This is a genomic window from Candidatus Blochmannia sp. SNP, from assembly GCF_036549215.1.
GTDB lineage: Bacteria > Pseudomonadota > Gammaproteobacteria > Enterobacterales > Enterobacteriaceae > Blochmanniella.
Genome location: NZ_CP144371.1, coordinates 115,344 through 230,686, shown reverse-complemented (window position 1 = coordinate 230,686; position 115,343 = coordinate 115,344). Strand labels below are relative to the sequence as shown.

The 115,343-nt window shown below is 28.1% G+C and carries 90 protein-coding genes, 8 tRNA genes and 1 pseudogene (2 of these 99 cut by a window edge); 35 read left to right on the top strand and 64 right to left on the bottom strand.

The genetic code is table 11. From position 1 onward, the window contains the following. The 12 genes from rplK to aroK form a co-directional block, all read right to left on the bottom strand. Window positions 1-414: the 5' portion of a 50S ribosomal protein L11 gene (gene rplK, locus VOI34_RS00980; RefSeq protein WP_331828596.1), read on the bottom strand. The gene continues 15 nt to the left of window position 1, outside the view; 414 of the gene's 429 nt are visible here — the first part of the coding sequence; it begins with the start codon at window positions 412-414; its stop codon lies off the left edge, out of view. A gap of 141 nt (window positions 415-555) precedes the next feature. Next, window positions 556-1,101: a transcription termination/antitermination protein NusG gene (gene nusG, locus VOI34_RS00975; RefSeq protein ID WP_331828595.1), complete on the bottom strand. Its 546-nt coding sequence runs from the start codon at window positions 1,099-1,101 to the stop codon at window positions 556-558. 1 nt (window position 1,102) lies between these two features. Then, window positions 1,103-1,480 carry a preprotein translocase subunit SecE gene (secE, locus tag VOI34_RS00970; protein WP_331828594.1) on the bottom strand — a complete coding sequence of 126 codons (378 nt, stop codon included), beginning with the start codon at window positions 1,478-1,480 and terminating at the stop codon, window positions 1,103-1,105. Window positions 1,481-1,546: 66 nt separating this feature from the next. Then, window positions 1,547-2,731 carry an elongation factor Tu gene (gene tuf / locus VOI34_RS00965; protein ID WP_331828593.1) on the bottom strand — a complete coding sequence of 395 codons (1,185 nt, stop codon included), beginning with the start codon at window positions 2,729-2,731 and terminating at the stop codon, window positions 1,547-1,549. Window positions 2,732-2,793: 62 nt separating this feature from the next. After that, complete coding sequence (fusA, locus tag VOI34_RS00960) at window positions 2,794-4,908, bottom strand: elongation factor G (protein WP_331828592.1); 2,115 nt, start codon at window positions 4,906-4,908, stop codon at window positions 2,794-2,796. A 188-nt stretch (window positions 4,909-5,096) separates the two neighbouring features. After that, window positions 5,097-5,567: a 30S ribosomal protein S7 gene (gene rpsG, locus VOI34_RS00955; RefSeq protein ID WP_331828591.1), complete on the bottom strand. Its 471-nt coding sequence runs from the start codon at window positions 5,565-5,567 to the stop codon at window positions 5,097-5,099. Between the two features lie 153 nt (window positions 5,568-5,720). Beyond that, window positions 5,721-6,092: a 30S ribosomal protein S12 gene (rpsL, locus tag VOI34_RS00950; protein ID WP_331828590.1), complete on the bottom strand. Its 372-nt coding sequence runs from the start codon at window positions 6,090-6,092 to the stop codon at window positions 5,721-5,723. Between the two features lie 2,023 nt (window positions 6,093-8,115). Further along, on the bottom strand, window positions 8,116-8,712 hold the full coding sequence (locus tag VOI34_RS00945; RefSeq protein ID WP_331828589.1) for an anthranilate synthase component II: 597 nt from the start codon (window positions 8,710-8,712) through the stop codon (window positions 8,116-8,118). Window positions 8,713-8,903: 191 nt separating this feature from the next. Continuing rightward, window positions 8,904-9,905 (bottom strand): tryptophan--tRNA ligase, encoded by a 1,002-nt coding sequence (gene trpS, locus VOI34_RS00940; protein WP_331828710.1) that lies wholly within the window; start codon window positions 9,903-9,905, stop codon window positions 8,904-8,906. Window positions 9,906-10,150: 245 nt separating this feature from the next. Then, window positions 10,151-10,816 (bottom strand): ribulose-phosphate 3-epimerase, encoded by a 666-nt coding sequence (gene rpe / locus VOI34_RS00935; protein WP_331828588.1) that lies wholly within the window; start codon window positions 10,814-10,816, stop codon window positions 10,151-10,153. Between the two features lie 372 nt (window positions 10,817-11,188). After that, window positions 11,189-12,274 (bottom strand): 3-dehydroquinate synthase, encoded by a 1,086-nt coding sequence (gene aroB, locus VOI34_RS00930; protein WP_331828587.1) that lies wholly within the window; start codon window positions 12,272-12,274, stop codon window positions 11,189-11,191. Between the two features lie 54 nt (window positions 12,275-12,328). Then, window positions 12,329-12,895 (bottom strand): shikimate kinase AroK, encoded by a 567-nt coding sequence (gene aroK, locus VOI34_RS00925; RefSeq protein WP_331828586.1) that lies wholly within the window; start codon window positions 12,893-12,895, stop codon window positions 12,329-12,331. Between the two features lie 1,215 nt (window positions 12,896-14,110). Between aroK and VOI34_RS00920 the strand changes: the two genes are divergently transcribed. Further along, complete coding sequence (locus VOI34_RS00920; RefSeq protein ID WP_331828585.1) at window positions 14,111-14,704, top strand: NfuA family Fe-S biogenesis protein; 594 nt, start codon at window positions 14,111-14,113, stop codon at window positions 14,702-14,704. Between the two features lie 186 nt (window positions 14,705-14,890). On the opposite strand, the gene asd is transcribed toward VOI34_RS00920, so the two are convergent. Continuing rightward, window positions 14,891-15,997: an aspartate-semialdehyde dehydrogenase gene (gene asd / locus VOI34_RS00915; protein WP_331828584.1), complete on the bottom strand. Its 1,107-nt coding sequence runs from the start codon at window positions 15,995-15,997 to the stop codon at window positions 14,891-14,893. A gap of 213 nt (window positions 15,998-16,210) precedes the next feature. Between asd and VOI34_RS00910 the strand changes: the two genes are divergently transcribed. After that, complete coding sequence (locus VOI34_RS00910) at window positions 16,211-16,804, top strand: YhgN family NAAT transporter (RefSeq protein WP_331828583.1); 594 nt, start codon at window positions 16,211-16,213, stop codon at window positions 16,802-16,804. 474 nt (window positions 16,805-17,278) lie between these two features. On the opposite strand, the gene yigL is transcribed toward VOI34_RS00910, so the two are convergent. The 5 genes from yigL to dapF all read right to left on the bottom strand — a co-directional run bounded on the left by yigL (window position 17,279) and on the right by dapF (window position 23,551). After that, complete coding sequence (gene yigL / locus VOI34_RS00905; RefSeq protein WP_331828582.1) at window positions 17,279-18,106, bottom strand: sugar/pyridoxal phosphate phosphatase YigL; 828 nt, start codon at window positions 18,104-18,106, stop codon at window positions 17,279-17,281. Between the two features lie 259 nt (window positions 18,107-18,365). Then, the gene (corA, locus tag VOI34_RS00900; RefSeq protein ID WP_331828581.1) at window positions 18,366-19,310 is read right to left on the bottom strand and encodes a magnesium/cobalt transporter CorA; all 945 of its coding nucleotides are present in this window, start codon (window positions 19,308-19,310) and stop codon (window positions 18,366-18,368) included. A gap of 486 nt (window positions 19,311-19,796) precedes the next feature. Continuing rightward, the gene (locus VOI34_RS00895; RefSeq protein ID WP_331828580.1) at window positions 19,797-21,746 is read right to left on the bottom strand and encodes a UvrD-helicase domain-containing protein; all 1,950 of its coding nucleotides are present in this window, start codon (window positions 21,744-21,746) and stop codon (window positions 19,797-19,799) included. 64 nt (window positions 21,747-21,810) lie between these two features. Then, window positions 21,811-22,536 carry a 5-amino-6-(5-phospho-D-ribitylamino)uracil phosphatase YigB gene (gene yigB / locus VOI34_RS00890; RefSeq protein WP_331828579.1) on the bottom strand — a complete coding sequence of 242 codons (726 nt, stop codon included), beginning with the start codon at window positions 22,534-22,536 and terminating at the stop codon, window positions 21,811-21,813. 190 nt (window positions 22,537-22,726) lie between these two features. Beyond that, complete coding sequence (gene dapF, locus VOI34_RS00885; RefSeq protein WP_331828578.1) at window positions 22,727-23,551, bottom strand: diaminopimelate epimerase; 825 nt, start codon at window positions 23,549-23,551, stop codon at window positions 22,727-22,729. A gap of 730 nt (window positions 23,552-24,281) precedes the next feature. Between dapF and hemC the strand changes: the two genes are divergently transcribed. After that, on the top strand, window positions 24,282-25,184 hold the full coding sequence (gene hemC / locus VOI34_RS00880; RefSeq protein ID WP_331828709.1) for a hydroxymethylbilane synthase: 903 nt from the start codon (window positions 24,282-24,284) through the stop codon (window positions 25,182-25,184). Window positions 25,185-25,231: 47 nt separating this feature from the next. Then, on the top strand, window positions 25,232-25,981 hold the full coding sequence (hemD, locus tag VOI34_RS00875; RefSeq protein ID WP_331828577.1) for a uroporphyrinogen-III synthase: 750 nt from the start codon (window positions 25,232-25,234) through the stop codon (window positions 25,979-25,981). A gap of 124 nt (window positions 25,982-26,105) precedes the next feature. Here hemD and VOI34_RS00870 read toward each other — a convergent pair. From VOI34_RS00870 to rpmE, 19 genes are all read right to left on the bottom strand, one after another. Then, window positions 26,106-26,179: transfer RNA gene (locus tag VOI34_RS00870), tRNA-Pro, on the bottom strand. 131 nt (window positions 26,180-26,310) lie between these two features. Next, window positions 26,311-26,396 (bottom strand) — tRNA-Leu (locus VOI34_RS00865). A gap of 33 nt (window positions 26,397-26,429) precedes the next feature. Continuing rightward, window positions 26,430-26,502: transfer RNA gene (locus tag VOI34_RS00860), tRNA-His, on the bottom strand. Window positions 26,503-26,546: 44 nt separating this feature from the next. After that, a tRNA-Arg gene (locus tag VOI34_RS00855) sits at window positions 26,547-26,620 on the bottom strand. Between the two features lie 505 nt (window positions 26,621-27,125). Beyond that, window positions 27,126-28,385: a transcription termination factor Rho gene (rho, locus tag VOI34_RS00850; RefSeq protein ID WP_331828576.1), complete on the bottom strand. Its 1,260-nt coding sequence runs from the start codon at window positions 28,383-28,385 to the stop codon at window positions 27,126-27,128. A 462-nt stretch (window positions 28,386-28,847) separates the two neighbouring features. Then, the gene (gene trxA, locus VOI34_RS00845) at window positions 28,848-29,183 is read right to left on the bottom strand and encodes a thioredoxin (protein ID WP_331828575.1); all 336 of its coding nucleotides are present in this window, start codon (window positions 29,181-29,183) and stop codon (window positions 28,848-28,850) included. Window positions 29,184-29,422: 239 nt separating this feature from the next. Further along, window positions 29,423-30,904 carry a ketol-acid reductoisomerase gene (gene ilvC / locus VOI34_RS00840; RefSeq protein ID WP_331828574.1) on the bottom strand — a complete coding sequence of 494 codons (1,482 nt, stop codon included), beginning with the start codon at window positions 30,902-30,904 and terminating at the stop codon, window positions 29,423-29,425. A 58-nt stretch (window positions 30,905-30,962) separates the two neighbouring features. After that, window positions 30,963-32,513, bottom strand: a complete 1,551-nt coding sequence (gene ilvA, locus VOI34_RS00835; RefSeq protein ID WP_331828573.1) for a threonine ammonia-lyase, biosynthetic — start codon at window positions 32,511-32,513, stop codon at window positions 30,963-30,965. An 8-nt stretch (window positions 32,514-32,521) separates the two neighbouring features. Then, window positions 32,522-34,372: a dihydroxy-acid dehydratase gene (ilvD, locus tag VOI34_RS00830; protein ID WP_331828572.1), complete on the bottom strand. Its 1,851-nt coding sequence runs from the start codon at window positions 34,370-34,372 to the stop codon at window positions 32,522-32,524. Window positions 34,373-34,417: 45 nt separating this feature from the next. Then, complete coding sequence (locus VOI34_RS00825) at window positions 34,418-35,338, bottom strand: branched-chain amino acid transaminase (RefSeq protein ID WP_331828571.1); 921 nt, start codon at window positions 35,336-35,338, stop codon at window positions 34,418-34,420. 48 nt (window positions 35,339-35,386) lie between these two features. Continuing rightward, window positions 35,387-35,623: an acetolactate synthase 2 small subunit gene (ilvM, locus tag VOI34_RS00820; RefSeq protein ID WP_331828708.1), complete on the bottom strand. Its 237-nt coding sequence runs from the start codon at window positions 35,621-35,623 to the stop codon at window positions 35,387-35,389. 1 nt (window position 35,624) lies between these two features. Continuing rightward, window positions 35,625-37,268 carry an acetolactate synthase 2 catalytic subunit gene (gene ilvG / locus VOI34_RS00815; protein ID WP_331828570.1) on the bottom strand — a complete coding sequence of 548 codons (1,644 nt, stop codon included), beginning with the start codon at window positions 37,266-37,268 and terminating at the stop codon, window positions 35,625-35,627. Between the two features lie 1,107 nt (window positions 37,269-38,375). Next, window positions 38,376-38,449: transfer RNA gene (locus VOI34_RS00810), tRNA-Trp, on the bottom strand. A 27-nt stretch (window positions 38,450-38,476) separates the two neighbouring features. Further along, window positions 38,477-38,550 (bottom strand) — tRNA-Asp (locus tag VOI34_RS00805). A gap of 170 nt (window positions 38,551-38,720) precedes the next feature. Continuing rightward, a tRNA-Ala gene (locus VOI34_RS00800) sits at window positions 38,721-38,793 on the bottom strand. 472 nt (window positions 38,794-39,265) lie between these two features. Next, window positions 39,266-40,123 (bottom strand): glutamate racemase, encoded by an 858-nt coding sequence (murI, locus tag VOI34_RS00795; protein WP_443092750.1) that lies wholly within the window; start codon window positions 40,121-40,123, stop codon window positions 39,266-39,268. A 427-nt stretch (window positions 40,124-40,550) separates the two neighbouring features. Further along, window positions 40,551-41,441: a methylenetetrahydrofolate reductase gene (metF, locus tag VOI34_RS00790; protein ID WP_331828568.1), complete on the bottom strand. Its 891-nt coding sequence runs from the start codon at window positions 41,439-41,441 to the stop codon at window positions 40,551-40,553. A gap of 430 nt (window positions 41,442-41,871) precedes the next feature. After that, on the bottom strand, window positions 41,872-43,020 hold the full coding sequence (gene metB / locus VOI34_RS00785; protein ID WP_331828566.1) for a cystathionine gamma-synthase: 1,149 nt from the start codon (window positions 43,018-43,020) through the stop codon (window positions 41,872-41,874). Window positions 43,021-43,282: 262 nt separating this feature from the next. After that, window positions 43,283-43,531, bottom strand: a complete 249-nt coding sequence (gene rpmE / locus VOI34_RS00780; RefSeq protein ID WP_331828564.1) for a 50S ribosomal protein L31 — start codon at window positions 43,529-43,531, stop codon at window positions 43,283-43,285. A gap of 1,479 nt (window positions 43,532-45,010) precedes the next feature. Here rpmE and VOI34_RS00775 point away from each other — a divergent pair. Then, window positions 45,011-45,760 (top strand): ferredoxin--NADP(+) reductase, encoded by a 750-nt coding sequence (locus VOI34_RS00775; protein WP_331828563.1) that lies wholly within the window; start codon window positions 45,011-45,013, stop codon window positions 45,758-45,760. Between the two features lie 246 nt (window positions 45,761-46,006). After that, entirely contained in the window at window positions 46,007-46,783 is a 777-nt protein-coding gene (gene tpiA / locus VOI34_RS00770; RefSeq protein WP_331828562.1) for a triose-phosphate isomerase, read from the top strand. Between the two features lie 194 nt (window positions 46,784-46,977). On the opposite strand, the gene pfkA is transcribed toward tpiA, so the two are convergent. From pfkA to VOI34_RS00740, 6 genes are all read right to left on the bottom strand, one after another. Next, window positions 46,978-47,940 (bottom strand): 6-phosphofructokinase, encoded by a 963-nt coding sequence (pfkA, locus tag VOI34_RS00765; protein WP_331828707.1) that lies wholly within the window; start codon window positions 47,938-47,940, stop codon window positions 46,978-46,980. A gap of 687 nt (window positions 47,941-48,627) precedes the next feature. Further along, a complete protein-coding gene (cysE, locus tag VOI34_RS00760) occupies window positions 48,628-49,380 on the bottom strand; it encodes a serine O-acetyltransferase (protein ID WP_331828561.1) in 753 nt (250 codons plus the stop codon). 64 nt (window positions 49,381-49,444) lie between these two features. Then, complete coding sequence (gene gpsA / locus VOI34_RS00755; protein WP_331828560.1) at window positions 49,445-50,458, bottom strand: NAD(P)H-dependent glycerol-3-phosphate dehydrogenase; 1,014 nt, start codon at window positions 50,456-50,458, stop codon at window positions 49,445-49,447. 48 nt (window positions 50,459-50,506) lie between these two features. After that, on the bottom strand, window positions 50,507-50,938 hold the full coding sequence (secB, locus tag VOI34_RS00750) for a protein-export chaperone SecB (RefSeq protein ID WP_331828559.1): 432 nt from the start codon (window positions 50,936-50,938) through the stop codon (window positions 50,507-50,509). A 51-nt stretch (window positions 50,939-50,989) separates the two neighbouring features. Next, window positions 50,990-51,259, bottom strand: a complete 270-nt coding sequence (gene grxC / locus VOI34_RS00745; RefSeq protein ID WP_331828558.1) for a glutaredoxin 3 — start codon at window positions 51,257-51,259, stop codon at window positions 50,990-50,992. An 11-nt stretch (window positions 51,260-51,270) separates the two neighbouring features. Next, the gene (locus VOI34_RS00740; RefSeq protein ID WP_331828557.1) at window positions 51,271-51,720 is read right to left on the bottom strand and encodes a rhodanese-like domain-containing protein; all 450 of its coding nucleotides are present in this window, start codon (window positions 51,718-51,720) and stop codon (window positions 51,271-51,273) included. A 514-nt stretch (window positions 51,721-52,234) separates the two neighbouring features. Between VOI34_RS00740 and rfaD the strand changes: the two genes are divergently transcribed. From rfaD to coaD, 5 genes are all read left to right on the top strand, one after another. Further along, on the top strand, window positions 52,235-53,203 hold the full coding sequence (rfaD, locus tag VOI34_RS00735; RefSeq protein WP_331828556.1) for an ADP-glyceromanno-heptose 6-epimerase: 969 nt from the start codon (window positions 52,235-52,237) through the stop codon (window positions 53,201-53,203). A gap of 23 nt (window positions 53,204-53,226) precedes the next feature. Continuing rightward, window positions 53,227-54,270 (top strand): lipopolysaccharide heptosyltransferase II, encoded by a 1,044-nt coding sequence (gene waaF / locus VOI34_RS00730; RefSeq protein WP_331828555.1) that lies wholly within the window; start codon window positions 53,227-53,229, stop codon window positions 54,268-54,270. A gap of 17 nt (window positions 54,271-54,287) precedes the next feature. Beyond that, entirely contained in the window at window positions 54,288-55,262 is a 975-nt protein-coding gene (gene waaC / locus VOI34_RS00725; RefSeq protein ID WP_331828554.1) for a lipopolysaccharide heptosyltransferase I, read from the top strand. Window positions 55,263-56,044: 782 nt separating this feature from the next. Then, window positions 56,045-57,328 (top strand): lipid IV(A) 3-deoxy-D-manno-octulosonic acid transferase, encoded by a 1,284-nt coding sequence (gene waaA, locus VOI34_RS00720; protein WP_331828553.1) that lies wholly within the window; start codon window positions 56,045-56,047, stop codon window positions 57,326-57,328. 738 nt (window positions 57,329-58,066) lie between these two features. Beyond that, entirely contained in the window at window positions 58,067-58,573 is a 507-nt protein-coding gene (coaD, locus tag VOI34_RS00715) for a pantetheine-phosphate adenylyltransferase (protein ID WP_331828706.1), read from the top strand. A 279-nt stretch (window positions 58,574-58,852) separates the two neighbouring features. On the opposite strand, the gene rpmG is transcribed toward coaD, so the two are convergent. Further along, entirely contained in the window at window positions 58,853-59,023 is a 171-nt protein-coding gene (gene rpmG / locus VOI34_RS00710; RefSeq protein ID WP_331828552.1) for a 50S ribosomal protein L33, read from the bottom strand. A gap of 21 nt (window positions 59,024-59,044) precedes the next feature. After that, window positions 59,045-59,275 (bottom strand): 50S ribosomal protein L28, encoded by a 231-nt coding sequence (gene rpmB, locus VOI34_RS00705; protein WP_331828551.1) that lies wholly within the window; start codon window positions 59,273-59,275, stop codon window positions 59,045-59,047. A gap of 485 nt (window positions 59,276-59,760) precedes the next feature. Here rpmB and coaBC point away from each other — a divergent pair, with 485 nt between their 5' ends. The 8 genes and pseudogenes from coaBC (at window position 59,761) to yihA (ending at window position 68,588) form a co-directional block, all read left to right on the top strand. Then, window positions 59,761-60,972, top strand: coding sequence for a bifunctional phosphopantothenoylcysteine decarboxylase/phosphopantothenate--cysteine ligase CoaBC (coaBC, locus tag VOI34_RS00700; RefSeq protein ID WP_331828550.1), 1,212 nt, complete (start codon window positions 59,761-59,763; stop codon window positions 60,970-60,972). Further along, on the top strand, window positions 60,956-61,408 hold the full coding sequence (gene dut / locus VOI34_RS00695) for a dUTP diphosphatase (RefSeq protein ID WP_331828705.1): 453 nt from the start codon (window positions 60,956-60,958) through the stop codon (window positions 61,406-61,408). Before coaBC ends, dut begins: the two co-directional genes overlap by 17 nt. A 696-nt stretch (window positions 61,409-62,104) precedes the next feature. Further along, complete coding sequence (locus tag VOI34_RS00690) at window positions 62,105-62,980, top strand: YicC/YloC family endoribonuclease (protein ID WP_331828549.1); 876 nt, start codon at window positions 62,105-62,107, stop codon at window positions 62,978-62,980. 1,022 nt (window positions 62,981-64,002) lie between these two features. After that, window positions 64,003-64,443, top strand: a complete 441-nt coding sequence (locus tag VOI34_RS00685; protein ID WP_331828548.1) for a MarR family winged helix-turn-helix transcriptional regulator — start codon at window positions 64,003-64,005, stop codon at window positions 64,441-64,443. A 315-nt stretch (window positions 64,444-64,758) separates the two neighbouring features. Continuing rightward, on the top strand, window positions 64,759-65,400 hold the full coding sequence (gmk, locus tag VOI34_RS00680; protein WP_331828547.1) for a guanylate kinase: 642 nt from the start codon (window positions 64,759-64,761) through the stop codon (window positions 65,398-65,400). A gap of 99 nt (window positions 65,401-65,499) precedes the next feature. After that, window positions 65,500-65,679: pseudogene (gene rpoZ / locus VOI34_RS00675) on the top strand (DNA-directed RNA polymerase subunit omega); the annotation flags it as partial. Window positions 65,680-66,375: 696 nt separating this feature from the next. Next, window positions 66,376-67,806, top strand: a complete 1,431-nt coding sequence (glnA, locus tag VOI34_RS00670) for a type I glutamate--ammonia ligase (RefSeq protein WP_331828546.1) — start codon at window positions 66,376-66,378, stop codon at window positions 67,804-67,806. A 179-nt stretch (window positions 67,807-67,985) separates the two neighbouring features. Next, the gene (yihA, locus tag VOI34_RS00665) at window positions 67,986-68,588 is read left to right on the top strand and encodes a ribosome biogenesis GTP-binding protein YihA/YsxC (RefSeq protein WP_331828545.1); all 603 of its coding nucleotides are present in this window, start codon (window positions 67,986-67,988) and stop codon (window positions 68,586-68,588) included. Between the two features lie 162 nt (window positions 68,589-68,750). Here the strand turns inward: yihA and polA are convergent, their stop codons facing one another. From polA to ftsY, 10 genes are all read right to left on the bottom strand, one after another. Then, window positions 68,751-71,546 (bottom strand): DNA polymerase I, encoded by a 2,796-nt coding sequence (gene polA, locus VOI34_RS00660; RefSeq protein ID WP_331828544.1) that lies wholly within the window; start codon window positions 71,544-71,546, stop codon window positions 68,751-68,753. Window positions 71,547-71,721: 175 nt separating this feature from the next. Then, window positions 71,722-72,351, bottom strand: a complete 630-nt coding sequence (gene dsbA / locus VOI34_RS00655; RefSeq protein ID WP_331828543.1) for a thiol:disulfide interchange protein DsbA — start codon at window positions 72,349-72,351, stop codon at window positions 71,722-71,724. A 565-nt stretch (window positions 72,352-72,916) separates the two neighbouring features. Continuing rightward, complete coding sequence (ubiD, locus tag VOI34_RS00650) at window positions 72,917-74,404, bottom strand: 4-hydroxy-3-polyprenylbenzoate decarboxylase (protein ID WP_331828542.1); 1,488 nt, start codon at window positions 74,402-74,404, stop codon at window positions 72,917-72,919. 321 nt (window positions 74,405-74,725) lie between these two features. Beyond that, complete coding sequence (gene ubiB, locus VOI34_RS00645; RefSeq protein ID WP_331828541.1) at window positions 74,726-76,366, bottom strand: ubiquinone biosynthesis regulatory protein kinase UbiB; 1,641 nt, start codon at window positions 76,364-76,366, stop codon at window positions 74,726-74,728. Window positions 76,367-76,895: 529 nt separating this feature from the next. Further along, on the bottom strand, window positions 76,896-77,654 hold the full coding sequence (gene ubiE / locus VOI34_RS00640) for a bifunctional demethylmenaquinone methyltransferase/2-methoxy-6-polyprenyl-1,4-benzoquinol methylase UbiE (protein ID WP_331828540.1): 759 nt from the start codon (window positions 77,652-77,654) through the stop codon (window positions 76,896-76,898). Window positions 77,655-77,754: 100 nt separating this feature from the next. Beyond that, window positions 77,755-79,296, bottom strand: coding sequence for a DNA recombination protein RmuC (gene rmuC, locus VOI34_RS00635; protein WP_331828539.1), 1,542 nt, complete (start codon window positions 79,294-79,296; stop codon window positions 77,755-77,757). A 293-nt stretch (window positions 79,297-79,589) separates the two neighbouring features. Next, window positions 79,590-80,372: a uridine phosphorylase gene (gene udp, locus VOI34_RS00630; protein ID WP_331828538.1), complete on the bottom strand. Its 783-nt coding sequence runs from the start codon at window positions 80,370-80,372 to the stop codon at window positions 79,590-79,592. A gap of 240 nt (window positions 80,373-80,612) precedes the next feature. Next, the gene (gene metE / locus VOI34_RS00625) at window positions 80,613-82,901 is read right to left on the bottom strand and encodes a 5-methyltetrahydropteroyltriglutamate--homocysteine S-methyltransferase (protein ID WP_331828537.1); all 2,289 of its coding nucleotides are present in this window, start codon (window positions 82,899-82,901) and stop codon (window positions 80,613-80,615) included. A gap of 313 nt (window positions 82,902-83,214) precedes the next feature. Further along, window positions 83,215-84,063 (bottom strand): RNA polymerase sigma factor RpoH, encoded by an 849-nt coding sequence (gene rpoH / locus VOI34_RS00620; RefSeq protein WP_331828536.1) that lies wholly within the window; start codon window positions 84,061-84,063, stop codon window positions 83,215-83,217. A 623-nt stretch (window positions 84,064-84,686) separates the two neighbouring features. Next, window positions 84,687-85,619 (bottom strand): signal recognition particle-docking protein FtsY, encoded by a 933-nt coding sequence (gene ftsY, locus VOI34_RS00615; protein WP_331828535.1) that lies wholly within the window; start codon window positions 85,617-85,619, stop codon window positions 84,687-84,689. 482 nt (window positions 85,620-86,101) lie between these two features. On the opposite strand from ftsY, the gene rsmD reads away from it, so the two are divergent. After that, the gene (rsmD, locus tag VOI34_RS00610) at window positions 86,102-86,692 is read left to right on the top strand and encodes a 16S rRNA (guanine(966)-N(2))-methyltransferase RsmD (protein ID WP_331828534.1); all 591 of its coding nucleotides are present in this window, start codon (window positions 86,102-86,104) and stop codon (window positions 86,690-86,692) included. Between the two features lie 164 nt (window positions 86,693-86,856). Here the strand turns inward: rsmD and pgi are convergent, their stop codons facing one another. The 3 genes from pgi to VOI34_RS00595 form a co-directional block, all read right to left on the bottom strand. Continuing rightward, window positions 86,857-88,512: a glucose-6-phosphate isomerase gene (gene pgi, locus VOI34_RS00605; RefSeq protein WP_331828533.1), complete on the bottom strand. Its 1,656-nt coding sequence runs from the start codon at window positions 88,510-88,512 to the stop codon at window positions 86,857-86,859. A 394-nt stretch (window positions 88,513-88,906) separates the two neighbouring features. Beyond that, window positions 88,907-89,809, bottom strand: a complete 903-nt coding sequence (locus tag VOI34_RS00600; RefSeq protein WP_331828532.1) for a homoserine O-succinyltransferase — start codon at window positions 89,807-89,809, stop codon at window positions 88,907-88,909. Between the two features lie 385 nt (window positions 89,810-90,194). Beyond that, window positions 90,195-90,268 (bottom strand) — tRNA-Ile (locus tag VOI34_RS00595). 678 nt (window positions 90,269-90,946) lie between these two features. Between VOI34_RS00595 and mnmG the strand changes: the two genes are divergently transcribed. The 10 genes from mnmG (at window position 90,947) to glmU (ending at window position 101,554) form a co-directional block, all read left to right on the top strand. Then, entirely contained in the window at window positions 90,947-92,845 is a 1,899-nt protein-coding gene (mnmG, locus tag VOI34_RS00590; protein ID WP_331828531.1) for a tRNA uridine-5-carboxymethylaminomethyl(34) synthesis enzyme MnmG, read from the top strand. 634 nt (window positions 92,846-93,479) lie between these two features. Next, window positions 93,480-94,292 carry a F0F1 ATP synthase subunit A gene (gene atpB, locus VOI34_RS00585; protein ID WP_331828530.1) on the top strand — a complete coding sequence of 271 codons (813 nt, stop codon included), beginning with the start codon at window positions 93,480-93,482 and terminating at the stop codon, window positions 94,290-94,292. A gap of 53 nt (window positions 94,293-94,345) precedes the next feature. Then, window positions 94,346-94,585 (top strand): F0F1 ATP synthase subunit C, encoded by a 240-nt coding sequence (gene atpE / locus VOI34_RS00580; protein WP_331828529.1) that lies wholly within the window; start codon window positions 94,346-94,348, stop codon window positions 94,583-94,585. A 59-nt stretch (window positions 94,586-94,644) separates the two neighbouring features. Next, a complete protein-coding gene (gene atpF, locus VOI34_RS00575) occupies window positions 94,645-95,127 on the top strand; it encodes a F0F1 ATP synthase subunit B (protein ID WP_331828528.1) in 483 nt (160 codons plus the stop codon). Further along, window positions 95,128-95,673 (top strand): F0F1 ATP synthase subunit delta, encoded by a 546-nt coding sequence (locus tag VOI34_RS00570; protein WP_331828527.1) that lies wholly within the window; start codon window positions 95,128-95,130, stop codon window positions 95,671-95,673. A 41-nt stretch (window positions 95,674-95,714) separates the two neighbouring features. Beyond that, window positions 95,715-97,256, top strand: coding sequence for a F0F1 ATP synthase subunit alpha (atpA, locus tag VOI34_RS00565; protein WP_331828526.1), 1,542 nt, complete (start codon window positions 95,715-95,717; stop codon window positions 97,254-97,256). 39 nt (window positions 97,257-97,295) lie between these two features. Continuing rightward, window positions 97,296-98,162: a F0F1 ATP synthase subunit gamma gene (gene atpG, locus VOI34_RS00560; protein ID WP_331828525.1), complete on the top strand. Its 867-nt coding sequence runs from the start codon at window positions 97,296-97,298 to the stop codon at window positions 98,160-98,162. Between the two features lie 29 nt (window positions 98,163-98,191). After that, the gene (gene atpD / locus VOI34_RS00555) at window positions 98,192-99,583 is read left to right on the top strand and encodes a F0F1 ATP synthase subunit beta (protein ID WP_331828524.1); all 1,392 of its coding nucleotides are present in this window, start codon (window positions 98,192-98,194) and stop codon (window positions 99,581-99,583) included. A gap of 29 nt (window positions 99,584-99,612) precedes the next feature. Beyond that, a complete protein-coding gene (locus tag VOI34_RS00550; protein WP_331828523.1) occupies window positions 99,613-100,047 on the top strand; it encodes a F0F1 ATP synthase subunit epsilon in 435 nt (144 codons plus the stop codon). Window positions 100,048-100,162: 115 nt separating this feature from the next. Next, window positions 100,163-101,554: a bifunctional UDP-N-acetylglucosamine diphosphorylase/glucosamine-1-phosphate N-acetyltransferase GlmU gene (gene glmU, locus VOI34_RS00545; protein ID WP_331828522.1), complete on the top strand. Its 1,392-nt coding sequence runs from the start codon at window positions 100,163-100,165 to the stop codon at window positions 101,552-101,554. 229 nt (window positions 101,555-101,783) lie between these two features. Here glmU and mnmE read toward each other — a convergent pair whose 3' ends face one another. Genes mnmE through rpmH form a run of 4 tightly spaced genes read right to left on the bottom strand, consistent with a single transcriptional unit; the run spans window position 101,784 to window position 105,694 of the window. Then, window positions 101,784-103,223, bottom strand: a complete 1,440-nt coding sequence (gene mnmE, locus VOI34_RS00540; RefSeq protein WP_331828521.1) for a tRNA uridine-5-carboxymethylaminomethyl(34) synthesis GTPase MnmE — start codon at window positions 103,221-103,223, stop codon at window positions 101,784-101,786. 49 nt (window positions 103,224-103,272) lie between these two features. Next, window positions 103,273-105,198, bottom strand: a complete 1,926-nt coding sequence (yidC, locus tag VOI34_RS00535) for a membrane protein insertase YidC (protein WP_331828520.1) — start codon at window positions 105,196-105,198, stop codon at window positions 103,273-103,275. Continuing rightward, window positions 105,177-105,524 carry a ribonuclease P protein component gene (gene rnpA / locus VOI34_RS00530; protein WP_331828519.1) on the bottom strand — a complete coding sequence of 116 codons (348 nt, stop codon included), beginning with the start codon at window positions 105,522-105,524 and terminating at the stop codon, window positions 105,177-105,179. The genes yidC and rnpA overlap by 22 nt, the downstream gene beginning before the upstream one ends. Window positions 105,525-105,553: 29 nt before the next feature. Beyond that, on the bottom strand, window positions 105,554-105,694 hold the full coding sequence (rpmH, locus tag VOI34_RS00525) for a 50S ribosomal protein L34 (RefSeq protein ID WP_250232548.1): 141 nt from the start codon (window positions 105,692-105,694) through the stop codon (window positions 105,554-105,556). A gap of 320 nt (window positions 105,695-106,014) precedes the next feature. On the opposite strand from rpmH, the gene dnaN reads away from it, so the two are divergent. From dnaN to VOI34_RS00510, 3 genes are all read left to right on the top strand, one after another. After that, window positions 106,015-107,142 (top strand): DNA polymerase III subunit beta, encoded by a 1,128-nt coding sequence (dnaN, locus tag VOI34_RS00520; RefSeq protein ID WP_331828518.1) that lies wholly within the window; start codon window positions 106,015-106,017, stop codon window positions 107,140-107,142. A gap of 314 nt (window positions 107,143-107,456) precedes the next feature. Next, a complete protein-coding gene (gene gyrB, locus VOI34_RS00515; protein WP_331828517.1) occupies window positions 107,457-109,874 on the top strand; it encodes a DNA topoisomerase (ATP-hydrolyzing) subunit B in 2,418 nt (805 codons plus the stop codon). Window positions 109,875-110,099: 225 nt separating this feature from the next. Next, window positions 110,100-110,510, top strand: coding sequence for an Hsp20 family protein (locus VOI34_RS00510; RefSeq protein ID WP_331828516.1), 411 nt, complete (start codon window positions 110,100-110,102; stop codon window positions 110,508-110,510). A 149-nt stretch (window positions 110,511-110,659) separates the two neighbouring features. Here the strand turns inward: VOI34_RS00510 and VOI34_RS00505 are convergent, their stop codons facing one another. Continuing rightward, a complete protein-coding gene (locus VOI34_RS00505; protein ID WP_331828515.1) occupies window positions 110,660-111,667 on the bottom strand; it encodes an AI-2E family transporter in 1,008 nt (335 codons plus the stop codon). A gap of 440 nt (window positions 111,668-112,107) precedes the next feature. On the opposite strand from VOI34_RS00505, the gene glyQ reads away from it, so the two are divergent. Continuing rightward, entirely contained in the window at window positions 112,108-113,022 is a 915-nt protein-coding gene (glyQ, locus tag VOI34_RS00500) for a glycine--tRNA ligase subunit alpha (protein ID WP_331828514.1), read from the top strand. Window positions 113,023-113,046: 24 nt separating this feature from the next. Continuing rightward, window positions 113,047-115,131 (top strand): glycine--tRNA ligase subunit beta, encoded by a 2,085-nt coding sequence (glyS, locus tag VOI34_RS00495; protein ID WP_331828513.1) that lies wholly within the window; start codon window positions 113,047-113,049, stop codon window positions 115,129-115,131. Window positions 115,132-115,292: 161 nt separating this feature from the next. On the opposite strand, the gene VOI34_RS00490 is transcribed toward glyS, so the two are convergent. Further along, a protein-coding gene (locus VOI34_RS00490) for a Fe-Mn family superoxide dismutase (RefSeq protein ID WP_331828512.1) crosses the window boundary here: on the bottom strand, window positions 115,293-115,343 show its end. Its footprint extends 567 nt past the window's final position; only the last 51 of its 618 coding nucleotides appear in the window; its start codon lies off the right edge, out of view; the stop codon is at window positions 115,293-115,295.

The following is a 115,343-nucleotide window of genomic DNA, read 5'->3' as shown; positions in this document are numbered from 1 at the left end:
TAGCCCCATAGAATGAGCTGTGCCTATAATAGAACGTGCGATTGATTCTATATCAGAACCTGTCATATCAACAGCTTTAATTTTTGCAATTTCATAAATTTGAGTATATGACACTTTACCAACGTTTATTATATTTGGTTTTTCAGATCCAGATTGAATGTTTGCAGCTTTTTTTAATAATATTGAAGCGGGAGGAGATTTAGTAATAAATGAAAAAGATCGATCAGTATAAACAGTAATGATAACTGGGATCGGTAGTCCTGTTTCAAGTTTTTCTGTTTTTGCATTAAATGCTTTACAAAATTCCATAATATTAACGCCTTGTTGGCCTAAAGCAGGCCCAACAGGAGGGCTAGGATTAGCAGCTCCAGCAGAAATTTGTAGCCTAATATAGGCTTGTACTTTTTTAACCATATTAATTGTCCTAGTAATAAAATTAACAACATTTTCTTTTTTATTTATATTCGTTTATTATTTAAATATAAATACAAAGGAACAACTATTTTTATTATATATACTGAAATATATAAGTTTTTAATATATGATTTTATGCAATCAAGATTTTTCAACTTGAGAAAAATCCAATTCTACCGGAGTGGCTCGTCCAAAGATAGAAACTGATACTTTTAAACGATTTTTTTCATAATCTACTTCTTCTACTACAGCATTAAAATCAGAAAAAGGGCCATTGCTGACTCGGATAAGTTCTCCAGGTTCAAACAATGTTTTAGGACGAGGCTTATCTCCTATTTGCTGCAGTCGATGAATAATATCATTAACTTCTTTATCCCCAATGGGAGCAGGTTTATCGCATGTTCCTCCAACGAAGCCCATAACACGCGGAACACTTTTTACTAAATGCCAACTAGAATCATTCATTATCATTTGTACTAATACATAACCGGGAAAAAATTTACGTTCACTTTTTCTACGTTGTCCAGCTCGCATTTCTACTACTTCTTCTGTTGGAATCATGATTTCACCAAACATTGAATCCATATTGTGTAGTTTAATATACTCACGTAAAGAATGAGCTACACGATTTTCAAAACCAGAAAATGCTTGAATAACATACCAATGTTTTTTTAAAGTATCAGTCATATTATAACCTTAGACTAAATGATATCAGATAAACTAAAATAGTATCTAGCCCCCATAATAATAATGAAATCACTATAGTTACTCCTATTACAATTAAAGTAGTATTGAACCCGTCTCGGTAAGTAGGCCATACTACTTTTCGTAATTCAGTGCGTGAATCATTCCCAAATATAACTATTAGTTTGCCTATTTTAGTTGTTGAGGCAATGTATGTAACAGCGGTAATGATAACAAAAATTACTAAACCTCTTGTGAAGGCATTATAATCACGGTATAAGTAGTTCCCAATGATAGACGTTAATACTAATCCTATGATGCTAATCCATTTGGTCAGTTCTAATATATATATATTTTTTTTATTTTTATTTTCTATATGCATACCAGTACGTTACTATATTTTTTATTAATATAACCATATAACAATTGTATTTATCAAATTTCTCAATTAAGATATAATTTTAGACACAATGCCAGCTCCTATAGTACGGCCGCCTTCTCTAATAGCAAATCGAAGGCCGTCATTCATAGCTATTGGAGAAATTAAATTAACAATCATTTTGATGTTATCACCAGGCATTACCATATCTACTCCTTCTGGTAATTCAATGGTACCAGTAACATCTGTAGTACGAAAATAAAATTGAGGACGATAACCTTTAAAAAATGGCGTATGTCTTCCTCCTTCATCTTTATTAAGAATATATACTTCTGATTCAAAATGAGAATGAGGCTTGATATATCCAGGTTTAGATAATACCTGGCCACGTTCTACTTCATCTCGTTTAGTGCCACGTAACAAAATACCAACATTTTCTCCAGCACGTCCTTCGTCTAATAACTTTCTAAACATTTCTACTCCAGTACATGTAGTTTTTATTGTATTTTTTATACCGACAATCTCCATTTCTTCACCTACTTTTATAATGCCACGTTCAATACGACCTGTTACTACTGTGCCTCGGCCAGAAATAGAAAATACATCTTCAATAGGTAACAAGAATGGTTGGTCTACAGACCGTTTGGGCTCTGGAATATAATTGTCTAATACATCTGATAATTCTAAAATTTTATTAGCCCATATTTCTTCACCCTCTAATGCTTTTAAAGCAGATCCGCGAATAATTGGTGTATTATCTCCTGGGAAATCATATTGGGATAGTAACTCTCTCATTTCCATTTCGACTAATTCCAATAATTCTTCATCATTAACCATATCACATTTATTCATAAATACAATTATATGAGGAACCCCTACTTGCCTGGCTAATAAAATGTGCTCGCGGGTTTGTGGCATGGGCCCATCAGTGGCAGCTACTACTAATATTGCTCCGTCCATTTGTGCAGCTCCGGTAATCATATTTTTTACGTAATCAGCATGCCCGGGGCAGTCAACATGTGCGTAATGTCGATGTGCAGTATCATATTCAACATGAGAAGTATTTATAGTAATTCCTCGTGCTTTTTCTTCCGGAGCATTGTCAATTTGATCGAAAGCACGTGCACAGCCGCCATAATGTTTAGATAAAATAGTAGTTATAGCGGCAGTTAGAGTAGTTTTTCCGTGGTCTACATGACCAATGGTTCCTACATTAATATGTGGTTTTACGCGTTTAAATTTTTCTTTGGACACCTCAAACTCCTTAGATCTTTTATAGTTTTTCAAAGACGATTGAATCTAAATATTATTTATTATCACTTAGTTTGACGAGAATTTATAATAATTTGAGCTATATTGTTGGGTACTTCATTATATTTTAAAAATTCCATAGAATAACAAGCGCGTCCTTGAGTTTGTGAGCGTAAACTAGTAGCATAACCAAACATGTCTGACAAAGGAACTTGGGCGCAAATTATCTTCCCGCCAATTGTAGAGTTCTCTAAACCACTAATTATACCTCGGCGACGATTTAAATCTGCAATAACATCTCCCATATAATCTTCAGGTGTTTCAATTTCTACATGCATAATAGGTTCTAATAATACGGGATTGGCTTTCATAAATCCTTCTTTAAATGCTATAGATCCTGCTATTTTAAATGCTATTTCTGAAGAATCAACTTCGTGATAAGAACCATCAAAGATAGTTACACAAATATCTACAATTGGATATCCTGCAAGAATTCCATTGCTTATTTGTTCTTGTACACCTTTATCTACAGCAGGTATATATTCCTTAGGGATAGCACCTCCTACAATTTTGTTTAAAAATTTATAATTTTCTTCTTCTTTTGGATGAATAGGTTCGATACGTAACCAAACATGACCGAATTGACCTCTACCTCCTGATTGACGAATAAATTTACCTTCTTGTGTTACACTAGTACGAATGGTTTCTCGGTATGCAACTTGAGGTTTTCCTACGTTAGCTTCAACATTAAATTCTCTTTTCATACGTTCTACGAGAATTTCTAAATGCAATTCACCCATTCCGGCAATAATAGTTTGACCAGAGTCTTGATCGATCCATACACGAAACGATGGATCTTCTTGAGCTAGACGATTTAAAGCTAAACTCATTTTATCTTGATCTGCTTTAGTTTTAGCTTCGACCATTACAGAAATAACTGGCTCTGGAAATTCCATACGTTCAAGGATAATTGGTGAAGATGGGTCACATAAGGTATCTCCAGTATCAACATCTTTTAGACCAATAGCCGCAGCAATATCTCCTGCATGAACGGCCTTAATTTCTTCTCTTTTATTTGCATGCATTTGTACAATTCGGCCGAATCGTTCACGTTTTTCTTTTATAGGGTTTAAAATATTATCTCCGGAACGGACGATGCCTGAATATACTCTAAAAAAAGTTAAGTTTCCTACAAATGGATCAGTAGCTATTTTAAATGCTAAAGCTGAAAATGGTTCGTTATCATTAGCATGGCGTTTAATTTGAGTAGATCCGTCTTGTAATACACCTGTAATAGATGTTACATCACTTGGAGATGGTAAATATTCTACAACAGCATCTAACATTGCTTGAACTCCTTTATTTTTAAAAGCAGATCCACATGTTACTAGTATAATTTCATTGTTTAATACTCTTCGACGTAATGCTTGTTTAATTTCTTGTTCTGTTAATTGATGTTTGTTAGATAAATATTTATCCATTAACTCTTCAGATTCTTCAACAGCAGATTCTATTAAATGCTTATGCCATATATCTGATAGTTCTATTAAATTTTCAGGTATTTTGCTATACACAAAAGTTACGCCTTGATCAGCTTCATTCCAATGAATTGCTTTCATTTTAATTAAATCAATAACTCCAGTAAATTTATCTTCTGAACCTACAGCTAATTGAATAGGTACAGGATTTGCAAACAATCTAGTTTTTAATTGTTCTACAACTCGTAGATAATCTGCTCCTACTCGATCCATTTTATTTATAAATGCAATACGTGGCACTTTATATTTATTTGCTTGACGCCATACAGTTTCAGATTGAGGTTGCACTCCGCCCACGGCACAATAAATCATTACTGCGCCGTCAAGTATACGCATAGAGCGTTCTACTTCGATGGTAAAATCAACATGTCCTGGAGTATCTATTATATTAATACGGTGTGAGTCGAATTGATTGGCCATACCTGACCAAAAACATGTAGTAGCCGCAGAAGTAATTGTTATTCCTCGTTCTTGTTCTTGTTCCATCCAGTCCATAGTTGCAGAACCAGTATGTACTTCTCCAATTTTATGATTTACACCTGTATAAAACAAAATGCGTTCAGTTGTAGTAGTTTTTCCAGCATCAATATGCGCGCTTATTCCAATATTGCGATACCGTACAATCGGTGTTACACGAGTCATTAATATCCTCAATAATATATTTGTTATTATTTCAACAATAATGTCTATTATATGTTTGAAAAATACTGTTTCTAAGTGATCTTAAGTATATTTAAGATAAATAAGACTTAATAGTTGAATAATTGTTAAGAGTTTTTAAAAACTAAATGATATCATATTTTATGTATGTTGGTATGATTGAGATATAATTACCAACGATAATGAGCGAAAGCCTTATTAGATTCTGCGATACGATGTATTTCTTCACGTTTTTTAACAGCATGCCCTTTGCCCTCTATGGCATCTAAAAGTTCATTTGCTAAACGTAACTCCATAGATTGATCATTTCTTTTACGAGCAGCTTCAATAATCCATCGCATTGCTAGAGTATTTCTACGTATAAGACGCACTTCTACTGGTACTTGATAGGTAGAACCTCCAACACGTCTAGATTTTACTTCTACAATTGGACGTACATTATTTATAGCTGCTTCGAATGTTTCTAGAGAGTCTTTATTAGATCGTTTGAATAGAATATCTAACGCAGAATATACTATTGTTTCTGCAATAGATTTTTTTCCGTTCAACATTAATAGATTAATAAATTTTGCTAATAGGTCGGATCCAAATTTTGGATCTGGGAGAATATTTCGTTTTGTAACGACTCGACGGCGTGGCATGAATTATAATTCCTCTTTAATTCATTGATATTATATTTAAATATAAAATTAATTGTTATATTATAATTTCGGTTAACTAATTTTGCCTTATGTTTGAAATTTCACTTAAATCAAAAAATAAAAAAGAGAACCGTCATATCTTTTGGTATATTATTATTTTGGTTTTTTTGTTCCATATTTGGAACGACTTTGCTTACGGGAGTTAACTCCTGCGCAGTCAAGAGCGCCACGAATGACATGATATCGGACACCTGGTAGATCTTTGACACGCCCACCTCGAATTAAAATTGAAGCATGTTCCTGTAAATTATGACCTTCTCCTCCAATATAGGAAGTTACTTCTAATCCATTAGTTAAGCGAACACGACATACTTTCCGTAATGCAGAATTTGGTTTTTTTGGGGTAGTAGTGTATACGCGCATACATACTCCTCTCTTTTGTGGACAAGATTCTAATGCTGGCACATTACTTTTGAAAGTTTTTGCAGTTCGTGCGTTACGAACAAGTTGATTAACTGTTGTCATTGTCACAATCTCCGATATTTTTATGATTGAAATTATTTCAAATATATGCGACATAAATATTATTTAAACGCAAATAACAGTGCATGATATTTTTATTTCAAAGCTACTAAGTTAGATAAAATCATATCATATCTGCTATGATTATTCATTTAGTTCTATATCTAAATATAGAATCATTTAAATATGAAAATATATAACAACACATTTATTTTTCAGTTTAATTGTTGAGAAATTAATGTATAATAATTTTCATTGTTTGTAATAAGTGGAAGAGAAAATGTTAGTATCAATAATAAATAACAAAGTTATTTATTCTACGGTTTAGTAACGGTGTTATATTGTTATTATAGCATTATTCTATTTTTTAACTAATTATCTCTTTTCCTAAGAGAAGAGAGATTGAACTGTTTTATGATTTTTATTTGTAATGCCATTGTGGTTGTTATATAGACACATGTGCAATTCAAAGCGCACTACATATTAGAATAAACAACACCTTCTTGATGCTAGCAGATAATTCCGGTAAGAGCAAGAGAAACAATGGAAATAAACAAAATAAATTTAATAAATAACGATTTCATAATTTTTTACCTTTTTGAAGACAGTTTTTATTTTAATACGATGGCAGTATATTGCATAATTATTAATTTTTAGTATATTTAATTTATTAAAAAATAAATCTTAGTTTATATATAAATTTTATTTGTTTAAATATATTATGTAGTGTTTTAATGTTAAGGTTGTTTTGAACATTTTATATAAGTGAAATTTTATCAAAAAGTTTGATAAGTCATAATAGTAAAAAATAAGATATTTAAAAAACTAAATATTGATTATTTTAATATAAATAGACAAGATTTAAGTAACGTAGTTTAAATTACATTTAATAATTTTATACCTAAATTTTTAAATGAATATTAAAAAGTTATTGACTTCTGTGTTCCTGTACAAAATATCAATTACTGAAAATTTGCTTTTTAATTTATTTAAAAATATTCTATCATTTTTTTTATACAATTTTATATCTACTGTCATTAGACTTTAATAATATTTTTATCAGAATATTATGTATTGTATGTATACATTTTATTTTATTGACATTGGTAATTGATATACTTTTGCTGTTGTTTGATGCTTATGATATTTTAACAATATAAACATTACATGTAATACTTGTAGTTAATATACTGTGTATATAGATTATAATTATCAGTTTTGCATTAATAAAATTTAATATTGAAGATTAGCGTAGTGCAACAGTATTTAGGTAGATTTGGTATAATTTGCATAAATTATATATGGTATAAAATAATTTAAAATAAAATATTATGTCGTGTGTCATGTAAATATAGTATATAAGAATAGTTTTGTTTTTAATTTGTAATCAGAATATATATTCATTTAATTAAAAGTTGTTTTTATCTTTTTATTGTCATGAATGATTAATAAAATAGTAAGATTTCAAAATTTATTACTATATTCTATATGTTATATTGTTGACATAATAATATATGTATTGCTGTATATTTTATATAATATCAAAATCATTACTGTGTTACATATGTAACATTTAATGTGTATACGCGTTATTAACTAGAGCAGATATAAATTTACATATAAATTTTTGAATAAACTGATTATAAAACAAATATTTTATTTTTTATATATTATAATAATAAATGTAAAGATATACTTATTATTTTATAATATATTTTATGTTTATTCTTATATAAGAAGAGTAAAGAAAAATTTTTATGGTTGTAATAATTAAATTTTTGAAAAACTATAAAATTTATTAAAAATTTTTGATATATAATTACGTATAAAATTATATGCTAATTTTTAGTGATTGATAATTAATTGTTTTATATAGATTGCATAAGAAATAAAATAATTACCTAATTATATATATATATAATGTATGATGTTATATTAAATGTTAGTGTAACAATTTATATTTATTTGAAAAAATAAATATAATCATTTTCAGTTTTAGTTTTTAATAAATTTACTTAATTTTCATTTAATACTTCATGAAGTTGGCTAGAATACGATGTCCTTGTTCACTTAGTATACTTTCTGGATGAAACTGCACGCCTTCTATAGCTAATTTACGATGACGTATTCCCATGATTTCACTATATTGATCATGATTGGTGTTGTGTGTGCTATTACTCCATGCGGTTATTTCTAAGCAACTTGGGATAGTATTTGAATCTATCACTAAGGAATGATACCGTACTACATTTAAAGGTTGTTTTACTTCAGTAAAAATCCCGCTTTCATTATGATGAATTAAAGAGATTTTACCGTGCATTATTTTTTGTGCATATTTTAATTTAGCTCCGAAAAATTGGGCTATAGCTTGGTGACCAAGGCATACGCCAAGAATAGGCAATCTATTATGAAAATAATAGATTGCCTCTAAAGAAATACCGGCATCATCTGGGGTGCCAGGTCCAGGAGAAATCACTAAACGTTCGGGAGAGAGCTGTTCAATATCCATGATACTTAAGGTATCATGTCTTCTAACTTCTACTATGCCCCCCATTTCTTGAAAGTATTGATAAAGGTTCCAAGTGAAGGAATCATAGTTATCAATAATAAGAATTTTATTCATTATAAATTTATCATGACATTTAATTTGCAATTAATTCTAAAACAATAATTTTTAATTATGTTTATATGTTATAACTAATGTGGTATTAATCATATTATGTGTGTTTAATTATAAATCTGAATAAAAACTTTTTTATTATTAAATATTAAAAACAATAATTCTAACAAGTAGAAGAATTAATTGTTCAGTAATTAATATTGAATAAACCCCATTGCTTTGTGTACTTTTTTTAAGATAATGTTTGCTTGTTTTTGAGCTTTTTTTGCTCCCATGTATAGTATATAACGTAATTTATCTTCATTAGTACGTTCAGCGTAATAACGATTTTGTAGTTTTATCAATATTGATGATATTGATTGAATAATTTCATTTTTCAAATAAAAATATGTTTTCTTTTTAAAAAATTCTTCTAGATACTTTACTGGTTGTTCATTTATTCCAGAAAGAATTTCTAGTAAATTGGAAATTCCAGGTTTGTTAATGGGATCATATTTAATTACCGGAGGGTTATCAGTATCAGTAACAGCGCGTTTAATTTTTTTTGATACTGTATTAATATCGTCTAAAAGAGTAATAATATTATTAGAGTTATAATCTGATTTAGACATTTTTTTATTTGGCTCTAATAAAGACATGATACGAGAACCATATGTAGGAATAAATATTTCTGGAATCACAAAGATTGAGCCATATTTATAATTGAAACGTTTAGCGATATTACGTGTTAATTCTAAATGTTGTTTTTGATCTGATCCTACTGGAACTAAATTAGTTTGATATAATAAGATATCTGATGCCATTAGTACTGGATAGTTAAATAAACCGATATTAATATTTTCTTTTTGTTGTGCTAATTTTTCTTTAAATTGATTCATACGATTTAGTTCTCCAAAGTATGTATAACAATTCAATAACCAGTTTAATTGACTATGTTCTGGAACATGGGACTGAATGAATATAGTACTATTATTTGGATCAATACCACACGCTAAATATAAAGCTAGTGTATCTAATGATGCCTTATGTAACTGATGTAAATTATTACAGTTTGTAGCTGAATGTAAATCTACTATGCAAAATATGCATTGATAATTATGTTGCATTTTGACCCATTGACGTATCGCACCGATATAGTTTCCAATAGTAAGTTGACCTGATGGTTGAGCCCCACTAAACACAATTGGTTTATTTATATGACTATTTTCCATAGTTTTTAAAATGAAATAAAAAATATATATATTGTATTAAGATTTATATGGTCAATATTATATATTGATGTAAGTTTATAATCATATGAAAAGTATGACTTTAAAATAAGATTGTTTTATTAGTATCATAGTATCAAATAATGTTAACTTTTAAATAGAGCAACTATTTAATAAATACAATATTTATTTTATTTTTTGTTTAATAAAATAATATAATTAATTTTTTATTATTAATTTGATAAAATAGAGCGAACGCTATGTATGGTTTCGTAGTAATTTGGAGATCCAAAGATAGCTGATCCCATAATGAATGTGTTTGCGCCAGCTTCTAAAATTGAACGTATGTTTTTTACATTAATTCCCCCATCTACTGCTAAATCGATATTATGATTAGTATTGTCTATTAATTTGCGTGTTTGGCTTATTTTGTTTAAAGTCTCAGGAATAAATGATTGTCCACTAAATCCAGGGTTTACTGACATTAATATGATCATATCAATTTTATGCATCACATATTCTAAACAATTGAGGGTAGTGCTAGGGTTAAAAACTAATCCTGCTTTGCACCCATGTTCTTTAATTAATTGTAATGATCGGTCCATATGTTTTGTTGATTCTGGATGAAAACTGATATATGTTGCTCCAACAGAAGCAAAATCTGATATTAATCCATCTATTGGTTTTGCCATTAGGTGGACGTCAATAGGGATATTAATTCCATAACTACGTAATGATTGTAATACCATAGATCCTATGCTTAAATTAGGAACATAGTGATTATCCATAACATCAAAATGTAATAAATCTGCACCAGCGGATATGACATTAGTTACATCTTCTCCTAATCTAGCAAAATTGGCTGATAAAATCGATGGAGCTATTAAGAAGCGTTTCATTAAAATTTCCAATTAAAGATTGTAATGCTACAAATATCAATTAATTTAAATAAAGAAATTTGTATATTTATTAATTTTATTTTAAATAAACTAAATAATAATCTACTTCTGATTGAAGTGGTATTACTATTTTTATACCAACGGTTTCTTTATATATATTTATATACTATGTAAATAAAAATTAAAATTTTGTTTTAAGTAGGGTTGGATATGTCATCTAAAATTTACAATGTTAGATTGATTGAGTTGTAGTGTTAACATCGGATTTATATTATAACTCATATTTACAATAGTCGGAAATAGTTCGATAAAACAGTAAAACATATGGCTTTTATTTATTTATCATATGTTTTACTGTTTTTAAGTATAGTTTCAGCTATAAGTATCTTCGATAGATAGAGATACTAATTCATGTTTTACATTAAAAATAGTTTTTACGCGTCCGATAGAGACAGGTAAAATTAAATTAAGTTGTCCTGATGTTGATTTTTTATCACGTGTCATATATTTTAGATAATTTTTTGGTGTCATTTCTTTTGGGCCGTGTATAGGCAGCCCAGCGCGCATTAATAACTGTTTTATACGTGCTGCGGCGCTGTAACTAAGTTGTTTTAGACGTATAGCAGTATTTGTCGCTATCATGATGCCTGCAGCTACAGCTTCACCATGAGACCATTGTGTATAATTTAAATATGATTCGATGGCATGACCATAAGTATGCCCAAGATTAAGTGAGCTTCTAATACCTTGATCGTATTCATCAATTGAAACTATGGATGCTTTTAATTCACAACAACGACGAATACAATATATCAGAGATGGTACATTTAAAATTAATAAATCGTCTAGATTAGATTCCAACCAATTAAAAAAATCAGAATCAAGAGCAACGGCATACTTAATGATTTCAGCTAATCCAGAAGAGAACTCTTTTACAGTTAATGTGTTTAAGACATCTAAATTAATAATAACAGCATTAGGTTGGTGAAAGGCCCCAATCATATTTTTTCCAAGCATATGGTTGACGCCAGTTTTCCCACCAATAGATGCGTCTACTTGCGCAAGCAATGTTGTTGGGACCTGAATAAAACGTATCCCGCGTTGATATGTAGCAGCTGCAAATCCAGTTATATCTCCAATAACACCGCCACCAAGTGCGATAAGTATCGTGTTACGATCATAATTTTGTGTTAATAATTTAGTGAATATTTTATTCAATGTTATTAAAGTTTTATTTTGCTCTCCATCCGGTAAAATTAATTGATCAGTGATGATTCCTGCATGAGTGAGTAAATTACATAATATCTTTAAGTAAATTGGTGCTACTCGATCATTGGTGATGAGCACTACTTTGTCGCCAGCATGTAGTGACCAAAAAGATGAAAAACAGTTAAATAACTTGTCTGAGATGATAATTGGATAGCTTCGTTTATGTAATTTTATGATAATTTTTTCCATAATAAAATTATGATAACTTTTAATAGTAAATAACTAATATACAATTTTTTGGCGCTATATAACACTCTGGTTACGAAAAATAATAATCTTATTAACGACGATTCTAATGTTTTGTTCGTCAGTGGATATTCTTATGTCTGCAATTTCTTCGTATAGCGGGTTCCGTTCTTTAGCTAAAATTTCTAATAATTCGCGAGTATTTCCTGATATTGATGATGATCTTAGTAATGGGCGTCCTTTATCATGTTGTGTTCGAATTAATTGTTTTTCAATAGTTGTTGTTAAATATACTACTAATCCACGAGTAGAAAGATTATTGCGTGTCATGTTAGATTTAATAGAGCCACCTCCAGTAGCTAATATAATTCCCTTTTTTTTGGTTAGTTCATTGATAATTTTTTCTTCACGATCACGGAATCTAACTTCTCCTTCCACATCAAAAACCCAACTAATATTCGCACCAGTACGAGTTTCGATTTCTTGATCAGAATCAAAGAATTCCATATTTAATTTATTTGCTAATTGACGACCAATGGTGCTTTTTCCAGCTCCCATAGGTCCAATCAAAAAAATATTATGTTTTTTTGATACATTGTTATTGTATGAAAATAACTTCTTCATCATATATATTTTATCGCTTTGTATGAAGATCTAACTGATCTAGAAGTACACAATATAAAATGCGAAGTACTTTATTACTGTGTTTTTATAAATATACGTTTGATATATGATAATGTACTGATCATAATAATATTATTAATTGTTCAATATAATAACATGCTATCATTGTAATACAAATCTTTATTAGGATACAATGCAGAAACTTATTTATTATTATAGTTTATGATGAAAATTAATGATAAATATGTGGATGTATATCAAATATATGTGCACATATATTTGAGTTTAGTTGTATGTCGACAGCGCAATACATATCGAAAAAATAAATGTTATTTTTATTTAGTTTTTGTAAATATATGTATAACATTATGTTAATTTCTTATAAAGATGACTTTTATTTAAATTAGTAATTGTTATATGTAATATGTTGAAAATATAACAGATCACGTTATGTTTTATGGAGATAAGTAATGTACTTAAAATATCGTGTATATGTTTTCCCTATTTTATAACTAATATTATATCAATAATTACAATTATTGATATAATACCCTATTTGATTTCATAAAAATATGAAATAATTGTTTATTATTAGCCTATATTTTGTTATAAATATGGGTTATGACTGTATGTATTTATTTGGAATTAATTGAGTTTTTCTAGAAAAAAATTTATAACATGCGGTGTTTGTATAGTGTTTTATATTAGTAAAAATTGTTGTTTATAGCCAAATAATAGAGATTACAGATTTTGTATTAATAAGCTTAATAATTTATAAATATTTTAATTATTATTATTCGTGTTTTAGATTAATTAGTTATTGGATAATAAAAATATAATTATACCTTATTTTGTGTTGTCTATTTTGATAGATGGCAAATTTTTTAAATATTAGATATATAAATATATGTTTGATTAGTTAAAATTTATATAGATTTATTCTCTTGAGATTATGCGATGTTTGGAGTAACTTTATTGGAACAATTTAAAAAATTTATTTATATAGTTTAAAATTTTTAATTGTATTAAATATATAGAATGTATCAATCATATGTTATGATATATTAATATCATTTCGTTATCAATGGTATAAGATAACAATATATATTGAAAATATATGTAAATATATATAAACTTGATTCAAGTGATTTGATATAAAAATAATAATTTTAGTATTGTCTGTACTTATTTAATAATTTCGGTGTATATCATAAAATGATTAATGTTACTGCTGGCGCACAAGAACATTTTATTAAGATTTTAGCAAACAAAAAACCAGGTACTCAGATACGAGTATTTGTAGTTGATTCAGGCACTGTTCATGCAGAATGTGCTATTTGTTTTTGTTCACCAGAAGAATTTAAATCTAGTGATATTATCATTGAATTTGAATTTTTTTCTATACGTGTAGACCGGTCGCATATTTCTTTTCTTAAAGATGCACGAATTGATATTATAGTTGATGAATTAGGCCATCAGCTTACTATTAAGGCCCCTAACGTTACTAAAAAATATAATAATATAGAAGAAAGTATTAACAGTGATGATTCATTGGAGGATAAAGTAAGACATGTATTACAATTTCGAATTAATCCACAATTAGAAATGCATGGCGGCAGCGTATCTTTAGTACACATTACTAAAGATCTATTGGCTGTTATTAAATTTTATGGAGGATGCAATGGATGTGCGATGGCGAGCTATACTATAAAAGAAGGAATAGAAACTACTCTAAAAAATCTATTTCCAGAATTAAAAGGAGTGCTAGATATTACCCAACATCAACATGACATACATTCTTATTATTAAACATAAACATTTTATCATTTAATTTAAAAAAGATTTAACTACGGTAGTTGTGATGCTGATTGTATCATCCTAATCTATTTAGGATTTTAATATTTGTGGTATGTTGTTTTTTAGATTCATCTTTGACATCGTGTCTGTTTTAGTTTTAATTATAGAATAAATAAGTACGATTTTTAAAATAAAATTTTATAGTAATTGACGTAACATCCTTCTTAATGGTTCGGCTGCTCCCCAAAGCAATTGATCACCTACGCTAAAAGCTGAAATATGTTTGTTGCTTGAATGTAGTTTGCGTAATCGACCGATTGGTATTTTGAGCGTTCCGGATACCATTATAGGAGTTAAATTTTCTAGTGACTGTTTCATATTATTTGGAATAACTTCTACCCATTCATTATGGGACTGAATTAGTTCTTCTATTTCTGTAAGGCACATATCTTTTTTAAGTTTTAAGACAAATGATTGACTATGACAACGTAATGATCCAACGCGTACACATAAACTATCCACTGTTATACTTTCAGAAGTATTGAGAATTTTATTAGTTTCTGCTTGACCTTTCCATTCTTCTTGAGTTTGACCGGAGCACATATAATTACCAATCCATGGAATAACGTTGCCTACTAAAGGAACTTTAAAGCAATCTACTAACAAGGCATCAGTTTTGCTAAATTTAGTAATTGTATGTTCGATATCTAGAATTGTAGTTGTAGAAGATGTTAACAAATCAGTTACTGTATTATACACTTGACCCATTTGTATTAATAGTTCACGTATGGCGCGTGCTCCGTATCCAGAAGCGGCTTGATAAGTAGATGCGAAAATCCATTCAATTAAATTTTGAGAAAATAATCCACCTAAAGACATTAACATTAAACTTACAGTACAATTTCCGCCTATAAATGTTTTAATGCCATTATTTATGCTTTGCTCTATGAATCCTTGGTTGATAGGATCTAAGATAATAATTGCATCGTCATTCATTCTTAAAGACGAAGCGCTATCAATCCAATATCCTGCCCATCCAGTTTTTCTTAATTTTGGATAAATAATATTACTATATGCGCTACCTTGACATGTAATGATAATATCTAAGGAGTTAAGAAGCTCTATATTGTAAGCATCTTGTAGAAATAGTTCCTGTTTTCCTTGAATGCTTGGAGCATGTTGTCCTATTTGGGACGTAGAAAGGAACGTTGAATGAAAATAGTCGAAATCACATTCCTCTTGCATACGATTCATTAATACTGAACCTACCATTCCTCTCCAACCAACAAACCCAATATTTTTCATCGTTAGTCTCTCAATTATTATTAAGTGTTGTCATCAAAATATATGTCTTACAAGTATTGTAAGATATTAAACATTTATTAAAAATATACTGTATATTATAAAAAATTATTTATTGTATAGCGTGCAGCACGTGTACGACATGACAATATTTGTAATTTACTTTATAAAAAGCATGATGTATATAAAATATAAATAACTGTTAGGAAAATAATAATGAATGAAATGATATCAGCCACAGTTTTGTTATTTTTAATAATGGATCCTATTGGAAATTTACCAATTTTTATGTCGATATTAAAAGGTTTAGAACCAAAACGGCGTCAAATTATAATAATTCGAGAAATGGTGATTGCTTTATTATTAATGTTAGGATTTTTATTTGTTGGAGAACATATTTTAATTTTTCTTAATTTGCATACAGAAACGGTTTCAATCTCTGGCGGTATTGTTTTATTTTTAATTGCTATAAAAATGATATTTCCTTCAGAAGAAGGAAATAGTACTGGTGTTTCAGAGGGAGAGGAACCCTTTTTAGTTCCGCTTGCTATTCCTTTGGTTGCGGGCCCTTCGGTTTTAGCAACGTTATTATTATTGTCCCACCAATATCCTCAACAAATTGATTTGTTAATTTTGTCATTGATTATTGCCTGGGGGTTATCTATGTTAATTTTAATGTTATCTAATATATTTTCTCGTTTATTAGGAAACAAAGGCATCAGTGCTCTGGAGAGATTAATGGGCTTATTATTAGTAATGATTTCTACTCAAATGTTACTTGATGGAATACATAGTTATCTATGTACATGATCGTTAAAATTAACGTATTGTGTACTATATATAAGCAGATTACAATGTTTTTTATTTTAGCATTGGTTTAAGTTTTTATAGATTATTTCAAATTGAAAATAAACACTTTTAGAAGTTAATCAAGGTAAAGTTTTATAAATTTAATTTTGTTACGTTTATAAAATATTTATTTTTTATATTGTATATAATAAGTTATTTTCATTGGGGTAAAGTACATAAAATGACCAACCATTATTTGTATAAACATATTATACAAATAATGGTTGGTCATTTTATGTAAATATTTTATTAATTGATTAGATCATAATTATAATTTTAATTTAAGATATTATTTTTTAACGAAAGAATATCATGATTATTTATTAATATGGATATAAGATAGTTTGTATTTAATATAAACTTAAGAAAACTAGTATTGTCTAATATAACGGGTATAAATCTGTAGTTTTCATTAAAATATTGATTAAAAAATAACTATTTTATTAAAGCTATATTAGGTATCTTGTTGAGATAAATACGTTTTAAATAATGGGGAACTGCATCATCTTTATTACTTCCAATAATTTCTAGTAATGGAAGCGTGTCTTTTAGGCGTTGTTGTGCATTACTCATTATACATCCTTTTCCTGTCATTGATAACATTTCTTGGTCATTCATACCATCGCCAAATGAGATGCAATCTTTAAGTTGATATCCTAGTGATTTAACTACTTGTGCTAAAGCATGGCCTTTAGAAACACCGCCTGGCATTACTTCAAGGCATGTCGGAAGTGAAAAACTAATATTAACATGATGATTCCATCGTGCGTTTAATTCTTTTTCTAAAGATAACAACCGTTGGTAATTATTACTAGTAAAATATATTTTACAAATCTTATCTAAAGATAACGTGTTTTTTTGGTAAACATAATAATTAGATTCGTATCCGTTAGTAAAATAATTTTGATTTGATATTGATCGATTGATTAACCACTGATCGTTGTGGAAAACATTAGTAATGATTTCAGAATCATAATGTGCTACACCTAGCAGGTCAGATACAATTGTTGTCTCTAAATTATAGGAGGCAATTAATTTTCCATCATCATTATGTATTCTAGCTCCATTAGAAGTAATCATATAGGAATTAATTTTTAAATTATCACGGATTTCTATGACATTTGTGTGATGTCTGCCGGTAGCAAAAATAAAATGAATTTTATGATCGGTTAATAGTTTCAAAATCTTTTTAGCGAAAGGTGTTAATCGGTGATTTGGTGTTAGCAGGGTGCCGTCTAAATCAGACGCAACGATGCGAAACATTTATACCTCGCTTTATTTTTTATTAAAATTTGTAGTAATAATAATGATTATACACCAATAATTATAATATGATATGAATAAAAATTCGATATACTATAGATATGGTTTTAAATATTGATTTATTATATGTATATTTAAATGATATTATTTTTTAACAAAATGTTATTTTGTAAAAATATACTTTAAAAATATTTAAATTTATTGGATTAGTATTTGTTTATAAAATACTATTAATAGTATTACTGTAGTTGTTAACTATTTATAACCAATTTTTATATCTAAAATAGATATACGGAGCTAGTCCTGCTAAAATCATCAAGATAATGGCGCTAGGGTAACCAAATGACCACTGCAATTCTGGCATAAATTCAAAATTCATTCCATAGCTAGATGCTATTAAAGTTGGAGGCAAAAAAACTACTGAAAAAATTTTTATGATTCTATTTTGCTCGATATTAATAAATCCCATTGCTGATTGGGTTAAAGAACTGATCTGATGAAATACATATTCGTTGTGGGGTAATAATAATGCAATATCGCTCAGAATTTCATTGGCATATTGTTGTTGTGATATGGGTAGTTTTACTTTACGTATTAAAAATTTTATTGCTCTTTCAGAATCTAATAAATTAACACGAATTTTCCAGCCTATGTTTTCTAATGCAGCTAAATCAGCAAGAGCATGATCATACTCATCAATTTGTTGCCCATTCATAATAACAAAACTTAATGTTTCTAAAGTGGAGTAGATATGTTCTATTTTATTTGCTAGATCTTCAATTTTTACTTCAAATAAATTTAGTAATAATTCATAGGCATTTCCATCTATTAGCAAATGATTATGCAAGTATTGTTGATAAGTATAAAATGCTGGAAATTCTTCTTTGCGTGAAGTGAATAAACATCCATTATATATGGTAAAGGATACAATAGAGTTATTTATTTGTTCCTTTTCATTATATGAAAAGAAAAAAGAACGGATATGCAGCCCATTTTTGTCTTTAAAAAAACGTATAGTTTTGTTGATATCTTTTAGTTTAAAAAAATTTATTTTTTGATTAAGCAATATATTTTGTATATAATCGTATTCATCATTATTTGGATTTATTACATCCACCCAAATAATATTGTTTAAAAATGATATTTTTTCCTTTTCATTAACACGGAGTAAATGATTATTTTTTAATTGAAATATGTTAAACATATATCATTTTTCCTTAACGGATGAAAAACAAGAATACATTAGATCATAATAATTAAAATTAGATAATAAATAGTTATTCTTCTCTATATAATTTTTTGTAATGACATATTATATAATAGAATAGTTACAAAAACTGTTGTTTGGGTATTAAGTATCAAATATCTATAACGATTCAAATAGCTTGTAGGAACTTATTTATTTGATTACAAATATTATTATCATGATAGTTAATTAAATATTCAGTAAATATTTTCATTGTGAAAGTATTATAAATCTAATTCACATAAATTATATGCGTGTATGATTATTCTTAAGTATAAAAGATTACTAATATTTCTAATTTTCAACGAAAGTAAAATAATATAGATACGTTTATGTATTATATAATATTCTAATAGAATTAGGATATTAACTTTCAGAAAATTTAATATAATAAATAGAAATATAAATTTATAAAATAGTAGCACGTATTTTCGATAAGAAATATTAAGACACTTCTAAACAATCTATTGGTAATTCATTAACAAATCTGGAGGGCGATTGAATTATTATTTCTTTTCCATAGACATTACGAGTTTCTGAGTAACTAATTGTTAATTTATGCATAGCACGTGTAATGCCAACATAAATTAATCTGCGCTCTTCTTCTAACAGTTCTTTATTAGTTAAAGCAATATAATTTGGGCAAATCCCTTCTTCTAGTCCTATAATAAATACTTGAGAAAATTCTAATCCTTTTGAAGCGTGTAGCGTCATTAATTGAACTGCATCTGCATGTGAATTAGATAAATTTTCTTCAAATTCTAAAGAAATATATGATAAAAATTGTTGTAACGGAGATATATTTTTTGTTGATTCTAAAACAATATTATGTTGTTTGCTCATTATAATTAGCTCTTGAATATTGTGTATATGTTCATGATACGTTGGTATCGATGTGTTTTTTTCATATATACTCCATAATCCGACTTTCTTAATAATATAATAGATTTGTTCGTGTAAAGGTAATGTGGTTAAAATTTGTTTTTTTAATGAATCTATCAGCATAATAAATTTTTTTAGAGCAATAGCAGGTTTTCCTTTAATAATCTTTGTGTCTAAAATGAATAAGCTACTTTCCCATAGACTTAGGCAATTTAAATTAGCGTATTTATTTATAATTTCTAAAGTACGTGGCCCAATCCCTCTATTAGGTGTATTAATTATTCGTACATAAGCAATATTATTATTTTGATTAGTAATAAATTTTAAATAAGCTATGATGTCTTTAATTTCTTTACGTTCAAAAAACTTTATTTCTCCATATATTTTATGCGGTACATTTTTTTTTAATAGAATTTCTTCCAATAATCGAGATTGAAAATTATTTCGATATAATATAGCGCACTCGTTGAGTAAACCATGGTTTTTTTTCCAATTTATTAGATTGTTTGTTACAAATAAAGCTTCATCTGTTTCGTTAAGAGCACAATAAACAGAAATTGCATCTCCTTGATTTTCGCGTGTCCATAATTTTTTTTTTAGGCGTGTGTTATTTTTACAAATAAGAGCGTTAGCAGCTTTTAAAATATTATTAGTAGAACGGTAATTTTGTTCTAATGTAATAACTCGTACATGTTTAAAATCCTCTAAAAATCTTTGAAAATTTTTTATTTCTGCTCCTCTCCAACCATAAATAGATTGATCATCATCCCCAACAATCATTAAGTTATTTTTTTTTCCTGATAATAGACATAACCAATCATATTGTATTTTATTAGTATCTTGGAATTCATCTACTAAAATATTAATGAATCGTTTTTGATAATAATGTAAAATATTTGGATAATTTAAACATAGCGTATATGCGCGTTTTAATAATTCATTAAAATCTACTAATCCAGAACGATGACATATATCACGATAAGATCGATAAAGCTGTATCCATGTCATTTTTACTGAATGATTATCGATATTATTATTTTGAGTGTTTGAAATTTTATTCTTTTCTGTATTAATGTAGTGTATAGCTTGATGTACACTGTATTTATTTTCATTTAAATTCAGTGAACGTATTAGTTGTTTTACAAGTCGAATTTGATCATTCTTATCAAGAATTTGAAAATCTTTTGGTAAATTTGCATTTATATAATGAGTGCGTAGCAAATAATTTGCTAACCCATGAAAAGTACTAATCCATATATCGCTTTTTTTTTGAACACCAATTAGAGATTGAACACGATTACGCATTACTAAAGCAGATTTATTTGTAAAAGTGACTGCCATTATTGACCATGGTGTGTATTTTTTAACTAGTTGCAGCCAAGCAATACGATTTACCAATACCCGAGTTTTTCCACTTCCGGCTCCAGATAATACCAATATATTTTTATCATTAGAAGTTACTGCTTCTTTTTGTTTATCATTGAGTTGGCTAAGAATACTAGAAATATTCATAAAATATTGAAATATATATTTATAATGATTATTATAAAATATATTGTTGATATGATTAAATATCTTATAATAAGTATGTTAATGACATTAATTTTGAGATTTTCAAATGTGGTGATAATTTTGTATTTTTTGAATAAAATTGATCTGTCTTATTTGTGTTGTATTGATTGATCCAACAGGCTTGCATTCCAGAGTGGATAGCTCCTTTCACATCTGTTTGCAAGTCATCCCCTACATGTAAAACATTTTTACAAGGTAATCCAAAATGTTTTGAAGCTAAATAATACATATCTGTGTATGGTTTAGCGCGACCATTAATTCCAGCGCGTAGTATATATTGGAAATATGGTTGTAACCCACAAGTAATAGGATTTGCATTACCATTAGTAATCGCAATTAATGGCCACTTAGCATTTAATGCAGATAACGTTTTATGAGTACTGAGAGGTATATTAATTTTATTGCGCCAATGTATAATGATTTCCATAGCGGAATCAGCACCTGCTTGTGCTTCATTTTTATTCAATCCTGCCTGAAGCAAAGTTATCTTTAAAGATTTCCAACGCCAATAATTTACATTATGATAAATGTCTGGTTCTGAAATTTTGAGTATTTTTCGTGCTCGGCAATAGTCGGTTTTTTGTATTTTAGATAATGCAGGATGATATTGTTGTAAAAATGATACTGCTCTTGTTTCAGCTTGATTTATGACTGAATAATTATTATATAATGTATTATCTAAATCTAAAGTTATAGCATGAACAGGGCGTAACATACGATAAAAATACATAAATTATACCTTTAATATAAATTACAGTATTAATTGATGAAGTATTTATATTTTCATCAATTAATAATTATATATATTTAAAAATTAAATGTTAAGTAAAATTTAAGTATTAAAAACCTAGTATATATTGGATAAACGAAATTTTCAAGATATTTTTGTAAAAAACATAATTTTATATAGAATTTTGAGTTTATAAATCAATATAACCATCATATACATATGATGTTGATCCGGTCATGTATAATGGATTTCCTATGCCTTTCCAATTTATAGACAAAGTACCTCCAGGTAATATTACTTCTACTGTTTCACATAATAACTTTTGCTGAATACCTATAGCTACAGCTGCACAGGCTGCAGTTCCACAGGCTTGAGTTTCTCCTACACCTCGCTCATATACTCGTAATCGAATATGATTACGATCAATAATCTGCATAAAGCTTACATTTGCTTGTTCTGGAAAACAATGATGATTTTTTAATGTTGATCCTAATGAATTAACTTGGATAGTTTCTATTTTTTCAACTAGAACGACACAATGAGGATTACCCATAGATACTATACCACACAATATTATTTCTGTAGGTAAAAATAAAATATAAGTTTTTTGATATTGTGCTGTATAAAATGGGACAAGTTTTGGATCAAATATCGGCGGACCCATATTGACAGATATATGACTGTCATCCATTATAGATAGAGCCATATGATGAGTACGAGTGCTAATATGAATATTCCGTTTTTTAGTTAATTTTTTTAAGTAAACAAATTGTGCAAAACAACGAACGCCGTTTCCGCATTGATTGACTTCTGTTCCATCTGCATTATAAATTCTGCAATGAAAATCTATTTTTGGATCATAAGGGGGTTCTACTATTAGTAACTGATCAAATCCAATGCCATAATATCGATTCGACAGGTATTTTATATTTTTAGAAGTAAGATGTATATTTTGTGTTATAGCATCTATAATGACAAAATCATTACCTAATCCATTCATTTTTGAAAATCTCATACTTACCTCATATAATATCAAAAAATAAAGTTCGATATGTATCGCTAACTTTTTAAAACAAGTTTATTAAACTAAATTATTAATGTATTTCTATAATAGTGAATATATTAAATATTTTAATTCTCATTTAATGAGAATTAAAATATTTAATTATATCTTAATAATTGATAAAAATATATGTTTATTAAAAACATTACGATTAATTTATAAAATACGGTGTTTATTTTAAATAGAGTGTCTTTTTAAGTTTGTAAAATAAGATTAATAATATTTTAAATAATTAATTTTATTTTTTAAATTAATGGCAATAGTACCAATATATATATATTGATAATTAATATATTAAAAATTTTTAAATTTTATTATAATACCTTAGTTGACAACTAAGGTATTATAATCTAAATAAGTAAGTTAGTTTTGTACTAAATAATATTTAATAATATCATGGTATTTTTTATGATAAATATTTATAAAAAGAAATATGAATATAAAATTTAAAATGTAAATATAGTAATATTGAAATATTTCAGACAGTAATTTAAAGGAAGAATTTTTTATATAATTAATTATATTAATCCTTTTAATTAATCTATATTAAAATGTTAAGATTATATAGAATTAACATTTAAGGTCAGTATATTATTTATTTTGTTATTTAATTTTTAAAATAATTAGAAATATATTAATTAATTAAAGGATTATATGTTTTATTTTTAGCATAATTAAAATGATGAATACTAGAATTTTAAGAATTGCTACTCGAAAAAGTCGACTAGCTATTTGTCAATCTCAATATGTTTGTAATGAATTAAAGCGTTATCATCCAACTATACAAATAAAGCTGATACCTATTGTAACAACGGGAGATAAATTTTTAAATACTGTTTCAAAGAATAAAATTAAAAAAGGTGCATTTATTAAAGAATTAGAATGTGCATTAGTAGATTTTCGTGCTGATATTGCTGTTCATTCTATGAAAGATATTACGGTACCTTTACCAGATGAGTTAATTCTTCCAATTCTATGTAAAAGAAATGATCCGCGTGATGCTTTTGTTAGTTTAAAATACTCTAATATAGATACGTTACCTGTTGGCAGTATAATAGGTACATCAAGTTTACGTAGACAATGTCAAATACGCGCTCAACGTCCAGATTTAATAATAAATAACTTACGAGGTAATATAGATACTAGATTAAAAAAATTACAGTATGATCAATATGATGCAATCATTTTAGCTGCAGCTGGATTGAATCGATTAAAATTAAGTGAATATATTCGTGCTTATATCGATCCATCCGATTTATTACCAGCTATGGGTCAGGGTACTATAGCTATAGAATGTCGTTTGGGTGATACTGATATTTTACCCTTGTTATCGCCTTTATATCACCGGGAAACTTCATTACGTATTAAAGCAGAGCGCGCTGTCACTACTTATTTAGAAAGTTATTGTCAATTACCAATTGCTAGTTATGCTGAAATTGAAGGAGATAGAATATGGTTGCGTGCACTTATTGGATTACCTGATGGTAGTAAAATTATTCGTACTGAAGGGCGAGCACCTTTAGATCAAGCAGAAAACCTAGGATGCATTCTTGCTGAAGATTTATTAATTCAATTTACAAAGTAATATATTTTACGATAAATATATATCAATAAAATTTAGTGTAATTAAGTATGAGCATTTTAATTACTCGACCATCTCCATATGGAGAGAAATTAGTAAATAAATTACTTTCTATTGGTAAATACGCACATCATTTACCATTAATTTATTTTTCCACGGGGAAAACACTGTCTTTTTTGGAACAACGATTAAATCTACTTTCTGCAGGAGATTTATTATGTATTGTATCTCAGAATGCAATTAAGTATGCTCATAACCAGTTACTTAGTATAGGAATATCTTGGCCTACTAAATTAGTATATTATTCCATTGGTCGTGCGACTAGCATAAAGATGTATAAATTATCAGGAATTACTTCAAAATATCCTAAAGATAAAGAAACAAGTGAAAATTTATTACAATTACCTGAATTGATTTATAGTTATGGGAAACGTGTTCTTATTTTGAGAGGTAATAATGGACGTACCGTTTTGGACGATACTCTTAAGAAGAGAGGCGCGTTGGTGTTATCTTGTGAATGTTATCGTAGACAATTGTTGCAGTATAATGGAGAGGAGCAATCATATAAGTTGTTAGAATTGAATATTAAAACGGTAGTAGTTACTTCTGGAGAAATACTAAAACAGTTATATTATTTAATTCCTAAATTTTATCGCACATCTTGGTTAATACGATGTAGGCTTATAGTGGTAAGTTTGCGTTTAGCTAAATTAGCTAAAATTTTGGGTTGGACAGATATTATTATAGCACGTTCGGCAAACAATGATGTACTAGTCCATGTTTTAGTTAAAAATTCCTAATCTTTATGGTATAGAGGATATTAAATTTATATTAAAATAAGTCAGCTTTGATTAAAAAAATATAAATTTTAGGAAATACAACAGTAGAAATATTTTAAAATTATTATGATGTAGTTTACGAGAATCGGCGAGAGAGGATTTGAACCTCCGACTTCCTGGTCCCAAACCAGGAGCGCTACCAAGCTGCGCCACTCGCCGATAATTTATAAAATTTCTTTCTCTGTGTAGGGGTGGTTTTGTGCATTTTGTATCTGTATTATATCTATTAACATCTAAGTCTAATAATTAATTAACTGATATTTATTGTGCATAATATGATAATTCTTTTTTGCGAAGGAAGGGGTTTGAACCCTCACGTCTTTGTAAAGACACTAACTCCTGAAGCTAGTGCGTCTGCCAATTCCGCCACCTTCGCTTAGTGTTGGTTTTGTTTTATTTTTTAAATATGGGTGATTGATGGGATTCGAACCCACGACTGCTGGAACCACAATCCAGAGCTCTACCGACTGAGCTACAATCACCACAGATTAATCTTAATTTTTTCATAAAATTCTTAATAAATCAATGCGTCCGACAGGATTTGAACCTGAAACCTTTGTCTTCGGAGGACAATACTCTATCCAATTGAGTTACGGACGCATTGATTCAGCGTATCGTATATATTTAATTCATTTTTTATGCCGAAGGAGATAAATTTAATTAATCGTGTGTAGTTATTTTATACAAGAACATAAAAATCTACTTTATAGGTTTTATATGTTTCTTTAAAAATTATCTATGCAATATAATTATATATTATTTAAAAATTTTAATAAGATAAAGCAAAGAATATAAAAATATCCTATATCTCTATATTAGAACATAAATTAATTAAATTACTATTTATGCATGAATATATTCTTAAAATTTAATGTATGTTGTTTTATGCTGTTTTAAATATTTTTTTAAAATAAGTGATTGCATAAAATTCATGTATATAACAATATTATATTCATAGTATAGTACATAATATAAAAAGTGCAAACAGCTCCTCTTAAATAAGTTTTATAATGAAATTTGGTTAAAACAGATTAACATAAAAATACTGTAGGTAATTATTTCTTAAAACGCATTTTAATATTTAATTCATAATTATTATAATAAATCAACATCGTTTCATCATATCAAAAAACTCATCATTAGTTTTTGTCATAGATAGTTTATTCATCATAAATTCCATTGCGTCAATTTCGCTCATTGGATGAATAATTTTACGCAAAATCCATATTTTTTGTAGCTCATCTTGAGTAGTTAACAATTCTTCTTTTCTAGTTCCAGATCGATTATAATCAATCGCTGGGAAAACACGTTTTTCAGCTATTTTTCTTGATAGATGTAGCTCCATATTTCCAGTTCCCTTAAATTCTTCGTAAATTACTTCATCCATTTTTGACCCAGTATCAATTAAAGCAGTAGCTATAATAGTTAAACTTCCTCCTTCTTCCATATTACGAGCAGCTCCAAAAAACCGTTTTGGGCGATGTAAAGCGTTAGCATCGACTCCTCCTGTTAACACTTTTCCAGATGAAGGTACAATAGTATTATAGGCTCTAGCTAATCGCGTGATGGAATCTAATAAAATTATGACATCTTTTTTATGTTCCACTAATCGTTTAGCTTTTTCAATTACCATTTCAGACACTTGTACATGACGAGAAGCTGGTTCGTCAAAAGTAGATGCAATTACTTCTCCATGAACTAAGCGTTGCATTTCAGTAACTTCTTCTGGGCGTTCATCTATCAAAAGTACTATCAGTACACAGTCTGGATAGTTGTGACTAATACTTTGTGCAATATTTTGTAAAAGTATGGTTTTTCCAGCTTTAGGAGGCGCTACGATTAAACCTCGTTGACCACGTCCAATTGGTGACGCTAAATCTAATACTCTTGCAGTTAGATCTTCCGTAGAACCGTTCCCTCGCTCCATACGTAATCGTGAATTGGCATGTAATGGGGTGAGATTTTCAAATAAAATTTTATTACGGGCATTTTCAGGTTTATCATAATTTACATCACTTACTTTAAGTAATGCAAAATAACGTTCACCTTCTTTTGGAGGTCTAATTTTTCCAGAAATAGTATCTCCAGTACGTAAGTTAAAACGACGAATTTGGCTAGGAGATACATAAATATCATCTGGACCTGCAAGATAGGAGCTATCACTAGACCTAAGAAACCCAAAACCATCTTGTAAGATCTCTAATACGCCATCCCCAAAAATATCTTCTCCAGTTTTAGCATGTTGTTTAAAAATAGCAAAAATAATGTCTTGCTTACGCATGCGTGCTAAATTTTCTAGACCCATACCTTCTCCCAGGTGTACTAACTCAGAAACTGGTATGTTTTTTAATTTTGTAAGATTCATAGTTATGGATTCTTAAATTGGAGGTATACAATACCGTTGGTATTAAAGAGATATGGTTTATTGTACAACACAATATAATAATTATTTCCTTTATAGTATGAGTATGACAGCACTTGATTATATACCACCTCTAAATACCATAAAGAATAGGTATATAATCAAAAAACATTACTTCTCTTATTATCGGATTTTCATAGAGAAATAGATTTATAAAAATTCACCAGTAATTTCATAACTATATTAGAAAATATGTCTACATTTAATCTATCTTGTTTACGTTATACAATCATTATTATTACTATTACAATGACTACTGTGTTCTTAATCGTTGCTAATAAATCATACATTTATGATTTATTACAAAACAATAGGTTGTTATTCTACTATAATCTTAAAGAAACGTCTACTAACATATAAGATAAATTTGTAAAAATTACAAGTATTAAATAATAAGTATGAAACCTATATATATGTTTTTAAAAATTCTTGTAATTTTTGTTTAGATAATAATCCTATTTTAGTAGATAATACTGTTCCATGACGAATTAATAATAACGTTGGAATACTTCTAATGCCATAGTTTTTAGTAGTGATTGGATTTTCATCTATATTTAATTTTGCTATTTTTAGTTTATCATGAAATTCTATAGCTATGTCTTCTAAAATAGGTATCATTGCTTTACAGGGATTACACCATTCAGCCCAAAAATCAATTAAAAATGGCGTACTTTCTTGATTGATAGAGTTTAATACCTTTTCTTTAAAATTAGAATCTGTCAAATTTACTATATGATTCATTTATTCTCCTTATAACCTGTTTTTATTAATTATAATATACATATAATGATAATAATAATTATTTATTTTAGTATATATCTTAAATTAATTAGTGTTTGCTATCATTTACATAATTGGTCATTTAATATTAATTTCTATTACTTTTATTTAAAATATTTATTGTATTTAGATTATCGGCTATATGATCCTTCGTGATAACAAGATAACTTGAAATTACCGTATGATTACAGTTTGGATTTCTAATTATTAATAAACGATAAATTTTTCATGTTTTGCATATGACTTCTTAATTTAATTCCAACTTTTTCTATTGCATGATTTCTAATCATTGCATTAGTATTACGTAAAATAATATTATCTATTTTAGTTTCTTCGGGCGATATACCTAAATCTCCTTTTTTTAAATTAGGTATTATAGTTTTTTTTAATAAAGGCACTACTGCGTTGCAAAACAAATAATTACCATATTCTGCAGTGTCGGAAATTACCGTATTCATTTCATATAATTTTTTTCGAGCTATAGTATTTGCAATTAAAGGTAATTCATGTAATGACTCATAGTATGCTGATTCTGGAGCTATACCAGCTTTTATCATTGTGTCAAAAGATAGTTCTACTCCTGCTTTTATTATGGCTACCATTAATATTCCATGATCAAAATATGTTTGATCCAAAATCTCTTGTTGATAGTTTGGCGCTTGTTCTAATGGAAGTTGACTGGTTTTTTTTCTCCAAATAAGTAATTTAGAATCATTATTTTTCCAATCTGATATCATCTCCTCAGAAAATGCTCCATTAAGTATATTTTCCATATGTCTTTCAAAAATTGGTTTCAATATATTTTTTAGTTTTTCAGATAATGTAAAAGCACGTATTTTAGCAATGTTAGATAATCGATCCATCATTAATGTGATGCCTCCGTGTTTTAATGCTTCAGTTATGACTTCCCAACCATATTGAATAAATTTTCCTGAGTATCCAGCATCAATACCATTATTAATCATGTAGTCAAAACAAAGAATTGATCCTGCTTGCAACATTCCACATAAAATGGTTTGTTCTCCCATAAGATCTGATTTAACTTCTGCTACAAATGAAGATTCTAATACCCCAGCACGGTGGCTACCAAGTGCGAATGCCCAGGATTTTGCCAATTCCATACCTATATTATATGCGTTGTTTTCTTTATGTACGGCAATTAAGGTAGGCACCCCAAATCCTCGTTGATACTCTTGACGAACCTCTGTACCAGGACATTTTGGAGCGACCATTATGACAGTGATATCTTGACGAATTTTTTCTCCAACCTCTACAATATGAAATCCATGTGAATAGCCTAATACAGATCTATGTTTCATTAAAGGTTCTATTTTTTTTACTACTGCTGTGTGGTTTTTATCTGGAGTTAAGTTAATAATAATATCTGATGTTGGAATAATTTCTTCATAAGTTCCTATAGTAAATCCGTGCTGTGTCGCTCTTGACCACGATTCTTGTTTATTAATAATAGATTCTCGACGCAAGGCGTATGAAATATTTATACCTGAGTCTCTCATATTCAAACCTTGATTTAACCCTTGAGATCCACAACCTATTATAGCTATTTTTTTAGATAATAAGGCTTGAATTCCTTTAGAAAATTCGTTGTGACCCATAAATCGGCATTTTTTTAAATGTTTTAATTTTTGTATAAAAGTTAATGTATTAAAATAATTAGCCATAAAATACCTTTTTAAGTAATGTTAAAATAATTTAATAATTTTTTGTAAAAATAATTTTTTAATTTAAAAATACCTCAAACACTGGATTAGCTGTGACATCATGCCATTCGTATCCTAATTTAGATAGGTATTGTTCAAATTCTTTTTCTTCTTTTTGGTTAGATAATTCAAATCCAGCCAGAACACGCCCGTAATCAGTACCATGATTTCTATAATGAAACAGAGAAATATTCCAATTCGCGCCTAAAGTATAAAGAAATTTTAATAATGCTCCCGGAGCTTCTGGAAATTCGAAACTGAAAATTCGTTCCTGTAAAGACTGGAATACACGCGCCCCTACCATATATCTAACATGTAATTTTGCCATTTCGTCATCAGATAGATCTATGACTTGAAAACCATTAGCGAGTATTTCTTGTATTATTATTTTTCTTTCAGCATGTCCATTTTTTAAACGTATACCAATGAAGATACAAACTTTTTTGGATCCATTATAACGATAATTAAATTCTGTTACTGATCTGTTTCCTAATATTTTATAGAATTCTAAAAAACTACCTTTTTTTTCTGGAATAGTAATTGCCATCAATGCTTCTCGTTGCTCTCCTAGTTCGCAACGTTCTGAAATATAACGTAATTCATGAAAATTTATATTAGCACCTGAAAGAACATGAGCTAATCTTTCGCCCCGTATTGCATATTGTTGAATATATTTCTTCATTCCAGCCAATGCTAAAGCACCTGAAGGTTCAGCTATAGCGCGTACGTCTTCAAATAAATCTTTTATCGCGGCACAAATCGCATCATTATCTACTGTAATTACATCATCTAAATATTTTTTACATAAACGAAATGTTTCATTTCCAATGCATCGTACAGCTACTCCTTCTGCAAATAAACCTACTTTATGTAACCATACTGGCATTCCAGCAGATAATGCAGCGCATAAAGAAGCGGATTCTGCTGATTCAACCCCTATAACTTTTATTTGGGGCATAAGATGTTTAATTAAAACAGAAATACCTGCAGCTAACCCACCTCCTCCTACTGGAACAAAAATACGATCTAAATGAGCATCTTGTTGTAGTAATTCCATCGCCAATGTTCCTTGACCTGCTATAACCGTTGGGTGGTCGAATGGAGGAATGAAAGTTAATTGATGTTTATTAGCTAGAGATATAGCTTTAATGTTAGCTTCATCAAAATTAGCTCCACATAATAATGGTTTTCCACCAAAATTACGTACTGCGTCTATCTTTATATCTGCAGTGTTTGTAGGCATTACAATTAAAGATGTTATACCAAGATGAGTAGCAGAAAAAGCTACTCCCTGAGCATGATTACCTGCTGATGCTGTAACAACTCCAGAAGATTTTTGTGCTTCATTGAGACTTGAAATCATGGCATAAGCGCCACGTAGCTTAAAGCTATGTACTGGTTGTCTGTCTTCACGTTTTACTAATACTATATTTTCGAAACGTTGGGATAATTTGCTCATAATCTGTAATGGTGTTATTTGCGCTACTTCATACACATGAGAACTCAAAGCAGCTCGTAGATATTCTGCGGGGCAGGGCGCATTAGGAAGAAAATAATTAATTTTTTTCATTTATAATATTATCCCAACAACTTAGATTTATCACGAACAGCACCCTTGTCCGCACTTGTTACTAAATGGGCATATGCTTTTAAAGAAGTAGATATATTTCTATTTCTGTTGGTTGGAGTCCATGCTTTGGTGCCTCGAGCGATTTCTAATTCATATCTTGTTTTTAGTACATATTCAGACACTTCTAAGATAATACTACGCGCACTGATATCAATACTAATTATATCTCCGTCATATACTAAGCCGATTAATCCCTTATTAGCTGCTTCTGGAGATATATGTCCAATAGACAAACCAGATGTTCCACCTGAAAATCTACCATCTGTAATTAAAGCACAGCATAAATCCAAACTCATAGATTTAAGAAAAGATGTTGGATATAGCATTTCTTGCATACCTGGCCCTCCTTTTGGGCCTTCATATCGAATTACAATTATATCTCCAGGATGCACATTTCCTGTTAGAATTGATTGAACAGCATCTTCTTGGCTTTCATAGACTTTAGCTGGGCCATAGAATTTTTGAAGGTTTATATGTACTCCAGCTGTTTTTACAAGACAACCATCTATAGCAAGATTGCCATATAATACCGCTAAACCGCCATCTTGGCTATAAGCATGCTTGCGATTACGAATACAACCAGAGCAACGATCTATATCTAATGAAGCCCATCTGTTTGTCTGGGTAAATGCTTGTGTAGTACGTACTCCGCCTGGAGCTGCAGCGTACATATTTTTTGAATCAATATTGTCGCAGGAAACAATATCATACTTTAATAATGTTTCTGATAAAGATTGATTTAATATATTTCGTGTATTTCTATGTAATAGACCACAACGATTTAATTCACCAAGTATACCCATTACTCCCCCAGCTCGATGAAAATCTTCCATATGATATTGTTGAGTATTTGGAGCTACTGTACACAGATGTGGTACTTTTCGAGATAATCTATCAATATCTGCCATAGTAAAATCTATTTCTCCTTCTTGTGCGGCTGCAAGTAAGTGCAATACAGTATTGGTGGATCCACCCATTGCAATGTCTAACATCATTGCATTTTCAAAAGAAGATTTATTAGCTATATTACGAGGCAAAACAGAATAATTATTTTCTTCATAATAAGATTTTGCTAAGTGGACAATATATTTACCAGCATTTAAAAATAATTTTTTTCGATCAGAATGAGTAGCTAACAATGACCCATTTCCTGGTTGAGCTAATCCTAGCGCTTCTGTTAAACAATTCATAGAATTTGCAGTGAACATTCCTGAGCAAGATCCACATGTAGGACATGCTTCTTCTTCGATGTTTTGTTGGTCAATATTAGAAATATTAGGATTTGCGGCAGAAGTTATTGCATCAATTAAATTAAGTTTAATATCTTTATTAGATAGAGTGATTGTGCCAGATTCCATTGGACCACCTGATATAAAGATGGTTGGAATATTTAAGCGCAATGCTGCCATTAACATTCCAGGTGTTATTTTATCGCAATTAGAAATACACACCATAGCATCGACACAATGGGCATTGATCATGTATTCTACTGAATCAGCAATAAGATCCCTAGATGGTAAAGAATATAGCATGCCACTATGGCCCATGGCAATTCCATCATCTATTGCAATAGTATTAAACTCTTTTGCAACCCCTCCGTTAATATTAATTTGTTCAGAAACTAATGTCCCTGCATTTCGTAAATGCACGTGACCAGGAACAAATTGGGTAAATGAATTAACTACAGCAATAATCATTTTATCAAAATCTTCGGTGGTCATGCCTGTAGCGCGCCATAATGCTCGAGCACCAGCCATATTACGACCATGTGTAGTAGTAGTAGAGCGATATTGAGGCATATATATTTAAACTCCAGTATTTTAAATGTTGAATGTTCACAATTGCTAATTGACTGGATCTAACCAGCCCCATAGATCTTCAGTTGCTCCAGTAAATAAGTTAAAAAATAAATCCTGTAATTTTTTAGTAATGGGTCCACATCTGCCAGTACCTACTTGAATTCCATCTACGCTACGTACTGGAATTATTTCTGCAGCAGTACCCGACATAAATATTTCATCCGCTGTATACAAAGACTCACGAGATAATACTTGTTCTTGTACTTCCAAACCAGTATTTATCGCTAATTTAATAATAGAATCTCGTGTAATTCCAGGTAATATAGAGGAGGCACGTGGTGGGGTTAAGATAATGTTATCTTTAACTTCAAATAAGTTTTCACCAGCTCCTTCTGAAATATAACCGTATATATCTAACCCAATTCCTTCGTGATAACCATTTCTGAAAGCTTCATTACTAATTAACATGGATGATAAGTAATTTCCGCCAGCTTTAGCTGAGCTTGGAAGAGTATTCGCTGGTACTCTGTTCCAAGAAGATATCATCACATCAATCCCTTGTGTTAAAGAATTTTCTCCCAAATAAGATGACCAAGAGAAAGCTGCTATAGCAACGTCTGTGGTATATCCAAGATCTGGATTAATTTTCATTCCTATGTCTCCAATGAATACTATAGGACGAATATATGCATTAATTAAATTATTTTCATGAATAATAACTTTACATGCTTGCATTAAATTGTTGATACTCCAAGAAATGGGCATACGATAAATTTTTGCGGAATTATGTAATCTTTGTATGTGTTCGCGATTACGAAATATAACAGGTCCCTTATATGAATCATAACATCTCATACCTTCAAATACTGATGATCCATAGTGCAGAGAATGAGACATTACATGTATTTTAGCTTCTTGCCATGGTATGATATCTCCATTAAACCAAATAAAATTTGCTGTATTCATTTGATTTCTTCCTAGTTAAATATAATGTTAATTTAACAATGATTAAATTTATTGAATTTCAATATGATATATATCTGTTAGTTTATTTAACTGAGCAGATAGTAAGCATATTGCTCTATTACTGGAAACAGTCAAAAAAATATTTATTTTTTTGTTATCAAATTTGTTATGTGACGACATATTTAACGTATGTAACTCAAAACCACGATGACGTATAACCCGAAGAATACGTTCAAGTACTTCTGGGCAAAATCTAGCTTTAATACACAAAGAATAACATATCATATTACTGCTCCAACATAGAATCATTTGAAGAACCAGGTGGAACTAGTGGCCAAACGTTTTCATATTCATCGATTAGTACATGTAACAAAAAAGCCCCTGTGTGCATAAATAATAAATTAATTGCATTTGATATTTGCGATTTATGAGTAATACGTAACCCATGGATGTCAAATGCTTTAGCTAAAACAAGAAAGTTAGGATTATCTGTTAATGTAGTTTCACTATAACGTTTATTAAAAAATAATTGTTGCCACTGACGAACCATTCCTAAACGTTGGTTATCTAATAAAACAATTTTAATGGGTAGATTTTTGCGTTTAATAGTGGCGAGTTCTTGTATATTCATCATAAACGACCCATCACCAGAAATACATATTACCATATGGTTCGGTCGGCCAATTTGAGCGCCGATAGCTGCTGGTGTGCCGAATCCCATGGTGCCAAGCCCTCCAGAAGTAATAAAATTTTCTGGACGATTAAATTGCATATGCTGGGCAGCCCACATTTGATGTTGCCCAACATCTGTAGTTACGATAGTATCGTAGGGAGCATTTTCACTAATTGCTTGTAATAAGGCTGGCGCGTAAATTTTGTCATCAGTCGATTGATAAGACCAACGGTACTTTAGTTTTAAAGCTTTTATTTTTATTCTCCATTTTTCAATAGATAAGGATTGTGTTAATGCAAATAGTAAATCGTTTAAATTTCCCGATAAAGAGACATGGGCTAGACGTAGTTTACCGAATTCTGAAGGATCAATATCTAAATGAATTACTTTTGCTTGTGGAGCAAAAGTATGTAACTGTCCAGTTACTCGATCATCGAAACGGGCCCCAATTGCAATTAGTAAATCACACTTTTGTACTGCTAAATTAGCTGCTTGATTACCATGCATTCCTAACATTCCTAAATAACAATCTTCTGTATAATCTGGCGCACCAATTCCTTTTAAGGTTACTACAGTAGGTATTTTTGTTTTGGAAATGAATGTACGTAATGATGTTACTGCTTTAGCCATGCCTACTCCCCCACCTATATAAAGTATTGGTTGGTATGACTGCAGCATTAATATACGAGCTTTTTCTATATTGCCTTTGATGCTACCGATATACTTTTTATTATCAACATAGTATTTAGGTATTATTTTTTCAGTAGATAGTTGAATATCTTTTGGTATATCTATTAATACTGGGCCTGGTCTTCCTTTAGAAGCAATAAAAAACGCTTCATCAATAACACCAGGTATCATATTTAATGAATGTACTAAAAAGCTATGTTTAGTGCAAGCTAAAGATAATCCTAATACATCTACTTCCTGAAATGCGTCAGTACCAATGAATTCTAATCCTACTTGTCCAGTAATCGCTACTATAGGGATAGAGTCTAATAACGCGTCAGCTAGTCCAGTAATAAGATTAGTAGCACCTGGGCCAGAAGTTGCAAAGCATACACCAACTTTCCCAGTGGCTCTAGCATATCCTATAGCAGCTATAATCGCTCCTTGTTCATGCCTACATAATAAATGTTTTACTTCAGAATCAAATAATGCATCGTATATTGGCATGATGGCCCCGCCTGGGTAACCGAAAATAATATCTACACCCTTGTCTCTCAGTGCTTTTATTATCCACTGAGCTCCGTTCATATTTATTTCCTCGTGTGATTTATATGAATTAAATATTAATTAAATTAGATGATTCATAAATAAGTGATCGATTTTTTAAATTAATTGTAAACCGTACGGAAATTACATATTTTATTAGATTTAAATAGATTTGGAATATTTATAAATATTGTGCGTATATATATATTAAAACCAGCCTTTATTTCCGGAAAGTCCTCATGACATTTATATTTGTGATATTAATATAAGTTTCCGTTGTGTATCGATGCAATTATAAAATATAGTAATATTATTAGTTTAAAGTGTAATATTGCTGTTTATCAATAAAATTTATTTTTTATATTTTAAATAAACAAATAATTATATAGAAAATTGATTTTTTTGTTACATTAATATTGATATTTAATTATTAAGAATATTACATTCTATAGTATGTTTTATTAAAAACTAGCAGTAATTTTTAAAACAGTAATTTCCATGTTTCTTAAATATAAAAATTTTTACAATAAATATATATTATCGTCACGTAAATAAAACGCAAAGCATTTGATGCTTTAATATAGATGAATAATAGTAAATTCTGTTTTGTTTTAATGCTTTCGTTTTAGTGGATATTTTCAATAAGGCATAATATATATTTGATTTTATATGTATGTTGTATTTAATATTTCTATGTTATAGATACGGGTTTTTAAAAGTGATGTTTTTTAAATGATATTGTTTTTAATAATCATCAGTATATAATTGTTATCTTAGTTTATTATTATAAGATTATATATATTCTTAATGATTTTATTTCATAAATAACAGCCATAACCGTCCATATTTATCAATAATTTTAATTAATAGCGCTCGCTTATTTACTTTTAAGAGGAACGATATATGACATTCAGGTTTTAACTATACGATAATTTTTTAAATATTTATAGGTTTTAGTTTATATAACTATTTTTATATTAAAAAGTGTGTAAAAATCCATAAATATGTAGGACGATAATTATCGTTTTTAAAAATATTAATAATAAAACATAAAAAATACGATTGTATTACATATATTATAATATATGTAATACAAATAATATAAAATTATAATTTTATATTATTTGTATTACAGTTGCGCATGGATCACAGGGGTGAAGAGACTTGAACTCCTAACACTCGGTTTTGGAGACCGACGTTCTACCTATTTGAACTACACCCCTTGATATTATTAATAATCAATACGGATACGGTGCGGACGGGACTTGAACCCGTGACCCTCGGCGTGACAGGCCGATGTTCTAACCATCTGAACTACCGCACCCGGCATTAATTTTAATTAAATGATTATCATAACTAATTCTCAAATAAGCATATATAATATTTACTGAGAAACACTGTAAAAATTTTTTGTTCTACTATATATTCTTTTATGATTTGAATTTAGAAATGTATTCAACACAAAACTATCCTACTTTACGTATCTTTTAATTGTGGAGCTAAGCGGAATCGAACCGCTAACCTTCTGCGTGCAAAACAGATGCTCTCCCAGTTGAGCTATAGCCCCATATCCATAGAATATACTGTAGCAAGTTTAAAATAAAGATGCAAATTAAAATAATATAATTACAAATTTTTACTTTACTGAATGAAGATAGTGTTTAAAAAAATGGTTTTTAATTTTTGATTATACTAACATTAGAATTAATTAATAATTTAAAATTGGTATAATGAAGTCAATAATTATTTTTTATAAAAGGTTTATTGTAATTTGGCATAAATTAATTTAATAATCTAGCAGTATTATTTTAAAGTTGATAAATGTTTATAAAAATTTGAATCTTTGATGTGTTGAGTATATAAAATATTAATATTTACAGATAAATTTTGATGCTTAATTTCATAATTAAAAAAATTAACTATCATATGTTGAGCATATATTTATGTTTGTTAAGTACAACAAGTACATATCTATATGTATGATAAAAAATCAATAAATATATATATTTTATAACGAAAATTTCAAATTGTTTTATAATTTATATTGATAAGATTTCTAAAGAAAAAAAATTATAATGAGTTAGTAAAATAGATTTTAGTTTAATAGCTGCTGTGGTGTCCATAGAACAATAGATTTTGTTTAGTCTGACAGAACCAAAATTGTTTATAGACCCAGACTCTTTGGTTAGGGTTTTATTATGTCGTAGTAAACGTAAACTATATTTAGCGATGGTGCGTCTAGAATCTATTAAATAGCTATTTGAAGATAATGTTGCAATTAATTCTTTTTTTAGTAAGGAAAAATGAGTACATCCTAATACTATAGTATCAGGAGGTTGTTTTATTTCTAACCAGGGGGCGAGAATATTACGAAGTGTTGATAAAGATATTTTTTCGCCATATATTTTGGATTCAGCTAAGTTTACTAATTCAGATGTGCCTAATAGCAGGACTTTATATTTATTTGCGAAACGTTTTATAAGATACCAAGTATAATTATGATTTACAGTACGATGTGTTGCTAATACTCCAATGATGCCATTTCTAGTTAATTTAGATGCTAATTTGATCGCAGGTATCACTCCGATAATAGGGAATAAAAATCGGTTTTGTAATATTTTTAATGAAACTACACTGGCAGTATTACAAGCAATAATTACAAGATCTAATCGATGTTGATTTTGCACAGCTTTAATTATAGAGGTTACACGATTTGTGATAAATGTTTCTGAACGTTCGCCATAAGGAAAGGCTTGATTATCAAAGAAATATAAATACCACACGTATGGTAATAATTTGCGTATTGCGGTATAAATGGATAACCCACCTACTCCAGAATCCAATATTAAGATTGTTGGTTGTTTATGTTTATATATGTTTTTACAGAAATATGTCATTTGTTTTATTAAATATTTATTTGATATAATCATCATATAAATCGGTGTAATTAAGTGTATATCTAATTTATAATTTTGTTTATAATTTTTTCTATGATAGGGCACCAACCTTTTATTAAAAGATTTTTATCTTTTGATTATAGATATCATATTGAATACGATATCTATAGATAATATTAGTTTTGTTGAAATTATATATTTTTTGTAGTTTAATTTGTAATTAGCTAAATATTGTTGTGTATAGGATTGCATATGTTAATGATATATAAATAAATATAAATATTTTGCCTTTTCTATTTCTAATTAATAATTTTTTCTATCAAAATAAGCATTTTTATGTAGAAACTGAGTTTTAAAATACATGTTTTTGAGCATATATAAAGTGGATTTGTATAAAAATTTTTATTTATGTATAAGACATATTATGTTAGTTTTTATTTTTTATTCCCAAACTATGACATATTGCATATGTTAAATCTGATCTATTAAGAGTATAAAAGTGAAAATTTCTTACTCCTTCTTTAATAAGAATCCTAATCATGTCTATCGCTACAAATGTTCCAAGCATTTTCTGTGTTTTTAAGTCGTGATCTAATCCGTGAAAAATTACATATATCCAATGAGGTATTTTAACTTTAGTAAAAGTAATAAAATTCTGTACTTGACGAAAATTGAAAATAGGTAATATTCCGGGAATAATTTCTATATCGATCCCAACAGATACGCAAAGATCTCTAAATCTTAAATATTGTTCTACATCAAAAAAAAATTGAGTGATTGCGCGATTAGCGCCAGCATCTATTTTTTTTTTCAAATTAATTAAATCTGATTGTGCATTCTTTGCTTCTGGATGTACTTCTGGATAAGCAGCTACGGAAATGTCAAAATTTCCAACTTTTTTTAGCAAATATACCAAATCTGCAGCGTGCATAGATGATTGATGATTTTTTTTGATTTGATCGCCTCTTAATGCAACAATGTTATGAATACCATTATTCCAATATTCTTGAGCAATGATTTGCAATGCTTGAGGAGTTTCGTTAATACATGTTAAATGGGGAGCTACTACTAATCTAGTATGTTTTTTTATATCATTAATTGTTTTGTCAGTATAATCTCGTGTTCCAGAATTAGCACTATATGTTACAGAAACAAAAATAGGATTTAGTTTACTTAATTTTTTTATAGTTTTCCATAATATTTTTTTCATTTCATTGGTACGTGGAGGGAAGAATTCAAATGATACATTAATATTTCCTTGTAATTCTGCTAAATATTGATTTAATATTTCTTGTTGAGTAGCATGGAACATACTCATATTTTCCTCTCGTGGATTTATAAAATAATATGTACAATCTGTTATATATGCTACACTATAAATAAGTGTTATTATATATACTGTTTAATCGTTCCATTTTTATAAAGAATTTTTTGTATTTAAGTTATATGAAAGAATGGTTTCTGTTATTATAATTAGTGCTGTTTACATTAATAAGTCTGAATAATATTATTATTATGAGTTTTTGCATAATTATATATTAGTCAGGGTCAACATAACTAAAATGTGCATTAAGTAATTAATGATGTGTATTATCCGTTTTTATATGTTAAATATATTTTTTAAGTTGTAGACTATTTAATTGGTGATTACTGTTTATGATGGTATCATCATGTCTGTATGTTTATTAATTATCTTATTTTATTAATAGGGATATACAAACATAACATTTTAATAATGGGAAAATATCTTATTGTATTGACGTAAATGCTTGTGATAAGTCAGCGATAAGATCATCACTATCTTCTAGCCCTACTGAAACACGGAGTAACATATCATTAATTCCAGCACGTTTTCGGGCGTTTTCTGGCATAGCAGCATGTGTCATAGTGGCTGGATGGGCAATTAGACTTTCTACGCCTCCAAACGATTCTGCTAATGTAAATAATTTTAATGATTGTAAAAATTGCACTAATATGTTTTTAGTTCCTTTTAGCTCAAAACTAAATATCGATCCAAATCCACTTTGTTGTTTACAAGCAATATTATGTCCAGGATGAGTGGATAATCCTGGATAGTATAGCATATTGATTTGAGATTGCTTTTGACAAAAAGCAATAATGTTTTTAGTATTATTTTGTTGTTGGTAAATTCGAGGTATTAAAGTACGCATACCACGTAACAATTGGTAACTATCAAAAGCGCTGCCAGTAATCCCAAGTGTGTTGCCCCACCAAGCTAATTTATCAGAAATATATGGATCCTTAGATATTACCACTCCTGCTATTAAATCTGAATGTCCGTTTAGATATTTACTACAAGAATGCACTACTAAGTCCGCTCCTAGAAGTAATGGGTTTTGAAAAACTGGAGTCATGAATGTATTATCTACTACATATAATATATCTTTTTGAAAATTACAAATATTGTAAATATCTACTATTCGGAGCATAGGATTACTTGGGGTTTCTATAAAAATTAATTTAGGTTTATGCGCTAATGACTCTAACAATATTTGTGTATCATTTTGGTCAATAAATAATACTTTACATATGCCCTTTTTATGTAAGGCATCTAATAGCCGGTAAGTTCCTCCATAGCAATCATGAGGTGCTATTAATAAATCATTTGGTTCAAGCAAAGCGGAGCATATTAAATAAATAGCAGACATACCGCTACTTGTCATAATTGCATTTTTTCCATATTCTAAATCTGATAAAGTTTGTTGAGCTACATCTCGAGTAGGGTTTTTTCGTCGTGAGTAATCATAAAGACGCGGTTGATTTAATCCAAAAAAATTATAAGTAGTTGAAAGAGTAATAGGAGGAACAACGCATCCATGTTGCTCATCAATATTCAAACCACTTCTAACACTGATTGTAGATTTTTTAATATTCATAATAAGTAATTAATTTGATTATCTATATTCTTTAACATATCACTAATATCATTAATATACTAATATTATTTGTATATCTGATAATAAATATATATATATATATTTATTATTTATAATGACTATATAGTAAATATATTTTGATATTAATGATATGTAGTAGTAATAGTAATAAAATTTGACGATTTATGTTGACACCTGTAGTATATTTTGTTTACGTCACGTGTTATGATGCATACAAATGTAGATGCGATAACGTATATATTTATGTTTTGTTCAATTTTTTATTAATAGTTAAAAAGTTATTATTAATAGCGATATTAAAGCGTTTATTAAAAAGATTTACACGGCCACGCGTATCTACTATACGTTGTGTACCTGTATAAAACGGATGACATAGATTACAAACATCTAGATTTAAGTTTCGATTTAAAGTTGATTTAGTATTAACAATATTTCCACATGAACAATACGCAGAGATGTTATTGTATTTTGGGTGAATATTTTTTTTCATGGCACATTCTCGTATTAATTAATACTGCGTTTCTAATAGTTAATAGGATATTTTGTAAAAAACGATGAAATTATAAGTTCTGTTTTATGGAATTTAACACATTAAATATTAACATATAATCATGTATATATCAGAAAATTCGCTCTGTTAATCGTATACGTACATAGTCTAAAGATAGATGAGTAATAAATTAACAGTTTTTAACTATCTATTATCAATAGATATTATTTTTATTTTATATAAAATTTTTATAAAAATTCATAATAATTTATGTATTTTTAAACGCAGTGCATCTAAACTTTAGGGATATTATTATATAATACAAAAATTGGATTGTACCGCAATAGAAATAAATTAATTTTATAATCTATTATGGTTATATTTACCAAATAATGATCATATATGTTTTTAGTTAAGAATGACCGTTGTTTTAGTTAAAAATAACTATATTTCAGTTTTTAACTGAAATATAGAGCGTATTTTTTGTTGATATCGTATATCAATATTGATTTAGCTAATAAATGTGCTATTACTATATAATATTGATGCCTATAATGATTCATTAATATTAGGCGCATGTAATCATATCAAGAATACGCTATATTATATAATATTATTGTAATAATCAATACATAACAATTATATTGAATTTTTAATTATACTAAAAATAGTGATTTCCAACAGATAATTATTTACATAAATATTTTATCAGAGATATAAAAGTTAATATATAAATTAGAGCAATAACTGTGTTTATATTATAGTTATTATTGACGGAGACTAAATAGATTATTTGTAGTTTAGTTTATCAAATATATAAAATATGAATATAATTATAATGTAGTATGGGTAGGAGCAAATATTTTATTTATGTTGAAATCTCATTGTAATAATTTCCATAAATTATTACAATGAGATTTCATGATGTTAATTTTATTAGGTAAAAATAGTAATATAAGATCTGTTGGGGCAACAATATTTATAAAAAATTATAATTAAATACTTAAATTTATATTATTATTATTATTATCAATATGTTTGAATAATAATGTTAATCATTAAATTAACCTTAATTTAATCATCTGATTGCTACTGTAGCTTAATTTATGAATTTGTGCATATATGATTAGAAATGTTAGTATGAATAAATAACGTATATATAATAATTCATTTATCGAAAAAAATATGGTTTTGTAAACGAAAAATCTTGTGTATGTAGGATATTTATATTGACGTAATAACGTTAAAATAATTGTTCGAATATATAATTTTAGTATAATAAATTGTTGTTGAATTGAAAAACAATTTTTGAAGATATTATATCAATTCTTGAAAGAATTATATATATATATATATATATATTGTAGATCTTATAAGAATAACATGGCAATATATGTATGCTTTCATTTAATATTCATCTTAATTATCTCACAGAAGTAACTGAAATAAAATTAAATAATTTAAATATAGGTCAACTTTATGTCTACATGGGTTGTTGGAAAAATTGTTGCAGTGAAACACTGGACAGATCAGTTATTTAGTCTTATTGTACAAGCGCCAATAAATACATTTGTTGCTGGACAATTTACTAGAATGGGGATATATGTAAATAGGGTAATTATGCACCGTGCTTATTCATATCTTAATGCCCCTAACAATCCAAATCTAGAATTTTATATAGCTACTGTGTTAAAAGGGAAATTTACTCCATTGTTGCGTACTTTATGTTCTGGTGACAATATTATGCTTACTAAAGAAGCGTATGGACGTTTTGTACTTGACGAAATACCAAGTTGTACAAATTTATGGATGTTGGCTAGTGGGACAGGAATTGGTCCGTATCTATCAATACTTGAGGATCATAATGAAAGATTGGATCGATTTTCAAATATTGTATTAGTACATGCAGCACGGTTTTATAAAAATTTAAATTATTTATCTAAAATGAAAAAATTAAAAGATATTTATTCTAGTAAATTGCGTATACAAACAATTATAAGTCAAGAAGAATCTTCTGATTCGCTTTTTGGCCGTATACCTACTTTAATAGAAAATAATTCTTTAGAAAAAAAAGTGGGATTGCAATTAGATATTAGCAATAGTCATGTAATGTTGTGTGGTAATCCGCAGATGATATCTGATACTAAAGAAATATTGAAAAAAAAATACGGCATGAAAGATCATATACGACGCAATCCAGGTCAAATTACTCAAGAACGTTATTGGTAATAATAATATTAACATTGTTATATAATGTTAATATTATTATTGTAACTTTGTAATGTATTTTAAATTGATTATTGAAACTATCGCAATTTTTAGTCTCAGCATATCGAAATTTATATTTCGTTATATTTGTAAATATACGTACTGGTCATTGTACGATATATATATTTCATCTATTTTTTATTTATGTTCTTGAAATTAATGTACAATGACCAGTACGTATAGAATGATTTTAATAAGAGAGACAATATGCGACGCCTATTGGTGATAGGAAACTGGAAATTAAATGGTAACAAAAACACCATAACTAACTTAATAATTAAATTAGTTGAGGCATGTGCTAATATTTCTAAATGCAGCGTGGCTATAGCTCCTCCTGTGGTGTATTTAGATTTAGTTATGCGTTATTTAATAAATAGTAATATTTGGTTATGTGCGCAAAATGTTGATGTTCATGTATCTGGAGCATTTACTGGGGATGTTTCTGCAGCAATGTTACAAGATTTAAATACACGATACGTTTTGATCGGGCATTCTGAACGAAGAATACATCATAAAGAAAACGATACATATATTGCTAAAAAGTTTTTTATCTTAAAAAAGATCGGATTAATTCCTATTTTATGTATAGGAGAGAATAAAAGAGAATTTGATTCTGGACATACTGAATCGGTATGTCTTAATCAAATTAAGTCAGTCATTAAATTATTTGGTGTGGAAGTGTTTAACAATTCAGTTATTGCATATGAGCCTATATGGGCGATAGGAAGTGGTATGAGCGCGTCTCCAGAAAGGGTACAAATAGTTCATAAGTTAGTCCGGAATTATATTGCGAATTATAATGTGTCTATAGCCAATGAAATAGTTATTCAATATGGAGGGTCTATAACACCAGAAAATGTTACTCAATTTTTTAATCAAAAAGACATTGATGGTGTACTAGTAGGATCTGCTTCTTTAAATGTAGATAGTTTTTATAAAATTGTGCAAGCAGCTGAAAACCATGATAAGTCGTATCATGGTTAAACAATAAATAATATATGTTATATAAATAAAAATGTGTTGATGTTGTTTTTACAACAGACATATGGTATTCGCAGAAGCGAATAAATAACAATAGATAATACAATTCATACATATGTATAGTTATATAGCATATGAAATCGAAATATATATTATGTTGAATGATAATATCATTGGATAATAGTGGTTACTTAAATTTAAAATAGTTTTTTAGCTGTTTTTAGTAAATCCTGACGAAATGGACGTTGCATATGTTGTATTGCATCATTGATGTCATGATGTACTAATTTTTCGTTTTGTACTCCAATGCAACGTCCTTTATAACCTTGTAATAATAGCTCAATAGAATATGCTCCCATTCTAGATGCTAGAATACGATCGTAAGCCACTGGTTTTCCTCCGCGTTGAATATATCCTAAAACGGTAGCACGAGTTTCTCTACCAGTTTTTTCTTCAATGTATTGTGCTAAATAAAATATATTACAAATACGTTCGGTAATAGTTACTATTGCATGTTTTTTTCCTTTGGAAATACCAGATTTAATTTCATTTACTAAATCTTGCGCATTAAATTCTACTTCGGGAACTACAATAAATTCGCAACCTCCAGCTATTGCTGCTGCCATAGTTAAATCGCCACAACAACGCCCCATTACTTCTACAATAGAAATACGTTGATGTGAAGAGGATGTGTCACGCAATCTATCAATTGCATCAACAATTGTTTCTAAAGCTGTGAAATAACCAATCGTGTAATCTGTTCCAGCAACATCGTTATCGATAGTACCAGGTAATCCTATACAAGGGAATCCTATATCACTTAGTTTTTTAGCTCCTAAATAAGATCCATCTCCTCCAATTATTATAAGGGCATCTAATTTGCGTTTATATATATTATTAATAGTTGTTGCTCTAATGGCATCTTCTTTAAATTCGGGAAAACGTGCAGAACCAAGAAAAGTACCCCCTCGATTTATTATTTCTGAAACACTACGACGACTTAATTGCATCATTCGATTTTGAAATAACCCTAAATAACCATCATATATTCCATACACTTCTAATCCTTCAGAAAGACCTGCTCGTACTACGCCTCGAATAGCCGCATTCATTCCTGGAGAGTCACCACCGCTTGTTAGCACTCCTATTTTTTTTATCATATGTAGAACTCTATTATGTTGTTTATTAGCAGAGCAGATCATAGCCATATTTTTATTTAATTATGCAAATTAAATAAAAATATGGCTATGTAAAACATATACAAATAAAAAGCTATATTAAATATATATAATTATATATAAAATTATAGTAAATTTTTAATTTACTAAATGTTTAGTTAAATTAAAGAATATTAGGTAATAGTACTTTTAGAAATTGAATACTGAAATATTATTTTCATTTATTTGGTTTATATTTGTATTAAATATATCAATTGTATCATATTGTATCTACTTGTAATGAAATAGATTAGTTTTATATCTTTTTAAGATTTAATCTATGTACTAGTATAATTTTATAAGATTACATATAAGAAGAAAATATTTTTAATCATATAGTTAGTGTTTTAGATATACAATTATTTTAATTTTCTGATAAAGAAAGTATTAAATTTTATTGTGTATATTGCGCATTTGATTAAATTATGTATAGATTGTAATATATTTATATTTGTAGTATATATTATTAATTTTACCTGTCAAAATATGAAAATCTTTTTGTATATTTAATGATTTATACTAATAAATATTATAGTCTTACATATACGTTCGGTATAACAGTATTTTATTGTGTTACGTCGTGAATATTTACTTAAAATAGTATATATTTTATTTTCATGCAGTAAATTATTATAATTTATTAATTTTTTTTACAAGTCTGGCAGGTTTTCCTGCCACCGTAGCATACGGTGGCACGGAATGTAGTACAACAGATCCGGCTCCAATTTTGGCTCCATATCCTATTTCAATATTGCCTAGAATAATGGAACTGGCTCCAATCATCACTTTTTGTCTAATTTTAGGATGCCGATCGCCATTTATTTTACCAGTTCCTCCTAAAGTGACAGATTGCATTATAGATACATCATTTTCTATAACTGATGTTTCTCCGATTACTACTCCAGTAGCATGATCTATCATAACACCGCTTCCAACACTTGCAGCAGGATGAATATCGACATTAAAAGCAGTAGAAATATGGTTATAAAAATACATAGACAATTCTTGACGATTATTATTCCATAGCCAATGAGAAATGCGATGTGCTTGTAATGCATGAAATCCTTTAAAATATAAAAAAGGAGTAAAATACTTGGTTACAGATGGATCATTCAAATGTATTGCATAAATATCTTGTGCTGCAGCAGTAATTATATTTTCATCAGAATTATATATATTTTCTAACATTTTGGTTATATCAGTTATAGGTATATCTACATTATTCAATTTTTTAGATAGTATATGAATTAACGCATTCTTAAAATTTTTATGTTTTAATATAGTCATATATATAAAATTAGCCAATATAGGTTCAGATTCGGTTAATAACCTTGCTTCAACTTTAATGTTATTCCAAACTATTTCTAATATATTTAAAGGCATAAGTTTACCTTATTTCATAATATTATTAATAACTAAATAGACATACTATTAATTATTCTAGTTATTAAATTTTTTCTTTTTTTTGTGTACGTTGTAATAAAGAATAAGCTGCATCATGAACATTTTTATTTTGATATAATATCTGATACACTTGTTCAGTAATGGGCATATCTATTTTGTATTTAATAGATAACATATATACTTCTTTTACGTTTAAGAATCCTTCTATTATTTGTCCAATATTTTTTTGGGCATGATGCGTATTGAAACCTCGCCCCAACAATATCCCAAAGCGACGATTGCGTGATTGATCATCAGTGCAGGTTAATACTAAATCTCCTAATCCAGCCAATCCCATAAAAGTTTCTGGCATTGCTCCAATTGCTGTTCCGAGGCGTGACATCTCAGCTAAACCTCGTGTAATTAGCGCTGTTCGTGCGTTTGATCCAAACCCTATTCCATCAGAAATACCTGCTCCAATAGCGATAATATTCTTTATTGCTCCTGCTATTTGGATACCAATAATGTCAGTATTACTATATATTCTAAAATTTTTATTGCAATGTAGTATTTTTTGTAAATCGTAATTTAATATAGCGTCGGTGGAAGCTAATGTTATTGCAGTAGGCAATCCTATAGCGAGTTCTCTAGCAAAAGTTGGGCCAGAAATAATTGCAATAGGCACATCATTTCCTAAAATATCACGTGTCACATCTTTTAAAAAACGACCAGTTTTAGGTTCTAAACCTTTAGATGCTATGATAATACGCGTATTGTGCTTTAAGTTTGGCTTTATTTGCATCAAAACATGACTGAATACATGACTTGGTACTGCAATTAATAAATTTAGGCAGGTAGCTAAGGTTACTGATAGAGATTTTTCTAAATATAACGATGGCGGGAAAGGTATATTTGGTAAATAGGCTTGATTACATCGGTGAGTTTTAAGTGTTTGAATATGAGTATTATTATGGCCCCATAATAATACTGTATGGCCGTTTTTAGATAACGCAATAGCCATGGCTGTACCGTAGGATCCGGCTCCAATTATTGTAATAGTAGGATGTACAATAGACATAGTCGTGAAACTCAATTATTTCAGAATACTAATTTTTAGGATGTATTATCATATTTTTAAAGACTTAATAAATAAAATGTCGAAATTAATTGGATCTAAATTAAATTGAGGGAAAGTTCCTCTAGACACTTGGCTACTTATGCATTCACTGGCGTAAGGAAATAAAATACCTGGACAATATGCACCGAGACAATGTATCATCTGTGTTTTATTCAGTCCTGAAATATTAAAAATCCCGGCTTGTTTTACTTGACATAAAAAAGCCGTATTTTCCTCAATTCTTGCAGTAACAGTGATACATAATACTACTTCATAGGCATTAGCATAGATATTAGCTGAATTGCTATTTAAATCTACCGTAATTTTTGGATTCCAGGTTGTTTGAAAAACTTCAGGAGTGTTTGGAGCTTCAAACGAAACATCTTTGGTATATATTCGTTTTACATGAAATGCCGCATTATTTTTATTATTTTCTAGCACATCAACACCTTATAATCTTCGATGTTAATAAAAAATTATTATTTTTTAATTTTATTTTTTAGTTAAAATTAAATTTAATTGTCCCTCGTTATCTAATGATATCAAATCATCTGATCCTCCAATATGTAAACCATTTATAAAAATCTGTGGTACTGTAGTACAACCATTAGATCGCTGTTGCATTTCTATATACATACTATTTGATGAGTTATTATGATCTATGGGAATTTCTTTAAAATCTAATGATTTTTTTATTAATAATTTTTTGGCACGATCACAGTAAGGACAATTTATTTTTGTGTAAATTTCAATGTAAGCCATTTTTACTCTCATTATTTTAATATTTTGTTTGTTAGTAACAAAGGAAAATTATCAAATTTCCAACCAACTATACCACCATGAAGTACATATACTTCTTCGAATTTTAATTTGTACAAGTGTTGTTTAATTGAGTGAGCTAGTGAATTATTATCATGTACTACAATTAATGGAGATCTTTTAAATTTTTTTAATTTACAAATATTATTGTTTTTGATGTCTTTTATTGAAACATTAATGCTGTTTGTTATGTGTCCTGAGCAATAGTCATCGTGACTACGAATATCTATTACTATTGCTTTTTTTTTGTTTATTAATAAAATCGCTTGATCACGCAATATTTCGGAAGATTTGAATAAATAACTATTAATTGTAGTATATAAAGTTGCGATTAATAAGAGTATCCATACGATACTTAGTATCGTATGTTGTTGTAAAAATATTGTTATTTCCTGTATATACATGGGTTATAGCCTTATTTAAAACAACATTATATTATTAAATTTATTTATTCTTGTGAATAAGTATAATATAGTTTTGATTAAATCAATAGTACTATTAATAATCATAATAAAATTTTAAAAAATATATGTTTTAGTTTAAATAATATTTGTATAAATGAATTTAAATAATATTTAATCAATTGTAGTGTATAAATGTATTAAATTTTTAATTATAAATATACACGTATATGTATAACATATTTTGTGTTTTAACAAAATTTGGCATATTATATTATGAATATATTAATAAATGAATATTATTCATGATATATTTTGATTCTTAGTGTTATTAATCAAATCATAATTAATGATTATTTTGTGTTGGTATTTATTGGTTGTAACAACATAGAAAATAATATATCAACATAGTGATATAAACAATATATATGATTATATTTTATATAAAAGTATTAAAAAAGAATTTAAGTTATTGTATTTATTATACCTAATATGTATGTAATTATACGAGTAATATATGATTATAGTTACTGGTGGAGCGGGATTTATAGGCTGCAATATTATTAAAGCATTAAATAATATTTCATATAAAAATATTTTAGTAGTAGATAATTTAAAGAATGGAATGAAATATAAGAATTTAATAAATGTGTATATTGCAGACTACATAGATAAGAATCGTTTTATTAAAAATATAGTGGACAGTCCTGTTGGTTCTTATATTAAAAATATAGATGTAGTGTTTCATGAAGGAGCTTGCTCTTCCACTACTGAATGGGACGGTAAATATATGATGGAAAATAATTATCAATATTCTAAGGATCTATTATTGTATTGTGTTAAAAGCAATATTCCCTTTATATATGCTTCTTCTGCATCGGTGTATGGGAAAGATACTAGTATGATTGTTAATTCTCAGAAATATGAACGACCCATTAATATATATAGTTATTCTAAATTTTTGTTTGATCAATATGTACATGCAATGTTGCCAAAGGTTACGTCTCAAATTTGTGGATTAAGATATTTTAATGTTTATGGGCCTTATGAAGAACATAAAGGTAGTATGGCGAGTATAATATTTCAATTATATAGACAAATTAAAAGTAAGAAACGCCCAATATTATTTGTTGGGAGTAAAGAGTTAAAACGAGATTTTATACATGTTGAAGATATTGTTGATATAAATCTTTGGGCTTGGAGTAATAATATGTCTGGAATTTTTGATTGTGGTATTGGTAAGGCTGTGTCATTTGAAGTAATTGCGAATACTATACTAAGTTTTTTTCATAAAGATATAACTATTGAGTATATTTCTATGCCAAACAAAATCCGTGACCATTATCAGTTTTTTACTCAAGCAAATATTTATCAGTTAAGGAAAGCAGGATATAATAAGCAGTTTATTGATATTAATCAAGGTATATACCAGTATTTAAAATGGTTATCATGTAACGATATTGATCGTTATCATATTATGCAGTGAGTCAAGTATAGTGTTGTGGTTATATGAAAGTGTTAGTGGTTAGTCCTTCATGGATTGGTGATGCTGTGATGTCACATAGCATGTATCGTTTACTTATTAGTAAATATTGTTCTAACATACAGATTGATGTGATTACTTCAATGTGGTGTAAAGATCTTTTTCATTATATCCCTGAAGTGAATCGCACGTTATTTATTCCTTATGGACATGGAGTATTAGAGCTTTCAAAATGTTTTCGTCTGGGAAGAGTTTTAAAAAATGAAAAATATCAACAGGCAATAATATTACCTAATTCGTTTAAATCAGCTTTAATACCATTTTTTGCAGATATTCCAATTCGTACTGGATGGCGTGGAGAGATGAGGTACGGTGTAATAAATGATTTAAGGATACTTAAATTCGCATCGTTTCCGTTAATGATACAACGTTATGCTGCTTTAGCATATGATAGAAATATTATAAAAAATTTTTGTGATTTACCTAATCCGTTACCATGGCCTTATTTAAATATAAACAAAAAAGAAATTGAAGATGTATTATGTAAATTTAATTTAGATAGTCATAAGAAACTATTGATTGGATTATGTCCAGGTTCAGGATTTGGATTGTCTAAAAGTTGGCCTCATTACCATTATGTAACATTAGCTATGCAATTAATTTATTGTGGATACCATGTGGTGATTTTGGGGTCTTCTACAGATCAATTAATTAATAAATTTATTAAATATAGTATTCTGAAAAATTTGAAACAATATTATGACAATCTTATAGGGATTACATCTTTAAGTGAAGCTATTGCAATTATAGCAGCATGTAAGGGAATTGTTAGTAATGATTCTGGTTTGATGCACATAGCTTGTGCATTGAAATGTCCTGTAGTAGGATTGTACGGTCCTAGTAATCCTGATTTTACTCCTCCTTTATTTAGTCAATCTATTGTGCTCCGTTGTATTAAAGGATGTTATACTATGCAAAAATATAGCACTTTATATGATGGTTATCATAGTAGTTTAATAAACATTACTCCAGATCAAGTTTTAAAGGCATTAAAGAAGTTATTACATTAATTAATAAATGTTTTTTCATGAAGGTTTTAATTATAAAAGTTTCTTCTATGGGAGATATTATACATACCTTGCCTGCGATTACTGATGCATCAGTTTCTGTACCGAATATATCATTTAACTGGGTTGTAGAAGAAACTTTTTCTGAGATTCTTAGTTGGCATCCAGCGATACATCAAATTATTCCTATAAACCTTAGATTTTGGATTAAAAATTGGCATAATACTTCTTCATGGAAGAAGTATTATGAATGTATTCAAGAATTAAAAAAAACAGAATATGATGTAATTATTGATGCTCAGGGTTTATTGAAGACATCGTTGTTAATAACATGTTTTTCGCGTGGCGAAAAACATGGAATGGATTATATAAGTATACGGGAACCTATTAGTTCTTTATTTTATCATAAACGACATTGTGTAAATAAAATCCAACATGCTGTAGAACGTATTCGTCAGCTTTTTTCGTTTAGTTTAAAATATCCTGTACCGTCTTGTGTAGGAAAATATAATATTGAGCATTTATTTCCACCTCAAAAAAATAATGTTCCTTATTTAATATTTTTTCATTCTACTACCCAAGTAAAAAAACATTGGCCGGAATTTAACTGGAGCGTTATAGCACGGTGTGCTATTAATGCAGGTTATCATATTAAATTACCTTTTTGGACAAAAAATGAAGAATTACGTATTAATCGATTAGTAAAATTATTTTATAACCAAATAACAGTCTTACCAAAATTAACATTACAAGAAATTGCTATGCAAATAGCTGGAGCGACAGCAATAATATCTGTTGATACTGGACTTAGTCATTTAGCAGCAGCACTTGGTTGTCCTAATTTAACATTATATGGACCAACTGATCCTGAATTAATTGGAACATATGGACAAAATCAAATTATTTTATATTCTTCAACTAAAAAAATGGAACATTTGAGTCCTATGTATGTCTGGGAAATATTTCAGAAGGTTTTAACTTTGACAATGACTTAAGAATATTCTTAAACTTATTTATTATAATTTAATAATAACATTATTGTTTTTGAGCATAGATTCTTTTAAGTATAAAAATATTACTATTAGTTATAGTTTTAACATTTATGTATTTTTAATAATTTAAAGTTATTTTGTTTGAAAAAATCAATATTTAGAACGTATAATATATATTATGTATAATTTAATACTATTATTTTAAAGCAATTAAAATTATATGATATTTGGTATTAATTATTTATAATTAATGAGTTTGGTATATAAATTTCAGGTATTTATTTTTTTAATAAAAGTTATTAGGATATGTTTAATATTTCAGCGTTTCCACTTCTGTATCTATGAAATTACGGTGATTGTATAGAGCTATATTATAATTTTAGAATGTTGTATATTTTTGAGTATTGTTAATTTACGTATATTTGATTGTTTGAATTGTTTAATATTATTTGAGTAAAATGAAACAATTTATGCAATAACAAATATTAATTTTTAAGTAAATTATGATTATATTCATATATAAATATGTACTAAAATTAGTAATTTTAATTATTTTTTATTAATATGAAAAATATTAAAATAAAATAGATAATATTGTTTTTATTATTGAAATTTTATTAAATTTATATATATATATTTTAATAATTTATTTTTTAATTTTTATAGGAATGGATTGTTAAATCGTATTTTATGAGATATATCAATATTGATATATGATTAAATTTCACATACTTTCCTTAAAGTGGTAGTTATAGATATATTAACTGAATATTTTGAGATATCATATGTTTGTACTATATATTGGAATATATAGTATTATTATGTATATTGCTCAACCTATAATATGGATACGATTATTATGGCGTAGTAGGAAATCACCATCATATCGTAAACGTTGGTTAGAGCGTTATGGATTCTATCATAAACCTGTTAAATCTGATGGTATTATTTTGCATGCTGTGTCTCTTGGGGAAACATTAGCAGCTATTCCTCTGATACGTGCTTTACAAAAACGTTATCCGAAAATAACTATTACATTAACCGCGATGACTCCAACAGGAATAGAATTGGCACAGTCTAGGTTTCAGGGCAATACACATTGTAGTTATTTACCATATGATTTACCTGGTTCTATGAAACGATTTATTGATCAAGTTAGACCCAGATTGGTTATTGCTATGGAAACTGAATTATGGCCGAATCTTATTAATATATTATATCAACGAAATATTCCTTTTGTTATTGTTAATGCTCGTCTCTCATTTCGTTCTTTTATTGGGTATAAGAGGTTTAGTTATTTTATTTCATTAATTATGGAACGTATTACTTTTATCGCTGCTCAAAATAAAGGGGACGCTATTCGATTTCTTAAGTTAGGATTAAAAAAAAATCAGTTATTTGTTACAGGTAATTTAAAGTTTGATATTGAGATGTCTCAGGATTTGTTAAATAAAATTTCATTTTTAAAAAAAACTTGGATTAAAGAACGACAGGTATGGATCGCTAGTAGCACTCATGAAGGGGAGGAAAAATTATTGCTACAAGCACATAAACATCTTTTGACAATATTTCCTAATTTACTGATGATTTTAGCTCCGCGCCATCCAGAACGTTTTATTAACGTTAGAAGTATTACTGAACAAGCTGGATTTTCCTATATTATGAGAAGTGGTGGAGTTGCGCCATCTCAAGAAACACAGGTAATTATTAATGATACTATAGGAGAGTTGATGTTGTTGTATGGTATTTCGGATATAGCTTTTATTGGAGGTAGTTTAGTGAAACATGGAGGACATAACCCGTTAGAGCCAGCAGCACACTCTATTCCGTTGATTATGGGTCCATATACTTTTAATTTTCATGATATTTGTATTAAATTATATGAATCAGATGGATTAATTACTGTAACTGATACTAAATCTTTAATAAGTACTATTGCTATGCTGCTTACAAATAAACAGTGTCGTTTAAATTATGGTTATAGAGCTATTAAAGTTCTAAAACATAATCAAGGTGCGTTGCAACAATTATTATATTTATTAGATAATTATTTATTAATTAGAAGGTGATTTTTTATATTTAAAAAAAAATATTAATTGTTGATTTAATGATATAAAATTTAAGTGTTATCATGATTTTGTTATTATTTAAAAATATAGTAATACCCATGTGTAACATTACACATTGAAACCACCTTTATACAATATAATTAAAATATAGAATTAAATTAGAAAACATAGTGATTGGAATATTATAGTATGATTTGATGTGTTTATACTCATTCTCGATGCACCATGATTATAAACAAATAATTTTGTGTATTTTATATAAATAGAAAGGTATTGTTTTAATTTTTGTATATTCATGTACAATTGTAATATACATATATGTATAATATTGAAATTGTTTATATTGGAATTTATAATTATATGTAGGTATTTATAATATAAATAATTAAATTTTAATAATATTTTTTTTAAAGTGCATGCATGTATTAGATAATAATTATACTTAATTAAGGTTGTGGCATAAGAGTTGATATTTTTATCTTTGATGAATATTTGTTAAATTTTAATACGAATAGTTTGAATATCTAGAAATATGGGAATTAAATCTATTTATTTGCTAAAATATGTTTAATGATTAGTATCTGATTTTTTCTCTTTTGAGATATATTTGTATTTTCACTAAATATTTAAATTTTAAATTCAGACTATATAAATAAAAAATTTGTTTAATTTATTATATAGATAAATGTGCTTTGTGGGGTTTGTTTTAATCACTGAAAAATGTAATTTTTATATATGATGATAACTCATGCAATGTATCCAGGAACGTTTGATCCATTAACTTATGGGCATTTAGATATAATTATTAGAGCCCATAAAATTTTTGATGAAATATTTTTAGCAGTAGCTGAAAATCCACAAAAAAATCCTATGTTTAGTCTTAAGGAACGTGTAGTATTTGCAAAACAAGCAACTGCAACATTATCTAATGTAACAGTGTTTGGGTTTAATGACTTAACAATAAATGTTATGAAAAAAAAACAAGTAAATATTTTAATTCGTGGTTTAAGAACTAGATCAGATTTTGAATATGAGATACAACTTGCAAAAATTAATAATTATTTTGAAAAAGAAATAGAAACGATATTTATGACATCTACAGGAATTTGGGCATATCTTTCTTCTAGATTAGTTAAGGAGATTGCTCAATATGGAGGGAAAATAGATCAATTTATTCCTAATTTTATTGCCAAAAAAGTTATGGAAAAATTAAGAAATACTTCAAAAAATATAGAGACCTTGTGATTTTTTAAAAGCCTTATAAGTAAGTACTCTATCTGTATAATCAATTATACAGATAGTATTGTATGTAGTCATTACTTATTAGTAATGAGTAATGTAATGGTGTCAAAAAAATTTAATATGATGACCGCTACTGGTTGGTTCTAAATTGGAATTAAATATATCGTATTATATTTTAAAACCATAATATAGTGTATTAATTTCATAGCATATTTATCTGAATCTAAATTTATTTAGATTATTTTAATAATAAGTTATAAGAAATATTTATCTCTTTTTTATTTATTTAACTGCTTTTCCTTCTATGTATAAGACATGTTTTTGCACAAAAGGATCAAACTTTTTTAATTTTATTTTGTCAGGGTTAGTGCGTTTGTTTTTAGTAGTACTGTAATAATGTCCATTATTAGAAGAAGAAAATAAACGAATCGTTTCTCGTATTTCTTTAGCCATTGCGTAATTCCTTTTTCAATATTATTTATTTTTGGAATATAAATTAGATAAAAAGTATTCAATGCCTAATTTATCAATTAATCGCATACCTTTTGTAGATATCCGTAACGTAAAGTAGCGCTTTTTACTTTCAATCCAAAAACGATGGGAATGAATATTAGGTATAAACCAGCGTTTGGTTGCATTCATTGCGTGAGAACGTTTATTTCCATTCATAGGACGTTTTCCAGTAATTTGGCATATTCGTGTCACAATTATTCTCCTAATTGTTATTATTAAATAACTATTTAAAAATAATAATAATAATAATAAGAAAATTATTTTATTTATTTTTCTATAAATTTGTGAATATTTTCTTTATTGAGCCTTCAGTTAAATATTTAGCATAAGATATGCATATTATATTATGATTATTTATTTATATTCTTCATTTTTTGTTTATAAATATAATTAATAAATAATTTTTTTAAAAATTAATATAGATATATATCTAAATTTAATAGATTTAAAATCGAAATTTTGGTTTTGTTATTGTCTGTATATGCATAAATCCATGCTTTTCGTAGATTTATCAAAACATATTATATAGGAATTTGTATATTGTGCACAAGACTATTATTTTACTAAAAATGTTTAATTAATAAAAATTCATTAATTTTATTTATATTAATAAAAACTATCAATTTTTATGATATAACACATAAAACAAATAATCATTAAAATTATGTGAATATAATATGACGGGATTAATTAATAAACGTATCATATTAGGAGTAAGTGGTGGTATTGCCGCATATAAAACTATAGACTTAGTACGATGTTTAAAAGAAAGAGGTTCAGAAGTTAGAGTGATTATGACAAAATCTGCAAAAAAATTTGTTACTCCTTTAAGTTTACAAACAATATCCTGTTATCCAGTTTTAGATAACTTTTTTTCTCCTCAAATAGAGGAGATGACAATGCCTCATATAAAATTGGCTAAATGGGCTGATTTAGTTTTACTTGCTCCGGCTACAGCCAATTTATTAGCTAGATTATCTGTAGGATTATCTAATGATTTATTATGTAGTTTATGTTTAGCTACAACAGCTCCTATTGCTGTTGCACCTTCTATGAATCAACAAATGTATAAAGCTATTGTAACTCAAGCTAATTTAGATATTTTGAGAAAAAGAGGGGTGTTAGTTTGGGGCCCAGATTATGGATATCAAGCTTGTAATGATATTGGTTATGGGCGCATGACGGATCCAAAGATACTCGCTGACTATGTGGAGCATTATTTTTCTCATGACGGTTCTTTAAGTCATCTTAATATTATGATTACTGCTGGTCCTACTCATGAAGCTTTAGATCCTATTCGGTTTTTTACTAATTATAGCTCAGGAAAAATGGGATTTGCTATTGCACAAGCTGCCGCAGATAAAGGAGCAAAAGTTACATTAATTTCAGGACCAGTACATTTGCATACTCCTACTCGAGTGAGACGTATTGATATTATTTCTGCGTTAGATATGAAAGAAGCAGTGATGAAAAACATTAAAAATCAGCATATTTTTATTGGTTGTGCAGCGGTATCAGATTATCGTATTTATCGTTCTTCTCCTGAAAAAATTAAAAAGGATAAAAATACTTTAAAAATAATTATGATTAAAAATCCTGATATTGTGTCGGAAGTAGGATCATTAGTTGATAAACGTCCTTATGTTGTTGGATTTGCTGCTGAAACTAAGAATATAGAAAAATATGCTCAAGATAAGCGTGTTACTAAACATTTAGATTTAATTTGTGCTAATAATATTTCTCATGTGAATCAAGGATTCAATAGTGATAATAATGCTTTATATTTGTTTTGGAATAAAGGTAGTATTATATTGCCTTTAAGAAAAAAAAAATTATTGGCACAACAACTTATTAATGAAATTATTAAGCGTTATAATGAAAACAGTTAATATTAAAATTATTGACAATCGTGTACGTAACCATTTTCGTTTTCCAAGATATGCCACAGCAGGATCTGCCGGATTAGATTTGCCAGCTTGCCTGAATAAATCTTTAATTATTTATCCTGGAGAAACTCATTTAATTTATACTGGTATTGCGATACATATTTCTGATGCAAGGATAGCAGGTGTTATTTTGCCTCGTTCAGGGTTGGGGCATAAATATGGTATTGTTTTAGGAAATTTGGTGGGACTCATAGATTCAGATTATCAAGGAGAGTTAATAGTATCTTTATGGAATCGTGGATCAAAAGAATATGTTGTGCATCCTGGAAAAAGGGTAGCACAGTTGGTTTTTATACCAATAATTAAAGTTAAGTTTTCTGTAGTTAAATCGTTTATTCCTACCAAGCGTGGGTCTAATGGTTTTGGTCATTCGATGTAGAATATAGTCAATTAATATAATGAAAATTAAATTGTATTTGTTAAAGTAGTAATGTAATTATTTTTAAATAATTATGTAAATAAAATATATTATTAATTTGTTGAAATAAAATTTCAAAAACAACGGTATGTTTGATAAGTTATTATATTTATAAATAATATATAAATATTGCGATTAGTCTTTATATAGAGAGAAATGATTTTTTATTATTAACAACGATATATTTATATCGATTTTTATATTAATATTAGGATATAAAAATTATGTACTACATACGATATATACGTATATGTGTATGCACATCTATGTTATAGATGTAATGATATTACATCAGTTTTAATGAAAAAATTCTTATTTAATGTTATTTGTATTTATTAATTAATTTTATTTTATTATAACAATGGTGTTTATATATGCATAATATAGTTTTAAAGTTTAGAATATTGTATTTAGAGTAAATAAAAGTTTTATAAATTATTATTAGTTATGGTATTAATATATCTTTATTATTGAGTAAAATAATATAAATTTTATAAATACTACATTAATCCTAAAAATTTTTAATAAGTAATATTTGTATATTATGCGTATGATTAAAGTTATGATTTTTATATGAATGATAGGATTAAATTATTTTATTTTTTTTAAATTTTAAAATTTATTTTTGTTATATTTTAATAAAATTTAGGTGTTGTTATGGTTTATAGTATGACCGCTTTTTCAAGGCATGAAGTGAAATATACATGGGGTAATGTTACCTGGGAAATTTGTTCTTTAAATCAACGTTATTTAGATATTCATATTGATTTACCTAAATATCTTTTTGATTTATCGTGGATGGTTCGTAAGCAAATTGAAGATTCTCTTATTAGAGGAAAAATAGAATGTTCTTTACGAATTAAAATGAATACTAATTATGATATTAATAATATTAATACACTGGTTATTAATAAAAAGTTAGTTCATGATCTTATTTCATATGCAAAATGGGTAAAAACATTAATTAATGAAGGTGATATTAATTTAATGGATATTTTATCTTGGCCAGGGGTAATAACATGTGAACAAAATAACATGAATAATGTTAGTACTGAATTATTGATATGTTTTAAAGATACATTGCATAATTTAGTAAAAAATAGGGAAAAAGAAGGTATTTTTTTAAAAAACAAAATTATTGAACGTTTACATTTGATGTATAAGGAAGTTAATACAATACGTCAATATATTCCTAAAGTATTAGAGTGGAAGCGAACAAAACTTTTGGAGCAAATGAAGGATGTTTGTGTTTATGCTGATCCAATACGATTGGAACAGGAGTTGTTAATAGTGGCTCAAAAAATTGATATTTCAGAAGAGGTAGATCGTTTAACGGGTCATATCCAAGAAATGCATCGTGTTCTTGATCAAAAAGGATCTATTGGTAGACGATTGGATTTTATAATACAAGAACTGTATAGAGAAGCTAATACATTAACTTCAAAATCTATAAATTCTTATATTACTCGATCAGCAATTTCTTTAAAAATATTCATTGAACAAATGCGAGAACAAACTCAAAATATTGAATAAAATATAGTAATTAAGTAAATAGTTTTCTATTTAACTTAAATTATCTGTTTGGTATGTATATTTATTGTCAATAGTTGATTTCGATAATTTTTACATAAATAAAATATTTTAATTAACTATATTAGCACTAAGACCTTAATATTAGAATTATATATTTTATTTATGTAAAAATTGTTATTTATTATCTTCAATTATACAATTTCATTAATATGAATATATTATTAGCGTAATAACTTTATTTTAATCAAAATGTAATATATTTGATATTATTTATATATATACTATTATCATATATATAGTTATTATATTTATAAGATAAATAATGTTTCTTAAAAATCTACTTTTTATTAAAGTAATATACAAATTTATAAGCTAAATATTTAGTATAAATCAAACGGATATATAGAGATATTTATCTGAATATCATTATTTTTATGAATTTATATGTACTTAAATGAATAATATATTATTGTACAAAAATATTATTTATTATTAAATATAAATTTAAATAACATTCTTATAAAAAAATAAAAAAACTTTTTATTTTTTTATAAGAATGTTATTTAAAAATTATAGTTCATTATCTATTTAATTGCAGATATATAATTTTAAATTAAAAATAAATGATAAAAAATAATAAAAAATAATTTTTTGTAAATCTATCAGAAATTTTCTTTTTCCTACAGTAATATTTCAAATTTAAAAAAACTCCGATAAAATAAAAACAGTAAACAATATAGAAAATATATATCAGAATATATGTGTTTTAGAGTAATAATGTCAGGTTATTTTAATATAACTGAAAATATTAATTTAGTGGAATTACAATAATTTAGGAGGTATGAACCGAAATAGTTAATTAAATAAATATTGTTAATTGTCAGGTTTAAATAATTATCTGAAGGTTATTATTTTAATAAAAATACTTCAGATGGTTTGTTTTCCAATTTAGCCTGCTATTAATTAAAACTGTCAAATATAGTCCTATTATCGTTATTGATTTAATGTAGAGACACATAATTATGAATAGATTAACAGACATTTCAAATATGGTAGAATCTTTATCCCGTATTTATCATCGTTTACGTAAAGAAATAAACGGTCAATTAATTAATGAAGGACTTTCGATGTCTAAAATGAAAATATTACATCTTATTACTACCGGTAAAACTAGTGCAACAGACATTAAGAATTATATGGGATTTTCTTCAAGAACTGTGGTAACAGTACTTGATGCATTGGAAAAAGATGAAATGTTACATCGACAACAAAGCTTGACAGATCGTAGAGTCAAGTATGTTCATATTACAGAAAAAGGACGTGATAAACTACGTATTGCCAAAGATACGCATAATATTATTTTAGATCGTATGTTTTCTCCTTTGTCTGATATACAACTTAAAAATTTTAGAGAAGTATGTAATTTACTTGAAATACGGCAGAAAAATAATATATTAAATTAATATGATATATTGTATTATACAATATACTATGGCATTTGGTAACATAAACAAAAGATCCTCGGTATAAAACACACTTTATAAATTTAGTATATAAAAATGTATGTATGATCATCATTAAACTATCGAATAATTATTAAGTTTTACCGAGGATCTTTTGTTAAGAAATTGTTAATAACTAAACATGACCATGTAAATGATAATTTTTAGTATCGACTGGAATTAATTGTAGGTTGTATGCCATGGTTTAATTGCGTATAAACAAAAATGTATTTTTATAAATTTACCTGTTTATATAATCAGAAATTATATATTTTTATGATGAAAAATTTAGGAACATTATGTATTATATCTGCTCCAAGTGGTACGGGAAAGTCTACGTTAATTCAAACTTTAATGCAATGTAATTGTTTCATTTATAAAATTAAATTATCTATCTCTTATACTACACGTATTAAGAGATCTGGGGAAATTCATGGAAAAGACTATTATTTTATTTCAAGAGAAAAATTTAAATATATGATTAATAAAAATAAATTTTTTGAATATGCAAAAGTTTTTAATCATTATTATGGTACATTGAAAAATGATGTTAAAACTATGTTAAATACCGGCATACATGTTGTACTCAATATTGATTGGAAAGGAGCGCAGCAAATTCGAAATAAAATATCAAGTAATATTTATACTATTTTTATTTTACCTCCATCAAAAAAAGAATTATCGCGTCGGTTGCGTTTTAGAGGACAAGATACAAAAAAAATTATTGCCGAACGTATGAAGCATACAATGGATGAAATTAGTCATTTTAAAGAATATGATTATGTTGTGGTAAATGACGACTTTAATATTGCTCTAATACATTTACAATCAATTATTTTGTCTGAACAATTGCGTGTAGCATATCAGAAAATACGCTATGCAACATTAATAAATAACTTGTTGTTACCAGATATGTAGTAATAATATGAGATTTACACAATAATATTTTATTATGGTAGCAATTTAAAAATTAACAAGGATAAAATCCTATAAAACATATACATATGGTAAAATAAAATGGCGCGTATTACCGTACAAGATGCTGTAGAAAGAATTGGCAATAGATTTGATTTAATATTAGTTGCTGCACGGCGTGCACGGCAAATGCAAATTGGTGGAAAAGAAACATTAGTTAAAAAAAATAATAATGACAAATATACTGTGCTTGCTCTTAGAGAAATAGAAGAAGATTTGATTACTAAGTAAATTTTAATATTCGCATATAATAAAAATTAATATTGTTTAAATTTAAAATTATTTTTACAAATCGGAGTTTATTCATGTAGTGAATATAAAAATTGTTGAAATAAAATTATTTATTTGTTTTATCATGTAAATGATAGTGTTGAAATAGCATATTGCAATGTTTATATTTTTAGATTCATAATGATTACATTGTATTGATGCCAAAAAATTGTTTTTTTATATTAGCACTGATATACATAACATATATGGTTACGCATAAATTATTTTCTGTAAAGATAATAAACTTATTACACAAATTAATTTTTAATTTATAAAAAACTATATACTCATTGTTGAGCCTTATAGTGCGTATTGTTTATAGCAATAAAATACTGTGTTAGTTTGTAAATGATTAAAAATAATTATTTATATAATAAATATTTGTTTTGTTAAATAATATTTTCGCGAAGTTACAGTAAGTGATATTATAATTTTCAGATTAAAAATCTTAAATTTAGGTAAATATTAATAAAACTTGCTAAATACATCAAATACTAATAGTATCAATGATTATTCTAAAATGGATATATTCAAACTAAATAAATTTTTGGAAAAGTATTGACAGCAATAATTTTTATAAGTAGTACATTATAAAATGTTATTTACAACTTTGCTATCATGGAATCTATAATGGCTGAGAGAATAAATATGACAGATATCGAAAAAATTTTTTCTATTCTTGATGAAAATCAAATAAAATTTGTTGATTTACGCTTTACCGATACAAAAGGGAAAGAACAACATATTACTATTCCTAAAATGCAAGTTGATGATCATTTATTTAATAATGGTAAGATTTTTGATGGATCTTCTATTAAGGGTTGGAAAAGTATTAATGAGTCGGATATGGTTTTAATGCCTGATCCCACTAGTTTCATAATAGATCCATTTTACGAAAATAAAACAATAATTATTCGTTGTGACGTACTTGACCCTAGTACTATGCAAAATTATGATAGGGATCCGCGCTCTATAGCTAAACGGGCAGAAATGTTTTTATATAATTCTGGTATTGCTGATATTGTAATGTTTGGGCCTGAACCAGAATTTTTCTTATTTGATGACATTCGTTTTGAAACGACAAGATCAGGATCTTATGTGATCGTTGATGATCGAGAATCGGCGTGGAATAGCGGTAAAATATATAAAGACGGAAATAAAGGTCATCGCCCTAGAGTGAAAAGTGGATACGCCCCAGTACCTCCAATAGATTCTTCGCAAAATTTGCGCTCTACTATGGCTCTAATAATGGAAAAAATGGGATTAATTATAGAGGCTCATCATCATGAAGTTGCAACATCTGGACAAAATGAAATAGCAACTCGATTTAATACTCTTACTAAAAAAGCTGATGAAATACAAATATATAAATATGTAGTACATAATGTTGCTCATAGTTCTGGTAAAACTGCAACGTTTATGCCAAAACCTATTATAAATGATAACGGATCAGGTATGCACTGTCATATATCTTTACATAGAAAAGATACTAATTTATTTTCGGGTGATCAATATGGACATCTTTCTGAGATAGCTTTGTTTTATATTGGAGGGATTTTGCGTCATGCTAAAGCATTAAATGCTATAACTAATCCAACTACCAATTCATATAGACGTTTAGTTCCAAATTATGAAGCTCCAATAATGTTGACTTATTCTGCTGGTAATCGTTCCAGCGCTATTCGAATTCCATCGATTATTAATAAATCAAAAAAAAATACTCATGCATCATGTCGTATTGAAGTTCGTTTTCCTGATCCAGCTGCTAATCCTTATTTAGCTTTTTCTGCGTTGCTTATGGCTGGATTAGATGGGATTTTTAATAAAATCCATCCTGGAGAACCTATAGATAAAAATTTATATACTATTTCTGAAAAAGAATCGTTATCAATACCGCGTATGGCTAGATCTTTTGATGAGGCATTGAGTTATTTGGCAGAAGATCATGCATTTTTAACACGAGGTAATGTCTTTAGTGAAGATTACATTAATACCTATATTCTGTTATGCCAAGAAGAAATTAGGTTAGTGCATATGACTCCGCATCCTGTAGAGTTTGATTTATATTATAGTGTTTAAAATTTTTTATGATTTATAAGATAACTGTCATATAGTTAGTAACTATAACAAAATAATTTTTGCAGAATTATTTTAATAAATTAAATAGTGTTTAATATTTTTATATATTTAATGACTTAAATATATAAAAACAGGTGATTCATTTTTCATTTTACTATGACTATACATAATATATATGTATGAAATATAATTATCATAGTACTTATTTTTTAGTAAGTGTGCCTGAAATTTGTAAATTACCTAACGGAAAGATAGGTATGGAGGTGGCTTTCGTTGGTTATTCTAACAGTGGAAAATCTAGTGCTATTAATGCTCTAACTTATCAAAAAAAACTTACTAAAGTTAGTAAAACGCCAGGATGCACGAAACTTATCAATTTATTCGAAGTAAAACCAGGTATTCGTCTTATTGATTTTCCTGGTTATGGTTATACTAAAGATATAAACATGAGAAAAAATTGTTGGCATGACATAGTATGTGAATACTTGGAGAAAAGAAAAAATTTAAAAGGATTGATATTAATCATGGATATTAGGTATCCTGTAAAAAATTTAGATCAAAAAATCATTGAAAGTGCGCTTTCAATGAAAGTCCCAATTTTTACTTTATTAAGTAAATCAGATAAAGTTTCTAGAAGTATTTTAAAAGTTACAACTCAAAAAGTGGCACAGGACATGAAGATAAAGGGTACAACGTGCATACAAGTTGTACCCTTTTCTACTGTTAAGAAACATGGAATAGAGTTGTTAAAAATCACTCTTAATAATTGGTTTAAATATTAAAGTAATAAAATAATACATGTTATAAATTAATTACAATAATAGTTTTTCTATGTTTAAATAAACTATATAAATTTATATAGTAAATAAATTATTTGAATTGGTATTTAATATCTATAGATATTATCTTATATAGCATATATACTAAATTAATAGTAAATAGTATTAATGTGCTTGTTCCCAATTTTTTCCAATACCAATATCTACTTTTAGCGGTATATCAATAACAAAGCATTCTTCCATTAATTTTTTGATTTGTTTTACAGCTGGATTTATGATTTCATGGTGTACTTCAAATACTAATTCATCATGCACTTGCATAATTATACGTGCTGGAATTTCATCCTTTTGTAACCAATTATCAACAGATATCATTGCTTTTTTAATAATGTCAGCAGCACTTCCTTGCATAGGAGCATTGATTGCTGCTCTTTCAGCACTTTTTTTCTGGGAAATATTAGAAGAAAAAATATCTGGTAAATATAATTTTCGTCCGTCTAATGTAGATACATAGCCATATTTATTGACATGTTCTCGAATATGTTTCATATATCTCATGACTCCAGGATATCGTTTAAAATAACGATCTACATATTTTTGTGCCTCTTTACATGTTACTGATAATTGACGTGCTAATCCAAATGCACTCATTCCATAAATTAATCCGAAATTGATAGTTTTAGCTTGATGTCTTTGTTCATTAGTCACTAAATGTAGTGCAGTTACAAATATTTCAGAAGCTGTTGCAGTATGAATATCTTTTTCAGAAATAAAATCGTTAATTAATTTGATATCTTGAGATAGGTGCGCCATTATTCTTAATTCTATTTGTGAATAATCTGCAGCTACAATTAAAAAATTTTTAGGAGCAATAAAAGCTTGACGTATTTTTCTACCATCATAATTTCTATTTGGAATATTTTGTAAATTTGGGTTAGTAGAAGAAAGACGTCCCGTAGAAGTTCTAGTTTGATTATATGAGGTATGTACTCGATTTGATTTTTCGTTAATCATAGCGGTTAATTTATTGGTATAAGTGGATTTTAATTTAGCTAAACTGCGATATTGTAAAATGATTTTTGGCATTGGGTATTTTTTAGCTAATTTTTTTAATACTTCTTCATTGGTTGAAGGAGTGCCAGTAGGTGTTTTTTTTAAAATTGGTAATTTTTGCTTACTATATAATATTTCTTGTAATTGCTTGGTTGAAGAAAGATTAAAAGAAGTATTTACCAATTGATATGCTTCCAGTTTTAATTCATTAAGTCGAGAATCTAATTCTACTGAATGAGCGTTAAGTAATTTTTTATCTATTAACACGCCATAACTTTCGATACGAGATAATATAGATATTAAAGGCATTTCTATTTCTTCAAATATTTTTTTTAGTTTGTCGTTTGTGTTTATTTTTGGCCATAAAATATGATGTAAGTTAAATAGAGATTTAATAAATTTAGCAGCATGTAGAGATTGTGATTGTATATTGCGTATGTCTGAGATAATGCCATTTTTATGGCAATTATTTTTAAAATCTGTAACAGCGTTGAATGTGTCTTTATCTAAAAAATTTTTTATGTCTTGATAATCAGAGGTACCGTACAATATATATAATTCTAACATAACATCAAATGCCATACCAACCAAATTTATATTGTAACGTTTAAATATAGCATGGCTAAACTTTAGGTGTTGCCCAATTTTCTTTATTTCTGAATTTTCTAAAATTGGTTGTAGCATTGATAGTATTTTATCAAGATATAAAAAATCTTGATGATTACTAATTGAATTAGTTTTTATAGGAATATACGCACTTTCATTAGGATTTATAGATAAACATATGCTTATAATATTAGCTGTAGCAGCGTTAAATATATCTGTATGTATGTTAAATATAAAGAATTTGGATATTTTAATTTTTTCAATCCAATGATAAAGCATTTCAGTATCATGTATTATTTTAATATTTTTTTTTTCTTTGACATGATCTAATAGTAAATTACTTTTTTGATGTAAAAACGTATTTTTTGAGCATTGGTGTGATGATAGCTTATTTAAGCATTGATATTTATGTAACCATTTTCTTGATTTTAAATCTATTAACCAATTCTTGAATTCATATCGTTTAAATAATGACAACAAAGTATCAATATTTACTTGTTGTATTGATAATTGATGAACAGATGTGTCCAAAGACACATCTGTTTTGATAGTTGTTAATTTATAAGAAAGAAATGCTATTTCTTTATTAATCTGTAATATATTTTGTATTCCCCTAGCGCCCCGTAGTCCCAATATATCAATTTTATCCAAATTATCATATAATGTTTTTAAATTGCCTATTTTTTTTAATAATATTTGCGCAGTCTTTTTCCCTACTCCAGGAACTCCAGGAATATTATCAGATCGATCTCCTATTAATGCTAGATAATCAGCTATCAACTCTGGCGGTATTCCAAATTTTCTTTCTACTTCTTTAGGAGTGAACATAATATTTGACATAGTGTTAATAAGAGTTATTTTAGGCGATACTATTTGAGCCATATCTTTATCTCCTGTACTAATTAATACAGGAATCCCTGATTGCGCGTAAAATATGGCTAACGTGCCTATTACATCATCTGCTTCTACATTAGGTACCTGAAGTATTGGTAATCCCATGGCGTGTATTATTTTGCATAACGGATTTATTTGAATATATAGATCCTTAGGGATTTTAATGCGATTAGCTTTATATTTTTCGAATAAGTTATTACGAAATGTTTTTCCCATTGTATCAAAAATAATTACCATATGAGTAGGTTGATATTGCACTAGCAGACTTTTGATCATATTGATTACTCCATATATTACCCATACTGGTTCTCCATTGCTGGTTTTTAATGATGGTAATGCATGATATGCGCGGTGTATATAAAAAGAACCATCCACTAAAATTATCGGATTATTTATAGTTGTAATCATAATGATATTTTATATATGATTTAATCTTGTAGAAAAGATTAAAGAATGTTGGATATTTATTTAATAAATAACACTAAATAATAATATTATCATAGATATTAAAATAATAAAAATAAAATGGAGTTGTGTCATATAACCAGATGATCATATTTAGAGTGTAATAATTATAAAAATTTTATGTTTTATTTATGAGTAAATTTAATAATTCACAAAATTGTTGCATGTAAGCATTTACTGATGATATATCTAGTTTGTCGTTTTTTATCATATATTTGCCATTGATAAATATTGATGGAACCCCTCTTAGATGAAAATTTATTGCTGCTTGTTCTTGATCTAAGACTAAAGATTTTACTAATATACTATCCCAAGCAGTATCAAATTCTTCTGCATTAACACCAGATTTGATAAATATCGCACGAATATCTTCTATGGTATGGATAGATTGTTGTTTTTGTATCGCTATAAATAATATGGGACTGATTTTATTTTCTATTCCTAATGCTATTGCTACAGCCCAAGCATGTGTTAATTGTTTTCCTAAATTACCTAAAAAATTTACATGATATTTATAAAAATTTATGTTTTTGGGTAATGTTTTTTCTATATTGTTAGAAATATGATAAATTTGCTCGAATTGATAACAATGCGGACAATAAAAAGAAAAAAACTCTAGTAGTTTAGGAGCATTATGAATAGGTTTATTTAATCGAATATATTGTTTTCCTTCTATAATTGAAGAGGAAATGCTTTTGCATGAAAATATTAAAGAAATTATTATTAAAATAAGATGTAATTTTTTCATACAACCTCCTAATAATCCTACAAACATTGATTATTAAAATATAGATATTATTAATTAAAATAAAAATAATATTTTTATTTTAATTAATAATAATATTCTACTTGGTTTCTTGATGTGTGATTTTAATCATCATACTAATATTATTTGATATGTATAAGAACTTGTGTATATATTATAAAATAATAGATTTTATAATTATTGCATTAATTAAATATAATAATAAATAAAAAAATATTTTTTACAATAATGACTTAATACTACTAATATGTTCTTATTTTTGATGTAAGAAATTTAAAAGTTGAGATTATTTTAATATTTATATCAATAGTCATAATAGAATAAATACAGGGATAATTTTTAAGGTGTATTGATTATTAATCATAAAGAGTATTATCATATCTACAATAAAAAGATATGTATTAATTCGTGATTAATTTATATTTTATTTATAAATTCTGTTTTTAATTAAAGAATAGAATATATAGTGACTTTTATATAGTTAGAATATAATTTATAATTTTTATTATCATAAAAATATGATGATTTCTGTAATTAAAAAACTATTTTACTGTTGTTGTTTTCTTTTATGAAATATGTTTAATTTATCCCAAATACTATCAATATAATGTCGTACTGTATTGTTCATTTTAATTGGAATACCCCATTCTCTTTCAGTTTCTCCGGGCCATTTGTTTGTAGCATCCATACCTATTTTAGCGCCTAATCCAGAAATCGGGCTAGAAAAATCAAGGTAATCAATTGGAGTATTTTCTATTATTATGGTATCTCGAGCAGGATCCATACGTGTAGTAATTGCCCATATTACATCATTCCAATCTCGTGCATTAATATCGTCGTCACATATAATAATAAATTTAGTATACATAAATTGTTTTAAAAAGGACCATATTCCAAAAATTATACGCTTGGCGTGTCCAATATATTGTTTTTTTATGGTTACGATAGCTAGTCTATATGAACAACCTTCAGGAGGTAAATAAAAATCTATAATTTCTGGAAATTGTTTTTGTATTATAGGGATAAATACTTCATTCATTGCCATTCCAAGCATTGCAGGTTCATCTGGTGGGCGTCCAGTATAAGTAGAATGATAAATTGGATTGTTTCTTTGGGTAATGTGGGTAATAGTGCATACTGGAAATTGAGCAGTAGTATTGTAGTATCCTGTGTGATCTCCAAAAGGCCCCTCTATTGCTGTTTTACCTCGTTCTAAATATCCTTCTAATATAATTTCAGAATTAGCTGGAACATCCAAGTCACATGAAATGCATTTAATTACTTCAGTTTTATAACCTCTTAATAGACCGGAGAAAGCATATTCTGATAAAGTATTAGGGATAGGGATTACTGCTCCTAGTAAAGTAGCTGGATCGGCTCCTAATGCTACAGTAATGGGAAATCTTTTTTCTGAAGTATATTTATACCATTCTTGAAAATCTAATGCTCCACCACGATGAGATAGCCATCTTATAAGAATTTTGTTTTTAGATAGTACTTGTTGGCGATAAATTCCAAGATTTTGTCGTTTTCTTCTTGGACCACGAGTTATTGTGATCCCCCAGGTAATTACAGGAGATATATCTTTGGGCCAACAACGCATTATTGGCATATGTGTAATGTCTACATCTTTATTACACCAAACATTTTCTTGGCATGGAGCTGTACTCACACGCTTGATAGGCATATGTAAAATATGACGAAAATTAGGTATTTTAGAAAAAAAATCATGTATCCCTGTTGGGAGTTCAGGTTCTTTTAAAAATGCAAGCAATTTTCCAATATCACGTAATGATAGAATATTTTCTTTCCCCATACCTAGAGCTATTCTATTGGGTGTACCAAATAAGTTACAAAGAACAGGTATTGTGTATCCTTTAGGGTTTTCAAAAAAGAGAGCTGGCCCTCCAGATTTAATGGTACGATCAGCAATTTCTGTTATTTCTAAATCAGGATTAATAGGAAGAGTAATTCTTTTTAAGTCTCCTCTATACTCTAGAATTTTGATAAAATCACGTAAATCTTTGTATTTCATGATATTTAATAGGCATTAAGTTTATATTTATTGTTCTAAATTTGGTATTACTACTGATCACAATATACATTATATATAATATATATTGTATATTGCAATTAATAGGTTATTTTTTAAAATAGTTTAAATTTTAATCATGTTAATGTAAACTAATATAGTTTAAATCTATAGTAGTTAATATCATTATGCCAAAATAGTTACATTGAATATAGAATATTTTAATTTGTATAGCATATATATGGAGATATTTTTTGAATTGTTAAAATAATCTTTTATTAGAAATAAAATTAAACGTGATATTGATAATAATAGTAATAATGATTACTGCATAATACGTTTCCAGCCTATTGTCCAAATAAATATTCCAGTGATAAATAAAAAAATAGAAAAATTTTTAAAATATTTATCTTGTATACATAAGAAAATACTGCTGGTAATTAATGTTGCTCCAACCCCGAATAAGAATAATGCTTGGCTTTGTTTGGTTCGTTGCGTTTTTAACTCTGTTATCAACATTTCTATTTTTTTTTGTAGCATGCAAGAACGTTTAAATTCGTTAGATAATAAAGTAGGTAATTCTGGTATCTTATCTATCCAATAAGGTATTTTATCTGTCAAGGCACATATTGTTGTTGAAAATTTTAGTTGATCTTGCATCCATTTTTCTAAAAAAGGTCTAGCAGATTTCCAAAGATTTAAATGAGGATATAGTTGTCTCACTATTCCTTCAATATATAATAAAGTTTTTTGTAATAGGATCAATTGAGGTTGTATTTCCATATTAAAACATCGTGCGGTATTAAATAAATATAGTAATATTTTACTAAAAGGAACGTTTTCTAGCGGTTGTTCAAAAATTGGTTCAAATACTGTTCTCATTGCGCATTCAAAGTCTTCGATGTTAGTATTTACGGGTATCCAACCTGAGTCAAGATGTAGTTCAGCTATCTTACGATAGTCGCGATTAAAAAATGCGATAAAATTTGCTGCTAAATAGTATTTATCTTTTTTATTTAAAGATCCGATAATACCACAATCAATACTAATATATTTTGGATTATCTGGATGTTTATAGCTAATGAATATATTACCAGGATGCATATCTCCATGAAAAAAACTGTCTCTAAATACTTGAGTAAAAAACACTTCTATCCCGCGTTCTGCTAATAATTTCATATTAGTTCTTTGTTTCTTTAATGCAACTATATCATATACAGGTATACCATAAATACGTTCCATAACCATAACTTTTTCGCTGCAAAAATCTACATATACTTTGGGTATGTATAATATTTGACTTTTTTTAAAATTTCTTCGTAATTGAATAGTATTAGCTGCTTCTTTTAACAAATTAAGTTCGTTAAAAAGGGTTTTTTCATATTCTGAAACAACTTCTGAAAATTTAAATTTCCGTCCTTCTGGTAGGAATTTATAAATCCAATTGGCTAATCTATGCATTAAACGTATATCTGTTTTAATAATAGGCAAGAGACCTGGGCGAATAACTTTGATTACTATATCTTTATTGTTTTTTTTAAATCTGGCGGAATGTACTTGTGAAATAGATGCGGATGCTAATGGTATTTCTTGAAAATCTTTAAACCATGTTTCTAATGGATTACCAATAGCACGCTCTATATATGTTTTAGCAAGGATACCATCGAAAGGCGCCACGCGATCTTGCAGTATTGACAATTGATCTGCAATAGAATCTGAGAAAATATCACGACGAGTAGAAAGTATTTGACCTAATTTAATCCATATTGGACCTAATTCTTGCAATGCTAAACGAAGTCGTTCTCCTAAAGTTAGTTGATAATGCTTATTTAAAACACGTAAAAAAAATCTACTGCCTATTCTTAATGGAAAAATTAGTCGATGGGTAGGAACAAAATCACTTAATCCATAGTTTAGTATTGTTTTAATTATGTAAAAAAATCGATATAATTCATCAACAAACATTAAATTTCCTATAATTTATTTAAATAATTAGATAAATATTTTGATCATGTTTTAAATAGTATATTTAAGAAAACTATAATAATTCTAATATATTCTTAGTATAAGAGCCTACTTATCATTAATCATTGTAATTCAATATTTTTGAACATAAGTAATATTTATTTTTTGCAAGAATCTAGAAATATTGGATCATATGATTTATTCCTTAATAAGGTATTATCAATGTAAATAGAATAAAATTAGTAATGTATAACTAGATATTATCTAAATATTTTGTAAAAAATGTTATTTTAATTATAAATTACTGTTTTTTATTAAAATAAAACATTTTTATATCCCACATTATATACTTATTAAAAGCAATAATAAGTATTACAGTATATATGCATTATACAATATAATTTTTTTTTTTTAATACTGAAAATATATAACTATTTCTTATTAAAATATAAAAATAATTAGATACTGTAGTTTTATGCAGAATAATTTTAAGGATTTAATAATAGTTTGTGAATATAAATATGTTGTTTTAATATTTATGTGCGCAGTGTAATACTGCAATTCCATAAGTCATATTAAAATATTTAACATTATTGAATCCTGTTTGTGTCATCATGTTTTTCAGAGTTTCTTGATCTGGATGCATACGAATAGATTCTACAAGATAGCGATAACTATTAGCGTCTTGAGCTATTAATTCACCTATTTTGGGTAAGACGTGAAATGAATATAAATCGTATATTATATTTAATATTTTAAAAGTAGGTACTCCAAAGTCTAAAATTAGTAATTTACCTTTAGATTTTAGAACTCTATGTATTGAACATAATGCTTGTTTCTTGTTTGTGAAATTACGTAAACCAAAAGCAACAGCGACACAATCAAAAGTATTTTCAGGGAAAGGTAAAGCCTCAGCATCAGCCTGTACATATATCACATTATTTAATATACCTAAATTGCGTAATTTTTTTTGTCCTAGATCTATCATAGAATCATTGATATCTACTAATACTACTATTCCTGAATTACCAACTAATCGTGAAAATTTAATACTTAAATCTCCAGTACCTCCGGCTAGATCTAGCACTTTTTGTCCGGTATGCACTGCACTGTGATAAATCATGAATTGTTTCCACATTCTATGTATGCCGAAGGACATTAAGTCATTCATTAAATCATACTTTGATGCTATAGTATGGAAGATATTGGATACTAGTAATGTTTTTTTATTTTTGGGAATTTTTTGAAAACCAAAATGAGTCGTATTTTTTTTATGTTTATTATTCATATTTATTCTGTGTTGTAAGACCTTTCATTGGATTTTTATTTATTGAAAATTTAATAAAATAAGTATTTTTTACTAATTTATATATTTTAGACGTATTTGATCAAGAATTAGTTAAAGGTTCATGACATGTATTGCGGATGATGTCATCTTCAAAATCGGATGGATTAGAAGAATTATTTTCTTTATCACATAAAAATATAGAATGAGGAGTAATTTCATTAGGGATAATTGGTTGTTTTATTTGTACCCCAAGTGCTCTAAAACTTTCCGCTTGACTTATAATATTACCTTTTCCTTCAGAAAATTTATTTTTTGCTGCATTATAAATAATTTCTGCTTTATTTAGATATAGACCAATTTTATTTAAGTCATCCATAAATAGTCGTAGTTTATCATATAATCGTCCTGCTTTATCGGCAATTTTTTTTGAGTGACAATTTTGATATTCATAGCGCCATAGATTGTTAATAGTACGTAAAGCAATCAATAACGTTGTAGGACTAATTAACATGATATTGTATCGCATGGCATCAGTTAGTAATGATGCTTCTTTCTCAATAGCCAACATAAAAGCAGATTCAATAGGAACAAACATTAAAATGTAATCTAATGTATTTAATCCAAATAATTTTTGGTAATCTTTTTTACTTAATGACTTTATATGTGCACGCAATGAGTGGACATGGTCAGTAATAGCTAATTGTCGATCTTCTTCATTATTGCTATTGAAATAACGTTCATAGGCCACTAAAGATATTTTGGAATCAATGACTACATCTTTACCTTGAGGTAAATGGATAATTACATCAGGTTGTAATCTATGCCCATTTGTTTGTTTTATACTGACTTGTACATGAAACTCATGACCTTCACGCATACCAGAAGCTTCTAATGCACGAGTTAAAATTACTTCTCCCCAACTACCTTGGGTTTTATTATTTCCCTTTAATGCTTGTGTTAAATTAATAGTTTCTTGAGTGATTTTTGCGTTTAATTGGTGCAAATTACGAATTTCATACGTTAAAGTATGCCTTGCTTGCTTTTCTTTTTCAATGTTGTTTTGTATTTGATTTTTAAATCCTTCTAATTGTTCTTTTAATGGATACAGCATTCTATCAAGAGTTATTCGGTTTTGTTTATCTATCTTGTATCCATTTTGTTCAAAAATACGATTTGCTAAATTTTCAAATTGCATAGCTAATCGATTTTCACTATCAGTAAATAACTTTTGTTTTTCTTTTGTTGCAAGCTTATATTCTTCTAAACGGATACTTAATTCTTGTAGTTTTAATTCTTGAGTATGATTTAAATTTAATTGTATATGTAATTCATGATTTAGTTGCTCAGATTTTTGGTGATAATGATCTAATAATTTTAAACGTTCTTCAGTGGTAGATAATTTCCCATATAGTTCATATATTATTTGTGATTTGTTTTGTAATTTTTGTTCAATATTATGCCGTAAGTCAGATTCATTTTTTAAGTTTTGTTTAATTATACCTAATGCGTTCTCATGGGCTTTACAGTCATTTTTATATCTTTTAATACAACGTTTTTTTATAATTTTACAGAATACTCCAGTGAGTAGGGAACCTGCTAACATACTAATTATATTATACAAGTAAAATGGGATGATTGTCATATATTCTCTATTATAAAATGTAACCATAAAAATATTATGGTAATTATTTACTATTCATTATTATATATGATGTTTAAATAATTTAAGAAATCTGAATTGCTTAATGTTATATTATGTTTCAAAATGCATGATTTTTAATCATGTTAAAACATTTTTCATATGAAAGTATTTTTAAAAACAGTATGTTTATAATAATTTTTAAAATCAATTAAATTATGTCATAATAAATTAAATCAAAAATTTAAATAATAATAATAATAACAATTGATAGTTAATATTATCAAACAAATTAACTATATGCAGTTATCTTCTTTGTTAAGAAGAATGCGAGCGCCTTCTATTACAACTTTAATCGCCATGTATTCAGCATTGTGTATCCAAATAATATTTGGGGCTTCTTGTTGTGTGCGATTTACGATAATACCCGTTACAACTCCTGCCCTCAGTCCTTGAGTCAAGCACATAGTTAACAGTGTTGCAGATTCCATTTCGTAACTCATAACTCCCATATTTTTCCATTCTTCCATAGAACCACGTAACTTTTTAATAATTAGGCCAGAATATGTATCTTTTCTTTCTTGTCCGGGATAAAATGTATCTGAAGACACAGTCACACCATGGTGCGATTTAATACCAATTTTTTTAGCAGCTTTAATTAATGCCACACTACATGATAAGTCTGCCGTTGCTGGGAATTCTAACGGAGCAAAGTGTTGACTGGCTCCATCACAACGGACAGCAGCAGTGACTATTAATATATCGCCTATTTTTATATATTTTTGGATAGCACCCGCAGTGCCTACGCGTAAGAATGTACGTATTCCTAATTGGGATAATTCTTCTACTACAATAGAAGTGGATGGACCGCCTATCCCTGTAGAACAAATGATTATTGTATTTTCATTAATTCTTGCAGACCAAGTGGTAAATTCTCGATAGCTAGAAATATATTTTGGATTATGCATAAGCGATGCAATTTTTTTAACTCTGTTAGGATCTCCTGGAAGAATAGCTAAAGTTGCGCCTTGAAGATCACTGGTTTTTAAACCTAAATGAAATACGTTAGTTATAGACATAGAATGTATTACTTAACTATGTTGAGAGTGATTTCAAATTTTTTTGTATAGTTTTAAAAATTGATTATGATTTTTTTAAAGTTTTTAAATTTTTAAGAATATAAGTAATATAAATTAAAATTTTTTTAATGATTATTTTTTAAATAAAAATTTCATAGATTTATTTTACAGTAATATAACAGATTTAGTAATCTTATTGCGATGTTTATTATGAAATCATTAAAAATAATTAGTTATAATTCATGAGTACTGTTTGCGTAATATTTTTACTGCAGATACCATGTTATCTAATGATCGTTTAATTTCAGGCCATGATCTTGTTTTTAATCCGCAATCAGGATTGATCCATAAACGATTTTTTGGAATATATTTTAATAATTGATTAATTTTTTCAATAAGATCATTCTGAGTTGGTTCATTTATAGAATGAATATCATATATACCTGGACCAATTGCATTTAAGTTTATTGCTACATGTTGTATGGTTTCTAATATTTTTTCGTCTGACCTAGATGCTTCTATACTGATTACGTCTGCGTCTAATTTTATAATTGCATGAATAATATCACTAAATTCAGAATAGCACATATGAGTGTGAATCTGGGTATCATCTTTTACTGATGATGCAGTTATCTTAAATACATTAACTGCCCATTCTAGATATTTTTTTTGATTAGAATTCTTTAAAGGTAATCCTTCTCGTAAAGCTGGTTCATCAATTTGTATTATTCGAATTCCAGATTTTTCTAAATCTATTACTTCATCGCGTATTGATAACGCTAATTGCAACGCTATTATTTTACGTTGTATATCTTCACGTAGGAATGACCAAGACATGATAGTCACAGGTCCAGTTAATATACCTTTTATTGGTTTGTTAGTTAATGATTGAGCATAATTTATCCATTTTGTAGTAATGGGTTTTGAACGACTAATATCTCCAATAATTACTGGAGGTTTCACACAACGAGAACCATAACTTTGTACCCATCCATTTTGAGTAAATATAAATCCATTTAAGTTTTCTCCAAAGTATTCCACCATATCATTTCTTTCTGGTTCTCCGTGAACTAAAACGTCCAAATCTAATTTTTCTTGTTCCGCAATGATTTGTTTAATATAATTTTTAATACCAACGCAATAATCTTTTTCATCGATTTGGTTATTTTTAAAGTTTGAACGAAGTTGACGAATTTCTTCAGTTTGAGGAAATGAACCGATAGTAGTTGTTGGAAATAACGGTAAATTAAACTTTTTATGCTGCAATATAACTCGTGTTGTGTATGGAGAGTATCGAGAGTGTGGAATTTTATTAATATGTTTGAGTCTTTTTTTAACTTGTATATTATGAACTGTAGTAGAGTGAGATCTTAAATTGTTGGCAATATAATATTGATTAAGTATGTCTTCATATGTCGAGTCATTTTTATTTTTATAATTTAAAGCAGTGCATAACATTTTTATTTCAGAACATTTTTGTAATGCAAAAGCAAACCATTCTGTGATATGTTTATCTAATTTTTTTTCCATATTTAGATCAATAGGGCTGTGTAATAAGGAACAAGAAGATCCTATCCATATTTTACGCTCTCCGACTAAAGGGGAGAGTTTTTTGAACCAACTATGCAGATTAGTTTTCCATATATTACGTCCATTAATTACTCCTGCTGATAATATCCAATTTTTTGGTAATTGTTCGTGAATTAAAGATACATTATCAGGGCTAGAAACTAGATCTACATGTAGACCATCTACTTTAAGTTGTCTGATGATATTTAGTTGATGATATATGCTGTCGAAATAAGTAGTTAGTAATAATTTAATTTTACCATGAAGTTGTTCATATACATTTAAATATGCTTCTAACCATTTTGATGGAAGCTCTAAAACTAATATGGGTTCGTCAATTTGTACCCAATCAATGTTTTTTTTTTGAAAAATGGTCAATATATCTTGATATACTGATAATAAAGCAGGTAATAATGATAATCGATTAAATTTTTTCCCTTTTACTTTTCCTAACCAAAGATAACTAATTGGACCAAGTAGTATTGGTTTTATTTTATATTTTAGTGATAAAGCTTCATCTATTTCATCAAATAATTGAGTCCAATTTAATTTAAATTCTTGAGTTTCAATAAATTCAGGTACTATATAGTGATAATTTGTATTGAACCATTTTTTCATTTCTGAAGGAGGTATCAGCTTTTTATTCAAAGAATAACCTCGGCTTACTTTAAATAGCGTATTTAAAGTAAGCCTTTCTTGGAAAGAGCGATGTCTATTTGGAATATTATTAAGCATTAAACTGGTAGTTAAAACATGATCATACCATGCAAAATCACCTACTGGGATCCAATCTATACCAGAATCTTTCTGTTGTTTCCAATGTCGCATGCGCAATGTGCGACCTATTTCTAATAATTTATCTTCTTGTATTTTTCCGTTCCAATAATTTTCTAGAGCGTATTTTAGTTCTCTATGTAAGCCAATACGAGGAAATCCTAATGTATGACCAACAATTGTCATAATTTACTCCATGGTTTGTCTTTAGTTATATAAAGTGAGTGCAAGAATGAAAATAAAAAAAATATTTTTAAAAACCGTTGTTGATATCAACAGTTACTCTAATGACTATTAAATTAATATTAAGAAAGCGATACTTGATTACATATAGTATGCACAATTAGCTACTAAGTATAATATATAATATTAAATTATTTTAATCTTTTCATCTATGAAAATAGTATCAAATGACTATGTATGTAGTCAAGTAACTAAAATTTTATAAATATATGTTTAATAGTTTATGTTTTTATAAATAGTATTTATAAAAAATTAATTAGTTCTGTATTATTAATTTCATTTTCTTCATGGCATTTTTTTCTAATTGACGTACTCGTTCAGCAGAAACACCGTATTGATTAGCTAATTCTTGTAATGTACTTTTATTGTTATCTACGTTTAGCCATCGTGCACGAATAATATGTTGACTGCGTTTATCCAGAGTATTTATAGCTGTGTTCAATTTATCACTAACTTGATCAATCCATTCATTTTCTTCATTAGAAGTGATGATTTTATCTTGTAAATATAGTATAGGCGCTATTATTCCTCGATTATCTTCATCTGAAGATTGCTCAAAAGTCATATCTTGTGCCGCCATACGAGATTCCATTTCACGTACATCTTTGCTAGTTACGTTTAGTGCTTTTGCAACTATTTCTATTTCTCCTGCATTAAACCAACCTAAACGTTGTTTAGTTTTTCTTAAATTAAAAAATAGTTTACGTTGTGCTTTAGTAGTAGCTATTTTTACAATACGCCAGTTTTTTAGAACATATTCATGGATTTCTGATTTAATCCAGTGTACAGCAAATGATACTAAACGAACGTCTAATTCCGGATTAAACCGACGTACAGCTTTCATCAAACCAATATTACCTTCTTGTATTAAATCAGCTTGTGGTAGCCCATAGCCGGAATAATTACGAGCAACATGAATGACGAATCTTAAATGCGATACAATAAGTTTTTTTGCTGATTCTAAATCTCCATGATAATATAATCGCTTAGCTAATGCTTGCTCTTCTTCCGAAGTAAGCAGAGCATAAGAATTAGCTGCTCTTATATATGCTTCTAAAGTTCCTTGAGGAACTAAAGTCACGCTATTTTGAATATTTTTAGGCATTTATTCTCCTACCATGATCGCATGTATTCAGATGATTATATCATGCCCGTACGAGATATGTATGAAACTAAGTATAAAATAATTCTGTTATATTAAAAGGAGTATCTATCAATAGATAGCATAACACATTTGTAATAGAACCATTATTTAATTGCGCTATCAGTTTAATGGAATTAAAACATCACAAAGCATAAAGTCATTTGTTATTATCATCGATAAATAAATATTGTTTCTAATGATACTAGATGGTCTATAGTTAATCGTGGTAAGGAATGTAAATTTTAAGTTAACATCGTTGATAATGTGTATGCTTTTTTGGGTAAAAATTCTATATATATATATTAGCAGATTTATTTATACAATTATTGCGAGTATAATAACCTTTGTAATTTAATTTTTATTTCCTTATTCATACCCCAGTATACGTAAAGCTTTGATTTAAATCAACTGTAACTAATATTTTATTTTTTTAAATTTAATAATGTTTAAAAACATCCACAAAAATATCATAGATGTTAATAATATTATTTTGTAGTAATTATCTATAAAGAAATTTTTATTGTTTAATATAAATATTTTATTTTAAATAAATGCTCATGTAATTTAGGTACAGTATTTTATCATTAGGTTTGTTTTTTAAAAATAGCTTCAACAAAATTGTGTGGTTCAAATGGTTGAAAGTCGTCGATATTTTGTCCTATTCCAATATATCGTATTGGAATAGGACATTGATCAGCAATAGACAAGATAACACCTCCTTTAGCACTACCATCCAATTTGGTCATAATTATTCCTGTGACTTTAATTGCGTTATTGAACATACGCACTTGGTTGATAGAGTTTTGTCCGATATTAGCATCAAGAACTAATATAGTTTCATGAGGTGCTTCTATATCAATTTTTTTTATAACTCTAATAATTTTTTTTAATTCTTCCATTGCATGGATTTTATTTTGTAATCTACCCGCAGTGTCTATAATAAGCAGATCAATAAGTTTCATTTGAGCTATTTTAACAGCATCAAAAATTACTGAGGCAGGATCGGCAGTAGTATTATTTTTTATTACTGCAACACAACCGCTACGTTTTCCTATAATTTCTAACTGATCTGTTGCTGCTACTCTACAGGTATCTCCTGCCGCTAACATTACAGTTTTATTTTTTAATCGGTAGTAATATGCTAATTTTCCAATAGTAGTAGTTTTTCCAACTCCATTAACTCCTACCATTAATATGATAAATGGTTTTTTTTTCTGTATAAGTAATGGTTTATCGATAGATATAAGTATATTTAATATCTCATTACGTAATGAATCATAAAAAGATTTGTTATTGCAATTAGCATGAAGGCTAATATAATTTTTCAAGTTATTAATAATTTTTTGAGTAGTTTGCATACTTATATCTGCAACCAATAATTTATTTTCAATATCATTTAATATATCGATATCAATATTTTTGTTACGAACCAACTTTATTATGTTATCACCTAATTTTTTTCGAGTATTTAATAAACTCTGTTTTAGTCTGTTAAACAAATTATGTTCAGAATTCATGTGTATTGACCTCGTCGCTATTATCAATATATTAAATGTTAATTTTTTATATTTTCATATGTAATACTTACAATTAATCAATGATGTTAAATATATTGTCTTATTATGAGGAACAACAATAAATTATTTTATTTGGATAAAATAATTTATTGTCTATAGTCCTTTTTATAAGACTCAAATATATTTCCATTGCTTGCATACGTTTATCATTGATTAATTGTAAGTATTACATATGATTAACTAATAACATAACAAACCAAGCATAGTGAGCATATGAAAATATTAAGTTATTGTACATTATAATTATAGATCCAATCTATAATTTTTATAGTGTGTACAATATGTGAGTTCATGTATAAACAATCAGATTTTATCGGAGGAATATAAAAGTTAACATTGTTTCTAATAGTGGATGTTTTTATATTAGAGAATTAAAATTATTATGAGTTACTTATTTTATCGTGTAAGAAGAGATGCAGTATATGTATAAAAATAAACTGCGATTAAGTGCTATTGGGAAGGTTAGAATTATTGGAGGCAAGTGGAAAGGGCGTAAAATACCTATTATTCGGTGTGCTAATGTGCGTCCAACTACTAATCGTATACGTGAAATGTTATTTGGTTGGCTTAATCCTATTATTTCTGGTGCTATTTGTTTAGATTGTTTTGCTGGAAGTGGTGCATTGGGTTTAGAATCATTGTCTAGAGGAGCTAATAAAGTAACTTTTTTAGATAATAGATATATTTGCATTACAGCATTGACGACAATTGTGCAATCTTTTTTAGCGTACAATAGTGAGGTCATATATACTGATTGTCGTTCTTGGTTACGACGGTCAATTGATGCTTATGATATAATTTTTTTAGATCCTCCCTTTCAAGATAACGTTATACCTGAGGTTATTTGTTTGTTAGAACGGTATAATCTTTTTAAAAAAGAATCTTGGATTTACATAGAAACTTCAAAAAATAAGAATATTTTTAATATTAATGTGATCCCTAGTTATTGGTTTTTATATCGAAAAAAGATTACTCAAAATATTATATGTTATCTCTTTATAAGAAAATCGTAAAATTGATATATATATAAGTATAAAAACTAAATTAAATACTACTTAAAGTTGGAATAAAGTATGTCTATTTAACAATAATTATACATAGTCTTTTTATTGTAATTGGTTTGTTGCATATATGCAAGTAGTGAATAAATAGGTGGCTTTGTAATGAAAGAATGATGTTAATCACTCCAGGATTTGTAATAATTAATTAAACCATGAGTTGAGCTATCATAGTTGTTAGAAGTGATACTTTCGCATTTTAATTCTGATAAAATATTGTTAGCCAGTTCTTTTCCTAGTTCTACTCCCCATTGATCAAAGGTATAAATATTGAAGATAACACCTTGTGTGAATATTTTATGTTCATATAAAGCAATTAAAGCCCCTAAAGTATAAGGAGTAATTTTTTTAACTAAAATGGAATTACTGGGGTTATTTCCTTTGCATATTTGAAACGGAACTGCATGTTGTTGGGATATATAATGTTTGTTAGATATTTTAGGTTCTTGTAATACTTTTTGATGTGTGTTGCCAAAAGCTAATGCTTGAGTTTGAGCAATAAAATTTGATATTAATTTTTCATGATGATCAGATATAGGATTATGACTTATTACTGGGGCTATAAAATCACATGGAATCATTTTAGTTCCTTGATGAAGTAGTTGATAAAATGAATGTTGTCCATTAGTTCCAGGTTCTCCCCATATAATAGGACCAGTCTGATATGTAACAGGGTATCCATTGCGATCTATATATTTTCCATTAGATTCCATATTTACTTGCTGTAAATATGTTGTAAAACGATGCATATACTGATCATAAACAAAAATTGCTTCGGTTTCGACTTGAAAGAAATTATTGTACCAAATACCAATGAGTGCTAAAATTACCGGTAGGTTTTTATCTAGGGGTGTGTGATAAAAATGCAAATCCATAGCATGGGCTCCAGTTAATAATAATTCAAAATTATTAACTCCCAACGATAGCATTATAGATAAACCAATGGATGACCATAACGAATAACGGCCACCTACCCAATCCCAAAATTTAAACATGTTTTCTGATGGATCAATACCGAATTTACAAACCTCAATAGCATTTGTGGATAATGCTATAAAATGTTTAGATATATGTTTTTTATTAGAGGTAGCTTGACAAAACCAACTACGTGCACTACGTGCATTAGTCATAGTCTCTTGGGTGGTAAAAGTTTTTGATGCTATTATAAATAACGTATTTTCTGGATTCAAACATTTTAATGTTTCAAAAATATGAGTTCCATCTATATTAGAAATAAAATGCAGATTTAGATGATTTTTATATGGTTTTAATGCTTCAGTTACCATATAAGGGCCGAGATTGGAACCCCCAATTCCTATATTAACAATGTCTGTGATTATTTTATTTGTATATCCTGTCCAATTACCTTGAATAATACGATTACAAAATTTTTTCATTTTTTCTAAGACTGCATTTATTTGTGGCATTACATCCAATCCATTTACTAAAATGGGCGTATTTTCTCTGTTTCTTAAAGCTATATGTAACACAGCACGATTCTCACTATAATTAATTTTTTCACCGTGAAACATATCTGAGATAGCCCCTATAAGATCACATTCTACAGCTAAAGATATCAGCTTAATAATGGTTTCATTTGTAATTAAGTTTTTTGAATAATCAACTAAAATTTCATTATTAAATGTCTTAGAGAAATGTGTAAATCTATATTTATCTTGATTAAATAAATCATTAATTGATGTATTTTGTATGTCATAAAAATGTCGTTTTAGATGCTTCCAAGCCTGTGTATGAGTAGGATTGATGTTTTTCATGATTTATTTCGCATTTTATTTTAAAAATAAGTAAATGGAATAGAAGTCTAAAATCAATTTTCAGTTGAATATTGTCTATTAAAGTGATTACGTTATAAGTAACATAATAAAAATGATCATATCATATTTTTAATACATATCAATATAATTAAAATTTATGATTATGGAGACTAAAGCATATTGAATAATTATTTATTTTAAATCAAATTTATATGCATTTATTTATACTTAATTGAATTATATTTTTTATAATATCTTCTTAATAAGATTATGCGCATAAAGAATACATACGTATTAATTATGATTTATCAAGTATGATTGATAATTGAAAACCTAGCCCTTGTAAAATAAATAGTTAAAAATACGAATTTTTATTCATTTTATTTAAACAAAATTAAACATTTTGTGATATTTTATATACATAATGATTTAACCAGTTGGAAAATAATAAATATGCATGACTTCTCCAATTTATTTTAGGAATTAAATTAGGGTTATTTTGGGGAAAGTAATGATCTGGTAATGTTGGATTTAGTCCTGATTTTATATCTCTATAATATTCTTGAGATAGAGTCAGTGCATCGTATTCTGGATGACCCGTAACAAATATCAAACGTTTATCTTTACTAACAAGTAAATATACGCCGGCTTCATCAGATTCTGCTAAGATTTCTAAATCTGTGTTTTGATAAATTAAATTTTTTGGGAAATCTGAATAACGAGAATGAGGTGCTGCAAATATTTCATCAAATCCTTTTGTTAAAAGTGCATGAGAATTTATAGTGTTATGTTGGTAGATTCCTACTAGTTTTTTTTTTCGAATAAATTTAGGAAAATTGTACAATATCTTTAAAGCCGCTTGTGTTGCCCAACAAACAAATAATATTGAAGTAATATGCTCTTTTGCCCATAATAATAATTGCTTGATTTGTGGCCAAAAAGTTATATCTGTAAAATCAATTAATCCTAGAGGAGCTCCAGTTATAATTAACCCATCAAAATTTTGATGTTGAATATCTGTAAAACTACAATAAAAATTATTTAAATGTTCAACAGGTGTATTTTTAGGGATGCGGTCGTCTATGCGTAATAGTTGGACATCAATTTGTAAAGGAGAATTTGATAATAATCGTAAGAATTGGTTTTCTGTTTCAACTTTTTTTGGCATTAAATTAAGAATTAATATTTTTAAAGAATGGAGTTCTTTAAAAATATTTTGGGATTTTTGCATAATAAAAACATCTTCGTTCTGCAAAAATTTTACCGCAGGCAATTCGTCTAATACCCGAACTGGCATAGTGTCACAACCTTTGATATATATGTGCAAAATTTATTTAATTTTATATGGTTTATTATTACTCTCGCCTATATACACATACTACAATTTTTTATCATTCGTCGTAAAAATAAAACAAGTTTTCACAAAAATTAAAAATTTTTAACGTATACGTATAGAATACAGATATTAAATTATACTTAAAAACAGTTGATTTTGTGTCAGTAGGTACGACTATGCATATAGTTAAATTAAAAATTAGAATTAATATTGATGGATGCTATTATATATAAAATGAAAAATCAATATTATCGATATTATCAGATCTGTTTGTATACTAAATTAATATTTCCGTATTCTCTTTAATAAAAAATAAAGGCCTGAGGAAATAACATATTAATAATAATAGGCCTGAGTGGAATTGAACCACCGTCCTCACCCTTATCAGGGGTGCGCTCTAACCACCTGAGCTACAAGCCTGTAATATATAGCACGCACCACCTCTGTATGATTTTATCACCCTAATTACAACAATATAATGCGTATTACATTAATATCGTTATTATTAAAACTGTATATTATCACTAATATAGTAAGTGGTAAAATATAGATTGATTATTTATATAGTACAAACTACTTTCATTATAATAGCATAATTAGGAATATTGATTCAAGAATTTCTATATATTTACATATTAATCAAAAAATTGTCAAATCATAGTAATTCTTCAATTTTTATTTTTAAAATATATGTGATACTAATCATTAATATTGTAAAATTTAATTGTCTGTGTAATACATTCCATAATTAAAGTAATTATTATGTAATCACCAAACAACAATACCGCTTCAGTTTTTGTGTAAATAATAATTAATCTGTTCTTTGTAGTTGAATTTTTTAATCCTTTTAAATACAATCATTATAACGATGTCTTTTGAATAAGCAAAAGATTATATACCAGTGTTATTGGTAATCTATTTTATGGAATAAAGGATTATCATATTGTAATGTGTGCATTTATAGTACAAATATGGATGTGATTTATTATTGTTCCGTTCTTGCGTAAGTACTTGGATAGTTGCGTACAATTGAAAAATGTTTGTTAATATGAAATTATTTTAATGAAATAGGTATTGTTTGTATGATGAGGTTAATGTATGTTTTATTCGACTCACTTTGATGTTATTGTTGTTGGAGGAGGGCATGCCGGAACAGAGGCGGCGTTAGCTTCTGCTAGGATGAAATGCAATACTTTATTAATTACACATAATATCGATACACTTGGGCAGATGTCTTGTAATCCAGCTATTGGTGGTGTAGGAAAAGGACATTTAGTAAAAGAAATTGACTCAATGGGTGGAGTGATGGCACGTGCTATAGATAAAGCAGGCATTCAATTTAGAATACTTAACAAAAGCAAAGGAGCTGCTGTTAGAGGAACCCGAGCGCAAGCAGATAAAATGTTATATCGTCAAGTAATACGTAATACTCTTGAATATCAAGATTTTTTGCTAATTATTCAGGCGTCAGTAGAAGATTTAATAATTAATAAAAATAAAATTGTCGGAGTTTTTATTCCAAAAATAGGAATGAAAGTTAATGCTACATCCATTGTATTGACGACAGGGACATTTCTTAATGGTAAAATGCATATTGGAATGAATAACTCCAGAGGCGGTCGTGCTGGAGATGTAGAATCGTCCTCATTATTATCTAAACGATTAAAAGAATTCTCTTTAAGAGTCGGTCGTTTAAAAACAGGCACTTCTCCTCGTGTACATAGTAAAGGGATAAACTTTGATTCCTTACAAGCACAATATAGTGATAATCCTGTTCCTGTATTTTCATTTATAGGATCTAAAAAACAACATCCTAAACAAGTTCCTTGTTATATTACATATACCAATGATAAAACACATGAAATAGTTAGATCAAATCTAAATCAGAGTCCTATGTACACAGGATTAATAAAAGGGATTTCACCTCGTTATTGTCCATCTATAGAAGATAAGGTAACGCGTTTTTCAGATCGTAATGCTCATCAAATTTTCTTGGAACCTGAAGGGTTAACAACGCCTGAGATATACCTTAATGGTATTTCTACTAGTTTGCCGTTTTATGTGCAAATACAAATAATTAAATCAATTCAAGGATTAGAAAATGCTCATATAATAAGACCGGGGTATGCAATTGAATATGATTTTTTTGATCCTCGTGATTTAAAGTTAACATTAGAAAGTAAATTTATTTCTGGTTTGTTTTTTTCTGGACAGATTAATGGTACTACTGGTTATGAAGAGGCAGCTGCTCAAGGGCTGTTAGCAGGAATAAACGCTGCTAGATTCTCTCAAAATAAAGAAGGATGGTATCCTAGAAGAGATCAAGCATACTTAGGAGTACTTGTAGATGATTTATGTACGCATGGAACAAAAGAGCCTTATCGTATGTTTACATCACGTGCTGAATATCGTTTGTCTTTACGAGAGGATAACGCTGATTTAAGATTAACTGCAATTGCGCGACAACTGGGTTTAGTAGATGAGTTACGTTGGAAAAGTTTTTGTTTAAAAAAAGAAAGTATTGAAAAAGAACGTCAAAGATTACGTAATACTTACATTTTTCCATATAGTACAGATGCTAAACAGTTGAATAATTTCCTTAAGACACCTTTAATATATGAAGTCAATGGTGAAGAATTATTAAGAAGACCGGAAATTAATTATGCAAATTTATCTAAATTAAAAGTTTTTAGTTCGTTTGTGTTGGATCGGCAGGTATTTGAACAAATTGAAATTCAAATAAAATATGAAGGTTATATTCGTCATCAACAAGAGGAAATAGAGAGGAATATTTGTAACGAGCATACATTACTACCAACCGATATAGATTTTAATATTGTTTCTGGATTATCTAAAGAAGTAATTGATAAACTTAATGATTATAAACCTTATTCGATTGGACAAGCTTCTAGAATTTCTGGTATAACTCCTGCAGCTATTTCTAATTTGTTAGTTTGGTTGAAAAAAAAAGGTTTATTGGGTCATAGAGTATGTTAGTGATATTAAATGATGATAACGTATATCAATACGAGTACTACTTATAAATTATAGATATTTAATATTTCTAGCGTATAGTGATTAGGTAAAAATAACAATATATGTTTTTATAAATTATTTTCTGGAATGATGATATTTGTATATATAGTTTGGGTTAATTTGACTATATTTAGATTATTTAAAAAGAAAGAAGATTATGTTGAGATTTATTTAGTTTAATAGAAGGTGTTCGTTTTTTAATTTATAGTAAATATATCTTTATATTAATATTTGTTAATGGAAGAGTTATATTATTTGATATTTGTCTTTTTTAATATGTATACAGTTTATTATTATATAAGGTTAATTAATTTAATAAGTATTGTGTATAACTGATTTCGCTGTGCTGTGATGTGATGGTTATGGATTTATTTAAATAGCTGGTGTTTGTGGTTTTGTATTGACGTTTAATCCCGTATAAAAATTTAATTTAGATATTTTATTTAAAATACTGGTAAATATCTTATAAGATTATATTTGGTGTGTTTATGTATTGTTATAATTGATTGTATATTACAAGATATAATTAATACTAGATAAGTGAATTATAAAGTTTTTCTGATATATAGTAAATAATGTTTTTGAAAGGTGGTTTATGTTAGAAATAAAAAACACTTCTCAGGAATATATTGGGCATCATTTGTATCATCTACAACTTAATTTAAATACCTTTTTATGGATGGACACGGAAAATACTTCCTCTTTTTGGGTGTTGAATGTAGATTCAATATTTTTTGCGACGCTACTAGCCATTTTATTTTTGTTGATTGTTGGTCGTGTTGCTAAAATGGCAACTTGTGGTGTTCCTACAAAAATACAAATGTTTATAGAACTGATAATATTGTTTGTTGATAGTAATGTAAAAGATATTTTTCATGGTAAAAACAAATTAATCGCGCCGTTATCTATGACTATTTTTGTTTGGGTTTGCTTAATGAATGCTATGGATTTATTTCCTATAGATTTATTACCTTATGTAGCTCAACTTACATTGGGATTACCGTTCTTACGTGTTGTGCCGTCTGCTGATATAAATATAACTTCTTCAATAGCTTTGAATGTGTTTATACTTATTGTATATTATAACATTTATACTAATGGCATCCGTGGATGTATTAAAGGATTAATATGTCATCCATTTAATCATCCAGTATGGATTCCTGTGAATTTGATTCTTGAAACTATTAGTTTATTATCTAAACCAGTATCGCTTAGTCTTAGATTGTTTGGCAATATGTATTCTGGGGAGTTGATTTTTATTTTAATATCTGGTTTGTTACCATGGTGGGGTCAGTGGGCGTTAAGCTTGCCTTGGGCTATTTTTCATATTGTAATTATTATATTACAAGCTTTTATTTTTATGGTATTGACGGTGATTTATTTGTCTACAGCTCATGATCCGTGTTGAAATAGATAGTATAAATTATTTATGGCACAGAAGATTGTAGATAGGAGGTTTTTATGGAACATTTAAATTTTGATATGTTGTATATTGCTGCGGCAATAATGATGGGATTAGCATCAATTGGAGCAGCCATTGGTATTGGTATTTTGGGTAGTAAATTTTTAGAAGGCGCCGCGCGTCAGCCAGATCTTATTCCTATTCTTCGTACTCAATTTTTTATTGTTATGGGATTAGTTGATGCAATACCTATGATTACAGTAGGTCTTGGTTTATATGTAATGTTTTCTGCGGTGTAACAATTAAAATTTATACACATATTATTTTCTATTGATTATTAGAGGCTGAGATTGGTACTGTGAATATTAATGCAACAATATTAGGTCAATCTATTTCATTTATTTTATTTGTTTGGTTTTGTATGAAATATGTATGGTCTCCATTTATGTCTATTATTGAAAAACGTCAAAAAGAAATTTCTGATAACTTAACTTCTGCTAATCATGCTAAAATTGAATCTGAACGTGCTCATGCTAAAGCCTTGCTTTGTTTGACACAGGCTCGAGTTAAAGCTCAAGATATTATACAACAAGCAAATAAATGCAAAATACAAATAATTGATGAAGCTAAATATGAGGCAGAAAAAGAACAAAATAGAATTTTTTCCCAAGCACGAGAACAGATATTGTATGAAAAAAAATGTGTTACTGATGAATTAAGAAAGCAAATAAGTAAAATTGCAATCGAAAGTGCAGAAAAAATTATAGAACACTCTATAAATGAATTAGTTGATATAAATCTTATAGATAAGATTATTAATACATTGTCATATGAGGATTAAATGTCTAGTATGGTTGTAATTGCCCATACATATGCAGTGGCTGTATTTAATGTAGCTATAGCATATAAAAATATAAAAAAGTGGGAATCAATTCTTGATTTGTTTTCTAAGATGAGTCAGCATAGTTTAGTACGATCTTTATTTTTTAGATATTTAGAATCAAAAAAATTATCAAATATGTTTATTGCTATTTGTGAAGATTATCAAAAAAAACCAATTGATATTTTTAGTAAAAATATGATTTATATTATGGCTGAAAATAATCGATTACCGTTGTTACCAATTGTTTTTAAAGAGTTTGTAAATCTATGTGCTATACATGTGGGTACTGTAGAAGTAGAAATTATTTCTGCTTCTCCTTTAAACTATAGACAGTTAAAGAAAATTTCTGATGTAATGGCTAAGCGTTTATCTAAAAAAGTAAACATAGTTCATAAAATAGACAAAAGTATTCTAGCTGGTATAATTATTCGTGTTGGAGATACTATTATTGATGGCAGCATACGTGGACGTATTTTACGCTTAAATCATATACTACAATCTTGATATTTTTTAATTTTATTCCTTTAGGTATAAATAAGAAGATTATGCAATTAAATTCAAATGAAATTAGTGAATTAATTAGGCGGCGTATTGCTCAATTTGATATAACGTATGAGACTCGTAACGAAGGTACTATTACTGCTGTAGGAGATGGTGTAATTCATATACATGGTTTAACAAATATAATGCAAGGCGAAATGATTGCTCTTCCATCCAATCAGTTTGCTGTAGCATTAAATTTAGAACGTGATTCTGTCGGTGCGGTAGTTATGGGTTCATATTTAAATTTATCTGAGGGAATGGTGGCAAAATGCACAGGTAATATATTACGAGTACCTGTTGGAACGGAATTATTGGGAAGAGTCGTAAATACATTAGGTATTCCTGTGGATAATAAAGGAACTATTCAATGTTCTTGTTATCTTCCGGTAGAAGCTAGTGCACCTAGTGTAATAGATCGAAAATCGATAGATGAACCAATTCAAACCGGGTATAAATCTGTCGATTCTATGGTTCCTATTGGGCGTGGTCAACGTGAATTAATTATAGGGGACAGACAAACTGGAAAATCTGCATTAGCAATTGATACTATTATTAATCAACGTTATAGCGGAGTTAAATGTATTTATGTTGCTATTGGTCAAAAAGCAACAACTGTGGCTAGTGTTGTAAAAAAATTAGAGCAGCATCATGCATTAGCTAATACTATCGTGGTTCTCGCATCTGCTTCTGAGTCTGCTGTATTACAATATTTAGCTCCTTATGCTGGATGCGCTATGGGAGAATATTTTAGAGATCATGGAGAAGATGCCTTAATTATATATGATGATCTTTCTAAACAAGCTATAGCTTATCGTCAAATTTCTTTATTATTACGACGTCCTCCTGGACGAGAGGCATATCCAGGAGATATATTTTATTTACATTCTCGTTTATTAGAACGAGCTGCTAGAGTTAGCTCTGATTATGTTACGCAATGTACTCATGGGAAGGTGACAGGAAGAACTGGTTCGTTGACTGCAATACCTATTATTGAAACTCAAGCAGGAGATGTGTCTTCGTTTATCCCAACTAATGTTATTTCTATTACTGACGGACAGATTTTCTTGGAATCTAATTTATTTAATTCAGGGATTCGTCCTGCAGTAAATCCAGGCATTTCAGTATCTCGAGTTGGAGGATCTGCTCAAACCAATATTATGAAGGTATTATCTGGTGGAATTCGTACCGCTTTGGCTCAATATCGCGAATTAGCTGCTTTTTCTCAGTTTGCTTCAGAATTAGATGAAGTTACACAAAAACAATTGAAACATGGTCAAAAAGTTACTGAATTATTAAAACAAAAACAATATGCACCTATGTCCCTTTCATGTCAATCTATTGTTTTGTTTGCAGCGATACATGGTTATTTAGAAGATGTTGAAGTATCAAAGATAAGTAATTTTGAATCTGCATTAATATTGTATATGACTTATAAGGAAAAGGAACTTATGAAAATAATTGACCATGATGGTATATATAATATGAATATTGAAAAAAAATTTAAAAGTATTCTTACAACCTTCAAATTAAATCAGTCCTGGTAAATTTAAAAATGTATTATTATTATTGTAGAACGAGAAAACATGTCTAGCACCAAAGAGATACGAGGCAAGATAGACAGTATTCGAAATATACAAAAAATTGCTAAAGCTATGGAGATGATTTCTGCTTCTAAAATCCATAAAACTCAAAAACGTATGTTAGTAAGCCAACCGTATGCAGAAACTATACGTAAAGTTATTAATCACATTGCTTTAGGGACATTAGAATATAAACACTCTTATTTTGAAGAGCGAAATATTCAATCTGTTGGTTATTGGGTAGTATCAACGGATAGAGGATTAACAGGTGGGTTAAACATTAATTTATTTAGAATGTTATTATGTGATTTCAGAAAATGGAATAATACAGAAACATCAATTAAATTAGCAGTTATTGGGTCTAAAGCTGCTTCTTTTTTACATTGTATAAAACAAACAAAGATAGTTAGTTGCATTTGCGGAATTGGGGATATCCCCCACATGTCAGATTTAATTGGTTCAGTCAGGGTGATGTTACAATTATATAATGAAAATAAAGTAGATAGATTATATTTAGCATATAATAAATTTGTTAATACTTTATCTCAGGTTCCTCAAATTTTGCAGATTTTACCGATTGTTTCTGAAGATAAAGTTATATTAAAAAATAAACATTGGGATTATTTATATGAACCAGATTCTAAAACATTATTAAATAGTTTATTACAACGATATGTTGAATCACAAGTATATCAAGGAGTAGTAGAAAATTTAGCTAGTGAACAATCTGCTAGGATGATGGCAATGAAGACTGCTTCAGATAATGGAGAAGTTATTATTAATGATCTAAAGTTATTTTATAATAAGGTTAGACAAACTAAAATTACGGAGGAATTAATAGAAGTTGTTTCAGGATCTTCTGTAATGTAAATAATAAGATAGTTAGAGGTGTGATTAATATGAATTCTGGAAAAATAATCCAGGTTATTGGGGCGGTGGTTGATGTTGGATTTAAGCAAGATGCAGTACCTACTGTATATCATGCGCTTAAAGTATGTACTGATGATAGATTTAATAAAAAATTGATATTAGAAGTAGCTCAACAATTAGGTGGGGGCGTAGTACGCTGTATAGCTATGGGAAATACAGATGGATTACGTCGCGGATTAGTAGTAATTGATTTAAAACGTTCTATTGAAGTTCCAGTAGGGAAAGAAACTTTAGGTCGTGTAGTAAATGTGTTGGGTGAACCAATTGATATGAAAGGGCCGATTAAAGAAAAAGAAAAACGGTCTATTCATAGATCTGCTCCGCTTTATTCTGAATTATCTACTAGCCAAGAGCTTTTAGTAACTGGTATTAAAGTGATTGATTTAATGTGTCCATTTGCTAAAGGGGGCAAAATTGGTCTTTTTGGGGGAGCAGGAGTTGGCAAGACTGTCAATATGATGGAGCTTATTCGTAATATTGCTGTAGAATATTCCGGTTATTCAGTATTTGTCGGTGTTGGAGAACGTACTCGTGAAGGTAATGATTTCTATCATGAAATGATAAATTCTCATGTTATCAGCAAAGTTGCTTTAGTATATGGTCAAATGAATGAACCACCCGGAAACAGATTACGTGTGGCTTTAACCGGTCTTACTATGGCGGAAAAATTTCGAGATGAAGGACATGATGTATTGTTGTTTATAGATAATATATATCGTTATACTCTTGCTGGGACTGAAGTATCAGCGTTATTAGGTCGTATTCCATCAGCAGTAGGATATCAATCAACATTATCAGAAGAAATGGGTATTTTACAAGAACGTATTACTTCTACAAATTTGGGTTCAATTACTTCCGTACAAGCAGTGTATGTTCCTGCAGATGATCTTACAGATCCATCTCCTGCTACTACTTTTTCTCATTTAGATGCAACTATAGTTTTAAGTCGTCAAATCGCTGCTCTTGGTATTTATCCTGCAGTAGATCCATTAGATTCTAATAGTCAACAATTAAACCCACTTATTGTAGGGCAAGAACATTATGATGTTGCTAGAGGTGTTAAATTAATCTTACAACGTTATCAAGAACTTAAAGATATTATTGCTATTTTGGGTATGGATGAATTATCAGAAGAAGATAAATTAATAGTGTTACGTTCGCGAAAAATTCAACGGTTTTTATCGCAACCTTTTTTTGTTGCTGAAGTATTTACAGGATTTTCTGGTGCATATGTTTCTTTAAAAGATACCATCCAAGGATTTAAAGAGATCATAGAAGGTAAATATGATCACATTCCAGAACAAGCATTTTATATGGTAGGTACTATTGAAGAAGTTATAGAAAAAAATAAAACTCTTTAAACTTTTGTTGATAAATGTAAGGTATTCGTATGTCCGTAAGTACTTATCATTTGACTGTTGTTTCTATTGAAAGTCAGATATTTTCTGGTGTAGTTCAGAAAATTCAAGTATCAGGCACCGAAGGTGAAATGGGTATTTTTCCGGGTCATGCTCCATTGCTTACGTCGATTAAGCCAGGAGTGTTACGTATAGTAAAATTATGTGATGATGAAGAATATATATATATATCTGGAGGCATCCTTGAAGTTCAAAAAAATATAGTAACAATATTGGCAGATACAGCTATTCGTGCTGAAGAATTAGATGAAAAAAAAGCTGAAGAAGCGAAACATGAGGCTGAAAAACATATTAAAAACTTACGTTATAATGATGACGTAGATTACATTAAAATTACTTCAGAAATATCTAAGGCTATTGCAAAACTTAGATTGATTGAATTAACTAAAAAGAATAAGCATATCTAATGTAGATTAGAATATAATATATATTATATAAAAATTTTTATGTGTATAAGCGTAATTATATATCATGATTGCGTAAAGAAATTTGTTTAATAAATAAAAAAGAGATATATAAATTATGTCATATGTTAGTTTTAGTGCAATTATTCTTGCTGCTGGTAAGGGTACCAGGATGCTATCTGATATACCAAAGCCACTACATCGGATTGGTGGAAAATTTATCTTACAACATTTAATTGATTCTGTAGTTCAGGTGGGAGTTCAGTGCGTATATGTAGTATATGGCTATAAAGGCGAAACAATAATGGAAAAAATTAATACAGATCAATATAAAGTTCCTATACATTGGATATTGCAACATGAACTTGTTGGAACTGGAAATGCTGCGCAGAGAGCATTATCTATCATCAGTGATACAGAAGAAATCCTTTTTTTGTATGGCGATGTTCCTTTTATTTCCTATAGAACATTACAACGACTACATACTATTAAATCACAGTGTGATATAAGTTTACTGACAGCCACATTATCTAATCCAAGTGGCTATGGACGTATTATACGAAACCAAAAAGGCAATGTTATTAATGTAATAGAACATGATGATATGATTAATGATGATCATAAAAAAATAAAAGAAGTGAATACTGGTATTTTTATAGCTGTTTCTAAAAATTTAAAGCGTTGGTTAGACCTATTAACAATTCATAGATCAAATAATGAATTTTATTTAACAGATATAATTCAGATAGCTCATCAATCAGGTTATATTATACACACTGTCCATCCTTGTGATACGTTCGAAATTATGGGAGTAAATAGTAAGTCAGATTTAGTGTGTTTAGACAGACAATATCAACAAAGACAAGCACAAAGTTTGTTGTCATCAGGAGTAACAATATCTGACCCAGGTAGATTTGATTTGAGAGGAACATTAGTATGTGGCAGAGATGTATATATTGATATAAATGTGATTATTGAAGGAGATGTTTCTTTAGGGAATAGAGTAAGAATAGGAGCAAATTGTATACTGAAAGATACAGTGATTGAAGATGATGTAGTGATATATCCGTTTTCAATAATTGAAAATTCAAAAATAAGTATGCAGAGTAATATCGGCCCATTTGCTCGATTAAGACCAGGAACTGAATTAAAAGAAAACAGTCATGTAGGAAATTTTGTTGAGATAAAAAATGTTCAATTGGGTAAACAATCAAAAGTTAGACATCTTAGTTATTTAGGTGATGCGGAAATTGGCGCGCAAGTGAATATTGGAGCTGGGACGATTATTTGTAATTACGATGGTGTTAAAAAACATCATACTGTTATTGGAGATGGTGTTTTTATTGGAGCTGACAGTCAGTTGGTAGCTCCAATAACTGTTGGAAAAAATGCAACTATTGGAGCTGGGACTACAGTAACTCAAGATGTATCGGCCGATGAAACTATTATTAGTAGAATACGACAGTTTTCTATTTTAAATTGGAGGAAACAATCAAAAAATAAAAAATAATTCTATTTTTTGTTTATTTAAGGGTTATGTATTATACGAAATATTCTATTATAGTTTTATGTTTTGACATTAATTTTATCGTATATTTATGTGCTAAAGTATATTAGTTTAAATATGAAATAATGATGTTCTTGTTGGTTCACAAGTTATTGTGTACTATAAAAATAATGGTTTTAGGTTTATATATTATGAAATATTATTTAATTTTTTATAAATTTTATGAATGATATTATTTTCCAACACAAAATGTGGAAAAAATTTTTTCTAATAAATCCTCAGAAGTAAATTTTCCAAAAATTTTACTTAGTTCATTATGCGCTAATCCAAGATCTTCAGCAAAAAGTTCATTAATAGTCATAACAGATAATAGTTGATCTTGAGCAGATAAAAGATATTTAGAAGTTTTTTCAAGAGCATTTAAGTGGCGCCTACGGGCAATGTAATTTCCTTGATTTTCAGTTAAATTATAAGAATAATTTTTCTGTTTTTTGTATTTTATATGATCGTGTAAATGTTTTCGCAATAAATCTGTTCCATTATCAAACAAAGCCGACAGTGTAATATACGTATAATTATTTATTTTATTGATTCCAATTTTTTCCTTAGTTAAATCAGATTTATTGCGAATAATTGTGATGGGAATTTTTTTATTTTTAGCAAATAATATTTCTTCTACATATTCTAATGCAATATTACATTTTCTATTTGAATCATCGTTAGAATCAATTACCCATAAAACATGATCTGCGTTATGTAATTCATTCCATGCACGTTTTATTCCAATTTGTTCTATTTCATTATCGCTGTTTTTTTTCAATCCAGCAGTATCGGTAATATGGCATGTTATTCCATTTAATTGGATAGATTCATGTAACGTATCTCGTGTAGTTCCAGATATTGTGCTTACAATAGCTCTATCCATGCCAAGTAATGCATTAAATAAGCTAGATTTTCCTGCATTTGGGTTACCAGCAATTACTATTTTTACTCCTTCATGCAACAAAACACCGTGACAGGTTGATTCGTATATTTGTTGTATGTCATTTATAATGGTTTTTAATTTTTTTTTAACATTATTATATGGTAATACATTAGTTGCTTCTTCCGAAAAGTCAATAGATGCTTCTATGTGTGTACGTAAATTAGTAATTTTTTTTGAAATTGTATGTATTTGACGGGAAAATATTCCCTGTAGAGTATTTGATGCCGATTTTGCAGCTTGATGTGAAGAAGCATTAATGATGTCAGCGATTGCTTCTGCTTGTATGAGATCTATTTTATTATTTAAGAATGCTCGTTTGGTAAATTCTCCTGGATGTGCTATGCGAATATTAGAAGATATTTTTAAAATACGTTCTAACAATATATCTAAAATCATTTGACCACCGTGTCCATGGATTTCTAGTATGTTTTCTCCTGTAAAAGAATTTGGTTCAGGAAAAAATAAGGCTATTACTTTTTCTAATATGAATCCGTCTGTATCTAAAAATGGCAAATATTCTGCTTTTCTAGGTTCAAGTATTTTTCCTAATAATTTAGGAATAATTTCAGGAACTGAATTTCCAGATATACGTATAACTCCAATACCTCCATGTCCTGGAGGAGTAGAAATTGCCACTATTGTATCAATTATGTAATTCACAAACTTTTTGTTATATTGATAGTACATTCATTGAGATAAAAAATATATTTTTGTTAAAAATCATGTTCTTATTAATTTAAGAGTATTTTTGATTATGTAATCCTTTTTTTTCTAATCCTTGATAAATTATTTGTTGTTGAATAATGGTAATTACATTGCTTACTACATAATATAACACCAAACCAGATGGAAACCATAAAAAAAATATAGTAAAAATTATTAACATGATAGTCATCATTTTTTTTTGCATTGTGTCAGTAATAGTAGTAGGTGACATTTTTTGTATAAAAAACATGGTAATTCCCATTATTATTGGTAATATATAATAGGGGTCTTGAGCAGATAAATCATGGATCCAGAAGCCAAATTTAGCATGTCTTAATTCTACAGAACCTGATAACATATAATACAAGGCTAAGAATATTGGCATTTGAATTAATAGAGGTAAACACCCCCCTAATGGGTTTACTTTTTCTTCTTTATATAATGCTATAGTTTTTTGATGGTATTGATATTTGTCATGTTTGTATTCTTCTTGTATCGCAAATAATTTAGGTTGTAGCATACGTATTTTTGCCATAGAAGTATATTGTGCTTTAGTTAGCGGATACATAATTAGACGTATAATTAGTGTTATGATGATAATAGATATGCCCCAATTTCCTATATAATTGTGAATTAAACTCAATAATTTAAATAATGGTTGAGAAATAAACCACAACCATCCGTAGTCAATCACTAAGTCCAAATTTGGAGCTGTTATTTTCATTTTTTCTTGAATTTTTGGTCCTATCCATAATATAGATTTTAATTCTCCTTGTCCTCCTACAGGAACGCATATTGAATCAGATCGAAAACCTATAGTAGAAATATCATTGTTTTTATGATAGGTGGTATAAAATGTGTTATCTCCTTGAGTAAGAGGGATCCAAGCTGTCGCAAAATATTTTTGGGACATTGCTATCCATCCGTTAGAAGTATTAATTTTTAAATTCATATTTTTTATATCTTTGAAGCTATATTTTTGATATTTTTGTTTATCAGTGGAATATACTGATCCTCGGTAAGAATATAGAGGAAAATTATCTCCGTTATTGTTATCATCATATGATTTAGGATAATGTGTAGATTGCACTAAATTTCCAAACAATTTAACTACTAATGGATGATTGCTCATATTTTTTATGGTATAATAAACATGTATGGAATAGTCGTTTCTATTAAAAATATAATTCTTAGTATAGGTGATACCATTGTTAGCATGGTGTACTAAAGTTAGTTGTAATTTATTTTTGTTTTTTGGTAGAACAAATATGTTTTGATCAGTTTCAGTAGTATATAGTAGTTCCTTATCGTTAAATGAAGGTTTTGGTGTATTTTTAATTATTAGTCCGCTATTCGTTTGATATATAAATTCTTGTGAAGTACTTAATAAGGGGAAGGGTTCTTTAGAATTTAAATTTTTTAAATAGTTCGTTAGATATGCTTCTTCGATATTTCCTCCACAAGTGTTTATTTTCAACAGAAGTGTATCTGTTTTTACTGTAATTACATGATTTTTATCGTGTATATATTGTGTGTTGTTATTATTTTCAGGATGAATGATCGGGGATGCATTTTTATATACATCTATTTTTTGAATATTAGTTCTTTGATGATATTCCGTTTGCCATGTTTGCCACAGTATAAACGACATAATTAAAAAAGCTATCACAAAGAAATTACGTTGCGAATCCATGTTGATTATGCCCTGAATATGTGAATATGAAGAAGACATAAAATCTTCATTATTATTTAAAGCTAAAGGATGACATTGTAATATGCGAATACATGTCATCCAACTACCTTGTAGTATTCCAAATTTACGTATTGATTCGACCCCGTATTGAGAACATGTTATTTGAAAACGACAATGATGGCCTAGTATGGGACTGACACTGATCTGATATCCATGTATCAACCATATTATTATTTTTTCTATCAATAAAAATGGCAACACCATAACTTTTCAAGCTCTTTTATTAATGTATTATTTTTAAAATGAATAATTTCTTTTGAGTTAATAGTTAGCACGAAGTCTTTAGATGATAAATTATGCTGGTTTATACGAAAGGTTTCGCGCATGTGTCTTTTGATTCTATTTCGTTCGTAAGCGTTTTTAACATATTTTTTGGATATAGCTAGCCCGATACGAGGATGCCCTAGTTGGTTGGATCTACTAAATAAAGTGATTCCGGTTATTTTAATACGTTCTGGGTTTTTAAATACGAAAAAAAACTCATTTACAGTCAACAATCGAGCCTGCTTAGGTAAAAATTTTCTATTCATTTAGTTGCATTAACAGTTTTATATAATATTTAAACAGATACAACCAATCGAACACGTCCTTTAGACCTGCGTCTTGATAATACTCGACGACCTTGTCTTGTTGACATTCTTATCCGAAATCCGTGTGTTCTATTGCGTTTTAATATGGAAGGCTGAAAGGTGCGTTTCATATTTAAATTCTTGTATGTTTACTTAGTAATAAAAGATAATTTTTTAATTATTTATTTAGTTATCCTATGTGAAATCAGTTTTTATGTTATAGGATAGTGTATAAAAAGTCAAAAAACATTTAAAAAATTTATCTTATTGTTTTTTATAAATAATGGATTTTGTTATAATAATGTTAACATGGGGTAACTAGTTATTTTAATATATGATATATACTTTAATATCATTATTAATAGGTTTATGTTTTTAGTTTTATACACTTTATTATTGTGTAATTAGTTTGGGTTTTCAGTTTATAATGATTATTATGTAATTAATTAAAATGTCGTCTAATAAATCTACTATAAATTTTTCAGTAAGTAGGACGTCCTTGTATCAACCTTTACAAAAAGTTGTAAGTATTATTAGTGGGAGACCAAGGATGCCTATTTTGACTCATGTATTGTTAAAAATTAATGATGATTGTTTATATATTACCGCTACAGACTTGGAAATAGAGATAACAGCTAAAGTGATGTTAGGAGATAAATATCCTATTGGGTCAATTACGGCGCCAGGGCGTAAGTTTTTTGAAATCTGTCGTAGTTTACCTGGATCATCAAAAATGTCCATTATGTTACAAGATAATAAATTAATTATTTGTTCTGGATACAGTACATTTTCTTTATCCACTTTTTCTGCATCAGATTTTCCTAAATTAGAAGAATGGAATAATAGAATAAAGTTAATTATATCGCAATCTACTTTGAAAGAAATGATTGAATTAACCCAATTTTCTATGGGGCAGCAAGATGCGCGTTATTACCTAAATGGTATGTTTTTTGAAACCAAGGAACATACTTTACGTATTATAGCAACGGATGGGCATCGTTTAGCAAGTTGTAAAACTATTGTAGACTCATTGTTACCTTATCAATCAGTTATCATACCTCGTAAAGGAATTATTGAAATTTTACGTTTATTAAATATTGGAAAAAAAATAGTAAATATTCAAACAAATAATAATAGCATTCGTATGAAGATGGATAATTATACTTTTACTTCTAAATTGATTGACGCTGTATTTCCAAATTGTCATGATATTTTTTTAAAACAACCGAAAAATATTTTAGAGGTATCATGTGATGTTATGAAACATGCTTTAAAACGTGCAGCGATTCTTTCCAATGAGAAACTTCGTATCGTTCAATTTACGTTAATCACTAATCAATTAAAAATAACTACACATAATTTTGAATATGAAGCGTCCGAAGAAATTTTGGATGTTTCATATGCAGGTAAGGATATAAAAATATCTTTTAATGTAGATTATTTGCTTGATGTGATTCATGTAATGGCACGCGCACAAATTTTACGGTTTTTTTTTACGAATGAGATATCTAGCGTTCAAATTGAAGGCATAGAGAAATATTACGATGCAACTTATATTGTTATGCCAATTCGAGTGTAAAAACAATTTACAGATTATAAGTTAATATGTATTTTAACATTTAAATACGTGTTAAATTTTGAGTGTACAGTTAATAATAAAATCATAATAAATAATCTGCATATATAATTATATATTTAAAATTAAAAAATTGCATAATGCAAATCTATGTTTGTTCTTATGTAAATAGGGGCTGGTGATATGAGAAATAGTTATTTACGCATTAGATACGGTATAATTTGCAAAAATAGCAATGATTCGATAATGACTATCTTTGATATGTATATTTATAACTATTAATTTATATTATATGTGCATTATACAGGAATAAGGTCATGTTGAGTTCTTATGATTCTTCAAGTATTAAGATATTAAAGGGATTAGATGCGGTACGAAAACGTCCTGGGATGTATATTGGAGATACTGATGACGGGACGGGATTACACCACATGGTGTTTGAAGTAGTGGATAATGCCATTGATGAAGCTATTTCGGGATATTGTCAAAAAATAGTTGTAACAATTCATCAAGATAATTCAGTGTCAGTTCAGGACGATGGACGTGGTATTCCTACAGGTATACATGAAGAAGAAGGAGTATCTGCAGCTGAAGTAATTATGACTGTATTACATGCAGGAGGGAAATTTGATAATAGTAATTATAAAGTGTCAGGAGGATTGCATGGTGTTGGAGTATCGGTAGTAAATGCATTGTCAGAACGGTTAGAGTTAGTAATAAAAAGAGATTTTAAAATATATAAGCAAATGTATTATGAAGGAAAACCACAATCACCTTTAGAAATTATAGGAAATAGTGAACATAGTGGTACTATGGTGCGTTTTTGGCCAAGTCTTAAAATATTTACAAACAAAACTGAATTTCAGTATGCTATATTAGCGAGACGTTTTCAAGAATTATCATTTTTGAATTCTGGAATTTCAATTATTTTAAATGATTATCGTAACAATAAAAAAGAAAATTTTTGTTGTTCAGGTGGAATAAAAGCTTTCGTAAAATATTTAAGCATTAATAAAATACCAATTCATCCTAATATATTTCATTGTTTAGGAAATAAAGGAGAAATTAGCATAGAAGTTGCGTTGCAATGGAATGATAACTTTCAAGAAAAAATATATTCTTTTACTAATAATATTCCACAAAGGGATGGTGGAACTCATTTGGCAGGATTAAAAGCTGCTATTACAAGGACAATGCATTTTTATATGGATAAGGAGGGATATAATAGAAAAGTTAAGGTTGTTACCATAGGAGATGACGCTAGAGAAGGATTAGTTGCTATATTATCTATTAAAATACCAGACCCAAAATTTTCTTCTCAAACTAAAGATAAATTAGTTTCATCAGAAGTGAAAACTGCCGTTGAATCATTAATTTATGAAAAATTGATTGAATTTTTTTTAGAAAATCCATCAGATTCTAAGAATATAATAAATAAAGTTATAGGAGCAGCTCGCGCCCGGGAAGCAGCGCGAAAAATTAGGGATTTGACGCGTCGTAAAGGACTATCTGATTTTTCAACACTTCCAGGTAAATTAGCTGATTGTCAAGAAAAAAATCCAGCTTATTCTGAATTATATTTGGTAGAAGGAGATTCTGCTGGTGGTTCTGCGAAGCAAGGTAGAAATCGTAAAAATCAAGCAATTTTACCGCTTAAGGGTAAAATATTGAATGTAGAAAAAGCACGTTTTGATAAAATGTTGACTTCTCAAGAAGTAGTGACGTTAATTACTGCACTTGGATGTGGAATTGGCCCAAATGAATATAATCCAGATAAATTACGATATCATAACATTATAGTTATGACGGATGCAGATGTCGATGGAGCTCATATTCGTACTTTGTTATTAACTTTTTTTTATCGTCAGATGCCAGAAATTATTGAGAGAGGACATATATTTATTGCACAACCTCCTTTATATAAGGTACAGAAAGGACATATAGAACAATACTTTAAGGACGAAGAAGCGATGAATAAATATCAAATATCAACGGCAGTAATTAATGCTCGTTTTTATGTTAATTCTCATACGCCTCCTTTAATAGGAAAAATATTGGAACAATTAATTTTTGAATATTATTTAATACGAAAAATCATTATTCGTATGGAACGTCAATTTCCAAAGGTATTACTTAATAGATTAGTTTATCATTCAGTTTTATCCGAAGAGCAATGGTACTATTATGACAGTGTTGAAATATGGATGGCATCTTTAGTTAAATCGTTGCGTCATTTTGAAGAATATGGCAGCAGTTATAATTTTATTATCTTAAAAAATCATGAGCATAAATATTTTGAGCCAATATTACGTATACGAACATATGGGGTAGATATAGATTATGTGCTAAGTATGGATTTTATTAAAAGTTATGAATATAGAAAATTAGTATCTTTTGGAATAAGAATGAATGAGTTATTTCTTTCAGATAATGCATATATAGAATATGGGTTATATCGTAAAAAAGTATGTTCTTTTGATCAAGCAATAGAGTGGCTTATGCAAGAATCTCGAAAAGGATTAATAGTACAACGTTATAAAGGACTAGGTGAAATGAATCCGGGTCAGTTATGGGAAACAACTATGAATCCTAAAAATAGATGTATGTTGCGCGTCACAATAAAAGACGCGATAAAAGCTGATCATTTGTTTACCACGCTTATGGGTGATTTGGTTGAACCAAGACGTGCATTTATTGAAGAAAATGCATTGAAAGCAACAAATATAGATTATTAATATATATGAGATAAAAATCTTGTGTATACTATTATGTAGTAAACTATGTGTTATTACATTATTTGTTTAAATAAGTTTACTACTATGTAATCGTATAGTTGATATCATAAGCATATATAATACCATGATGTAGATGGTGATTTTAGTATGACTGATATCAATAATTAAATCTCAATGTACTTATATTTATAAAATTTAGCAATCACTTTATTAGGAGTGTTATAAATGCGTAATTTTGATTTTTCTCCGTTATATGGTTCTGTTATTGGATTTGATAGATTGGTTAATTTTTTGGAAGTTGGACAAAGTAATGGAAATTATCCACCTTATAATGTTGAATTGGTTAGTGAGCACAAATATTGTATTTCTATTGTAGTAGCTGGTTTTACAAATAGTGAATTGGATATCACAATGCATGATAACATGTTAGTAGTAAAAGGAGTGCATGTTGATTCTCATCAAAATGCTAAAAATTACTTGTATCAAGGTATTACTGAGCATGATTTTGAAAGAAAATTTCAATTATCTGAGCATATTCAAATAACAGGAGCAAATTTGGAATGTGGGATTCTTTATATACATTTGGAAAGAATATTACCAGATACATTAAAACCAAGACGCATAGAAATTAAGTAGTAATTAGATTTTTTGTTGTATTATTGTGTTTGTACGATCAAAATCGGGCTTAATTTATTAATTTTATACACAAAAAGCCCGATTTTGATCGTCTTTCGTTTTAATGATTGTTATTAATTATTTATGTATGTATTTTTTGGATTGAAATACTAAATTAGTTTTTTTAAACGTAGTTCGGTTTTTAAATAAGCATAAAAAATTGGAGCTGCTATCAAACCTTCTAGCCCGAATATTGCTTCTAGCAAAAGCATGGAAAGTATCAATTCCCAAGGGTTAGCATTAATTCTGTTTCCAATAATTTCAGCATTTAGAAAATATTCTAATTTATGAATTAGTATTAAATAAATAAACATTATCATCCCAATGCTTAATGAAATAGATAAAGCAGAGATAGTGATCATAATATTAGAAATAAGATTTCCTATAATTGGTAACATACCTAAAATAAAAGTAATAATAATTAAAGTTTTTCCTAATGGCAAAGGTTTTTCAATTAATGGCAATAGAACAAAAATCATAACAGATGTTAATAATGTATTTACTAAAGAAATTTTAATTTGAGCAAAAACAATATTACGAAATGCTTGAGAAAGGTTATATATACGTTCTGATAGTTGGATAGTAAAATATGTATCGTTGGCATAGTTTTTTGTAGATTTAGTACAAGACACCAGGGTACCAATTACTAGCCCTATTAGTAAAGTGATAAATCCGTGCAGGAAAGTATGTCCCATATTTCGGATAAGAATTAAGTTTGATTCAATCCAATTAAATATTTGATCTTTTAGTTCTTCGGTAGTATTTGGTAAGAAAGAGGGTAAAAAATCGGGGAGTCGTTTTTTTAAATCAGAAAAAATTCGATTAATTTCAATAGAAATACTAATTTTATTAATGTCTTCTGTGAAAAAATTAGTACAATTAATGATTCCTATAGTGATAATAATAATGATACTAATTGTTATTAGTATCACAGAAACCCAACGAGCACGATTGATTCCAACAAAACGTTCAAAGTAAGATGCGGAAGATACTATAATTTCATAAGTTAAAAATCCAGAAAAAAAACAAGGAAATAAACCTAATGGTATAATAATCATTATACCTGTAAACATTATTATATAAGAAATTATCATGATCGGTGTTTCTTGGGAAATCATTTTTTTATTTCCTAATAATATATAAATATTGGAAACATATATAGTTTCTTATCAAGGTTCAGACTAACTCAAAGGCTTTATAATTTTATGTATATGGATTTTTATATCGTCATATAGCATATTTTTAAAGTTAATTATAAAATTGATATGTTTAAGTAATTTATTTATATTCTTTTAATAAATATTGAGTGTATACGCAACAAAAAAAAGCACATTATTTTTAATAAAAATAAAAATATGGATGTTGATATATTTTAATTTCTTATATGCACAAGTATATGCTGATTTTTAGTTTAAAAGATTTTTTGGTGATATAATGACAATTACTGTCAGTGAATATATATCATTTTTTATTGTATAATTGTATCATAAATAATATTGAAATAATTGATGTTATTATAGATATGCAATATTAAAATTTTTTAAATAAATAAAATAAAATGTACTATAGTGATAGTTCGAAGACTTTTCAAGGATTAATACAAGCGTTAGAATGTTATTGGAAATGTTGTGGTTGTATCATAGCTCAACCATTAGATATAGAAGTTGGAGCAGCAACCTCACATCCTATTACTTTTTTTAATGCTATTGGCCCAGAACCTGCTTCAATTGCTTATGTTCAAGTATCTCGTCGTCCTATGGACAGCCGATATGGCCAAAATCCAAATAGATTGCAGCAATATTATCAGTTTCAAGTGATTATGAAACCTTCTCCTAAAAATATGCTAAAATTATATTTAGATTCTTTAAAAGCGCTTGGATTAAATCATATAAAAAATGATATTTGTTTTATTGAAGACAACTGGGAAAACCCTACACTTGGAGCATGGGGATTAGGTTGGGAAATTCGGTTAAATGGCATGGAAATAACACAATTCACTTATTTTCAGCAAATGGGTGGATTAGAATGCAACCCTGTTACAGGAGAGATAACTTATGGACTAGAGCGGTTAGCTTTATTTCTACAAGGCGCGAATAATGTTTATGATTTAGTTTGGGGACCTAGTGCACAAGGATTGGTTACGTATGGAGATTTATTTCGTCAAAATGAATTAGAACAATCAACTTATAATTGTGAACATACGGATATTAAATTTTTGTTTAGAATTTTTGGTCAATATGAAAATGAAGTAGAAAATTTAATTACTATGACGCAACCATTACTTATTCCAGCATATGAACGAATTTTAAAAGCGATACATATTTTTAATTTATTAGATGCTAGAAAATTGATTTCTACTACAGAAAGAAAAAATTATATTCTACGTATTCGTAAGTTATCAAAAATGATAGCAGAGACTTATTACATATTTCGTAAAAAATTAGGATTCCCTATGTGTATAAAGAAATCATAATGTAATACAAGGATAATATTTATTATGAAAAAGTATACCTTTTTAGTAGAGATTGGTACTGAATCGTTGCCATCGAAACTTTTAAAAAAATTAGGAAAAGACTTTTTTAATCAGATTATTAATGGCTTAAAAAAGAATAATTTTGTTTGTGATAAGATTAATTGGTTTGCATCTGCATGTCGCTTAGCGGTTAAGGCTAGTATAAGAATAAAAGGAGATCTTCATCATAACACTATATCTATTAATCAAATAGACGATGATAATATATGTAATAGATATATTAAAGATGTATATAATCAAAAAAAATTAATAACGAGTAAAATGAATATTCAGAATAGTATACAAACCAATAACTATCAAAAAATATTGCAATGTGACGACAATGTAGTAGTACATAAGAATTATGAATATTTATTCTGTAAAATAATTAGTATTGCTTTAGAAAAATTAAATAATTACGCAATGATGCGTTGGGGAGATATAGAGATCCCATTTGTTAGACCTGTGCGAACTATGATCGTATTGTTAGATACATATCTTATTCGAGGTTGTTTTTTTGGTATAAAAACAGATCGAGTGCTGCATGGTAATAGATGTATGCAAGATGATAAAATTATTCTTGAACATGCAGATTATTATCCAGATATTTTAACTAAAAATGGTTGGGTAATAGCGGATTACATTGTACGAAAAAATATTATACGATCTGCGGTAGAAAAAGAAGCTGAAAAACTTGGAGGAGTTATAGATTTTCAAGATGATAGTTTGTTGGAAGAGGTGACTTCTTTAGTAGAATGGCCCGTAATTCTTTCCGGTCGATTTGATGAGAAATTTTTAGCATTACCGCATGAAGTAATAGTCCATATTATGAGGTACGATCAAAGATATTTTCCGGTATACAATTTTATTAATGGTATGTTGTTACCATATTTTATTTTTGTAGCAAATACTATTTCAAATAATTATGAACCAATTATTATTGGCCATGAGAACGTAATAACCCCACGTTTAATGGATGCGGAATTTTTTTTAAGAAATGATAATAAATGTCGTTTAGAGGATTATATTCCCAAATTAAATTCTGTTTTGTTTCATAGAAAACTTGGTACGCTACGTGATAAAAGTTGGCGTATAGAAGAGCTATCTGGTTGGATAGCTAATCAAATAGATGCAGATATCCAACAAACAAAACGTGCTGGATATCTATGTAAGTGTGATCTTATGAGTAATATGGTATTTGAGTTTCCTTCAACTCAAGGCATTATTGGTATGTATTATGCTCGCCGGGATGGGGAATCAGAAGAAATAGCAGTAGCACAAAAAGAACATTATCAACCACGATTTTCTGAAGATACGTTACCTACAACTTATGTTTCTTGTGTTGTATCTATTGCAGATAAAATAGATACTATCTCAGGTATATTTGGAATTGAAGAATTTCCAAAAGGTAATAGAGATCCATTTGCTTTAAAAAGATCTGCTATTGGAATATTACGTATTTTGATATATAAAAAATTACCGTTAAATTTATTATCTTTAATACAAAAATCAGTGGAATTATATGGTGAACAACTAACTAATGTATCAGTTATTAACGATATCCATAATTTTATGTATAATCGTTTGTTTTCGTGGTATTCCGCGAGAGGTTATAGATCAGATATTATAAAGGCAGTGTTAAACGTTGAAACTTCCAGTATAGTAGACATTGATGCCCGAATAGAAGCGGTATCTTATTTTTGTACATCAAAAAAAGAGGAAAGTGTTAAATTAAATTTAATTTATAAAAGAATATCGAACATTTTATCAAGAAAACAAACATCATATAATGATGATGTTAAATTTTGTTTGTTTAAAATACCAGAAGAAATGCATTTTGCTATGCAAGTAATTGCAATAGAAAAGAAATTGCAGGAATTATGTGCTCGGCATAGTTATTACGATGCATTAGTTGTTATGATAACAATATTTAGTGCAATAAATGTGTTTTTTGATAATGTTATGATTATGGACAAAAATGAACATATACAAATTAATCGTTTAACTTTGCTGAATAAAGTAAAAAATTTATTTTTAAAGGTAGCAGATGTTTCGCTATTACATTTTTAATCTCATGTTATACATGTTTATCATTTTTATTGTTTAATGAAAGTACGTTCGGGTTAAAAATTTCATATTCAAGCACGTAAACTTATAAACTAAATATTTAGTATAAGAACAAATGCTTGAATATATTATAATATTTGACATATTAGTGAATTAATAATATTTTATACGTAATTAAATTGTGCACATACCTCGTCCCAGTTAACTATATTCCA

Excerpts from the sequence above, each read along its gene's own strand:
- VOI34_RS00550 (WP_331828523.1), top strand. The coding sequence starts at position 99,613 with ATGTCCGTAAGTACTTATCATTTGACTGTTGTTTCTATTGAAAGTCAG.
- asd (WP_331828584.1), bottom strand. The coding sequence starts at position 15,997 with ATGAAAAATATTGGGTTTGTTGGTTGGAGAGGAATGGTAGGTTCAGTA.
- ubiE (WP_331828540.1), bottom strand. The coding sequence starts at position 77,654 with ATGAATAATAAACATAAAAAAAATACGACTCATTTTGGTTTTCAAAAA.
- VOI34_RS00945 (WP_331828589.1), bottom strand. The coding sequence starts at position 8,712 with ATGAATAAAATTCTTATTATTGATAACTATGATTCCTTCACTTGGAAC.
- rpsL (WP_331828590.1), bottom strand. The coding sequence starts at position 6,092 with ATGACAACAGTTAATCAACTTGTTCGTAACGCACGAACTGCAAAAACT.
- metB (WP_331828566.1), bottom strand. The coding sequence starts at position 43,020 with ATGAATATTAAAAAATCTACAATCAGTGTTAGAAGTGGTTTGAATATT.
- dsbA (WP_331828543.1), bottom strand. The coding sequence starts at position 72,351 with ATGAAAAAATTACATCTTATTTTAATAATAATTTCTTTAATATTTTCA.
- VOI34_RS00690 (WP_331828549.1), top strand. The coding sequence starts at position 62,105 with ATGGTTTATAGTATGACCGCTTTTTCAAGGCATGAAGTGAAATATACA.
- rpoH (WP_331828536.1), bottom strand. The coding sequence starts at position 84,063 with ATGCCTAAAAATATTCAAAATAGCGTGACTTTAGTTCCTCAAGGAACT.
- waaC (WP_331828554.1), top strand. The coding sequence starts at position 54,288 with ATGAAGGTTTTAATTATAAAAGTTTCTTCTATGGGAGATATTATACAT.
- VOI34_RS00510 (WP_331828516.1), top strand. The coding sequence starts at position 110,100 with ATGCGTAATTTTGATTTTTCTCCGTTATATGGTTCTGTTATTGGATTT.
- ilvG (WP_331828570.1), bottom strand. The coding sequence starts at position 37,268 with ATGAACGGAGCTCAGTGGATAATAAAAGCACTGAGAGACAAGGGTGTA.
- udp (WP_331828538.1), bottom strand. The coding sequence starts at position 80,372 with ATGTCTATAACTAACGTATTTCATTTAGGTTTAAAAACCAGTGATCTT.
- ftsY (WP_331828535.1), bottom strand. The coding sequence starts at position 85,619 with ATGAATTCTGAACATAATTTGTTTAACAGACTAAAACAGAGTTTATTA.
- waaF (WP_331828555.1), top strand. The coding sequence starts at position 53,227 with ATGAAAGTGTTAGTGGTTAGTCCTTCATGGATTGGTGATGCTGTGATG.
- yigL (WP_331828582.1), bottom strand. The coding sequence starts at position 18,106 with ATGTTTCGCATCGTTGCGTCTGATTTAGACGGCACCCTGCTAACACCA.
- glnA (WP_331828546.1), top strand. The coding sequence starts at position 66,376 with ATGACAGATATCGAAAAAATTTTTTCTATTCTTGATGAAAATCAAATA.
- hemC (WP_331828709.1), top strand. The coding sequence starts at position 24,282 with ATGAATACTAGAATTTTAAGAATTGCTACTCGAAAAAGTCGACTAGCT.
- secE (WP_331828594.1), bottom strand. The coding sequence starts at position 1,480 with ATGCATATAGAAAATAAAAATAAAAAAAATATATATATATTAGAACTG.
- rpmH (WP_250232548.1), bottom strand. The coding sequence starts at position 105,694 with ATGAAACGCACCTTTCAGCCTTCCATATTAAAACGCAATAGAACACAC.
- metE (WP_331828537.1), bottom strand. The coding sequence starts at position 82,901 with ATGACAATTGTTGGTCATACATTAGGATTTCCTCGTATTGGCTTACAT.
- trxA (WP_331828575.1), bottom strand. The coding sequence starts at position 29,183 with ATGAATCATATAGTAAATTTGACAGATTCTAATTTTAAAGAAAAGGTA.
- pfkA (WP_331828707.1), bottom strand. The coding sequence starts at position 47,940 with ATGATAAAAAAAATAGGAGTGCTAACAAGCGGTGGTGACTCTCCAGGA.
- yigB (WP_331828579.1), bottom strand. The coding sequence starts at position 22,536 with ATGTATTTTTATCGTATGTTACGCCCTGTTCATGCTATAACTTTAGAT.
- VOI34_RS00740 (WP_331828557.1), bottom strand. The coding sequence starts at position 51,720 with ATGTATATACAGGAAATAACAATATTTTTACAACAACATACGATACTA.
- VOI34_RS00910 (WP_331828583.1), top strand. The coding sequence starts at position 16,211 with ATGAATGAAATGATATCAGCCACAGTTTTGTTATTTTTAATAATGGAT.
- corA (WP_331828581.1), bottom strand. The coding sequence starts at position 19,310 with ATGTTTAACATATTTCAATTAAAAAATAATCATTTACTCCGTGTTAAT.
- yihA (WP_331828545.1), top strand. The coding sequence starts at position 67,986 with ATGAAATATAATTATCATAGTACTTATTTTTTAGTAAGTGTGCCTGAA.
- ilvD (WP_331828572.1), bottom strand. The coding sequence starts at position 34,372 with ATGCCTCAATATCGCTCTACTACTACTACACATGGTCGTAATATGGCT.
- glyQ (WP_331828514.1), top strand. The coding sequence starts at position 112,108 with ATGTACTATAGTGATAGTTCGAAGACTTTTCAAGGATTAATACAAGCG.
- ubiB (WP_331828541.1), bottom strand. The coding sequence starts at position 76,366 with ATGTTTGTTGATGAATTATATCGATTTTTTTACATAATTAAAACAATA.
- ilvC (WP_331828574.1), bottom strand. The coding sequence starts at position 30,904 with ATGGCTAATTATTTTAATACATTAACTTTTATACAAAAATTAAAACAT.
- VOI34_RS00685 (WP_331828548.1), top strand. The coding sequence starts at position 64,003 with ATGAATAGATTAACAGACATTTCAAATATGGTAGAATCTTTATCCCGT.
- glyS (WP_331828513.1), top strand. The coding sequence starts at position 113,047 with ATGAAAAAGTATACCTTTTTAGTAGAGATTGGTACTGAATCGTTGCCA.
- tpiA (WP_331828562.1), top strand. The coding sequence starts at position 46,007 with ATGCGACGCCTATTGGTGATAGGAAACTGGAAATTAAATGGTAACAAA.
- aroB (WP_331828587.1), bottom strand. The coding sequence starts at position 12,274 with ATGGAAAAAATTATCATAAAATTACATAAACGAAGCTATCCAATTATC.
- rmuC (WP_331828539.1), bottom strand. The coding sequence starts at position 79,296 with ATGACAATCATCCCATTTTACTTGTATAATATAATTAGTATGTTAGCA.
- aroK (WP_331828586.1), bottom strand. The coding sequence starts at position 12,895 with ATGAAGAAGTTATTTTCATACAATAACAATGTATCAAAAAAACATAAT.
- VOI34_RS00600 (WP_331828532.1), bottom strand. The coding sequence starts at position 89,809 with ATGCCAGTTCGGGTATTAGACGAATTGCCTGCGGTAAAATTTTTGCAG.
- nusG (WP_331828595.1), bottom strand. The coding sequence starts at position 1,101 with ATGACTGATACTTTAAAAAAACATTGGTATGTTATTCAAGCATTTTCT.
- rsmD (WP_331828534.1), top strand. The coding sequence starts at position 86,102 with ATGTATAAAAATAAACTGCGATTAAGTGCTATTGGGAAGGTTAGAATT.
- glmU (WP_331828522.1), top strand. The coding sequence starts at position 100,163 with ATGTCATATGTTAGTTTTAGTGCAATTATTCTTGCTGCTGGTAAGGGT.
- mnmG (WP_331828531.1), top strand. The coding sequence starts at position 90,947 with ATGTTTTATTCGACTCACTTTGATGTTATTGTTGTTGGAGGAGGGCAT.
- dapF (WP_331828578.1), bottom strand. The coding sequence starts at position 23,551 with ATGAGATTTTCAAAAATGAATGGATTAGGTAATGATTTTGTCATTATA.
- metF (WP_331828568.1), bottom strand. The coding sequence starts at position 41,441 with ATGAGTATGTTCCATGCTACTCAACAAGAAATATTAAATCAATATTTA.
- VOI34_RS00920 (WP_331828585.1), top strand. The coding sequence starts at position 14,111 with ATGATTAATGTTACTGCTGGCGCACAAGAACATTTTATTAAGATTTTA.
- hemD (WP_331828577.1), top strand. The coding sequence starts at position 25,232 with ATGAGCATTTTAATTACTCGACCATCTCCATATGGAGAGAAATTAGTA.
- pgi (WP_331828533.1), bottom strand. The coding sequence starts at position 88,512 with ATGAAAAACATCAATCCTACTCATACACAGGCTTGGAAGCATCTAAAA.
- coaD (WP_331828706.1), top strand. The coding sequence starts at position 58,067 with ATGATAACTCATGCAATGTATCCAGGAACGTTTGATCCATTAACTTAT.
- atpE (WP_331828529.1), top strand. The coding sequence starts at position 94,346 with ATGGAACATTTAAATTTTGATATGTTGTATATTGCTGCGGCAATAATG.
- grxC (WP_331828558.1), bottom strand. The coding sequence starts at position 51,259 with ATGGCTTACATTGAAATTTACACAAAAATAAATTGTCCTTACTGTGAT.
- atpD (WP_331828524.1), top strand. The coding sequence starts at position 98,192 with ATGAATTCTGGAAAAATAATCCAGGTTATTGGGGCGGTGGTTGATGTT.
- coaBC (WP_331828550.1), top strand. The coding sequence starts at position 59,761 with ATGACGGGATTAATTAATAAACGTATCATATTAGGAGTAAGTGGTGGT.
- rpmE (WP_331828564.1), bottom strand. The coding sequence starts at position 43,531 with ATGAAAAAAAATATTCACCCAAAATACAATAACATCTCTGCGTATTGT.
- atpB (WP_331828530.1), top strand. The coding sequence starts at position 93,480 with ATGTTAGAAATAAAAAACACTTCTCAGGAATATATTGGGCATCATTTG.
- rnpA (WP_331828519.1), bottom strand. The coding sequence starts at position 105,524 with ATGAATAGAAAATTTTTACCTAAGCAGGCTCGATTGTTGACTGTAAAT.
- dnaN (WP_331828518.1), top strand. The coding sequence starts at position 106,015 with ATGTCGTCTAATAAATCTACTATAAATTTTTCAGTAAGTAGGACGTCC.
- ilvM (WP_331828708.1), bottom strand. The coding sequence starts at position 35,623 with ATGATATGTTATTCTTTGTGTATTAAAGCTAGATTTTGCCCAGAAGTA.
- cysE (WP_331828561.1), bottom strand. The coding sequence starts at position 49,380 with ATGCCTTTAAATATATTAGAAATAGTTTGGAATAACATTAAAGTTGAA.
- waaA (WP_331828553.1), top strand. The coding sequence starts at position 56,045 with ATGTTTGTACTATATATTGGAATATATAGTATTATTATGTATATTGCT.
- ubiD (WP_331828542.1), bottom strand. The coding sequence starts at position 74,404 with ATGAAATACAAAGATTTACGTGATTTTATCAAAATTCTAGAGTATAGA.
- atpA (WP_331828526.1), top strand. The coding sequence starts at position 95,715 with ATGCAATTAAATTCAAATGAAATTAGTGAATTAATTAGGCGGCGTATT.
- rpsG (WP_331828591.1), bottom strand. The coding sequence starts at position 5,567 with ATGCCACGCCGTCGAGTCGTTACAAAACGAAATATTCTCCCAGATCCA.
- VOI34_RS00895 (WP_331828580.1), bottom strand. The coding sequence starts at position 21,746 with ATGAATATTTCTAGTATTCTTAGCCAACTCAATGATAAACAAAAAGAA.
- gmk (WP_331828547.1), top strand. The coding sequence starts at position 64,759 with ATGATGAAAAATTTAGGAACATTATGTATTATATCTGCTCCAAGTGGT.
- VOI34_RS00775 (WP_331828563.1), top strand. The coding sequence starts at position 45,011 with ATGTCTACATGGGTTGTTGGAAAAATTGTTGCAGTGAAACACTGGACA.
- ilvA (WP_331828573.1), bottom strand. The coding sequence starts at position 32,513 with ATGAAAAAAATTAATTATTTTCTTCCTAATGCGCCCTGCCCCGCAGAA.
- atpG (WP_331828525.1), top strand. The coding sequence starts at position 97,296 with ATGTCTAGCACCAAAGAGATACGAGGCAAGATAGACAGTATTCGAAAT.
- yidC (WP_331828520.1), bottom strand. The coding sequence starts at position 105,198 with ATGGTGTTGCCATTTTTATTGATAGAAAAAATAATAATATGGTTGATA.
- rfaD (WP_331828556.1), top strand. The coding sequence starts at position 52,235 with ATGATTATAGTTACTGGTGGAGCGGGATTTATAGGCTGCAATATTATT.
- VOI34_RS00825 (WP_331828571.1), bottom strand. The coding sequence starts at position 35,338 with ATGAATACAGCAAATTTTATTTGGTTTAATGGAGATATCATACCATGG.
- fusA (WP_331828592.1), bottom strand. The coding sequence starts at position 4,908 with ATGACTCGTGTAACACCGATTGTACGGTATCGCAATATTGGAATAAGC.
- rpmG (WP_331828552.1), bottom strand. The coding sequence starts at position 59,023 with ATGGCTAAAGAAATACGAGAAACGATTCGTTTATTTTCTTCTTCTAAT.
- mnmE (WP_331828521.1), bottom strand. The coding sequence starts at position 103,223 with ATGTACTATCAATATAACAAAAAGTTTGTGAATTACATAATTGATACA.
- VOI34_RS00570 (WP_331828527.1), top strand. The coding sequence starts at position 95,128 with ATGTCTAGTATGGTTGTAATTGCCCATACATATGCAGTGGCTGTATTT.
- VOI34_RS00505 (WP_331828515.1), bottom strand. The coding sequence starts at position 111,667 with ATGATTTCCCAAGAAACACCGATCATGATAATTTCTTATATAATAATG.
- gpsA (WP_331828560.1), bottom strand. The coding sequence starts at position 50,458 with ATGTCTATTGTACATCCTACTATTACAATAATTGGAGCCGGATCCTAC.
- rho (WP_331828576.1), bottom strand. The coding sequence starts at position 28,385 with ATGAATCTTACAAAATTAAAAAACATACCAGTTTCTGAGTTAGTACAC.
- murI (WP_443092750.1), bottom strand. The coding sequence starts at position 40,123 with ATGACATATTTCTGTAAAAACATATATAAACATAAACAACCAACAATC.
- polA (WP_331828544.1), bottom strand. The coding sequence starts at position 71,546 with ATGATTACAACTATAAATAATCCGATAATTTTAGTGGATGGTTCTTTT.
- gyrB (WP_331828517.1), top strand. The coding sequence starts at position 107,457 with ATGTTGAGTTCTTATGATTCTTCAAGTATTAAGATATTAAAGGGATTA.
- rpe (WP_331828588.1), bottom strand. The coding sequence starts at position 10,816 with ATGAAACGCTTCTTAATAGCTCCATCGATTTTATCAGCCAATTTTGCT.